Source organism: Pseudomonas sp. AC169 (genome assembly GCF_979258515.1).
Genome location: NZ_OZ409866.1, coordinates 720,005 through 835,347, shown reverse-complemented (window position 1 = coordinate 835,347; position 115,343 = coordinate 720,005). Strand labels below are relative to the sequence as shown.

Genomic DNA, 115,343 nt, shown 5'->3' with positions numbered 1-115,343 from the left:
AAGTTGCCGTGCATCTGGTGACGCCGCCGGGCGACGTGCCGTTGGGTGGTGTTGGCGAACCGGGCGTGCCACCGATTGCGCCGGCGCTGTGCAATGCGATCTTCGCCGCCACCGGCAAGCGTATTCGCAATCTGCCGGTGCGTTATCAGTTGCAGGGCTGGCAGAAGGCAGAGGCGTAATGGACAGCGTCGACCTCAATGTTCTGCGCAGCGTCCTTGAATGGCGCCGCGCCGGGCAGCGGGTGGTGCTGTTCAGCGTGGTGCAGACCTGGGGCACAGCGCCACGGGCTCCTGGCGCGATGCTTGCCTTGCGCGAGGATGGTGTGGTGATTGGTTCGGTGTCGGGCGGCTGTGTCGAGGATGACTTGATCGCCCGTTTGCACGATGGGCGGATTGCCAGTGATGGGCCGCCGGTGCAACTGATCACTTATGGCGTCACTCGGGAGGAGGCGGCGCGCTTTGGTCTGCCTTGCGGCGGCACTTTGCGCCTGACCGAAGAGCGGGTTGGCGATCCGCAGTGGGTCGCCGAGTTGTTGGCGCGTTGTGAAGCCCACGAAATCGTCGCCCGCGAACTGAATATCGAAACCGGTGAAGTTGTTTTGACAGCGGCGAGCAAAACCGATGCTCTGGAGTTCAACGGCAAGGTTCTGCGCGCAATTTACGGCCCGCGCTGGCGGCTGCTGTTGATCGGCGCCGGACAGTTGTCGCGCTACGTGGCGGACATGGCGCGACTGCTGGATTTCGAAGTGCTGATCTGCGATCCGCGCACTGAATTTGTCTACGGTTGGGAAGAGCACCACGGTCGCTTTGTCCCGGGCATGCCGGATGACGCAGTGTTGAGCATTCAGACGGATGAGCGCACGGCGATTGTTGCGTTGACTCACGATCCGCGTCTGGATGACATGGCGCTGCTGACGGCGCTGGATTCGCCAGCCTTCTATGTCGGCGCGCTCGGTTCGCGGGTTAACAGTCAAAAGCGCCGGGAGAATCTGGCTCAGCTAGGCTTGTCGGTAGAGGCGATTGCTCGATTGCATGGACCGATCGGTCTGCACATCGGCAGTCATTCGCCGGCGGAGATTGCCTTGTCTTTGCTCGCAGAGATCGTCGCGATCAAAAACGGCGTTGAGTTGAAGCAGAAGAAACCCGTGGAGGGCGCATGAGCCGAACCATTGGCGTGATTGTGTTGGCCGCAGGCGAGGGCAGTCGCTTTCGCAAAGTGGCGGGTGCGGACAAGGATAAGTTGCTCGCCGATTGCACGGGGCGCGATGGCGCGGTGCGCTCGGTGATCGAGCAGGTGCTGGTGAATCTGCCGGCGAGCCTCGACAAACGTGTACTGGTCACGACGGAAGAACGACCGCAAGCGATGCGTATGGCTCAGGCGTATGGCTGTGAAGTTGTAACGATTGGCACGACCGGCATGGGCGACAGCATTGCGGCGGGAATCGCGACGTGCCCGCAAGCGGATGGCTGGCTGATTGTGCTGGGGGATATGCCGTTTATCTTGCCGTCGAGTATTGAGCGGGTAGTCGCGGCGATGGCTGATGATGCGGTGAGCGTGCCGGTGCAGGACAATGAGTTTGGGCATCCGGTGGGATTTGGCCGGTCGTTTGGTGCGGGGTTGCTGGCGTTGAGCGGTGATCGCGGGGCTCGGCCGTTGTTCAAGCAGGGAAGGGTGGTTGAGGTGGCGGTGGATGATCCCGGGGTGTTGTGGGATATCGATGTGCCTGAGGCTTTGGTTTTTACTTCGTCTTGAGAGCTACGTAAATTCCTAGGAGCCCCTCACCCTAGCCCTCTCCCGGAGGGAGAGGGAACTGACCGAGGTGTTCTTTCGAGGTACACCGACCTGAGATATCCAGTCGAGCTCAGGATTTGAAAAGCACGGAGATCGGCTTCCTTTCCCCTCGCCCCCTTGGGGGCGGTCCGACGTTTCGGGAGGGCTGGGGTGAGGGGGTTGGATCTAACATTCACCACATAAACCAGCGCGCATAAAAAAAACCCGCCAGGCTTTCACCGGGCGGGGCTTTTTTACAGCTTCAGGAATCAGACGAGGGGTTTAGGCTCGTGTTCTTTTTCCTGGACTTCTTCGTGGTGCTCTGCTGCGTCTTGAACGGAGCGAGGCGCTTCAGCGATGACCGCTTCAACTACCGCTTGTTCAGCGACGACTTCAGCAACCGGAGCAGCAGCGGCAGCCAGTTCGGCTTCCTTCTGCAGGCGCTCTTCTTCACGCTTGCGACGACGCACTTCGCGTGGATCGTTCGGGGCGCGACCGTTTGCAGCCAGAGCGCTGACCGGAGCCGGCGCTTCAACCACTACAGGCGCCTCGACGACCGGAGCTTCAACAACCGGTGCTTCAACGACTGGCGCTGGAGCAGGTTCGGCAGCCGCAACCACTGGCTCGGAAACCATCGCTTGCGGGACTTCAGCTTCAGCAGCAGGTGCTGGTACTTCAGTCACGGCTGGCTCGGCGACCCAGTTGAAGGCAGTCTGCTCTTCACGAACTTCACGAACTTCACGCACGGTTTCGGTCACGGTTTCAGCGACGGTTTCAACCACCGGCTCGGCGAACACAACTGGCGCTGGCTCTACCTGAGGCAGCGTTTCCTGAACCGGAGCCACTTCGACTTCCGGAGCAGCAACCACTTCTACTGGAGTAGTCGCTTCAACAACTGGCGCTTCCACTACAGGAGTTTCCTGAACAGCCGCAGTGGCGCGTTCGGCTTGCTCGTGCGCTTGTGCTTCAGCCGGAGCGCTGATCACGGTGCTGGCAACAGCGGCAGTAACTGCCAGGCCAGCAGCCAGATCGGCAGTGCTTGGTTCTTCGCCGTTTTCGCCGGCTTCGGACTCTTCCGAACCTTCGATCACGTTGCCGTTGGCATCACGCTGACGCTCGCGACGGTTGCTGCGACGACGCTGACCGCGCGAACGACGACGTGGGCGATCGCCTTCGGCGTTCTCCGAACCGTCTTCCGGCAGTTGCTCTTCGTTGGTGTTCACTTCTTCTTCAGCGACGGCAGCAGCGGCCTGCTCGGCGCGCGGTTGACGCTCTTCACGCGGCGGACGCGGTGCGCGTTCTTCGCGTGGCTGACGGGCCGGACGCTCTTCAGCGGTCACGGCTGCGGCGGCTGCAGCCACTGGAACGGCGTCCAGTGGCTCGCGCAGTTCACGTACGCGTTCTTCACGCTCGCCACGTGGCTTGCGGTCTTCACGCGGTGCACGTGGAGCGCGTTCTTCACGCGGAGCACGAGGTGCGCGTTCTTCGCGGGCTACCGCTGGCGCTTCGGTCCGGGCTTCACGAGGCTCGCGAACTTCACGGGCTTCACGTGGCTGACGCTCTTCGCGCGGCTCACGTGGGGCGCGTTCTTCACGCGGAGCACGTTCTTCGCGCGGCTTGCGCTCTTCATCGCGACGACCGTTACGGTTGCGGCTCTGTTGACGACCGTTGCGACGCTCTTCGTTACGGGCCGGACGCTCGCTGGCGGGTTTTTCAACCACAACCGGCGCGGCTGGCTCTTCTTTGGTGGCGAACAGGCTGACCAGCGATTTCACCAGACCTTTGAACAGGCTTGGCTCTGGCGCGGCAACCGGAGCCGGTGCTGGAGCGGCAGGTGCGGCGGCTTCGGTCGGAACCGGAGCGTTGGCGCGGGCCGGAGCAGTCTTGACCGCAGCTTCCTGGCGAACCAGGGTACGGGTCGCAGCGGCTGGCTGAACTTCTTCGACTTCTGCCGCGGCAGCAGCGATTTCGTAGCTGGACTGGTTGGTCGCGGCTTCCGGGCTGTCATCACGCAGACGCTGAACTTCGAAGTGCGGCGTTTCGAGGTGATCGTTCGGCAGAATGACGATACGGGCACGGGTGCGCAGTTCGATCTTGGTGATCGAGTTACGTTTTTCGTTGAGCAGGAACGCAGCGACCGGGATCGGCACCTGAGCGCGCACTTCGGCGGTGCGGTCTTTCAGGGCTTCTTCTTCGATCAGGCGCAGGATCGCCAGCGACAGCGATTCAACGTCACGGATGATGCCGGTGCCGTTGCAACGCGGGCAGACGATGCCGCTGCTTTCGCCCAGGGATGGACGCAGGCGCTGACGGGACATTTCCAGCAGGCCGAAGCGCGAGATGCGGCCGATCTGCACGCGGGCACGGTCGGCTTCCAGGCATTCGCGGACTTTCTCTTCCACGGCGCGCTGGTTCTTGGCAGGGGTCATGTCGATGAAGTCGATGACGATCAGGCCGCCGATGTCGCGCAGGCGCAACTGACGGGCGATTTCTTCAGCGGCTTCAAGGTTGGTCTGCAGGGCGGTTTCTTCGATGTCGCTGCCTTTGGTGGCGCGCGCCGAGTTGATGTCGATGGACACCAGGGCTTCGGTTGGATCGATGACGATGGAGCCGCCGGAAGGCAGTTCAACGACGCGCTGGAAAGCGGTCTCGATCTGGCTTTCGATCTGGAAACGGTTGAACAGCGGGACGCTGTCTTCGTACAGCTTGATCTTGCTGGCGTACTGCGGCATCACCTGGCGGATGAAGGTCAGGGCTTCGTCCTGGGCTTCAACGCTGTCGATCAGCACTTCGCCGATGTCCTGGCGCAGGTAATCGCGGATAGCGCGGATGATCACGTTGCTTTCCTGGTAGATCAGGAAAGGCGCGGAGCGATCCAGCGAGGCTTCTTTGATGGCGGTCCACAGTTGCAGCAGGTAATCGAGGTCCCACTGCATTTCTTCGCTGCTGCGGCCCAGGCCGGCAGTGCGCACGATCAGACCCATGTCGGCCGGTGCAACCAGACCGTTCAGCGCTTCACGCAGTTCGTTGCGCTCTTCGCCTTCGATGCGACGGGAGATACCGCCGGCACGCGGGTTGTTCGGCATCAGCACGAGGTAACGACCGGCCAGGCTGATGAAAGTGGTCAGGGCGGCGCCCTTGTTGCCACGTTCTTCTTTTTCGACCTGAACGATGACTTCCTGGCCTTCGCTCAGGACGTCCTTGATGTTGACGCGGCCTTCAGGGGCTTTCTTGAAGTATTCGCGGGAGATTTCTTTGAGGGGCAGGAAGCCGTGGCGCTCGGAGCCGAAATCGACAAAGGCAGCCTCAAGGCTTGGTTCGATGCGAGTGATACGGCCTTTATAGATGTTGGCCTTTTTCTGCTCGCGTGCACCGGATTCGATGTCCAGGTCGTAGAGGCGTTGGCCATCTACCAGTGCAACACGCAACTCTTCGGGTTGAGTTGCGTTAATCAGCATTCTTTTCATGTAGTACCGTCGGTTTCCGGGCTGCCGGAAACGGCGTTCGGCACACACGACTTCTCACGGTCGGTGTCAGGTGCGTCGGGAGTGGTTGGCCATTCCCGTGTCCAGCGATATGCGGCCAATTGGGCCGATATAGCGACGTACGCGTCCTGCTTGCTGTGGCTACTTAAGCACTCAGTCAGGAGGAGGAATCAACCAGCGGCTGTGGACGAGATGAAGCGTCTTGATAAAGCCTATTGCTACACAGTCCAGCGGTTGTGCATCTCCACCCTACACGTATCCCTGATAATTCGGGTGCTGCCGCGCGCAGAATCCGCAGCGGGTTGGCATTTACCGTGAGCTCCGAAAGGGGAGGTCACGCATCATGGCTAATTCAGGCGTTGTTTCCGAAGCATTCGCTCGGGGTCATCTGCAGCTGACTGCACTTTGTGAACTGGCCTTGAATGTGTGCCTGCCAGGCGAGTAAAAAACTCTGCTCGGCGGTGTAATTCAGGCCTCATGTCACCTGCGCTTGTTACAACTGAAAACTCCACCGTTACTAGCGAAAGCCCCGTAGGACGGCCTCGCGTCCTGGTGAATTGCGTTGGTCAGGGCCGGTTTTTGACCGTGATTCCTCTGTCCAGGCCGCTTTTGGCGGCGTTCGCGACTATAGCAGCAATGATTAAGTGCTTCAATTCCATAAAAATTGTTATCATCCGCGGCATGACAACTACTGCCCCTTCGACTCCAGGCGTTCAATTGCTTGAAGTCTCGCCGGAGTATGCCGGCCAACGAATCGACAATTTCCTCCTCGCCCGGCTCAAAGGCGTGCCCAAGACCTTGATTTACCGCATTTTGCGCAAAGGCGAAGTGCGCGTGAACAAAGGTCGGATCAAGCCCGAATACAAGCTGCAGGCTGGGGATATCGTGCGCGTGCCACCGGTTCGCGTGCCTGAACGTGATGAGCCGGTGCCACTCGCCCAAGGCTTGTTGCAGCGCCTGGAAGCCTCGATTGTCTTCGAAGACAAAGCCCTGATCGTGATCAACAAGCCCGCCGGCATTGCGGTTCACGGTGGCAGTGGCTTGAATTTCGGCGTGATCGAAGCCTTTCGTCAGTTGCGTCCCGATGCCAAAGAGCTGGAGTTGGTTCACCGTCTCGACCGCGACACCTCCGGCCTGCTGATGATCGCCAAAAAGCGCAGCATGTTGCGCCACTTGCACGAGCAATTGCGCGGCGATGGCGTCGACAAGCGCTACATGGCGCTGGTTCGCGGCAACTGGGCGACCTCGATCAAGAAAGTCAGCGCGCCATTGCTCAAGAGCAATCTGCGTTCCGGCGAGCGCATGGTCGAAGTCAATGACGAGGGCAAAGAAGCCCTGACGATGTTCAAGGTGCTGCGTCGCTTCGGTGACTTTGCCACCATGGTCGAGGCTAAACCGGTTACCGGTCGTACCCACCAGATTCGCGTGCACACCCTGCATGCTGGCCATTGCATTGCGGGTGACAGCAAGTATGGCGACGAGGATTTCACCAAGGAAATTCGCGATCTGGGCGGCAAGCGCCTGTTCCTGCACGCTTACATGCTGACCGTGCCGCTGCCCGATGGCGGCAAGTTGACCTTGCAGGCGCCGGTCGACGAAATGTGGGCCAAGACCGTGGAGCGATTGAGTGCGCCCATCTGATTACAAACTGCTGATTTTCGATTGGGACGGCACGCTGGCCGACTCCATTCACCGGATCGTCGAAGCCATGCATTCGGCCTCCGGGCGCTCCGGTTTCGAATTGCGCGATGATTTCGCCGTCAAAGGCATTATCGGTCTGGGCTTGCCCGAGGCGATTCGCACGCTGTATCCCGAAATCAGTGATGCCGAGATGGTCGCGTTTCGTGAGTATTACGCCGATCACTACATCGCTGCAGAGGCCGTGCCTTCGCCGTTGTTCGAAGGTGTCGTCGAGTCGATGGCGTCCTTTCGCGAGCAGGGTTATCACCTGGCTGTGGCGACCGGAAAAAATCGTCGTGGCCTGGATCGAGTGCTCAAGGCCAACGGCTGGGAAGATTATTTCGATATCACCCGCGCTGCCGATGAAACTGCGAGCAAGCCGCACCCTCTGATGCTGGAGCAGATCATTGCTCACTGCGGTGTGCGGGCGGAGCAGGCGCTGATGGTCGGCGATTCGTCCTTTGATCTGCTGATGGCGCGTAACGCGGGGATGGACTCGGTGGCGGTCAGTTATGGCGCGCAATCGATCGAATCGTTGCAGCAGTTCGAGCCGCGACTGTCGATCGACCGTTTTTCCGAATTGCATGCCTGGCTGGGGAAGCAGGCTTAATACGTTTTTGCTGGGGTGGATGGCATGACCGACGAATGGAAAGCACCGGCCAAGGCAAGTGCCGACGGCGGTGACGAGAAAAGCTGGAAGCTGTTGGAAAAGACCCTGTTGGCCGGTGTGCAAGAGCAGCGTCGTTCGCGGCGTTGGGGGATTTTCTTCAAGCTGCTGACGTTTGTTTATCTGTTTGTTGCGTTGATTCTGTTCACGCCACTGATGGACATGGAAAAGAGCGCCACACGCGGCCCGAATTACACCGCGTTGATCGACGTCACCGGCATGATCGCCGATAAAGAGCCGGCCAGCGCCGACAACATTGTCGGCAGCCTGCGGGCGGCTTTCGAAGACAAGAAGGTCAAGGGTGTGATCCTGCGCATCAACAGCCCTGGCGGCAGTCCGGTGCAGTCGGGTTATGTCTATGACGAAATCAAGCGCCTGCGTGGCCTGCATCCGGAGATCAAGCTGTACGCGGTGATTTCCGATCTGGGTGCGTCCGGAGCCTATTACATCGCCAGCGCAGCGGATCAGATCTATGCCGACAAGGCGAGTCTGGTTGGCTCCATCGGTGTGACGGCGGCAGGTTACGGCTTTGTTGGCACCATGGAGAAACTGGGTGTTGAGCGCCGCACCTACACCTCGGGCGAGCACAAGTCGTTTCTCGATCCGTTCCAGCCGCAGAAGCCTGAAGAAACGGCGTTCTGGCAGAGCGTGCTCGACACGACGCACAAGCAGTTCATCAACAGCGTCAAGCAAGGTCGTGGCGATCGTCTGAAAGACAAAGAGCATCCGGAGTTGTTCTCCGGGTTGGTCTGGTCGGGCGAGCAGGCACTGCCGCTGGGCTTGATCGATGGTCTGGGCAATGCCAGTTCGGTGGCGCGTGATGTGATCGGCGAGAAAGAACTGGTGGACTTCACCGTTCAGGAATCGCCTTTCGATCGCTTCTCGAAGAAGCTCGGCGCCAGTGTCGCTGAGCAGTTGGCGATGTGGATGGGTTTCCACGGACCTTCGTTGCGTTAAGAAGACGCTGCGTAAAAAACCGGCCTTGATGGCCGGTTTTTTGTGGGTCAGGGAATCTGCACGCCTTCAACCAGCAGCATGTCGATCAGGCGAATCAGTGGCAGGCCGATCAGGCTGGTGGCATCAGGGCCTTCGGTGGATTGAAACAGGCTCACGCCGAGGCCTTCAGCCTTGAAGCTGCCGGCGCAGTCGTAGGGTTGCTCGATACGCAGATAGCGCTCGATGCGCACTGGGTCGAGTTGGCGCATATGCACGGTGAACGGCACGCAGTCGACCTGGCATTGGCCGGTCTGACTATTGAGCAGGGCCAGGCCGGTCAGGAAAGTCACGCTGGCACCGCTGGCGGCCAGCAACTGCTCGCGGGCCTTTTCGAAGGTGTGCGGCTTGCCGATGATCCGCTCGCCCAGTACGGCGACTTGATCCGAGCCGATAATCAGATGAGCGGGATGACTGTCGGTCAGTGCCCGGGCTTTTTGCTCGGCAAGGCGTTTGACCAGTTCGATCGCTGACTCGCCCGGGCGATGGCTTTCATCGATATCCGGCGAGCTGCAGACGAACGGCAGGTGCAGGCGGGCGAGCAATTCCCGGCGATAGGTCGAGCTTGAAGCGAGTAATAAAGGCAGCATTCGCGTCTCCTGAGGCAGGTGCAGATTCTAGCGGAGGCACGCAAGTGACGGACAGGGCACAATTTCCTTTGACATGGGTGGGTGCATCCCTATAATGCTGCGCCTATGTTGAATGACCCGATTCCACCTCACGTTGACCCGCGCAAATTGGCTGACCGTGGCACCACCCTTCAAGGTGAACTGCTGCTGGCCGATTTGAAGAGACTCTGCGACCCGCTTTCCGACGATGTCGGTACGGTGCAGGCGAAATTCGTTTTTGAACGAGATGAACGTAAATCTGTGGTGATCCACAGCTTTATCGACACCGAAGTCAAAATGGTTTGCCAGCGTTGTCTTGAGCTGGTCACCCTGCCGATCCACAGCGAATGCAGTTACGCTGTAGTGAAGGAGGGTGCGAATACCCAGTCGTTACCGAAAGGTTATGACGTGCTGGAACTGGGCGAAGATCCATTGGATCTGCAGTCACTGGTCGAGGAAGAGCTTCTGCTTGCCTTGCCTATTGTGCCTGCTCATCATCCGGAAGAATGCCAGCAGCCGGCGGGAGCAGATGAGCCCGAACCGAGCGAGGACGAGGTAACGCGGTCCAACCCGTTCAGTGTATTGGCGCAGTTAAAGCGTGACCCAAACGTTTAGGAGTTAATCAATTATGGCTGTTCAGCAGAACAAAAAATCCCGCTCTGCCCGTGACATGCGCCGTTCGCACGACGCTCTCGAGGCTAGCACCCTGTCTGTAGAAAAAACCACTGGTGAAGTTCACCTGCGTCACCACGTATCGCCAGAAGGCGTATACCGCGGCCGTAAAGTGATCGACAAGGGCGCTGACGAGTAATCACTTGTCCGCTCAAGTCATCGCGATTGACGCAATGGGCGGGGACTTCGGTCCCCGCAGCATTGTTCAGGCCAGTCTTGCTTGCCTGTCTGCTACGCCCTCGCTGCACCTGACCCTTGTCGGTCAACCCTCCCTTCTTGAAGAATTGATCCACGGCCAATCGGCTGCCGATCGCGCGCGCCTGACGATTGTTGCGGCCAGCGAAGTCATCACCATGGACGAAAAGCCGACCCAGGCCTTGCGTGGCAAGCCGGACTCGTCGATGCGTGTCGCCCTGGAGCTGGTGCGTGATGGAAAGGCCCAGGCCTGTGTCAGTGCCGGCAATACCGGTGCGTTGATGGCGTTGTCGCGATTTGTGTTGAAGACGCTGCCGGGTATCGATCGTCCGGCGATGGTGGCGGCGATTCCGACGCAAAAGGGCTTTTGCCAGTTGCTCGATCTGGGTGCCAATGTCGATTGCAGTGCCGAGCATTTGCTGCAGTTTGCGGTGATGGGTTCGGTGGCGGCGCAGACGCTGGGGATCAATCGTCCGCGCGTGGCGCTGCTGAACATCGGCACTGAAGACATCAAGGGCAATCAGCAGGTCAAGCTGGCGGCGACACTGTTGCAGGCTGCTCGTGGCATCAACTACATCGGCTTCATTGAAGGCGACGGGTTGTATCGCGGCGAGGCGGATGTGGTGGTTTGCGATGGTTTTGTCGGCAATATCCTGCTCAAGTCCAGCGAAGGGCTGGCAACGATGATTGCTGCGCGTATCGAAGCGCTGTTCAAAAAGAACTTCGCATCACGAGCGGTCGGTGCATTGGCGCTGCCATTGATGAAGCGCTTGCAGGCCGATCTGGCGCCGGCGCGACATAACGGCGCAAGCTTCCTTGGTTTGCAGGGTATCGTCGTGAAAAGTCACGGTTCGGCCGGGGTTCAGGGCTTTCAGAGTGCGATTCAGCGTGCGCTGATCGAAATTCAGGAGAACTTGCCCGAGCGCCTTCACGGTCGTCTGGAGGATCTGTTGTCTTAGGCGTTTTCGTCGGACAATGCTTAAATGTGACCGCCCGGTTCAAAGGGCCATCCAAACTGTCAGTTTCTTGCGTCCCTCAGTGGGGCGTCATTTTCCGACGACAAGATCATTAGGGGCTTGTTACATGTCTGCTTCCCTCGCATTCGTCTTTCCAGGACAGGGTTCGCAGTCCCTCGGCATGCTGGCCGAGCTGGGCGCGGAATATCCGTTGATCCTCGAAACTTTCAAAGAAGCCTCTGAGGCTCTGGGTTATGACCTGTGGGCATTGACCCAGCAGGGCCCGGAAGAGCTGCTCAATCAAACCGATAAAACCCAACCGGCCATTCTGACCGCTTCGATCGCCCTGTGGCGTCTGTGGCTGGCTGAAGGCGGCGCGCGTCCGGCCTTTGTCGCCGGTCACAGCCTGGGTGAATACAGCGCGCTGGTTGCCGCTAGCAGCCTGACACTGGCTGATGCGGTGAAGCTCGTTGAGCGCCGTGGTCAACTGATGCAGGAAGCGGTGCCAGCCGGGCAGGGTGGCATGGCCGCCATTCTCGGTCTGGAAGACGCTGACGTGCTGGCTGCCTGCGCAGAAGCCGCGCAAGGCGACGTGGTCAGTGCCGTTAACTTCAACTCGCCGGGCCAAGTCGTAATCGCTGGTGCCAAGGCTGCCGTCGAGCGCGCCATCGAAGGCTGCAAGGCCCGTGGTGCCAAACGCGCCATGCCGCTGCCAGTGAGCGTGCCGTCGCACTGCGAGCTGATGCGTCCGGCTGCCGAGCGCTTTGCCGAATCCATCGCCGCCATCGACTGGCAGGCGCCGCAGATCCCGGTCGTACAGAACGTCAGCGCGCAAGTGCCGGCCGATCTGGAAACCCTCAAGCGCGATCTGCTCGAACAACTGTACAAGCCAGTACGCTGGGTCGAGTCGGTACAGACTCTGGCCGCCAAGGGCGCGACCAATCTGGTCGAATGCGGCCCGGGCAAAGTCCTGGCCGGTCTGAACAAACGTTGCGCTGAAGGCGTCGCGACCTCAAACCTCAATACCCCAGATGCTTTCGCTGCCGCTCGCGCAGCGCAAGCCTGAATCAGGAGAAACTTGCATGAGTCTGCAAGGTAAAGTTGCACTGGTCACCGGTGCAAGCCGCGGCATTGGTCAGGCTATCGCGCTGGAACTGGGTCGTCAGGGCGCCATCGTCATTGGCACCGCGACCTCCGCTTCGGGCGCTGAGCGCATTGCTGCCACTCTGAAGGAAAACGGTATTCAGGGCACGGGTTTCGAACTCAACGTCACCAGCGATGAATCGGTCAGCGCCGTGCTGGCGGGCATTCAGGAGCAGTTCGGTGCGCCAGTGGCGATCCTGGTCAATAATGCCGGCATCACCCGCGATAACCTGATGATGCGCATGAAAGACGACGAGTGGTACGACGTGATCGATACCAACCTGAACAGTCTGTATCGCCTGTCCAAGGGCGTTCTGCGCGGCATGACCAAGGCGCGTTGGGGTCGAATTATCAGTATTGGCTCGGTGGTGGGTGCCATGGGCAACGCAGGCCAAGTAAACTATGCAGCCGCCAAGGCCGGTCTGGAAGGTTTCAGCCGTGCGATGGCGCGTGAAGTCGGTTCGCGTTCGATTACGGTCAACTCGGTAACCCCAGGGTTTATCGATACCGATATGACGCGCGAGCTGCCTGAAGCACAGCGTGAAGCCTTGCAGACGCAGATTCCGCTGGGTCGTCTGGGACAAGCTCAAGAGATCGCGTCTGTGGTCGCTTTTCTTGCATCCGACGGTGCGGCATACGTCACTGGGGCTACAATCCCGGTGAACGGTGGGATGTACATGTAAGTAAAATGTGACGGATTGCTTCAAAAAAATGTCATACGAGCTGTCTAAAATCCGTTATAAAGCTGCAATCTATTTATAGGCAGAGGGCTGCAGGGTTTGAGGAGTGAAGCTTTCAGTTGAAAAACTGAAAAGTCTTTCTATACACTTACCCACTGGCCAGCTGCCTGAATTTGTCCATTAGGAGTGAAAACAAGGTATGAGCACCATCGAAGAGCGCGTCAAGAAAATCGTTGCCGAGCAACTGGGTGTTAAAGAAGACGAAGTGGTCAACACCGCTTCCTTCGTAGAAGACCTGGGTGCCGACTCCCTTGACACCGTTGAGCTGGTGATGGCTCTGGAAGAGGAATTCGAGACCGAAATCCCTGACGAAGAAGCTGAAAAGATCACTACTGTACAAGCTGCAATCGACTACGTTACTAGCCACCAGGCGTAATAGTTTGTAATCGTTGTTTGCTGTCATGGAAAAACCGCACTGCCATCATGGCGTGCGGTTTTTTCTTTAGGCCTGATGCAAAGTCGTCGTCATTTGAAAAAGGAGAGTGCTGTGTCGCGTAGACGCGTCGTAGTCACCGGTATGGGTATGTTGTCGCCACTGGGCACGGATGTGCCGAGCAGTTGGCAGGGCATTCTGGCTGGCCGCAGTGGCATTGGTCTGATCGAACACACCGACCTTTCTGCCTATTCCACCCGCTTTGGCGGCTCGGTAAAGGGCTTCAATGTCGAGGAATACCTGTCGGTCAAGGAAGCGCGCAAGCTCGACCTGTTCATTCAGTATGGTCTCGCTGCCGGCTTTCAAGCCGTGCGCAATGCAGGGCTCGAAGTTACCGACGCCAACCGTGAGCGCATTGGCGTGGCCATGGGTTCGGGTATCGGCGGTCTGACCAACATCGAAGAAACCAGCCGTACTCTGCATGAGACGGGCCCGCGTCGAATCTCGCCATTCTTCGTGCCAGGCTCGATCATCAATATGATTTCCGGTTTCCTGTCCATCCACCTGGGTGCACAGGGACCTAACTACGCCATCGCCACTGCATGCACCACCGGTACGCACTGCATTGGCATGGCGGCGCGCAACATCATGTACGACGAAGCCGACGTGATGATTGCCGGCGGTGCCGAAATGGCTGCGTGCGGCTTGGGCATGGGCGGCTTCGGCGCGTCCCGTGCGCTGTCGACCCGCAACGATGAGCCGACCCGCGCCAGCCGTCCATGGGACAAGGGCCGTGATGGCTTCGTGCTGTCCGACGGTGCCGGTGCACTGGTTCTCGAGGAGTTGGAGCACGCCAAGGCGCGCGGCGCGACCATTTATGCCGAGCTGATCGGCTTCGGCACCAGCGGCGATGCGTTCCACATGACCTCGCCACCGGCCGACGGCGCCGGTGCAGCACGCTGCATCACCAACGCGCTGCGCGATGCCAAGATCAACATCGATCAAGTGCAATACATCAACGCCCACGGTACCTCGACTCCGGCGGGCGACCTCGCCGAAGCCAATGCGATCAAAACCGTGTTCGGTGATCACGCTTACAAACTGGCGGTCAGCTCGACCAAGTCCATGACCGGTCACCTGTTGGGTGCGGCGGGCGCGGTCGAGGCGATCTTCAGCGTACTGGCGATCAACAGCCAGGTAGCGCCGCCGACCATCAACCTCGATGAGCCGGACGAAGGCTGCGACCTCGATTTCGTCGCGCACACTGCGCGCAACATGGACATCGATGTCGTGCTGTCCAACTCCTTCGGTTTTGGCGGCACCAACGGCACCCTGGCATTCCGCCGGTTTGCAGGCTGATGGACTGCTGGGTCGACGGTCAACCGGCTGACAGTCTGTCGCTGAAAGATCGCGGCCTGGCTTACGGCGATGGTCTGTTCGAGACTATTGCCGTGCGTGGAGGCCAGCCGATCCTGCTGGATCGGCACCTGACGCGGCTGGCCGAGGGCTGTTCGCGTCTGGCCATCGCGTCGGATATCGAGCTGATTCGCCGCGAGCTGCTGAGTTACTCGGCAGCGATGGTCGAGGGCGTGCTCAAGCTCATTCTCACGCGTGGCGACGGCTTGCGCGGTTATGCGCCAGATCCCGCAGCGCCGGGCCGGCGCATTCTGCAGGGCAATCCTGCGGCGGCTTATCCCGCTGTTCATGCGGAACAGGGCGTTCGCCTGTTTCCGTGCAATACGCGACTGTCCAAACAGCCGCTTCTCGCTGGACTCAAACATCTCAATCGACTGGAGCAAGTTCTCGCCCGCGCCGAATGGCAGGACAGCGAGCACGCTGAAGGCTTGATGCTCGATCAGGCCGGTCGAGTGATCGAAGGGGTGTTCAGCAATGTGTTTCTGGTGCGCGACGGTGTATTGATTACGCCGGATCTGAAACGCTGCGGCGTTGCCGGCGTGATGCGCGCCGAAATATTGTTTCAGGCCGAGTCACTGGCCATTCCCACGCAGATCGCCGACATCAGCCTCGAACAGCTGCAATGGGCCGACGAAGTGTTTGTCTGCAACAGCGTGTATGGCGTCTGGCCGATACGCGCCTACGCTGCACTGAGCTGGCCGGTTGGCCCGCTCACCCGTAAACTGCAAACCATTGCCCGCGCCCTACTGGATGCCTGATTTGTGAGACGTAAACTTTTGCTGCTGCTGGAAACCGGATTGGTTCTGGCAGGGCTGTTGCTGGGCGCCAGCGCCTGGAAGATTCACTCCGCACTGGAACAGCCCCTGAACATCACGCAGGAAGAATTGCTGGATGTGAAGAAAGGCTCGACACCGACCCGTACCTTCCTTGCACTCGAAACCGATGGCGTCATCAAGGACGCGTTTTGGCTGCGCGTCTATTGGCGCTTCAATCTCGCCGGTACACCGATTCACAGCGGCGAATACCGCATGCAGCCAGGCATGACCGTCAACGGTCTGATTGATTTGTGGAAGCGCGGTGAAGTGGTGCAGTACAGCCTGACGCTGGTCGAAGGCTGGAACTTCCATCAAGTGCGCGCCGCGTTGGCCAAAGACGAAAAGATCGAACAGACTTTAAACGGTTTGAGCGACAGCGACGTCATGGCGAAGATTGGTCATAAAGGGCTGTTTCCGGAAGGGCGTTTCTTCCCCGATACCTACCGTTTCGTGCGCGGCATGTCCGATGCCGAGCTGCTGAAGAAAGCTTTCGATCGTCTCGATGAAGTCCTGGCGAAAGAGTGGGGCAGTCGTTCTGCCGATGTGCCGTACACCGAACCGTATCAGGCGCTGATCATGGCGTCGCTGGTCGAGAAGGAAACCGGCGTGCCGCAGGAGCGCGGGCAGATTGCCGGTGTCTTCGTGCGTCGCATGGCTTTGGGGATGCAGTTGCAGACCGATCCGACCGTCATTTACGGCTTGGGCGATCGCTACACCGGCAAACTGACTCGCGCTCACTTGAAAGAGCCGACGCCGTACAACACCTATGTGATTCCCGGACTGCCGCCGACGCCGATTGCGATGGTCGGGCGTGAAGCGATTCACGCAGCGCTGAATCCGGTGGAAGGCACCAGTCTGTACTTCGTTGCCCGTGGCGACGGTAGCCACGTGTTCTCTGACGATCTCGATGCGCATAACAATGCGGTGCGTGAGTATCAGCTCAAGCGCCGTGCTGATTACCGCTCCAGTCCAGCGCCGGCGACAACGCCTGAGGCCGCTCCCGCCAGCGAGGAAGCGACTCCAGCAGCATCTCCGGATACAGCGCCGGAATCGTTGCCACACGTTGCGCCGCAGGAGCCTGCGCCGACCCCGGCACCGGAAGCCGCCGCCCCACAAAACACGCAATGACTTTGATTAAGGACTGCCTGTGACTGGCTTGTTTATTACCCTGGAAGGCCCGGAAGGCGCCGGCAAAAGCACCAACCGCGAATACCTCGCCGAGCGCCTGCGCGCCGCCGGTATCGAGGTGGTGCTGACCCGTGAGCCCGGCGGTACTCCGCTCGCCGAGCGCATCCGCGACGTGCTGCTGGCCCCGGCCGACGAAGTCATGAACCCGGATGCCGAGTTGCTGCTGGTATTCGCCGCGCGCGCCCAACACCTGGCCGAAGTGATCCGTCCGGCACTGAACCGTGGCGCAGTAGTGCTGTGTGATCGCTTCACCGATTCCACTTACGCCTATCAGGGCGGCGGTCGCGGCTTGTCGCTGGAGCGCATCGCCACGCTGGAAACCTTCGTGCAGGGCGATCTGCGCCCGGATTTGACGCTGATTTTCGACTTGCCGGTGGAAATAGGTCTGGCCCGCGCCAGTGCCCGTGGCCGTCTGGATCGCTTCGAACTGGAAGGCCGGGCGTTTTTCGAGGCCGTGCGCAACGCGTTCCTCAAGCGCGCCGAAGCTGATCCTGCACGCTATGTGCGCATCGACGCTGGACAGCCATTGGCCAAGGTTCAGCAGTCGCTGGATACCCTGATTCCGAATTTGCTGGAGCTGGCCCGTGGCTGAGGCCTATCCGTGGCAGGACAATCTCTGGCAGCAACTAGCCGGGCGTAAGCAGCACGCCCACGCCTATCTGCTGCATGGCCCGGCCGGCATCGGCAAACGTGCGTTGGCCGAACGCTTGATGGCCAGCCTGTTGTGCCAGCGGCCGACCCCGGAAGCGTGCGGCGAGTGCAAATCCTGCCTGCTGCTCAAGGCCGGCAGCCACCCGGATAATTACATCCTCGAACCGGAAGAAGCCGACAAGGCCATCAAGGTCGATCAGGTCCGTGATCTGGTCAGCTTCGTGGTGCAGACCGCGCAACTGGGCGGGCGCAAAGTGGTGCTGATCGAGCCGGTCGAGTCGATGAACATCAACGCTGCCAACGCCTTGCTGAAAAGTCTTGAAGAACCGTCCGGCGATACGGTTTTGCTGTTGGTCAGCCATCAGACCAGCCGTTTGCTGCCGACGATCAAAAGCCGCTGCGTGCAGCAAGCCTGTCCGTTGCCGGGCGAGGCAATGAGCCTGCAATGGCTGGCTCAGGCGCTGCCGGATTGCTCCGAAGAAGAACGTGTCGAATTGCTCACGCTGGCGGCCGGTTCACCGTTGATGGCGGTCAGTCTGCAATCCCAGGGCGTGCGTGAGCAGCGCGCGCAAGTGGTCGAAGGCGTGAAGAAGCTGCTCAAGCAGCAGCAATCGCCGACACAACTGGCCGAAGAATGGAAAAGCATTCCGATGCTGCGTCTGTTCGACTGGTTCTGCGATTGGTCGAGCCTGATCCTGCGTTATCAATTGACTCAGGATGAAGCGGGTCTCGGTCTGACCGACATGCGCAAAGTCGTGCAGTACCTGGCGCAGAAAAGCGCACAAGGCAAAGTCCTCGAGATTCAGGACTGGATTCTCGTCCAGCGCCAGAAAGTCATGAGCAAGGCCAACCTCAATCCGGCGCTGTTGCTTGAAGCCTTGTTGGTGCAATGGGCGGGATTGCCTGGTCAAAGATAAGAATGTGTACCTAGACTCTGAACATCAGCAGTGGAGGTCAACATGAATGAACCCGTCAGCCCGGGGCCCCGCAACGGCATCTTGTCCCTGACCATCAAGGACAAGTCGGTGCTTTACGCCGCTTACATGCCGTTCATCAAAAACGGTGGTCTGTTCATCCCGACCAACAAGAGTTACAAGTTGGGCGACGAGGTGTTCATGCTGCTCAACCTGATGGACGAGGCCGAGAAGATCCCGGTGGCTGGCAAGGTCGCCTGGATCACCCCGAAGGGGGCGCAAGGCAATCGCGCTGCCGGTGTCGGCGTGCAGTTCAACGACGGCGACAACACCGCGCGCAGTCGCATCGAAACCCATCTGGCCGGAGCGCTTAAATCCGACCGTCCCACTCATACGATGTAAGTAGCCGTCTTTTTTATGCTCGTAGATTCCCATTGTCACCTTGATCGTCTCGACCTCGCCGCCCACGACGGCTCGCTGGATGCTGCACTGGATGCCGCCCGTGGGCGTGGAGTAGGGCACTTCCTGTGCATCGGCGTGAGTGCCGACAACGCCGCCGACGTCAAAGCCCTGGCTGAGCGTTATGACGATGTCGACTGTTCGGTCGGTGTGCATCCGCTCGATGTGCAACCCGGCGCGGCGCCTGCGCTGGACTGGTTGCTGCAAGAACTCAATCACCCGAAAGTGGTGGCGATCGGTGAGACCGGCCTCGACTATCACTACGAGCCGGAAGCCGCCGAACTGCAGCAGGAATCATTCCGTCTGCACTTGCAAGCGGCGCAGCAGACCGGCAAACCGGTGATCATCCACACCCGTGGCGCCCGTGCCGATACCCTTGAGTTGCTGCGCGAAGCGGCACTGCCGCAGGCCGGTGTGCTGCATTGCTTCACCGAAGACTGGGACATGGCCAAAGCGGCGCTGGACATGGGCTATTACATTTCCCTGTCGGGCATCGTCACATTCCGCAACGCCGATGCGCTGCGCGATGTCGCGAGCAAGGTCCCGGCCGATCGTTTGCTGGTGGAAACCGATTCACCGTACCTGGCGCCGATTCCTTATCGCGGCAAGCCGAACCTGCCGCAATACGTGCGTGAAGTCGCGGAATTCCTGGCGATGCTGCGCGGTGAGAACTACGAACGCTTTGCCGAGCAGACCACCGAGAACTTCAAGCGGCTGTTCCCGCTGGCGAGTGTTAAATCTGCCCAGTAGTCGGTAGCCAAATCGCAGGCAAAAAAAACCCGGGTTCTGGGGGGTGAATCCGGGTTAAGACCATTAGGAGTAAAACAAAGGCACGCGGTCCCTTGGTACCTTTACCGGCGCGACACTTGGGGGAGATGTCGCCCGACAGTTCAAGTATTGATCAGTCTGGCGTGCAGTCCAGTTAGCCGGTCGAGGTTTTTAAACAAATTTGGAATACGTTCGCTTCAGTTGAGTTCTCATTGCGCCCAAAACGTTCTCAAAATGAACAAGAAACACAGATATGGTCGGATGATCCGTGCATTTTTGCGCAAGTTAGGCATAATACGCGGCTTCGAATTTTGACCCTTCAGACCTTTTCTTATGCACAAAGAACCTCGTAAGGTCCGTGAGTTTCGTCGCCGCGAGCAAGAAATTCTCGATACCGCGCTCAAGCTGTTCCTCGAACAAGGTGAAGACAGTGTCACCGTCGAGATGATTGCTGATGCCGTGGGTATCGGCAAAGGCACGATCTACAAACACTTCAAATCCAAGGCCGAGATCTATCTGCGCCTGATGCTCGATTACGAGCGCGATTTGAACGAGCTGCTGCATTCGGCCGATGTCGACAAGGACAAGGAAGCGCTGTCCCGCGCCTACTTCGAATTCCGCATGCGCGACCCGCAACGCTATCGCCTGTTCGACCGCCTCGAAGAGAAGGTGGTCAAGGGCAATCAGGTGCCGGAAATGGTCGAGGAGCTGCACAAGATCCGTGCCTCGAACTTCGAACGTCTGACCCTGCTGATCAAGGGCCGTATCAGCGAAGGCAAGCTTGAAGACGTGCCGCCGTATTTCCACTACTGCGCATCCTGGGCGCTGGTGCACGGCGCTGTGGCGCTGTATCACTCGCCGTTCTGGAGCAATGTGCTGGAAGATCAGGAAGGTTTCTTCCAGTTCCTGATGGACATCGGCGTGCGCATGGGCAATAAGCGCAAGCGCGACCCGGAAACCCCGAGCAGCTGAGCCATTCAGCAGCCTTATTGCGCCATGATTTCGCTACATGTCGCAGTACCGCAGGAATATACTCAGGCATAGGGCTTGCTAAAACTTGATTTGTGAGTCAAGTTTTAGCGGCTCGAAATTCTTTCGCCGGAGTGATCATGATCGTTGACCGTCAAGGCAGGCGTTTTCGCAATTTGCGCATCAGCCTGACCTCAGCCTGCAATTACGCGTGTACCTACTGCGTGCCTAACGGCAAGCGGTTGGTGGCTGCGCAGGATGAACTGTCAGCCGAAGCCATGGCCCGCGGCGTGGCGTATCTGATCGAGGCTGCCGGCATCGAACGGTTGCGTATCACCGGCGGCGAACCGCTGGTCAGTCCCAAACTCGAATCGTTCATGACCGCCATCGGCAAGATGGGCCTGGAAGATATCAGCCTGACGACCAACGGCCAGCTCCTCGCGAAAAAACTCCCGCTGCTGGTGGAGGCCGGTCTACGCCGGATCAACGTTTCTCTCGATACTCTCGATGCCAGCGCGTTCCGCAGCATCGCCCGAGGCGGCGATCTGGCGACTGTGCTGGACGGCATGGATCAGGCGAAAGCAGCGGGGATGAAGATCAAGGTCAACATGGTGCCGTTGCGCGGGCAGAACCTCGATCAGGTGATGCCGCTGCTCGATTACTGCCTGGAACGCGGATACGAACTGCGCTTCATCGAATTGATGCGCATGGGCCACTTGGCCAAGGACAACAATGCTTTCCTGCAACAGTTCGTCAGCCTGCAGCAATTGCTGGAGCTGATTGGCGAACGTTACGAGTACGCACAAACCGACGCGCCCGTAGACGCTACCGCCGTGCGTTACGCGATTCCCGGTCTCGGCAACTTCGGTGTGATCGCCAACGAAAGTGTACCGTTCTGCCGGACGTGCTCGCGCTTGCGCCTGTCGTCGACCGGTTGGCTGCATGGCTGCCTGTCGTCGAGCAACCGCCACTATGTCGGCGATCTGCTCGACAAGCCGCGTCATCAGGCGTTGCCGGCGCTCCAGCGATTGCTGGTCAAGGCGTTGGGGGACAAGCAGGAAGTGGCGTTCTCTGGCGGCGCCACCGTCATGAAGATCATCGGCGGCTGAGCAACCGCTTTCGCGAGCAAGCTCGCTCCCACCTTGGAATGTGTTCCCCTGTGGGAGCGAGCCTGCTCGCGAATACGATTTAACAATCATTGAACAACCAGAGCTGGCGCAAAAGCTGCATCCAACGGCCATTCGCCGGTTTTCCGTCACCGGCCTCTGGAGGAATAGGATGCGTAGCCTGGTTTTGCTGCTGGCCGTTTTGGCGCTTGGCGGCTGTATGACTGTCAGCGATATGGCCGAAGGCACTCGCTACCAGATGAGCGATGCCGGTTTGCTGGACCACAGCGACAGCCGTCGCGTGAACAACTTCCGTATTCAGCCGGACTCGTTTATCTACATCGCCCAAGGCGCATTCGCACCGCCGGGTGGTTCTTATCCGCGCCCAAACGTAGTGGCCGAAGAAGCCTTCAAAGGCTTCGTCGAATACTTCCCGATGGTTCGCCGTGCCCGCGCGCCGGAAGGCCTTGATCAGGCGATGGGCGAAGCTCGCGATGCCGGAGCGCACTATCTGCTGTACACGCGTTTCGCCAAGGCTGATGACCGCATCGGCAACTCCGATGAGTGGCTTGATCAGGAAGCCGTGGATCGTCTGGGGATCGACGGCGGCGTGATTCAGATCATGTTGATCGAGACCAGCACCCAGTATTTGATTGATACTGCACGGATCAAGAGTCGTGGCGGTTTACTGACGTTCCACGACAGCAAGCCCGAAGACCTGATCGGCCCGCCACTGGCACAGTACGCGCGTAGCCTGTTGGGAGTCGGCGACCAATAATTCAAGGAGAACGCCATGAGTGGCCCGCAAAAAGCCAATGACCTGTTGGGACAGATCCCGAAAACCAAAGGCTTGCCGCCGGTGCACTTGTGGAACCCGGACTTCTGCGGCGACATCGACATGCGCATCGCCCGCGACGGCACCTGGTATTACCTGGGCACGCCGATCGGGCGCAAGCCGATGGTCAAGCTGTTCTCCACGATCATTCGCCGCGACGGCGATGATTATTTCCTGATCACCCCGGTCGAGAAGGTCGGCATCAAAGTCGACGACGCGCCGTTTGTGGCGATTGCCGTTGAGGTTGAAGGCGAAGGGGATGCGCAGCTGTTGCGCTTCACCACCAACGTCGAAGAAACCGCCGAGGCCGGGCCGGAACATCCGATTCGCGTCGAAATCGATCCGGCGACGCAAGAGCCAGCGCCCTACGTGCATATCCGCACCAACCTTGAAGCGCTGATTCATCGCAATGTGTTCTATCAACTGGTGGAACTGGCGGTCGGCCGCGAAATCGACGGCCAGCGCTGGCTCGGCGTGTGGAGCGGTGGCGAATTTTTCCGCATCGGTCTCGAACCCTGAAACACGAATCCCTGTGGGAGCGAGCTTGCTCGCGAAAGCGGTATGTCAGTCAATACTTAGGGTGCCTGATACCCAGCCTTCGCGAGCAAGCTCGCTCCCACATTGGTTTTGTGAATCACCTTAAAATCCTGATTGACTGTTAATCGTATGATGATTAGCTTGATCACCCATCGCGATCCGCTTTGAGGTGTTCATGTCCAGCAGCTTTCACGCATCCACGGTCGACTGGCTGGGCAGCTGGATAGCCGCTGGCCAGGTCAAACCAGGGCAGACCATCAAGGTCGAGGCCGATCTCGGCGAACAGCTCGGCGTGAGCCGCACGGTCATCCGCGAAGCGATCAAAACCCTCGTTGCCAAAGGCATGCTCGAAGTCGGGCCGAAAGTTGGCACGCGCGTGTTGCCGGTGCGGCGCTGGAACCTGTTCGATCCGCAGGTCGTCGGTTGGCTGTCACGTAATGGCTTGCCGGAAAACTTCGTCGATGACTTGCTCGACCTGCGCCGCACCATCGAACCGATGGCCGTGCGCTGGGCCTGTGAGCGTGCGACGCTGGAACAGATTGAAGCGGTGCAACTGGCTTACAACGCCCTCGAACGCGCGGTTGACAGCGGCACCGATTACAACCACGCCGATCAGGTCTTCCACGAATGCATCCTTGCGGCGAGCCACAATCAGTTCATCGAACAAATGGTCCCGGCTCTCGGCGCGTTGCTCGCAGTGTCATTTGAAGTCTCTGCGGCCGACCCGGATGAACTGCGCCGCACTTTGCCGATCCACAAGGACATGGCCGACGCCATCGCCGCCCGGGATTCTGCGCGCGGCGTGTGGGCGTGCATGACTTTGATCGATAACGCGGATCTGGCGATCAAACGCTTTTACCCGAAAGTCATGGCCGACAAAAAGGCCAGCTGAATACACCGAGATCCCCTGTGGGAGCGAGCTTGCTCGCGAATGCGTCAAGTCAGATACATCATCATTGACTGACACGACGCCTTCGCGAGCAAGCTCGCTCCCACAGTAAAACAACAACAAAGAAGGAGTTGATATGCCGTGGACCGCCCTGACCCAACACCGCGCCCAACTCGGTGAAGGCCCGTTCTGGGACGCGCCGACCCAAGCGCTGTACTGGGTCGATATCGCCGGCAAACAGGCCCTGCGCCTGATCGGCCAGAACGTGCAGATCTGGCAGATGCCCGAGCACGTATCCGCGTTCATTCCCTGCGCCAGCGGCGATGCGCTGGTCACGCTCAGCAGCGGTGTCTATCGTCTTGATCTTGACTCCCCAGGTCTCGAACCACGCCTGACCCTGTTCTGTGTCGCCGACCCGCAACCCGGAAACCGCCCTAATGAAGCGCGCTGCGATGGCCAAGGTCGACTGTGGCTCGGCACCATGCAAAACAACATCGGCGAGAACGGCGAAGACCTGCCGATCACCCGTCGTTCCGGTGGCCTGTTCCGGATCGATCCGGATAAGCGCGTCACACCCTTACTGCGCAATCTGGGAATTCCCAATACCTTGCTGTGGAGCGACGACGGCACCACGCTGCTGTTCGGCGACAGCATGGACAGCACGCTGCATCGCTACTTCATTCACACCGACGGCAATCTCGATGCCGCGCAAGTCTGGTACGGCCCCGATCAGCAGGGCGGCCCGGACGGTTCGGCGATGGATGCCGAAGGCTATGTGTGGAACGCGCGTTGGGACGGCAATTGCCTGCTGCGCCTGACGCCTGACGGCAAGGTCGACCGCAGGATCGATCTGCCGGTCAGCCGCCCGACCAGTTGCGTATTTGGCGGTGAAGATCTGAAAACCCTGTACATCACCAGCGCCCAGAGCCCGCAGAACCATCCACTGGATGGTGCGGTGCTGTCGATGCGCGTGGATATTGCAGGAAAGCTCTGTACGCGGTTTGCAGGGTGAATCCCAAAATATGGGATGCAAAATTATATATTGAGATTATTTGGCGGTCGGGTTTATAGTCGGCTCCAGCAGTAACACGCACTCACACTTAAAAAGAACAAAACAGGTGAAGTGATGCAGCGAATTTCCATCGCACTCCCATGCGGAGTCCGCGTCTCGCAACGGCCCCAAGCTGTCGGCCGTGCCTGCCTGTTTCGTTCCAACCGCCTTCCAGACCGGACATCGGCAGATGCCCGGTTTTTTTGTGCTCGCGAAACAGGAGTCCTGATCCATGGCTGAGCCTCTTTCCCTGCCGCCGGTGCCCGCGCCGCCGAAGGGTGAGCGCCTGAACAACAAGGTCGTGCTGCTGACCGGCGCCGCGCAAGGCATCGGCGAAGCCATCGTCGCCGCTTTCGCCTCGCAGCAAGCAAAACTGTTGATCAGCGATATCCAGGCCGAGAAAGTCGAGCAAGTCGCCGCCCATTGGCGTGGGCAGGGCTTTGATGTGCAGGCGCTGAAGGCTGACGTTTCGCGTCAGCAGGATCTGCATGCCATGGCCAAACGCGCTGTTGAACTGCACGGGCGCATCGACGTGCTGGTCAACTGCGCCGGGGTCAACGTGTTCCGCGATCCATTGGAAATGACCGAAGAAGACTGGCATCGCTGCTTCGCCATCGATCTGGACGGCGCCTGGTTCGGCTGCAAAGCGGTGTTGCCGCAGATGATCGAGCAGGGCGTTGGCAGCATCATCAACATTGCCTCGACCCACTCCAGCCACATTATTCCCGGCTGCTTCCCGTATCCGGTGGCCAAGCACGGTTTGCTCGGCCTGACCCGCGCGCTCGGCATCGAATACGCCGCGAAGGGCATTCGCGTGAACGCCATCGCACCCGGCTACATCGAAACGCAACTGAACGTCGATTACTGGAACGGTTTCGCCGACCCGCACGCCGAGCGTCAGCGCGCCTTCGATCTGCACCCGCCGAAACGCATCGGTCAGCCGCTTGAAGTAGCAATGACCGCTGTATTTCTGGCCAGCGATGAGGCGCCGTTCATCAACGCGTCATGCATCACCATCGATGGTGGTCGCTCGGTGATGTACCACGACTGAGCGCAGTGGCTTTCACACGGATAAAACCGTTTGCAATCCAATCATCATACGATATGACTATTTTCAGAAGATTTTGCAGGAACACGCTTTAACGCTTTTCAAACATTGCTCAAAAAAAATAACAAGGAGTCAGCTTATGAAACGTCGTTTCGGGATTCGTACCCTGTGCAGTACCGCCCTGGCGGTCACCGCGTTCAGCCTGAGCAGTGCGCTGCTCGCTGCCGACACCGTGAAAATCGGTTTTCTGGTCAAGCAGGCTGAAGAGCCGTGGTTCCAGACTGAGTGGGCTTTCGCCGAGAAAGCCGCCAAGGACAAGGGCTTCGAACTGATCAAGATCGCTGTGCCGGACGGTGAGAAAACCCTGTCGGCGATCGACAGTCTTGCCGCCAACGGTGCCAAGGGCTTCGTCATTTGCCCGCCGGACGTCTCGCTCGGCCCGGCGATCATGGCCAAAGCCAAACTCAATGACCTGAAAGTGATTGCCGTCGACGACCGTTTCGTCGACGCCAACGGCAAGTTCATGGAAGACGTGCCGTACCTCGGCATGGCCGCGTTCGAAGTCGGCCAGAAGCAGGGCAACGCCATGGTCGCCGAAGCGAAAAAGCGTAACTGGGACTGGAAAGACACCTACGCGGTGGTCAACACCTACAACGAACTCGACACCGGCAAGAAGCGCACCGACGGCTCGGTGAAGTCCCTCGAAGATGCCGGTATGCCGAAAGACCACATTCTGTTCGCCGCACTGAAAACCCTCGACGTACCGGGCAGCATGGACGCGACCAACTCGGCGCTGGTGAAACTACCGAGCGCTGCGAAAAACCTGATCATCGGCGGCATGAACGACAACACCGTGCTCGGCGGCGTGCGCGCCACTGAAGCGGCCGGTTTCGCCGCCGCCAACGTGATCGGCATTGGTATCAACGGTACCGACGCCATCGGCGAACTGAAAAAGCCTAACAGCGGCTTCTTCGGCTCAATGCTGCCAAGCCCGCATATCGAAGGCTACAAAACCGCCGAGATGATGTTCGAGTGGGTGACCACAGGCAAAGAACCGCCGAAGTACACCGCGATGGACGACGTCACCCTGATCACCCGCGAAAACTTCAAGCAAGAGCTGGAAAAAATCGGCTTGTGGAACTGATGCAGCGACGGCCCGGGCAGCCGGGCCGTTTTTCGGTGTGAAGAGGTGGCTTTATGCACGCGCAAGTACAGACACACGAACATAGCGCCGTTGGCAGCCTGCGTTTCAACGGCATCGGCAAAACCTTTCCCGGCGTGAAAGCGCTGGACGCGATCAGCTTCGTCGCGCATCCCGGCCAGGTTCATGCCTTGATGGGCGAGAACGGCGCCGGCAAATCGACCCTGCTGAAAATCCTCGGCGGCGCCTACATCCCGAGCAGCGGCGAGTTGCAGATCGGCGAGCAGACCATGGCGTTCAAGTCGACCGCCGACAGCATCGGCAGCGGCGTCGCGGTGATTCACCAAGAGCTGCATCTGGTGCCGGAAATGACCGTCGCCGAAAACCTGTTTCTCGGCCATCTACCGGCCAGTTTCGGTTTGATAAATCGCGGTGCCCTGCGTCAGCAAGCGTTGAATTGCCTCAAAGGCCTGGCTGATGAAATCGATCCGCAGACCAAGGTCGGACGTTTGTCCCTCGGCCAGCGACAATTGGTGGAAATTGCTAAAGCGTTATCGCGCGGCGCCCATGTGATCGCCTTCGACGAACCGACCAGCAGTCTTTCGGCCCGTGAAATCGACCGCTTGATGGCGATCATCGGCCGCCTGCGCGACGAGGGCAAAGTCGTGCTCTACGTCTCCCATCGCATGGAAGAAGTGTTCCGCATCTGCGACGCGGTGACAGTGTTCAAGGACGGCCGCTACGTGCGCACCTTCGATGACATGAGCCAGTTGACCCACGATCAACTGGTGACCTGCATGGTCGGTCGCGACATTCAGGACATCTACGATTATCGCCATCGTCCACGCGGCGCGGTGGCGCTGAAGGTCGCCGGCTTGCTCGGTCCGGGCCTGCGTGAGCCGATCAGTTTCGAGGCGCACAAAGGCGAAATTCTTGGCCTGTTCGGACTGGTCGGGGCAGGGCGCACCGAACTGTTTCGTTTGCTCAGCGGGCTGGAACGCAACACGGCCGGGCGCCTCGAATTGCGCGGTCATGAATTGAAACTGCGCTCACCGCGCGACGCGATTGCGGCGGGCATTTTGCTGTGTCCGGAGGATCGCAAGAAGGAAGGCATCATCCCGCTGGCCAGCGTCGCCGAGAACATCAACATCAGTGCACGTGGCGCCCATTCGGGTCTTGGCTGCCTGATTCGCGGTCTGTGGGAAAAGGGCAACGCCGACAAACAGATCAAAGCGCTGAAAGTGAAAACCCCGCACGCCGGTCAGCAGATCAAATTCCTTTCCGGCGGCAATCAGCAGAAGGCCATTCTCGGTCGCTGGCTGTCGATGCCGATGAAAGTGCTGCTGCTCGACGAACCGACGCGTGGCATCGACATCGGCGCCAAGGCGGAGATCTACCAGATCATCCATAACCTCGCTGCCGAGGGCATTTCGGTGATCGTGGTGTCCAGCGATCTGATGGAAGTGATGGGCATTTCCGACCGCATTCTGGTGCTCTGCGAAGGCGCCCTGCGCGGCGAAATCAGCCGTGACCAGGCCAATGAATCCAACCTGCTGCAACTGGCTTTACCGCGCCACCGCGCTGACGGCGTGGCGAACTGAGAGGTGACTATGATGACAACCCAAAACGAAACCCTGCCCAAAGAGCGCAAACCGCTGGACATGCGCCGCTTCCTTGATGACTGGGTCATGCTACTGGCAGCTGTGGGCATTTTCGTTGCCTGTACGCTGCTGATCGACAACTTCCTTTCGCCGCTGAACATGCGTGGCCTCGGCCTGGCGATTTCCACCACCGGGATCGCGGCGTGCACGATGTTGTATTGCCTGGCGTCGGGGCACTTCGACTTGTCGGTGGGTTCGGTGATTGCCTGCGCCGGCGTGGTTGCGGCAGTGGTGATGCGTGACACCAACAGCGTGTTTCTCGGTGTCAGTGCGGCGTTGGTGATGGGCCTGATTGTCGGGTTGATCAACGGGATTGTGATTGCCAAGTTGCGCGTCAATGCGTTGATCACGACGTTGGCGACCATGCAGATCGTTCGCGGTCTGGCGTACATTTTTGCCAACGGCAAAGCGGTTGGCGTGTCGCAGGAATCGTTCTTCGTATTCGGTAACGGCCAGTTGTTTGGCGTGCCGGTACCGATTCTGATCACGATCGTCTGCTTTCTGTTTTTTGGCTGGCTGCTGAATTACACCACCTACGGGCGCAATACCATGGCCATCGGTGGCAACCAGGAAGCAGCGTTGCTGGCGGGCGTGAACGTTGATCGCACCAAGATCATTATCTTCGCCGTGCATGGCGTGATTGGTGCGTTGGCCGGGGTGATTCTGGCGTCGCGGATGACGTCGGGGCAGCCGATGATTGGTCAGGGGTTTGAGCTGACGGTGATCTCGGCTTGTGTGCTGGGCGGGGTGTCGTTGAGCGGCGGGATCGGCATGATCCGGCATGTGATTGCCGGGGTGTTGATATTGGCGATTATCGAGAATGCGATGAACCTGAAGAACATTGATACGTTTTATCAGTATGTGATTCGTGGTTCGATTTTGCTGTTGGCTGTGGTCATCGACCGCCTCAAACAACGCTGAGTCAAAAGCTACCCTCACCCCAGCCCTCTCCCTGTATGTACCGGAGACATGGTGGACACATGTTCGGAGACATGGTGGACGGTTTTAGATCTTCTTACCTGCCGTCACGATCTGCAAGTTCAAGTCGATTCGGGCGATACGATGTCTACTCCAGTAGACATCGTGGATGCCGTCCTCCGTCGTTTCCCTGATAGCCACTGACCTCCCGTGAAACGCCTTTCCGACGGTGTATTCACGGTTGCGCCAGTAGATCTCGCCTTTCACCTGAACCTTTCTGACCACATCCCCATCGTCGTATTCAGGCGCCGTCGGTTGCTCCTGATATTCCCGCGGGCTGCTGCTGTAGCGAGTTGCAGGAACCTGCATGCCCAGTGCTTGATGTGGGCGCTTCTGGTTGTAAATCTCACGCCAGATATCAAACGCCCGTTGCGCATCGTCCAGATCGATGAAGAGCTGGCCTTGCAGGACTTCCCTTTTCAGGCTGCGGTGGAAGCGCTCCAGCTTTCCCTGGGTTTGCGGGTGATAAGGTCGGGAGTGGCCGACCTTGATGCCCTGGCTCATCAGCCAGACCTCCAATGCGGTATAAACGCCTGTCTGATCACCCCAAGGCGAACCGTTGTCCATCGTCATGCGTAAAGGCAGGCCGAAGCGCCGAAAGGTCCGGATTTGATGGTCCTGAACGGTTTGGCGCTGCTCATTGATGCATGCCGCGATGCACAGCGAAAACCGTGAATGATCGTCCAATATCGTCAACGGATGGCAACGCCCCTGAGCCAGGCTGATATGCCCCTTGAAGTCCATCTGCCAAAGATCGTTGGGCGCTTCATGCTCGAACCGGATAAACGGTTTGATCTCAGCGGCCTTTGGATCAACGCGCGAATGACGCTGTAAAACCGCATGCACAGTACTGACGGAAGGCATCACTGCGCCTTCGTCTTCTAACACGCGCTTGAGCTTGCGAGCGCCCCAAGCCGCGTACTCCTGACTCACGGTCAGAATCTGCTGCTCAACCTCGTCAGCGCAGCGTTTGGGTGATGTCTTTGGTCGTCGAGACTGATCGATCAATCCCCCTGCGCCTGAGGTTTCAAACCTCTTGAGCCATTTGTAGGCAGTGCTTGGGCTGATATTGAATCGGCGGCAAAGCTGCCGAACATTGGCCCCTTCTTGCCGAGCCAAAAGCACGAATTCTGTACGAAGCTGCACGGTGGACACCTCTTCCCAAGACACAGGCCATCTCCTTCGCGATGAGCAATGCGTCTATTAAAATGTGTCCACCATGTCTCCGAACACCTGTCCACCATGTCTCCGGTACATACACTCCCGGAGGGAGAGGGGGCCGACCGAGGTGTCTTGTGTAATCCGTCGACCTGAAAGACCTAGTCGATTATGGAATCGGAAAAGCACTTTCGTGTCGATTGTGGATTCGGCGAAGCACTTTCAGGTCGGCGTACTTCCTGAGCATCCCCCATTCAGTCCCCTCTCCCTCCGGGAGAGGGCTAGGGTGAGGGTGCTTTTGACTTTCAACCTTCTGTCTCTTCCCCTAAATTTTCCTTGCTCGCCAATGCCCGTTTCGGTTATCAATTTGTACATGATTAGACAGGTACGATTTGACAAGAAACAACGGGTGGTCGACGAACTCGTCCGGCGCATCGAAAGCGGCCTCATGGAGGACGGCTTTCTGTTGCCCGGCGAGCATCAGTTGGCTCAAGAATTCAACGTCAGCCGTGGCACGTTGCGCGAAGCGCTGGCCGAACTGAAACGGCGCAATTACATCGCCACGCAAAGCGGCGTCGGCTCCATCGTCACCTTCGACGGTGTCGCCCTCGACCAACGCAGCGGTTGGGCGCAGGCGCTGGCCGACAGCGGGGCGCTGATCAACACCGAAGTGCTGCGCCTGGAAGCCGTGACCCGGCCCGATCTGCTCTCGCGTTTCGGCACGGAAAATTTCATCACCCTCGACCGTCGTCGCCGTTCCAACGATGGCACGCTGGTGTCCCTCGAACGCTCATTGATGCCGGCCAGCGGCGGCCTGGAAAGCCTGCCGCGCGTCGGTCTGATCGACAACTCCCTGACCATCACCCTGGCCGCTTACGGCTACATCGGCGAGCGCGGCGATCAATGGATCGGTGCCGAACCGCTGAATGCAGAAGACGCCCAACTGCTCGGGCGTCCGGTCGGCACCGTTTTTCTCAAAGCCCTGCGCACCACCTACGACCGCCAGAACCGTTTCATGGAGCAGGTCGAAAGCCTGCTCGACCCAGTGCATTTCCGTCTGCACCTGCAATTTGGAGAATCGAAATGACCGCGCTCAACCGTGCCCTTGGCGCTTTCTATGGCCTGGCCCTCGGCGACGCGCTGGGCATGCCGACGCAATCGCTGAACCGCGAAACCATCAAGACCCGCTTCGGCCAGATCACTGATCTGCAGGACGCCGGGCCACTGCAACCGATCGCCGCGAACATGCCCAAAGGCTCGATCACTGATGACACCGAGCAGGCGATTCTGGTCGGTGAGTTGCTGGTCGAAGGCAAGGGTCGCATCGAACCGGCGATTCTTGCGCAACGCTTGATCGAGTGGGAAGCCGAGATGCAGGCCAAGGGCTCGCAGGACTTGCTCGGGCCATCGACCAAACGCGCCATTGAAATGATCCTCGCCGGGCACTCGCCGGAAGAAGCCGGACGCTACGGCACCACCAACGGCGCGGCGATGCGTATTACGCCGGTGGGGATCGCGGCGGATGTTGCCGACCCTCAGCGATTCATCGCAGCGGTAGTGCAGGCCTGCCAGGTGACCCACAACACCACGCTGGGGATTTCCAGCGCGGCGGCGGTGGCGGCGGTGGTGTCTGCCGGCATCAATGGCATGGACCTGGGCGAGGCGTTGAACCTCGGTCAGCACATCGCTCAGCAAGCAGAAGCGCACGGTCACTGGGTCGCCGGTGGGCGCATTGCTTCACGCATCAGTTGGGCGCGCACCATCAGCGTCGATAGCGACAAGGCGTTGCTGGCGGATCTGCTCTATGACGTGATCGGCACTTCGGTGGCGTCGCAGGAGTCGGTGGTGGTTTCGTTCGCGCTGGCGCAGCAAGTCGCGGTCGGTGAGATGAGCGCGTTCGATGCGCTGTGCATGGCCGCCAGTCTTGGCGGTGACACTGATACCATCGCGGCGATTCTTGGCGCCATGCTGGGGGCCTGCCTGGGCCTTGAGAGTTGGCCGGTGCCGATGATCGACACAGTGAAAGCGGTCAATCATCTGGAGCTTGAGCCGTTGGTGCAGGGGCTGTTGGCCTTGCGCTGATTGGGCTGACGCCTTCGCGAGCAAGCTCGCTCCCACAGGGGTTATGTGAACGCCACAAATCCAGTGTGGGAGCGAGCCTGCTCGCGAAGGCCGCACTGTAAATCTTGAATATTTAACCCGCAATGGATCGCGCAGACAGGCCGAGGAAGGCCGGGATGTCTTGTCGTTTTGCATCATTGCCACAACCACAAAAAAGGCAAACAGGAGCACCTTCATGAGTTCATCAAACGCCGGGCAAAGCGCCGGGCAACTGGAAACCCGCGGCATCGAACCGGTGCCGGAAGCCGAGTGCAACGGACATCCGTTGCAACTGTTCTGGGTCTGGTTCGCCGCCAACATTTCCATTCTCGGTCTGCCATTGGGCGCCACGCTGGTGGCGTTTCGCGGGCTGGCGATCTGGCAGGCGATCATCGTTGCAATCATCGGTGCGGCCGGTTCGTTTGCGGTGGTCGGGATCATCTCGATTGCCGGTCGCCGGGGCCGCGCGCCGAGCTTGACGCTGTCGCGGGCGATCTTCGGCGTGCGCGGCAATATCGGCCCGACGCTGGTCTCGTTGATGTCGCGTCTTGGTTGGGAAACCGTTAACACCACCACCGCTGCATTCGTGCTGCTGTCGCTGTGCTCGATCCTGTTCGGCTCGCCGGTCGAAGCGAAAAGCGCACCGGTACTGACGCTGATCTTTATCGCGATTTTCGTGCTGCTGACCTTGTCGGTTTCCGGCCTCGGCCATGCGACTTTGCTGGTGATTCAGAAGTGGGCGACCTACGTGTTCGGCGCGCTGAACATTCTCGTCGGCGGCTTCCTCTGCGCGACTATCGACTGGAGCGCGGTATTCAACGCCACCCCGGCGCCGATGAGCGCGATGATCATCGGTATCGGCACCATGGCTGCCGGCACCGGCATCGGTTGGGCCAACGCTGGCGCCGACATGTCGCGCTACCAGCACCGCAGCGTCAAGGCTGTGCGTCTGGTCGCGTCTGCCGCGTTCGGTGCGGGCATTCCGCTGGTGTTGCTGATCACCCTCGGCGGCTTGCTGTCGGTGGGCAACAACGATCTCGCCTCGGCGACTGACCCGATCGTGGCGATCCGCGACATGCTGCCAACGTGGATGGCGGTGCCATACCTGATCACTGCATTCGGTGGCCTGCTGCTGTCGAACAACCTGTCGGTGTACTCCGCCGGTTTGACCACATTGACGTTGGGCCTCAAGGTCAAGCGCGTCTACGCGGTGGTGGTCGATATCGTCGCGATTTTCGCCGGCTCGATTTATTTCATGCTGATCGCCGACAGCTTCTACGGTCCGTTCATTACCTTCATTTCCCTACTGGCGGTACCGATCACTGCGTGGGTCGGGATCTTCGTCGTTGACCTGATTCACCGTCACTATTACAGCCCGACAGACCTGCTCGATGTCAGTCCGAGCAGTGCCTACTGGTATCGCGGCGGCATCGAGTGGCGCGCGTTCGGAGCGTGGGCGATTGCCATCATCCTCGGTTTCAGTTTCACCACCATCGGCACCACTGCCGAGAACGTCTGGTTCAAGGGCTTCTTGTCCGACTCGTGGCTGGGCCACAACGGCCTCGGCTGGATCGTGACCTTTGTCGTCGCCGGTGGCATTTACTTCGTCCTCGGCGGGGCGAAAGATCGCCGCGCCGCGCAAACCGAGAATGCTCATGCCTAAGATGTTGCACACCGGCCAGGTCATCATCGACCTGGTCATGGCCGTGGATAAACTGCCGCAGATTGGCGGTGATGTGCTGGCGCAGTCGGCGGGCTTCGAAGCCGGCGGCGGGTTCAACGTGATGGCGGCGGCGGTGCGAAATGGCCTGCCGGTGGTTTATCTGGGTCGGCATGGCACCGGGCGGTTCGGCGATCTGGCGCGCCAGGCCATGAACGTTGAAGGTATTCAGATCGGCATCCGAGAGCCTGCGCAACGCGACACCGGGTTGTGTGTGGCGCTGACGGATGCGTCAGCCGAGCGCAGTTTCATTTCCTATATCGGCGCTGAAGGTGAGGTGACTTTAGAGGATTTGAACAGCGTCGCGGCCGAGGCTGGCGATTACGTTTATCTCAGCGGCTACAGCCTGTTGCACGAAGGCAAGGCGCAGGCGTTGCTGGATTGGACATTGGCGTTGCCGGCGACCATCAGCGTGGTGTTCGATCCGGGCCCGCTGGTCGAGTCGCCGGATGCACCGATGATGCAGGCGCTGCTGCCGCGCATCGATGTGTGGACCAGCAACAGTGTTGAAGCGCTGCGGTTTACCGGGGCGCAGGACATTGGCGTGGCGCTGGACCGTCTCGCTGAACATCTGCCTGACGAGGTGCTGATGGTGGTGCGTGACGGGCCGCAAGGCTGCTGGATTCATCAGCGCGGTGAGCGTCTGCATGTACCCGGGTTTGCCGTGAAAGCGGTGGACAGCAACGGTGCAGGTGATGCCCATGCCGGGGTGTTTGTCGCGGGATTGGCGCAGGGGTTGTCTGCCCTGGAAGCGGCGCGCCGGGCGAATGCCGCAGCGGCATTGGCGGTGACGCGCTGGGGGCCGGCCACTTCGCCGGGGGCGGCTGAAGTGGATGCGTTTATCCGCGAGTCCATCGGCGCCTGATAGAGCGCTTTCGCGAGCAGGCTCACTCCCACAAGGGTATTTGTGATCGATATAAATCCCCTGTAGGAGCTGCCGAAGGCTGCGATCTTTTGATTTTAAAGATCAACAGATCGCAGCCTTCGGCAGCTCCTACAGGGGATGTGTCAACTGGCCTTGCGCAGCGCCTCGATCAACTCCTGCTTGCGCATCGATGATCGTCCCGGAATCTTCTTCGCCCGGGCTTCTTTCATCAGGCTATCCACTGTCTGCGTATCCTTCGAAGCCTTGCTGTTACGCGAATGTCCCTCGCGACTGGCGACGGCTCGCCGCGATGACTCTTTGCGATCCTCAGACTTGGCACTCCCCGGTTTTTTGCGCCCGGATCCGCCGGCCTTGTCGCCGCCACCCGATTGCTTGTTCACCGTCGCCCAGGCCCGTGCTTCGGCTTCATCTTTCGACACGCCTTTTTTCTCGTAGCTGTCTTCGATGTGCTCGGCCTTGCGCTTCTGCTCGGCGGTGTATTTTTCTTTGCTTCCACGAGGCATGGGAGTTCTCCTCTTGTATGCAGATCAGGCCGCTCGCCGGCTCGGCAGCGAACGGCCCCTGGACTACTGCAGATCCAGCTTGCGCGCCTCTTCAACGCCGGCCGCACTGAGCTTGATCGGCAGGTTCAGCGAATGTTCGCCAGCCTCGTTGCAGGTCACATGCCCGTGGTGAATCAGTCCACGATCCTGCAAAGCGGCGAGGGCGCTGGCCACGACCTTCTCGCCCCGGTAATTGTCCAGCACCTCTTTTCCCAGACCACTCGGATGGGCGTGCAACAGACGGGTGAGGACTTCTTTTTCCAGGTTTTTATCGACGTTCATGGTTACCTCTTCATTGGATTGAATAGGACGCTCGCGTCGGCGAACTACTGGCCGGAACCTTCGGAACCGGAACCACCGGTGGTGGTTTTAGAGCCGACGCCGGGGCCCGCGTTGTCGGGCGTGGCGGGGGCGTCGGGGGTGTTCATGCCACCCTGACGACCCGGGTCACTGCCCTGAGTGCGCGGATCGGTGCCGGTGGCGGGAGGCTGATTGATCAGGGGGACGCCGGAGCCATCGGTATTCATGCCGGGGGCACTGTTGATGGCGGGGGCGCGGGGTGGGGTCGGATCGGTAGGGCCGGTGCCCGCAGCGGTGGCGGAGGCGGCGAAAACCGCAGGGCAGAGCAGGGCGCTGAATACGAAAGCGGTCAACCTTGACGAGATCATAGGGCTTCTCCAGTGATTGGAATCCTTACCTGTCGTTGGTCTGCCCGCGGATTGGATTGGTGCCTGATGAACGACGAACGGTCTGGATTGCCTTCGCGGTTTTGACGTTGAGCCGACGCCAGAGCAGGCGGCCCAGCGTGATCAACCAGTTCGCCAATGCCACGGCCAATACCGTAAGCAGCAAAGTCGACATGCCGTGCTCAACGATGATTTTCCCGGCCAATAGCGGGAAACCAAATACACCGATGAAGTACGCAAGACTGAACAGCAGCAACGCCTGCGACGTGGTGCCGGCCGGTGCTTCGTTGGCGGCGAGGCCGTTGATCACCGAATAGGTCAGGCCATAGCCGACGCCGAGCATCACCGCCGCCAGCAGATAACTGAACCCGCTGTGCACACCGAATGCGAACAGCACAATCGAACCCAGCATCAGTCCCGACAGCAGGCACGATGCGCGTAATGGATCACGCTTGACGACATATCCTGCGATCAGCATTCGACTGCTGATCGCGGCACTCATGAAGCCGAGAAAAAACAACGAATAATCCAGCGAAAGGGCGGCGGCATAACTTGTCTGAAACTCGACAGACCACCGAATATGCAACCGCCGAGACCGACCATGATGATCGGAAACAGGGCGCGTGAACCGAGCACTTGAGTGGTCGTCTGCCAGGTGATTCCTGCAGCGGTCGTGGCTTGGGTACTTTTCAGTTTTGCGCCAAGCTGCCATAACAGCAGCACCCCGATCAGGCTTGCCAGCGCCGCCAGATAAAATGCCGAAGTCACCGGCAAACCCAGTGCACTCGCCGCACGGCCCAGCAACGGCCCGCTGCCGATGCCGGTCATCATGCTGCCGGACAGCAAGGCGAAATATCTGGCCCGCTGCGCCGACGTCACCAGACTGGCGACGATAATCGGCCCCAAGGTGTAAAAAACACCCCAGCCCAAACCCAGCAACAAACCGAAAAACAACAACAGATGACCAAACCCCGGCGTCAGCGCAAAGCCCAGACTCGCCGCCACCAGCAACAGCCCGAACAGTGCAATCGAACGCGCCGCCCCGAGCCAGTCCGACAAATGCCCGGACACCAGCACCGCGACAAACGTGCTGATCATCGCCGCCGAAATCACACTTCCCGCATCGTGCTCATTGCCACCGCGTGAACCGATCAGCAGCGACAGCAAAAACGTCGAACCGTAGGACAACGACAACAGATAACTGGCGAGGCAGAACAGGCCGAACAGCTTGCCCGATACCGGGGGTGTTGCTTGCGACATGACGCGGTTCCTTGACCGGAAAAATTCAGTGTCATCTGTTTAACACGGCGGGCCGGCGGATTAGGTCTGAGCTTGGCGAAGTCAGGATCACTGCACGCCGGAGTATTGCTCAAGCGATGCCGATCTCTTCCTTGAATTGCTCCATGAAACCCTTCAGACGCTGATGGCGGATCTGCGCCAGGCGTTGGCCGGTGACGGTCTGGAAACCGTCAGCGAGGTGCAGCAGCTTGGTATGGAAATGATCGAGGCAAAAACGCGTGTCATCGTAATCGCGCTGTTTCGCTTCGGGATCCTGCGGGTCGTACAGCGCCGAACCCATGCGCCCGGCGATGTAGAACGTGCGGGCGACGCCGAGCATGCCGAGTGAGTCGAGGCGGTCGGCGTCCTGGACGATTTTCGCTTCGAGGGTAAGTGGTGTGATGTTGGCGGAGAAACTGTGGGCTTCGATGGCGTGGGCCACGGCGGTGATTTTTTCTTCGGACCAGTTCATCTCCGCGAGCACTGCCGACGCTTTGTCCGCCGCTAATCGCGATGCCTGCGCGCGCAGTGGCGAATTCTTTTCGACGGCAACGCAATCGTGCAAGAGCACGGCGGCGAGCAATACCTCAAGATTGCCACCTTCTTCTACATGTAGCGTACGCACGTTGTGCCAGACCCGCTGCAGGTGGGCGAGGTCGTGAGCGCCGTCATCGGACGGTTCCAGAGCGTTTGGCAGCAACTCTGCTGCCAGTGCCTCCACGGGTGTAAAAAACTCGAAGTTCATAAGCGTCCTGTCAGATTGTCCAAGTCCATTGTGGGAGCGAGCTTGCTCGCGAAGGCATTCTTGCAGTTGACTGAAATGGTGACTGCAAGGACGCTTTCGCGAGCAAGCTCGCTCCCACAAGGGACGCAGTGTTGCAACATTGGCAGGGTAGTGTGTGTTTTGCCATGTGACGAGCGCCGCCCACGGCCTTAGTATGGCGCTTTCCTTTTCCGACAAGGCCCGTCCATGACGATCGAAATCCGCCCGGCGACCCCCAGCGATGCTCCGCAAATCCTCGCCTTCATCACTGAACTCGCCGATTTCGAAAAGGCCCGCCACGAAGTCATCGCCAGCGTCGCCGACATCGAACGCAGCCTGTTCGGCGAAGGCGCCACCGCCCACGGCCTGATCTGCCTGCGCGATGGTGTGCCGATTGGTTTTGCGGTGTTCTTCTTCAGCTATTCGACCTGGCTGGGCAGCAACTGCCTGTACCTCGAAGACCTCTACATCACTCCCGAACAACGCGGCGGCGGTGCTGGCAAAACCTTGTTGCGCCACTTAGCGAAGATCGCCTGCGACAATGATTGCGGCCGCTTCGAATGGAGCGTGCTGGACTGGAACACCCCGGCCATCGATTTCTACAAGTCCCTCGGTGCGCAACCGCAGGAAGAGTGGGTGCGCTACCGCATGGATGGCAAAGTCTTGCGTGAGTTTGCCGAGGGCTGACCACAATGATGGCAATCCAGTGCTAATTCGATTGTCGCCAACGCTCTAGTCCGGCATTCTACGCGCCATTTTTGCGCGCGCACGGACGACACCTGCAATGCCTCTGGCACAATTTCTCCACGCCTGTGGAGCCTTCGCCGCGTCAACGAGTGACCGGCGATGAGCGGACTACGGGCGTCAATGCGTCTGTATGGCCTAGTGAAAAACTCAGGCTCAAGCGACAACCCCCAGCGACAACCGGTCGATATTCTCTGCACGACGAACAGCACGGGCGGCAGCGCCATTCGTGCGTTCGTGTCACGTCTTGATGCCGAGTTGATGAAGCGCAGTGCCGGGCTCGCCGATTACCGCGTGATACCGCTGCGCACCTTCGATCCGACGGCGTTTATCGACGCCCATCAAGGCTGGCTGACGCTGCACGTCTGTTGCGGTTTCGTCGCCCCTGCCGGGCATTCGCTGCTCAAGGACGGCGGGTTGATGCCGATGGGCTGGTACGTCTATTCCGAGATCGGCCAGTGGACGGCCCAGCATCATCTCGACCTCGGCGCACAAATGGCCGAACTGCTGCAATCGACTTACGAGCGCAATCACCTGCGCAACTACAACGCTTGGCTCAACGAACTCGACGATGCGACGCCGGCCGAACTGGCCTGGCAAACCGACGAAGCCTGGCGACACCTGCAAACCGCCGCATCACCCGACAGCCGTGAGCATTGCCACGCCCTGTTCGACCCCGTCGACAACCGCTGGCGCTTCGCCGCGACCGACATCGATATTCATCAGCTGCACCCGGAACCCCTGAAGCAAGGAGCTTTGAATTGAGTGGTAAACCCGCTGCACGCGTCACCGACCCGACCGCCTGCCCACTGCCAGGGCATGGCACCAACCCGATTGTTTCCGGCTCGCCGGACGTCTTCTTCGACGGCCTCGCGGCTGCGCGCATGACCGATAAGTCGGCGTGCGGCAGCCCGATTACCGGGGCCGTTTCCGGCACCGTTTTTATCAACGGCTTGAACGCGGCCACGCTCGACAGCACCGGAGGCCACGGCAATGTCGTGGTGGGTGGCTCGGGGACGGTGATTATCGGCCAGAGTGGCGGCGGGGCAGCTTTTAGCGGATTGCTGCCGATGCCGGTGCATTTTACGGACAAGATGCAACTGGTCGATGAGTTCTCAGGAGAACCTGTCGCGAATCATCCCTACACGATCAAACGTGGAGATGGCAGCGAAGAGCACGGCGTTACGGATGCAGCAGGCTTTACACATGCCGTCAGCTCTCATCTTGCTGAAACCATCGAATTGTTTGCGGAGTGATTGAAGTGGGAGCGGATAATTCAACGCCGGATGACAGCAAAAAGAGCCTTGGGACCCATGCGTTAACGTGTCCAACAGACGAGGAAGTTAAAAAGTTCAAGTACAGGCGGCGTGCTGTAGCTTTCTTTGTCGGGGGAGCAGGCGATAAAGAAAGTTATTATGGTTTTGGACCGGAAAATAATGTCAATTATGCAAGATTGCCTTTTGATGAATCGGTAAAGAAGGCCGACTACGCTCCGGGCGTGAAGTCACATCATCTTGGATATAACGAGGTCATTGGCGAGCAAAATATACAGGCCAATGTGCTGGGGGAGTTGTGCAAAAATGATGCTGTTTATATCGTTGGGCATAGTCTCGGTGGTTGGAATGGAGCGCATTTGTCAGCTATTTTGAGTGACTTGGGATACACCGTGAAGATGTTGGTGACGCTCGATCCTGTCGGCAAAGGGGCCTTGGTGGGAAGTATCTCTAATATTTACCCGGATACACCTAGACCCAAAGCCGGGCTGTGGATAAATATCTTGGCCAAGTCGTCAGAATCCAATGTGTCCGACTGGGTTGCGGGTGTTGGTGAACAGTGGGTGTTGGAAAGTGGGCCTAACGTAAACAGCATAATGGATGTCAATCACGACAAGGCTGTGGTGATGTTTACTACCGTTTTGGCTGATGGCAAGTCTGCCTTGCATTACATGATAAATTCGCTGAATAAATACTATCGAGGCGAAATATGAGTGGTTTAAGAGTGTTTTTTCTGGTTCTCGGAGTGATGCTTGCGGGCTGTACTCTAAAACAGGATAAACCGCCCGCCAATCTTGAGTTTTCCAAGATTGAGAGAGTGGGTGAAACGGTGTTGTACGATCTTTATTTTTCGTCGGATATCAATATTCTTGGCCCCTACAAGTCATTGGTTGGCGTTAGGTTTATTTGTGCGTTGGGGGACGACTTTAATTTTGAAGTGGGTCACAGAATGAAGTGGTTTGTTAATGGCTCGGTTTCGCGAAATCGGGCAGGCTCAGATCTTGATTTCATTTCGCGGCTTACTTTTAGTGAATCCGATGCCAATGGCTCTAGTGAGACAGATTTAACGCCTATAGAGATCAAACGTATTCTGCAGTACAAGACTGAAATCCCGTGCAAGTTTATGGCCAGTGCTACGATGATGGACACTTATTTTTCCAATGTGATGTATGTGCCGGTGGTGGAAATTCTTCAGGCAGTGAGTGATCGTTGAGTTGAATGTAAAAGATGCTGTGTTTGAAGTGTGCGTTATTTGCAATATGTGTTTCTCTGGTATTTTGTATGTGTCGCTTGGGTGTTATTTGGAGTAAGTGTCTTACGCCAATTTTTAGTTATCGCGTTGTTCGTGTTTTTGGGAGCGGTAATGGCTAGGTTGGTGTTGGTTGTTTTATTTGTTTTGTGTTCCTCTTGTATGCAGTTACATGTGCCAGCACCAAGGATTGAATTTACATCAGTCGAATATGACGCGGGTCGATACAATCTGCGCTTTAGGTCCGACAGAGACTTGGTCAACTTGTACGACGCGCACGGGATAAGTGCGCAGGTCGGTACGTGGCTGATCTGTTCACTTGATGGTGATGTCGATTTTTCAATTCTGCATCACATTCGTTACACCGTTAATGGTGTCGTTGATGAAGTTCGCACCGTTGAAGGTGACCGCCGTTATGAGTTTAACGTGCAAGTCAGATTTAAGGAGGATGTTGATCAAGGTACTAGTTCTTTGTCCATCAGAAAGGAAACACTGCTTTCAATGTTGAAGGCGCAGGACTATATACCTTGCCGGACGACAACTACTGCTACGTTCTACAATGCTTACTATTCAAAGATTATGTATATCCCGACCTCTCGGGTCATAAAAGAAGTTCAGCATGAAATTACCGCGCCGGAATATGTAATTCTACCGCCAGAAGTACAGCCATTATCGTGGTTGATGTTTGAACAGATATGCATTACAGATAAACGCTATCACGGCGGGGACATTATTGTTCATGGCGGAGCGTGCAGCAGCATGCCCTACAGCGGGTTGTTGAGCTCTTTTGCACCTCTGAATGGAAAATTCCGCATTTTCGATATTCGCACCCAATATCCCAAGGAGGGTGTCAGGTACATGATCAAGCGACCGGATGGCCGCGAAGAGGAAGGCCTGAGCGACGCTCAGGGGAATACTCATGTGTTCGGCTCGGATCATTCTGAAACTTTTAAGCTGTTTCTGTTTGAGGAGGGGCTGGGATCGTTGGCGATATAGACTTAATCCCATAATATGGGATGTGAAATTACATATTGAGATTTTGCACCTGAGAGGTCTATAGTCCGTCGCACTCACTGCCAAAAACAAAACAGGTGAAGCGATGCTGGCGCAATTGATCGCGCTCGATTGGGGGACGACCTCATTACGTGCTTACAAACTCGCGGCCGATGGCGTGGTGCTGGAGCAGCGCGCGCTGTCGTCCGGGATCATGCAGTTGCCGAAGACTCCGCGAGTCATCAACGGTCGCGAATGCGCCGATGGTTTTGAACTGGCGTTCGATGAGGCGTGCGGCGACTGGCTCGATGCGCAGCCGGATCTGCCAGTGATTGCCTGCGGCATGGTCGGCAGTGCACAGGGCTGGCGTGAAGCGGCCTACTGCGAGACGCCGGCGAATGTCGCCAATCTCGGAAACTCCCTACAAACAGTTGTCAGTCTGCGCGGCACCCGCGTGCATATCGTGCCGGGTGTGATTCAGCGTTCGCGTCTGCCGAATGTGATGCGCGGCGAAGAAACCCAGGTCCTTGGCGTGCTGCAGAATCTGCCGATCGAGGCGGGCGCGGATCTGTTGATCGGCCTGCCGGGCAGTCACTCGAAATGGGTGGACGTGGTCGATGGCTGCATCACTCATTTCGACACGTTCATGACCGGCGAAGTGTTCGCCGTTCTCAGTGAGCACAGCATTCTCGGCCGGACCCTGAAGCAAGGCGCGGCGTTCGATGCTCAGGCGTTTGACCGCGGTGTGCAGATCGCGCAGTCGGCGGACGGCGAGCTCGGCGTGCTGTCGACCTTGTTCAGTGCCCGAACGCTGGGCCTGACCGGCGAACTCAGTGCCACGGCGCAAGCGGATTATCTGTCCGGCCTGATGATCGGCCATGAACTGGCAGCACTGGCTGGCGCGCAACGCCGTCGCCGTAACAATCTCAATCTTCCTTCGATCATCCTGATTGGCAACGCGCAACTCTGTGCGCGCTACAGCCGCGCGCTCGATGCCTGTGGTTTCGCCAACGTGACGCTGGCCGAGCAGGCCACCGAGCGTGGTTTGTGGCAACTGGCGCTGGCTGCCGGACTGATTGATTCCTCATCCCGTTAACCCTGACTGGAGGCCTGACATGCTCAAGCAAGCATTGGCGCAAAACGGTCTGATCGCGATCCTGCGTGGCCTGCATCCGCAGGAAGCTGCCGCTGTCGGAGAAGTCCTGTATGCGGCCGGATTTCGCGTCATCGAAGTACCGCTCAATTCCCCTTCGCCGTACGAAAGTATCCGCATCCTGCGCAAGACCTTGCCCGCTGATTGCCTGATCGGTGCCGGCACGGTGTTGACCCCGGAACAGGTCGGGTTGGTAAAGGAAGCTGGCGGCCAAGTGATTGTGATGCCGCACAGCGATGCCAAGGTGTTGCGTGCGGCAAAAGCGGCGGGGCTGTACTTATCGCCGGGTGTCGCCACGCCGACCGAAGCCTTCGCGGCGCTGGAGGAGGGCGCGGACATTCTCAAGCTGTTCCCGGCCGAGCAGATGGGCCCGGCGGTCGTCAAAGCCTGGCTTGCGGTGTTGCCGGCGGGGACGGTGCTGGCGCCGGTCGGCGGTATCACGCCGGACAACATGCAGGCGTTTATCGACGCAGGCGTAAAAGGTTTCGGTCTCGGTTCCGGCCTGTTCAAACCGGGCATGACGCCAGAACAAGTGGCGGTGAATGCCAAGGCCTACGTGGCCGCGTGGAAGGCGCTTCGTTAAGACTTTTTGGCGCTGCGTGCGCTGCATCTATAAGAGAGACAAAAAGATGAAAATCACCAAACTCACCACCTTCATCGTCCCGCCGCGCTGGTGTTTCCTCAAGGTCGAGACCGACGAAGGCGTGACCGGTTGGGGCGAACCCGTGGTCGAAGGTCGCGCGCACACCGTCGCCGCTGCCGTCGAAGAATTGTCCGACTACCTGATCGGCAAAGACCCACGCAACATCGAAGACATCTGGACGGTGCTCTATCGCGGCGGCTTCTACCGTGGCGGCGCGATCCACATGAGCGCACTGGCTGGTATCGATCAGGCGTTGTGGGACATCAAGGGCAAGGCCCTCGGTGTGTCGGTGAGTGATCTGCTCGGTGGCCAGGTGCGCGACAAGATTCGTGTGTATTCGTGGATCGGCGGCGACCGTCCGGCCGACACCGCGCGTGCGGCGAAAGAGGCGGTGAGCCGTGGTTTCACGGCGGTGAAAATGAACGGCACCGAAGAGCTGCAATTTCTCGACACCTTCGAAAAGGTTGACCTTGCGCTGGCCAACGTCGCCGCCGTGCGTGACGCGGTCGGCCCGAACGTCGGCATCGGTGTCGACTTCCATGGCCGCGTGCACAAGCCGATGGCCAAGGTGCTGATGAAGGAACTCGACCCGTACAAACTGATGTTCATCGAAGAACCGGTGTTGAGCGAAAACTACGAAGCGTTGAAAGAACTGGCGCCGTTGACCAGCACACCGATTGCCCTCGGCGAGCGACTGTTCTCGCGCTGGGACTTTAAACGCGTGTTGAGCGAAGGCTACGTTGACATCATCCAGCCGGACGCCTCCCACGCCGGCGGCATCACCGAAACCCGCAAGATCGCCAACATGGCCGAAGCCTACGACGTCGCGCTGGCGCTGCATTGCCCGTTGGGACCGATTGCGCTGGCGGCGTGTTTGCAACTGGACGCGGTTTGTTACAACGCGTTTATCCAAGAGCAAAGCCTGGGCATCCATTACAACGAGAGCAACGATTTGCTCGATTACGTGAAAGATCCACGGGTGTTTGATTACGACAAAGGTTTCGTGAAGATTCCGAACGGGCCGGGGTTGGGCATCGAGATCAACGAGGAATACGTGATCGAGCGCGCGGCAGTCGGGCATCGCTGGCGCAACCCGATCTGGCGCCATGCCGATGGCAGCTTTGCCGAGTGGTGAGTCCTGCCTGACACACCCGATGTGATCGTTCCCACGCTCTGCGTGGGAATGCCTCAATGGACGCTCTGCGTCCGCTTTTGGGACGCGGAGCGTCCCTGGCTGCATTCCCACGCGGAGCGTGGGAACGATCAGGCCTCAGGCCGACCTCAATAAACATAAAAAGAGGCTCTCCCCATGCAACCGCAAACTCTCACCGGGCAGGCGTCTTTAGTCACGCCTAGCCGCAAGCGGTTTTTCATCATGGTGTTGCTGTTTATCACCGTGGTCATCAACTATCTCGACCGCAGCAACCTGTCGATTGCCGCGCCGGCGCTGACCAGTGAGTTGGGCATCGATCCGATTCACGTTGGCCTGATCTTCTCCGCATTCGGCTGGACCTACGCCGCCATGCAGATCCCCGGCGGCTGGCTGGTTGATCGTGTGCCGCCGCGCATTCTGTACAGCGTCGCGCTGCTGCTGTGGTCGATTGCCACGGTGATGCTCGGTTTCGCCGCCAGCTTCATCGCATTGTTCGTGCTGCGCATGGCCGTCGGCGCACTGGAAGCGCCGGCGTATCCAATCAACAGTCGCGTGGTCACCACTTGGTTCCCCGAGCGTGAACGCGCCACGGCCATCGGTTTCTACACCTCCGGGCAGTTCGTCGGTCTCGCATTCCTGACCCCGGTGCTGGCCTGGCTGCAACACGAATTCGGCTGGCACATGGTGTTCGTCGCGACCGGCGCGGTGGGCATCATTTGGGCAGTGATCTGGTACGCGGTCTATCGCGAGCCACGGGATTTCAAAGGCGCCAACGAAGCCGAAATCGATTTGATCCGTGAAGGCGGTGGTCTGGTCGATATTCAGCAGGAGACGGCCAAGGTCAAAGCCAAATTCAGCTGGACCGATCTGGGTATCGTCCTGACCAAGCGCAAGTTGTGGGGCATCTATCTCGGCCAGTTCTGCCTGAACTCGACGCTGTGGTTTTTCCTCACTTGGTTCCCGACTTATCTGGTGAAGTATCGCGGCATGGACTTCATCAAGTCCGGTCTGCTGGCATCGCTGCCGTTTCTCGCCGCGTTCGTTGGCGTGTTGTGTTCGGGGTTCTTTTCCGACTTCCTGATCCGGCGCGGCTACACGGTTGGATTTGCGCGCAAGTTGCCGATCATTGGCGGGTTGCTGATTTCCACTTCGATCATCGGCGCCAATTTTGTTGAATCGACACCGCTGGTGATCGCCTTTCTGGCGTTGGCGTTCTTTGGCAATGGTCTGGCCTCGATCACCTGGTCCCTGGTGTCGACACTGGCGCCGGCGCGTTTGCTCGGGCTGACCGGCGGGGTGTTCAACTTCATCGGCAACCTGTCGGCGATTGCCACGCCGATCGTGATTGGCTTCCTCGCCAGCGGCGATTCGTTTGCGCCGGCGATCACCTATATCGCGGTGCTCGCCTTGATCGGTGCTTTGTCCTACGTGTTGCTGGTGGGCAAGGTCGAGCGTATCGAGTTGTAGTGGTCTGCATCGGGCGACCATAATGCCGCCCGTTCCCTCGCTCAACGGTAAAAGGCTGGATATGCAGGAAGACGCCCCGGAAAAAACCAAGGACGCCGCGCCCACCGGCACCCAGACGCTGTTACGTGGCTTGGGTGTGGTGCAAGCGGTGGCCAGTGGCGCCCGTGATCTGAAGGAGATTGCCCGGCTGATCGGCACCACGCGCAGTACCACCCATCGTCTGGCCAGTTGTCTGGTCGATGAACGTTACCTGCGCGTGGTGCCGCAAGTCGGTTACCTGCTCGGGCCGAAGCTGATCGAACTGGGTTTCCAGGCGCGTGAAGAGTTGCCGCTGGTGACCTTGGCCGCGCCGTATCTGGACGAGTTGTCGGCGCTGACCGGCGACACCGTGCACTTGGGCATTCGTGAAGGCGATGAAGTGCTGTATCTGCTGAAGAATCCGGGGCGCAACGGCCCGGAAATGCGCTCGCGGGTCGGCCATCGCATGCCGCTGGCGCGCACCGGTATCGGCAAGGCGTTGATGCTCGATGACTCGCCGAAAGATTGGCAGCGTCTGTACGACATCAGTCTGCCGGCGGGTGGGAAAAGTCAGTTCTGGCCGCAGCATCCCCAGCAGTCGTGGGAACAGCTGGAGCAGCGCATGACCGAATACGTCGCCGGTGGCTACGCGTTCGATCTGGAAGACAACGAACCGTCGATCCGCTGCGTGGCGGCGCCGATTCGGGATGCGAGCAAGGGCATTGTGGCGGCGATCAGTATCGCCAGCACCGTGCCGTACATGCCGCTGGAAAAAATGGCCGAGCTGATTCCCCTGATCAAAGGGGTCACAGCCCGGCTCTCGGCTGAGCTGGGTTTAAAGGTTTAAACCTTGAGCGTCGCCATGTCGATCACGAAACGGTACTTCACTTCGCCGGCGATCATGCGTGCATAAGCCTCGTTGATCTGGCGGATGTCGAGCATTTCGATGTCGCAGGTGATGTTGTGCTCGGCGCAGAAATCCAGCACTTCCTGGGTTTCGGCGACGCCACCGATCAACGAACCGGCCAGTACGCGACGGCTCATCACCAGTTTGCCGGCGTGTACCGGTGGATCGATCGGCTCGATCAGACCGACCAGAATGTGCACGCCGTCGAAACGCAGGGTGTCGAGGTACGGGTTGAGATCGTGCTGCACCGGAATGGTGTCGAGCAGGAAGTCGAAGTAACCGGCAGCGGCTTTCATCTGTTCGGCGTCGGTGGAAACGATCACATGATCGGCACCCTGACGACGACCTTCTTCAGCCTTGCTCGCCGAGCGGGTGAACAGCGTGACTTCGGCGCCCATGGCTTTGGCAAACTTGATGCCCATGTGGCCCAGACCGCCCATGCCGAGAATCCCGACCTTGTCGCCAGCCTTGACGCCGTAGTGCTTGAGCGGCGAGTAGGTGGTGATGCCGGCGCAGAGAATCGGCGCGGCGCTGGCCAGTGCCAGTCTTTCCGGGATGCGCACGACAAAGTGTTCGCTGACCACGATGCTGTCGGAATAACCGCCCATGGTGTTGCTGCCATCCACCCTATCCGGGGTGGCATAAGTCATGGTCGGGCCTTCGAGGCAGTATTGCTCAAGGTTCGACTGGCAGGCTTCGCAGGTGCGGCAGGAGTCGACCATGCAGCCAACGCCGACCAGATCGCCTACTTTGTGCTGGGTAACATTCGCACCGATCGCGGTGACTTTTCCGACGATCTCGTGGCCGGGCATCAACGGGTAAACGGCGATACCCCATTCGTTGCGCGCCTGGTGGATATCGGAGTGGCAAACGCCGCAGTAGAGGATCTCGATCGCGACGTCGTCGGCGCGCGGGCTGCGGCGTTCGAACTTCATCGGGGCGAGGGGAGTGGTGGCCGATTGGGCGGCATAACCGATGGCGGTGTACATGTGAAACCTCGCAAAAGCAGGAACAAGTGAGGCGGCGCATTCTGGGCGCCGACTGACCGGTCGGCCATGACGATTCCTCCGGGTCTCATGCCTAATCCTCCGGCATGCGGGTTTGATCGGTCGTATTGGCAAAAGGATCTGCGATGATGCTTTTATCCCTTTTTCCGCCACCTTTTCAGTGAAGAGTTTTGATGCAATTAACCCGTCATCTTGATGCCAATGCCCGGCTGGTTTCGTTGATCGAACCGCTGGCGCTGCGCGATGGTTATTCGCAGACCGGGTTGCCCGGTGTGCAGGTGTTGCGCGCCAGTTGCGACGTCGCCCGTGGCCCGCACATTTATGAGCCGAGCCTGATGATCATCGCCCAGGGCAGCAAACTGGCGTTCCTCGGGCCGCGGACAATGGAGTACGGCGCCGGGCATTACCTGATTCAGGCGCTGCCGGTGCCGTTCGAGTGCGAGACGTTTGCCTTGCCGGATGCGCCGTTGCTCGGGGTGTCGGTGGCGATTGATCGGGTGTTGCTCGGTGAGTTGGTGTTGGCCATGGGCCTTGCGCCGGGTCGGCATATCCCGGCGCAGACCCCGGAATCGATGACGTCGGTGGTGCTCGACGATGACATGCGCGGCTGCGTCGAGCGTTTGCTCAGTTGCCTGCACGATCCGCTGGAATGTCAGATTCTCGGGCCGGCGCGGGTTCGGGAGTTGTTGTTTGTCGCGTTGCGCGGGCCGCAGGCCGATGTGTTGCGCGCGTTGGTCGAGCAGCAGGGGCAGTTCGCGCGGGTGGCGGCGTCGATCAGTCATCTGCATGCGCATTACACCGAGCCGTTGAACGTTGAAACATTGGCCGGTTGCGCGAACATGAGCGTGTCGACCTTTCATGAACATTTCAAACGCAGCACGTTGTTGTCGCCGGTGCAGTATCTGAAGCGTTTGCGCTTGTTGAAGGCGCAGACGTTGCTGGTGGCGGAAGGGCTGGGTGTGGCGCAGGTGGCGCATCGGGTGGGGTATCAGAGCACGTCGCAGTTCAGCCGCGAATATAAGCGCTATTTCGAGCGAAGCCCGGGTGATGAACGCGCTGCCTGAGCCGACAAAAATCCCCTGTGGGAGCGAGCCTGCTCGCGAAGGCGGTGTATCAGTCGACCTCGACTTTATATGACGCACCGCTTTCGCGAGCAGGCTCGCTCCCACAGTTGTTTTGTGGTGTCAGAGGAATTTTGGGCAACAAAAAGGCCCCCAACTCGGGAGCCTTGATGTTCAGCGGTTCGACTTACATATTCGGATAAGTCGGGCCGCCAGCGCCTTCCGGCGTAACCCAGGTGATGTTCTGCGAAGGGTCCTTGATGTCACAGGTCTTGCAGTGCACGCAGTTCTGCGCATTGATCTGGAAGCGCTTCTCGCCGTCTTCCTTGGTGATCACTTCGTATACGCCGGCCGGGCAGTAACGCTGCGCCGGCTCGTCATACAGCGGCAGGTTCTTGCTGATCGGGATGCTCGGGTCGGTCAGCTTCAGGTGGCAAGGCTGCTCTTCTTCGTGGTTGGTACCGGAGATGAACACCGAGCTGAGCTTGTCGAAGCTGAGTTTGCCGTCCGGCTTCGGATAGTCGATCTTCTTGCAGTCCGCGGCGAGCTTGAGGCAAGCGTAATCCGGCTTGGTGTCGTGCAGGGTGAACGGCAGTTTGCCGCCGAAGATGTTCTGGTCCAGCCAGTTGAAACCGCCGCCAACGATGGCGCCGAACTTGTGGATCGCCGGGCCGAAGTTGCGGCTGGCGAACAGTTCGTCGTAGAGCCAGCTCTTCTTGAACGCATCCACATAAGTGGTCAGTTCTTCAGTGCCGTCCTTTTCCGCGAACAACGCGTCAGCCACCGATTCAGCGGCGAGCATGCCGGACTTCATCGCGGTGTGGCTGCCTTTGATCTTGGCGAAGTTCAGGGTGCCGAGGTCGCAACCGATCAACGCGCCGCCCTTGAAGACCATTTTCGGCAGCGAGTTCAGGCCACCCTTGCAGATGGCGCGAGCGCCGTAGCTGATGCGCTTGCCGCCTTCCAGGTACTGGGCCAGCACCGGGTGATGCTTGAGGCGCTGGAACTCGTCGAACGGCGACAGGTAGGTGTTGCTATAGGACAGATCGACGATCAGACCGACCACCACCTGGTTGTTTTCCAGGTGATAGAGGAACGAGCCGCCGGTGTTCTCGGTGCCCATGATGTCCAGCGGCCAACCGGCGGTGTGCACCACTAGGCCTGGCTGATGCTTGGCCGGGTCGATTTCCCAGATTTCTTTCAGGCCGATGCCGTAATGCTGGGCGTCGGCATCGCTGTCGAGATTGTAGCGCTTGATCAGTTGCTTGCCGATGTGGCCACGGCAACCTTCGGCGAACAGCGTGTACTTGCCACGCAGTTCCATGCCTGGGGTGTATAGGCCTTCCTTAGGGTTGCCTTCGCGGTCGACGCCCAGATCACCGGTGATGATCCCGCGCACCACGCCTTGCTCGTCGATCAGCGCTTCCTGAGCGGCGAAGCCCGGGTAGATTTCTACGCCGAGGTTTTCCGCCTGCTGGGCCAGCCAGCGGCACAGGTTGCCGAGGGAGATGATGTAGTTGCCTTCGTTGTGCATGGTCTTGGGCACAAAGAGGTCAGGAATCTTCTGCGCGCTGTCGGCGTTTTTCAGCACGAAAATATCGTCGCGGGTAACCGGGGTGTTCAGCGGCGCGCCGAGTTCTTTCCAGTCCGGGAACAATTCGTTCAGAGCGCGTGGTTCGAACACGGCACCGGAGAGGATGTGTGCGCCGACTTCGGAGCCTTTTTCGACCACGCAGACGCTGATTTCCTTACCGGCTTCGGCGGCCTTCTGCTTCAGACGGCAGGCGGCGGACAGGCCAGCGGGGCCGGCACCGACGATGACCACGTCGAATTCCATGTATTCGCGTTCCACAGGCTATCTCCTACTCAAGGCTCAACAGTTTTTTTTCTAATTTGGAGGTTTGATGTCGCATCCGCTATTCCTTTACGTTAACGTCAAGGGGAATATTGGAGAACAGACCTTTCTCTCTAGGCGGCGCATTATATCTACACCACTCCGAGCGTCCAATACAAACGTTTGTTTGAATCGGCTCCAGCCCAGAGAAATCAAAGAAGCGCGGCTTATGAATGGTCATTTTGCTGTATTGACCGGAATAGGCGTTCCGGTCAAGATACGGGCGGTTTTGCGCTCGTCGTAGGCAGACTGGCGGTTTCAAGAGCACGTCTAAAGACAGGGCACAGGTGGTTGAGAGTGCTGCGCAGCGCAGTCTGGCGCGCAGTTTACACAGCGTGAGGATCAATGACTTGTCGGTCACCACTGACGAACGGTCGCACCCCCTTCACATTGTGGAATCACATCGCACCCCGGTCGGCGTTTTTAGAGGTGCCCTTTTAGCCTGATGAGCATCAACCGCCAGGTTCGCCTAGGCGACTTTCTTTTCACCGGAGAGTAACGAGGAATCCATGAAGGTTCTTGTAGCTGTCAAACGCGTTGTGGATTACAACGTCAAGGTTCGCGTCAAGGCGGACAATTCCGGCGTCGATCTCGCCAACGTCAAGATGTCGATGAACCCGTTCTGCGAAATCGCAGTGGAAGAAGCCGTACGCCTGAAAGAGAAAGGTGTTGCGACTGAAATCGTCGTCGTCTCCATCGGCCCGACCACCGCTCAGGAGCAGCTGCGTACCGCACTGGCTCTGGGTGCCGACCGTGCCATCCTCGTCGAATCCGCTGAAGATCTGACCTCGCTCGCCGTGGCCAAGCTGCTCAAGGCTGTGGTCGACAAGGAACAGCCTCAACTGGTAATCCTTGGCAAGCAGGCCATCGACAGCGACAACAACCAGACCGGCCAGATGCTTGCTGCACTGAGCGGCTACGGTCAGGGCACGTTCGCTTCGAAAGTCGAAGTTTCCGGCGACAGCGTTGCCGTAACTCGCGAAATCGACGGCGGCTCGCAGACTGTTTCGCTGAAACTGCCAGCGATCGTCACCACCGACCTGCGTTTGAACGAGCCGCGCTACGCGTCTCTGCCAAACATCATGAAAGCCAAGAAGAAGCCTCTCGAAGTGCTGACTCCGGACGCTTTGGGCGTTTCCACCGCCTCCACCAACAAGACCCTGAAAGTCGAAGCGCCGGCTGCACGCAGCGCAGGCATCAAGGTCAAGTCCGTGGCTGAACTGGTTGAAAAACTCAAGAACGAAGCGAAGGTAATCTAAATGACTATCTTGGTTATTGCTGAACACGACAACAAAGTGCTGGCCCCGGCCACACTGAACACCGTGGCCGCTGCTGCCAAAATCGGCGGCGACATCCACGTTCTGGTTGCAGGTCAGGGCGCTGGCGCCGTGGCGGAAGCCGCTGCGAAAATCGCTGGCGTGAGCAAAGTCCTGAATGCTGACAACGCGGCTTACGCGCATCAGTTGCCGGAAAACGTTGCTCCGTTGGTAGCCGAGCTGGGCGCTGGCTATAGCCACATCCTGGCTGCCGCTACCTCCAACGGCAAAAACATCCTGCCGCGCGTTGCTGCGCAGCTGGACGTTGACCAGATCTCCGAGATCATCTCGGTCGAAAGCGCTGACACCTTCAAGCGCCCGATCTATGCCGGTAACGCCATCGCTACCGTGCAATCGACCGCTGCGATCAAAGTGATCACCGTACGTGCCACCGGTTTCGACCCGGTTGCTGCTGAAGGTGGTTCGGCGGCTGTTGAAGCCGTCGGCGCTGCACACGACGCGGGCACTTCGAGCTTCGTTGGCGAAGAACTGGCCAAGTCCGACCGTCCAGAACTGACCGCTGCCAAGATCGTCGTTTCCGGCGGCCGCGGCATGCAGAACGGCGACAACTTCAAACACCTGTACGCCCTGGCCGACAAGCTGGGCGCTGCCGTCGGTGCTTCGCGCGCCGCGGTCGACGCAGGTTTCGTACCGAACGATATGCAGGTCGGTCAGACCGGCAAGATCGTTGCGCCACAGCTGTACATCGCCGTCGGTATCTCCGGCGCGATCCAGCATTTGGCCGGCATGAAAGACTCCAAAGTGATCGTTGCGATCAACAAGGACGAAGAAGCGCCGATCTTCCAGGTGGCCGATTACGGTCTCGTGGCGGATCTGTTCGAAGCCGTCCCTGAGCTGGAGAAGCTGGTCTAATCCAGCGGCTTCACTTATAAAGAGCCCGGCCTGTTGGTCGGGCTTTTTTTTGTCTCGGATTTGATTGGGAGCGTTTCGCCATGGATCTGCGCTGCGGATGGTTGTTGGGATTGGCCCTGTTACCCGGTTTGGCCATGGCCGCTGGCAAGTGCGAGCGCCTCGTCGTTACCGGCAGCCCGGATGCGCCGCCGTATCTGTGGCAGGACCCGCAAAATCCCAAACAGTTGATTGGCGCCAGTGCCGATTTGTTGCAACAAGTCGCCAAGGATCTCGGCATCAAAGTCGAGTTGCTCTACGCTGGCAAACGCTCGCAAGCCCTCGACGAAGTGCGCAGCGGGCGCATGGACATGCTGGCCGACGCGCCGCTGACCCTCACCGAGCTGGAAACCCTCGACTACATTCATCCTCCGTTGCTGGAAAACGACTATCTGGTGTGGACGCGCAAAGGCTCGACCCTGGTCTACAGCGAAGCCAAAGACCTGCACGGCCACGCGGGTGCGCTGTCGGAAAAGTCTCGAATCACCCAGGCATTCGGCACTTTCGCCGAGCAGAATCTGACCCTGACCCGGACAGCCAACCTCACTCAGGCCTTTCAGAAACTGCTCTTGGGCGAAGTGGAATATGTACTCGCCGGCCGTTACTCGGGCATGGCCGCCGCGCAGGCATTGGGCATGACCAATGACTTGCTGGCGTTCGAGCAACCCATCGACCGCCCGGGGCTGTACCTCGCGGTTTCGCACAACTCGGCGTGCAACGATCCGTGGTTGCGCGGACAGTTGGCCAAAAAGATGACAGAATTGCCCGCGTCCGGACTGACGGAAGCCGCGCTGCAACGCAACATCGAGCGCTGGAAGGCGCAGCAGCAACAGCCGCAACAACCTGTCAGTGCCCCAAAACAGTAGGGATTCTTAGTGAGTATTCGACCTCTTTTCGCGGCTGTGGCCGTTCTGGCTCTGGCCGGTTGCGCAACCGATCCGGCACCCAACGAACAAATGCGCCTGACCGAACAAGCCATCACCCAGGCCAAGGCCGTTGGCGCCACCGCCGACGAAGTGCCGGAAATGAAACTGGCCGAAACCAAGTACAACCGCGCCAAAGGCAACATGGCCGACGAGTCCTATCGCAACGCACGCATGCGTTCAGAACAGGCTGAGCTGGATGCGCGTCTCGCCGAAGCCAAGGTGCTGACACAAAAAAGTGAGGAACAGGTGAATGTGCTCAACAGCCGCATCGTCCGTCTGCGCAAGCAACTGGGAGATGCCCAATGAGCCTCAAGTCCAAAGCCTTCGGTGCTCTGATCCTCGCCGGTTGCGCCAGCCTGTACGGCTGCGCCGGTCAACACAGCGAATCCGCACTGCAAGAAGCCGGCGCCGACTTCCAGAAAGTCAAGGAAGACTCCAACGTGCTGCGCATCGCGCCGAAAGACGTGATTCGCGCCGGTGAGTCCCTGGCTCGCGCCGATCGTTTGTCGACCTACTGGGGCAGCGGATCAGACGTGGTGCATTACGCCTACCTGAGCCAGCGCTACAGTGAAATCGCCCGCGAGCACACCAATCAGGTGCTCAACGAAGAACGCGCGGCGAAGCTGGAGCTGGAGCGCCAGCGTCTGCAACTGGCCCTGCGTGAATCAAAACTGCTGAGCGTGCAGCAGCAGGGCAAATGGCTCGAAGAACAGATTGTTGCTTTGGCCACCACGCAGACCGACCGTGGTCTGGTGATGACCCTCGGCGATGTGCTGTTCGACACCGGTGAAGCAGAGCTGAAAAACTCGGCCAACCGCGTGGTGCTGAAAATTGTGCAGTTCCTGCAACTGAACCCGAAACGCGTGGTGCGTATCGAGGGTTACACCGATAGCACCGGCGGCAAGCAGGAAAACCTCAAACTGTCTCGCGACCGCGCTCAATCGGTGGCAGATGTGCTGATGGATTTGGGCATCGAGGACAAGCGCATTCAAGTCGAAGGCTACGGCGACGAATACCCGGTGGACGCCAACGCATCCGAGCGTGGGCGGGCACAGAACCGTCGGGTGGAAATCGTCTTCTCCGACGAAAAAGGCCAGCTCGGCGCTGCCCGTTAAGGGTTGCGTCTCTGGAAAGCCCGGGCTGTCATGCAGTGCCGGGCTTTTTTACGTCTGTCGAATGGCTCGCAAATCCGTACAGTTGGGGGCAGACACCGGACTGTATGGTCGAGTAATGTGGCAACTGTCCCAGTACACTTCTAAACTGTTCCGGTATTGTTTCACACAAGAATAAAATGCCCGTGAAATCGAGTGCTGCGTCATGACCAATCTCTTGCTCTACCAACGTATTGCTCAGCAACTGGCCGAAGACATCCGCCGTGGTGTCTATCAACCGGGGGAGCGCGTGCCTTCGGTGCGCAAGATGAGTTCTCAGCTCAACGTCAGCCATGCGACGGTGTTGCAGGCTTACGCCAATCTCGAAGATCAGGGCTTGATCCGGGCGCGTCCGCAGTCCGGATATTACGTCCACCAGACACCTGCGCTGACGGCACCGACACCGGACATCGCGCGGGTTGAGCGTCCCGGTCTGGTCACACGCAGCAGCATCATTCAACAGGTTCTGGTCGAATCGCGCCGTGAAGGCGTGTTCCCGCTCGGTGCCGCCGTGCCAAGTGTCGATTACTTGCCGGTGCGCGCACTGCATCAGCAACTGGCCAAGGTCACCCGTTTCCATAGCCCGCGCGCCTTCAGCTACATGTTCAGCCCCGGTTTTGAACCGCTGCGCCGGCAAGTGGCGATCCGCATGCGCGATGCCGGTGTGGTGGTCGACCCGTCAGAAGTGGTGATCACCCACGGTTGCGTCGATGCCCTGCAGATGTCGTTGCGTGTGCTGACCCGGCCGGGCGATCTGATCGCCGCCGAGTCGCCGACCTATTACGGTCTGCTGCAACTGGCGGACCTGCTCGGCTTGAAAGTCATCGAGATTCCCAGTGATCCGGCCACCGGCATGAGCCTCGAAGCCTTGCAACTGGCCGCCAACCAATGGTCGATCAAGGCGCTGGTGCTGACCACGCGCCTGAGCAATCCACTGGGTGGCACCATGCCCGAAGAGCGGCAGAAACAACTGCTGCGGTTGGCATCGGACTTCGATATCCAGATCGTCGAAGACGATATTTATGGCGAGTTGATGTTCGAGCAAGGTCGCACCAAGGCGCTCAAGGCTTATGACCGTCTCGACCGAGTGATCTATTGCTCGAGTTTCTCCAAGACGTTGTCACCCGGTGTGCGCATCGGCTGGATGATCGCCGGCAAGTACCAGCAGGAAATCCAGCGCTTGCAGACCTTCAGTACGCATTCGGCGTGCAGTGTGACGCAAATGGCGATTGCCGCTTATCTGGAAAACGGCGGTTATGACCGGCATTTACGGTACATCCGTCAGGAATACCGGAAAAACCTCAGCGCCTTCCAGTTGGCGGTGCAGCAGTACTTCCCCGAAGGCACGCAGATGAGCCGGCCCACGGGCGGTTTCATCCTTTGGGTGAGTCTGCCGGGCAGGGTCAATACACAAGAATTGCATGTGCGTGCGTTGCAGCAGGGCATCAGCATTGCGCCGGGGCTGATCTTCAGTAATACCGAGCAGTTCAACCACTGTATCCGCCTGAACTGCGGGATTCCGTGGAACCGCGAGGCGGAGCGGGCATTGATGACTCTCGGTTTGCTGGCAACTCAACTGTGTCAGGAAACCGCTGGCGGATTCTGAACGGGCGGTGGGTGATGCTTGTCTTGTGGCGTTCAACAAGCGAGCATATGGCCCTCTGCCGTTAGTGTCGTTGGGTCCATGAAAGCGATTTTTCCTGCCGCTTGGGTTTTGTTGGGTTTGCTGATGATCGGTCATGCGCCTGATGTCATGGCGGCTGCGCAGGAAAAACCGGCTTCGAGCTCGGCGGTGAAAAAAACACCCGCCAGTAAAACAACGCCCGTCGCCAAAAAAGCAGTTTCCGCAAAGAAAGCCCAGCAAAAAGTCATCAAGAAACGCAAGCCGGTCGCCTCCAAATCGAAACCTGCCAGTGAAGTGGTAAAAACCAAGTTGCCGTCAGCCAAACTCGATTTGAGCCTGCCCAAGGACATGGTCGAGGAATTGAAGCCCCAGGGCACGGTTGAATTGCCCAAGCGCGAGCCAATCCTGCCGCAAATGTTTGGTGAGAAAAACAACGGATTCCAGCTCAACGGCCGCTTGCTCAGCAACGAAATGCAGTTGCAACTGCGCAATGAAGAGCGCCGCGAAGTCGAAGGTGCCGCGCTGGATTTCGAATTCAAACAGTAAATCCAGACCCTCCGTGACCCGCAGAGCAGACGCTTTGTCGGAGACTGGTCAGTCACATTCAGTTATCGCTAAAAACCCCGGTTCAGGGAATTTGAAACAGCCGTTTTAGCGGTTACTCTGTTCCGCGTCCCTTTCACACATCGCCCGTCGCGAGGAATTGTTCGTCATGAAATGCCGTGAAGGCTGTGGCGCTTGCTGCATTGCCCCGTCCATCAGTTCGCCGATTCCCGGCATGCCTGATGGCAAACCTGCCGGCGAACGTTGCGTGCAACTCTCGGTCGAAAACCTGTGCAGCATTTTCGGCCGCCCGGAGCGCCCGGCAGTTTGTTCCGGCTTCGCGGCGGATGTCGAAGTCTGTGGCAGCAGCTCGGAAGAAGCGATCAGGCTGATCGGCTGGTGGGAGCAGATGACGGCGGCGTGATGTGTCAAACGAACGGAACTTCAACAATAAGGAAAAAGACTATGGGTTCGCTGCATCGTATCGCTGTGTTGTGTGGTTTGACCGCTGTGCTGGCCACCTCCGTTGCTCAGGCTGAGGACTGGAAGGTCGCCAAGAACGAGGACGGCATCAAGGTGTCCCTCAGTGAAGTGCCGGGTTCGGACTACAAGTCGTACCAAGGCGTTGCGCTGATGAAAACCACCGTCGCCAAACTGCGCGCACTGCAGGAAGACGTCGCTGGCGCCTGCGCCTGGATTCACGAGTGCAAGACCCAGAAACTGCTCAAGCACGAAGGCGACAAGAGCTGGACCTATAGCCAGTTCAATACTCCTTGGCCGGTAACTCCGCGTGACTCGGTGATCGAAGTCACCACCGTCGAAGGCGCCGACGGCAGCCTGACCCGCAACCTCAAAGGTCTGCCGACGTACGTTCCTGAAGAAAAAGGCTTTGTCCGTGTGCAGCAGGTCAAAGGCTTCTGGAAGTTCGTACCGAAGGGCGACCAGGTTGAGGTCACTTATCAAGTGCACACCGAACCAGGCGGCAGCGTGCCGGCAATGGTTGCCAACAAGTTTGTCGTCGATGCGCCGTTCAACACCCTTAAAGCCTTAAAAGAGCGCGCCGAGAAGTAATCGACCCGCATTTAGCGAAACGCCCCGGTCATGTCGGGGCGTTTTGTTTTGTATCTATATTGTGTTTCCAGATATGCGTTGCACGAAATTTTCACAAAGTGTTCCCGACAATTCGCCCGCGCTGTTTGCCAGCTGCCATAAATGAAAGTGTCTGGCGGCGGGGCAGTAATCAATGGCAATGGTGCGGGTGATCGTGCAACATTTGCGCACTGCGCAAGCCCCGGGGTCTGGAATGACCAATAGAGGGCATGGCGCCGCTGTATTTTTGCAACTTCAACTTCCAATGGGTCCTAAAACGACATGGCAAACCCGGACGCCCTGAATCAGCAGCGATCTTCTGCTCGCCTGCTGCAACCGACCGTCAAATCGCATCTGGCCTACACGCTGCTGTGTGCACTGGTCATGATGGTGATGTTTTCCGTGCTGCGCCTCGCGCTGCTGGTCTACAACCGCGAGATGATCCTCGACACCCCGGCTTCGACCTTCCTCGAAGCCTTCGTCAACGGCCTGCGTTTCGACCTGCGCCTTGTGGTTTACGTCTGCATTCCGCTGGTGCTGGCACTGTTCAGTGCCCGCGCCATGGCCGCACGCGGTTTCTTCCGCTTGTGGCTGACCATCGCCTCAAGCATCGCGCTGTTCCTCGGCCTGATGGAGATGGACTTCTACCGCGAGTTCCACCAGCGCCTCAACGGCCTGGTGTTCCAGTACGTGAAAGAAGACCCGAAAACCGTGATGAGCATGCTCTGGTACGGTTTCCCGGTGGTGCGCTACCTGCTGGCGTGGGTCATCGGCACCGTCATTCTGACTCTGGCGTTCAAAGGCGCTGACCGTGCCACCCGGCCGCGCGGCCCTTTCAGCGGTGGCAGCGTCAGCAGCCGTCAGGTCGCGCCGTGGTACACCCGTCTGGCGGTGTTCGTGGTCTGCCTGCTGATTTGCGTGGTCGCCGCTCGTGGCACCCTGCGCCAAGGCCCGCCGATGCGTTGGGGTGACGTCTACACCACCGACTCCAACTTCGCCAACCAGCTCGGCCTCAACGCCACGCTGTCGCTGATCGAGGCCGCCAAGTCCCGTATGGGCGAAGATCGCGACAATATCTGGAAAGCGACGTTACCGCAGGAGCAAGCGCAGAAAGTCGTGCGCGACATGCTGCTGATGCCGGACGACAAACTGGTCGATGCCGATATTGCCGCCGTGCGCCGTGATTACACGCCGCCGGCCGACAAGACCCTGCCGATCAAGAACGTCGTGGTGATCCTGATGGAAAGCATGGCCGGTCACTCGGTCGGTGCATTGGGCGCGCCAGGCAACATCACGCCTTACCTGGACAAACTGTCCAAGGAAGGCCTGCTGTTCGACCGCTTCTTCTCCAACGGTACGCACACCCACCAGGGCATGTTCGCGACCATGGCCTGCTTCCCGAACCTGCCAGGTTTCGAATACCTGATGCAGACCCCGGAAGGCAGCCACAAGCTGTCCGGCCTGCCGCAGGTGCTCAGCGCCCGTGACTACGACGACGTGTACGTCTACAACGGCGACTTCGCTTGGGACAACCAGTCGGGCTTCTTCAGCAACCAGGGCATGACCAACTTTGTTGGCCGTAACGACTTCGTCAACCCGGTGTTCTCCGATCCGACCTGGGGCGTGTCTGACCAGGACATGTTCGACCGTGGCCTGCAGGAGCTCAAGGCGCGGGAAAACGGCAAGCCGTTCTATGCGCTGCTGCAAACCCTGTCCAACCACACACCATACGCCTTGCCGACGCCATTGCCGGTTGAGCGTGTCACCGACCGTGGCAGCCTCAACGAACACTTGACCGCCATGCGCTACTCCGACTGGGCGCTGGGTCAATTCTTCGAGAAGGCGCGCAAAGAGCCGTACTTCAAGGAAACCCTGTTCGTGATCGTCGGCGACCACGGCTTCGGCAACGAGCGCCAGATCACCGAAATGGACCTGGGCCGCTTCAACGTGCCGATGTTGATGATCGCTCCGGGCATCCAGGAGAAGTTCGGTACCCGCGACCACACTGTCGGTACGCAGATCGACATCGTGCCGACCATCATGGGCCGCCTCGGTGGCGAAGTGCGTCACCAGTGCTGGGGCCGCGATTTGCTCAATCTGCCAGAAGGTGACACCGGTTTCGGTGTGATCAAGCCGTCGGGCAGCGAGCAGACCACCGCCATCGTCACGGCCGACCAGATTCTGGTATTGCCGAGAGACAAGGACATGGGGCCGAAGATGTGGCAGTACCAGTTGGGGGCCAATCCGCATGCCGAAGTGGTACCGAATGCACCGCGCACCGCCGAGTTGAAACTCAAGCTTGAAGCGTTCCTGCAAACGGCGACCAAGAGCCTGATGGATAACACCGCCGGTGTGATTCACGGCAAACCGGATTGATCGCTTGGCGACAGTAAAATCCACGCAATAAAAAAGAGGCCCTGAACAGGGCCTCTTTTTTTGCGCTTGAATCGTTATATCCGGCCGAGTAACAGCAGCACCAGCAGCACTACCAATACCACGCCGATAATGCCCGAAGGACCATAACCCCAACTTCTGGAGTGCGGGAAGACCGGCAGACCACCGATCAGCAACAGGATCAGGATAATGATTAAAATTGTGCCCATGTCGATTTCCTTGTTGATAGCGTTCGAGAAGTCTTGGTATTCAAGGGCGACTGGAGACTAAGTAATTCCAGACGGCTTACAAATTCCGACCGGTGCGCATGAAAGAAAATTCAATGTTTTTTTAATGTATTTGGATTGCAGGCTTATTTCCTTTTTTCGCCCGCCTAGTTCAGAACTCAGACCCTTTCCGGAAATCCAACGCGCCACGGTTTGCCCTCACCATTCAGCAATCTGATGGAGCGTGGGCGCGCGCCGATCCTTCGCTACACTCCGCGCATCTTCCCCGGAACAACAAGGCTGTCTGCTATGCAAAATCGCATGATGATCACTGGTGCGGGCTCGGGCCTGGGTCGCGAAATCGCGCTGCGCTGGGCGCGTGAAGGCTGGCAACTGGCCTTGTCCGACGTCAGCGAACCCGGTCTGCAGGAAACCCTGAAAATGGTCCGCGAGGCCGGTGGCGACGGTTTTACCCAGCGCTGTGATGTGCGTGATTACAGCCAGCTCACCGCATTCGCACAGGCCTGTGAAGAGAAGCTCGGCGGCATCGACGTCATCGTCAATAACGCCGGCGTGGCCTCGGGCGGTTTCTTCAGCGAACTGTCGCTGGAAGACTGGGACTGGCAGATCGCAATCAACCTGATGGGCGTGGTCAAAGGCTGCAAGGCGTTCCTGCCGCTGCTTGAACAGAGCAAAGGCAAAATCATCAACATCGCCTCCATGGCGGCACTGATGCAAGGCCCGGCGATGAGCAACTACAACGTTGCCAAGGCGGGTGTAGTGGCGCTCTCGGAAAGTCTGTTGATCGAACTGGCGCAGCAGGAAGTCGGCGTGCATGTGGTCTGTCCGTCATTCTTCCAGACCAATCTGCTCGACTCTTTCCGTGGCCCGACGCCGGCGATGAAAGCGCAGGTGGGCAAGTTGCTGGAAAGTTCGCCGATTACGGCGGCGGATATCGCCGACTATATCTATCAGCAAGTAGCGGCCGGCGAATTCATGATTCTGCCCCACGAACAAGGACGCATGGCCTGGGCGATCAAGCAAAAGAACCCGCAGCTGCTCTACAACGAAATGACTTCCATGGCGGAAAAAATGCGCGCCAAGGCCAAACAAAACAACGGCTGACCTTGCCCGTTGCAGACGGCGTCGTTAGGGTGGCCGCAATGGTCACCCTGTCGAGATGTGTCAATGCTCAATTATCTGTGGTTCTTTCTTGCGGCGCTGTTTGAAATCGCCGGTTGTTTCGCGTTCTTCATGTGGCTGCGCCAAGGCAAAAGTGCGTTGTGGGTAATTCCTGCGCTGCTCAGCCTGACCCTGTTCGCGCTGCTGCTGACCCGCGTCGAAGCCAACTATGCCGGGCGTGCCTATGCCGCGTATGGCGGGATCTATATCGTCGCTTCGATTGGCTGGCTGATGGTGGTCGAACGGGTGCGGCCACTGGCTTCGGACTGGATCGGCGTGGCGTTGTGTGTGATCGGCGCGAGCGTGATTCTGTTCGGCCCACGCTTTACCGCTCCCTGAAGGCTGTTTGTGGGAAACGTCTTACAGCTCAAGGCGAGTCAGGTCGTAAGGCAAAACTGATTTGCTCGGCGCGCATTGTAGAGCCGCCTCAAGCCGCGCATCTTCAGGGTTCGCTAACCCTGAAGGACGTATCTCATGCTTGTACTCAGCCGTGTCGTTGGTGAGTTGATTTCAATCGGTGACGACATTTCCCTGCGCGTACTGTCGGTAAACGGCTCCAGCGTGCGCTTTGGCGTCGAGGCCCCGCAAAAGGTCAATGTGCACCGCGCGGAGGTCTATGACCGGATCAAACGCAAGCAGGCCACCGAAAAGCTGCGCTGAAGCATTCAATCGAACAGGTGCTTGGGCACGTCGTGCTTGAGCATCAACTGGCACTGCTCGCTTTCCGGGTCGAAGACGATCAGCGCCTGACCTTTGGTCAATGCCTGACGCACGCGCAGCACGCGGGTTTCCAGCGGCGTGTCATCGCCATTGTCGGTGCCGTCGCGGGTGACGAAATCTTCGATGAGGCGGGTGAGGGTGTCGACTTCAAGAGCTTCGTGTGGAATGAGCATGGGCACCTCGGTCAAATCAATGTCGGGATGCTACGGCGATTGCTAATTGCCTGCCAGTTTTGTGTTGCTTGATCTGGCCCCTTCGCGAGCAGGTCGAATCGTCGCACCGTCGCTCCCACACTTGGAAATGGGTTCCCTGTGGGAGTGAGCCTGCTCGCAAAGGCGATGGTTCTGCCGACAAAGATCTAACTGTCGGAGCGCTGCCCCACCAGACTGTCCACCGACGGCACCCGCGTATCGCTCTCCATCTGCGTGTCATGTTCAATCTGATGACTGAAGCGATCCAGCGAAGCATTCGCCGGCGCCGCGTCGCTGGCGAACACTGGAGGACTCAGAATATAGGCGCCAAGCAAACGACTCAGCGCCGCCAGGCTGTCGATGTGCGTACGCTCGTACCCATGGGTCGCATCGCAGCCAAACGCGAGCAGGGCAGTGCGGATGTCGTGGCCGGCGGTCACCGCCGAGTGCGCATCGCTGAAGTAATAGCGGAACAGGTCGCGGCGTACCGGTAACTCGTTTTCACCGGCCAGACGCAGTAAATGTCGCGACAGGTGATAGTCGTAAGGGCCGCCGGAATCCTGCATCGCCACACTCACCGCGTGTTCGCTGGAGTGCTGCCCCGGCGCAACGGGGGCGATGTCAATGCCGACGAATTCGCTGACGTCCCACGGCAATGCTGCCGCCGCGCCGCTGCCGGTTTCCTCGGTGATGGTGAACAGCGGATGGCAGTCGATCATCAGTTCCTGGCCACTGTCGACGATGGCTTTGAGTGCCGCCAGCAGCGCCGCAACACCGGCCTTGTCATCCAGATGACGGGCGCTGATGTGGCCGCTTTCGGTGAACTCCGGCAGCGGATCGAATGCGACCACGTCACCAATACTGATGCCTAGCGAATCGCAGTCAGCTTTGGTCGCGCAGTAGGCGTCCAGACGCAGTTCAACGTGATCCCAGCTGATCGGCATTTCATCGACGGCTGTGTTGAACGCATGCCCGGAGGCCATCAACGGCAAGACACTGCCGCGAATCACGCCGTTGTCGGTAAACAGGCTGACGCGGCTGCCCTCGGCAAAACGGCTCGACCAGCAGCCGACCGGGGCGAGGGTCAGGCGACCGTTGTCTTTGATCGCACGAACTGCCGCGCCGATGGTATCCAAGTGCGCCGAGACCGCGCGGTCGGGGCTGTTCTTCTTGCCCTTGAGCGTGGCGCGAATGGTGCCGCGCCGGGTCATTTCAAAGGGAATGCCGAGTTCTTCCAGACGCTCGGCGACATAGCGCACGATCGTGTCGGTGAACCCGGTGGGGCTGGGAATGGCGAGCATTTCCAGGAGGACTTTTTGCAGGTAGTTGAGATCCGGTTCGGGGATTTGCGTGGTCATGGAAACTCCTGATGGGTTGAGCACTGATCGTTCCCACGCTCTGCGTGGGAATGCAGCCCGGGACGCTCTGCGTCCCAAATGGACGCGGAGCGTCCGGTGAGGCGTTCCCACGCAGACGGTTCGACGCCTCGACGTGGGAACGATCAGGAAATGTCAGACAGCCGGCTGACTGTGCGGAAACAGCAAATCGACAAACCGCTCCGCGGTCGGTTGCGGCTCATGGTTGGCCAGCCCGGCACGTTCGTTGGCTTCGATAAACACGTACTCCGGCTGATCCGCCGCCGGCACCATCAGATCGAGGCCGACCATCGGAATATCCAGCGCCCGCGCTGCCCTCACCGCTGCGTCGACCAGCGTCGGGTGCAGAATCGCCGTGACATCCTCCAGCGTGCCGCCGGTGTGCAGATTCGCCGTACGCCGCACAAACAGGTGCTCGCCGGCCGGCAGAATGCTGCTGTAGTCGTAACCCGCCGCATGCAAGGTGCGCTGGGTCTCGTGGTCCAGTGGAATCTTGCTTTCGCCGCTGGTCGCCGCTTGCCGACGGCGACTCTGCGCCTCGATCAATGCGCCGATAGAATGCTGGCCATCGCCGACCACTTCTGCCGGTTTGCGAATCGCCGCCGCGACCACTTCGAAGCCAATCACCAGAATCCGCAGATCGAGACCTTCGTGGAAGCTTTCCAGCAGCACGCGGCTATCAAATTGCTTCGCCGTTTCGATGGCTTGCTGCACCTCTTCGATGCTTTGCAAATCCACCGCCACGCCTTGGCCCTGTTCACCGTCGAGCGGCTTGACTACTACCCGTTGATGCTCGTCGAGAAAGGCCAGATTGTCGTCGGCATTCCCGGCCAGTTGCTGCGAGGGCAGGTTCAATCCTGCACCTTTCAGCACTTTATGGGTCAGGCTTTTGTCCTGACACAAACTCATGCTGATCGCGCTGGTCAGGTCGCTCAGCGATTCGCGGCAACGCACACGGCGCCCGCCATGGCTGAGGGTGAACAGTCCGGCATCGGCGTCATCCACCTGCACATCGATGCCACGGCGATGGGCTTCTTCAACGATGATCCGCGCATACGGATTGAACTGCGCCTCTGGGCCGGGGCCGAGGAACAGCGGCTGGTTGATGCCGTTCTTGCGCTTGATGGCGAAGGTCGACAGGTTGCGAAAACCGAGCTTGGCGTAGAGGCTTTTCGCCTGACGGTTGTCGTGCAGAACCGACAAATCCAGATAACTCAAACCGCGACTCATGAAGTGCTCGATCAGGTGCCGCACCAGCACTTCACCGACACCCGGACGCGAGCATTGCGGATCCACCGCCAGACACCACAGGCTGCTGCCATTTTCGGGGTCGTTGAAAGCCTTTTGATGATTCAGGCCCATGACGCTGCCGATCACCGCGCCGCTGTCTTCGTCCTCGGCCAGCCAGTACACCGGCCCGCCCTGATGGTGCGGGGTCAGCCGCGTGGCGTCGATCGGCAGCATGCCGCGCGCCTGATACAACAGATTGATTGCCTGCCAGTCCGCTTCACTTTGCGCACGGCGGATGCGAAAGCCGCGAAACACACGGGTGGCCTGGCGGTAATCGCTGAACCACAGGCGCAAAGTGTCGGATGGATCGAGAAACAGTTGCGTCGGCTCCAGGCCGAGAATCTGCTGCGGTGCTGCAACGTAAAGAGCGATATCGCGCTCGCCGGGCTGCTCTTTGAGCAGTTCCTGCGCCAGCGAGGCCGGGTCGGGAAAGGTGTGACCGATCAGCAACCGGCCCCAACCGCAATGCACTGCAATCGGCTCGGCGGCCAACGTGCTGCCGTCTTCGGCCAGGCGTGCCTGCAAGCGTTCATACGATGGCGTCTGGCCGCGCAACAGGCGTTGGTTGATGGCCGTGGCGTGGGGTTTCATTAATCAGATTCCTTGTTCACTGAGCCACAGGTTCAGGGCTGCCAGTTGCCACAACTTCGAACCGCGCAACGGCGTCAGTTGGCCTTGCGGATCGGTCAGCAATTTGTCGAGCATGGCCGGGTTGAACAGGCCGCGATCCTGACTCGGATCGAGCAGCAGTTCACGCACCCAGTTCAGCGTATCGCCCTGCAAATGCTTGAGGCCTGGTACCGGGAAGTAGCCTTTTTTGCGGTCGATCACTTCACTTGGAATCACTCGGCGCGCAGCTTCTTTCAGCACTTGCTTACCGCCATCGGGCAGCTTGAATTTGCCCGGTACGCGGGCCGACAGTTCCACCAGTCGGTAGTCGAGAAACGGTGTGCGCGCCTCCAGGCCCCAGGCCATGGTCATGTTGTCGACGCGTTTGACCGGGTCATCGACCAGCATCACCGTGCTGTCCAGACGCAGGGCTTTGTCCACCGCCGCATCGGCGCCGGGTTGGGCGAAATGTTCTTTCACGAAGTCACCGGCCGCGTCATTCGCAGTCAGCCATTTCGGCTGCACGGTGGCGGCGTAGTCGTCGTAACTGCGGTCAAAAAACGCGTTGCGATAGGCCGCATAAGGATCGGCCGCGCCGTCGACTTGCGGGTACCAGTGATAACCGGCGAACAACTCATCGGCACCCTGACCGCTCTGAACCACCTTGCAGTGCTTGGCCACTTCGCGCGACAGCAGATAGAAAGCGATGCAGTCATGGCTGACCATCGGCTCGCTCATCGCGCGGAACGCGGCGGGCAGTTGTTCGATGATCTCTTTCTCGTCGATGCGCAATTGATGGTGCTGAGTGCCGTAGTGCTTGGCGATCAGGTCGGAATACTGGAACTCATCGCCGCGTTCGCCACCGGCATCCTGGAAACCGATGGAAAAGGTCGAAAGGTTGTCGACACCGACTTCACGCAACAGGCCGACGAGCATGCTCGAGTCGACACCGCCGGAGAGCAGCACACCGACATCCACGGCAGCGCGTTGACGAATCGCCACCGCCTCGCGAGTGCTGTCGAGCACGCGGTCGACCCAGTCTTCCAGATTGAGGTTTTTCTCATCCTCGTGTGGGCCGTAGGGCAGGGTCCACCAGGTTTTCTGCTCGGTGCTGCCATCGGCTTCAACGCGCATCCAGGTCGCCGGTGGCAGTTTTTCGATGCCGGCCAGCAAGGTGCGCGGCGCCGGTACCACGGCATGGAAATTCAGGTAGTGATTGAGCGCCACCGGATCGAGGATCGGATTGATGTCGCCGCCCTTGAGCAGCGCCGGCAACGCCGAAGCAAAGCGCAGGCGCTGGCCGGTGCGCGACAGGTACAACGGCTTCACGCCGAGACGGTCGCGGGCGATAAACAGGCGTTGGGCGTCGCGCTCCCAAATGGCAAAGGCGAACATGCCGTTGAGCTTTGGCAGCAGCGCTTCGCCCCAGGCGTGGTAGCCCTTGAGCAGCACTTCGGTGTCGCCACCGGAATAGAAGGCGTAACCCAGCGCTTCGAGTTCGGCACGCAGTTCCGGGAAGTTGTAGATCGCACCGTTGAAGGCCAGCGACAGGCCCAGTTGGCTGTCGATCATCGGCTGCGCCGAGCCGTCCGACAGGTCCATGATTTTCAGGCGACGATGACCCAGGGCAATCGGCCCTTGGGCATGGAAGCCCCACGCGTCGGGGCCGCGAGGGGCCAGGTGATGGGTGATTCTCTCGATCGCTGCAAGGTCTGCAGGTTGTTGATCAAAACGTAACTCGCCAGCTAATCCGCACATAAAATCCTTACCGGTTTTTCCGTTGGGGAGGGGTCAAGCCATACCTCGCCAGAAGGGCGGGTACTCAGAAACTGACCCGTGCCGGTAAGTGGAGTTTTAGAACGATAAGTTATAAGTGCGGCGTAGGGTCTGGTTCCGGCGCACGGCACTCAACTGGTTTGCAATGAATGTCTTCTTGAGCATGGGTATTTTGCTTGGCGCTTACGCCATGTTTCACGCTCCAGCCCTTACTGGGTGAATACACGGCCGGTGGACGGTAGGCGTCCTGATCGAGCGGATGGCAGACGCGCCAGGCGAGAGGGTCGGGCTCCACTTCAAAAACGCTGTCGGCGACTCTGATGAAGTGCCTGTCGTTCCATTCGTATATTTTGTGTTCATAGTGATCCAGACTCCCCTGAGCTATAACCAGACTGGCGATGTAGGCCTTTACTTCGTACTCAGACACTGCGGATTTTTTCTGTAGATAGAACGGTTGCCCGGTTGATTTTCCGGTTAATTCGAATTGGTCGAAATAATCAGTTGCCGCGCCTTCGTCCGCCTGCGGTTTGTTGCCATCGCTGTCGCCATCAGCGCACCACGGTGTTTTTTTCAGATCCAGCAACCGAATCAGGGCCAGGTGCCGTTCGGGCACCGGCCAGGTATCTACGCTATTGAATACGCTGCTCAGCAGCCGATCAGTGGGATGGGTGCGCAAGCGGCTGATGAAATCATCGGTCGGACTTTTGAGAGGCGTGAAATATTTGCCCAAGGCCGATTTTTTTCGTCGGTTGGCATAGGCCGGTTCATTGACATTGACGACCGGCACCGCAAACTCCCTGACATCAGCGCAGAACTTGTCGACGTAACGATCAAACAGGTGTTGATATAAACCTTTCTCGAGAGGAATGAAGTTTATATCCGAGTATATGTTTTCCATATTGTTAAGCGAAAATTCGTGTTGCTCGACGATGGGTAGCTGAGACTTGATTAATTCACGAAAGTCCGCTTTTGGAAGAAATTCGTAAACAAAACGATCTATGTATTCGGTGCGGTTATTGGATTTGTAGAAGCCATCACCGGAATCGTTGGGTACATACAGGATAAAACTGTCTTTATTTGCCTCTGTAGAGTGGCGCCACGTGATCAACGTGGCGTCTGTCGTATGTTTTCCAAACAACTGCAAAGCGTGCAGCTGGATTTTACCTTTGTAGAATAAATCGCCCGTGCGGATATCCTCTTTGCTGTATATGAGCTGCATAAGGGCATGAAGCTGATGGGGAGGAAATTCAGCACCCAGAGCGTCCTTGCCAGGCGGTTTGGTGAAGTACTTTTCATAAGCGCAGAGTTCAAGGTTGTGCCTGTGCAGTTGTGCGCCGAGCCGTGTGACGCGCGCATCCTTCAATACGCTGGAGATGTATTTGAGGTAGGCACCGCCGAGATCAAGTTCGCGACTCAGCGCTGCAAATTCCTCTGCGCTGATCCTGAGATCCGATGCCCCCTGCTCAGATGCTTTGCGCGGTTGAGGCAACGTCCCGCTGTCACTTGAAAAGTACCCGGCAGCGGCTTCCTCGTCGGTAAAGTTCAGCATGGCCGCCTGTAACAAGGTGAGGCTAGGCGAGGTCTGGTCTTTGGTGTTGGCGGGGGTGAGCCTGATCAGGTCATCGACGCTGAAGCGCATTCCGTACTTCTGCTTCAGTGCGTGCAGAAGTCTGAGTCTGCAGAACGTTTGCAGATTTGCCAGCTTGCTCACCAGCGATTCGAAGTAATGATGAAAGGGAGTCGCCTGATTGATTGCGTTATGAAAATCAACAAGTTTTCCGGGATCGTTCTTCTTGAACAGGTTGATGAAACGATCCAGGGGGGTTGGCGCGCCTGAATCGTTGAGTTCCTCCGTTGATACGCTCGGCTGTTTTTCGTTTGTTGCAGCAATCGGTTGTTGTTCCGGTGGTGTGCTCATGGGAAAGTCTCGTTATGAAGAAGAGTTTTTATCCTAGAGTTTTTCAGTGGAGGAGAATATCGCGATTAGTTGATAGTTAGGAACCTTATGCAAGCAATGATTTTATTGAAAGCTATACGTATATACCGCCATGGCGATTCAGAAATATGCCTCGGATAGATCCTGGCGTGACTCGATTGCCGGTGCCGGAAGTTTATAGGGTTCGGGTGTTGCAGGAATATTTTTATCAGTGATAAAAGTTGATGGGTTGTTTAGGTTTTCAATGGTTTTTCAGGTTTTTAATGTGCGTTCGATAGCGATAAAGTTAAAAGCCGATAACCGCAATAAAGGACTATTGCTGATGACAACCAAGGAAAACAAACAAGCGCTGACGCAAGGCTCGATCTTGAGCACGTTACTCGAAGCCACCGACGACCTCGACACCGCCGAAACTCTGGAAAAAACGCTCCCGGCGTATTTGCTCAAGGCGTCGGCCACCAGCCTGGCCAGGCTGGATAAAATCAACCGTGAACTGTACGCCCGGCAGCTCAAGGTGAATAAGGAACTGATCCGGCTAAAACCGTTGGCCGACTTCTGTATCAGCGAACTCAACGCAGCACTGAGCCAAAAATGGCCGGCGCTTTATGACCCAGATGTGGATGTGATCAGTCTGCCGGGTGTTGATTGTGGCTGCGAGACGACCGCGACCGATCAGGCCGGGATCGACCTCGTCAAACACGCCTCGCAAACGCTCTTGCAGGCGGCCATGCAGAACTTCACCGAAGACGAGGAGCAGGCTGACGCGTTTCCCGAGGGCAGTCAGGTGCGCCTGAAAAGCGCGCCGCTGGGTGTGGGCGGCTTGACTCCGGCGGCGTTCGCCGCATTTTGCCGCCAGCTGGATCTGGGCAGGAAATACCAGGAGCATCTGCAGCAAGTGTTCGGCCTGCGTGATGAAAGCGGCACAGTTGTGGCGACCAGTGACACGACCCGCGATATCGCCGCATTGAAACAGTCGCTATTGGAACTCGATGTACACCTGGCCCAGCTCAAGGGCGATATCACAGCGGCAGGCTTGCGCATGTTGCAGGACCTGATGTTGGCCGAGGGCGTGGCGTCGGCGCGAACCCTGCGATACGGCAAAGAACCGCGGATCATGCAGGGCATCAAGATACTCGACAGCTGCGTGTGGGGCGTCGTCGTTTTTTCCAAGCGCTCGGTGGAAAAACACCCTGAGGACGGATGCATCGTGTACATGCCCGGCGAACCTGAGCGGGCCGTGTACGAATACCCGAGTTTCAATGCATTCAAGCGCTACCTGGTGCAACAACTGAAAACCGCGGATTATCAGGACTACTTTGCCCGCAGCCTCGACGAAGATGACAAGGCGGATTTCTTCAAGACGTTCGCTGAAAAAAACGATCTGGGCCTGGTCGAACAATGGCCGATCAGCGTGCCGCTCTTTGATTTCATGGTGCAAAGCCATGTCGGCAAGTTGCAGATCGACGCACGCAAACTGGCAGTGCCTACTGCTGATATCGATGAAGAGACACGCCGCCAGCGTCTGCTCGATTTCATTCAGCGCGGGGTGAGCATTGCCTCGGTGGCCGGGCTCTTCGTGCCGGTGCTCGGGCAATTAATGATGGGCGTCGCGGTGGGGCAATTGCTTGGTGAAGTGTACGAAGGTGTCGAAGACTGGCAGCGCGGTGATCATCAACAAGCCCTGTCGCATCTGCTCAGCGTGGTCGAGAACATCGCGTTGATGGGCGTCTTCGCCGGCGGGCAAAAAGTCTTGGGGGCACTGGGTAGCAAACTGCTGCGCACGCACCCGCAGTTCTTTGGGGAATTCACCGCCATTCTCAATCACGCCGGTAAAGCGCGCCTGTGGAAGCGCGATTTGGCGCCCTACGAGCATTCTCTCCCGGCAGGGTTCACCATCGATGCCGGCTCCAAGGAGTTTTATCAGATTGGCACGAAAACCCTTGGCAATGTGGACCATCGTGTGTTCGCCGGCAGCTACGATATCGACGCCAACCTGTGGCGCCTGGAACACGCCAAACGAGCGCAAGCCTATACCCCGGAACTGGTCCGGCACGTCGAAGGCGGTTGGCGGCTACCCGGCGAAGAGCCGGAGGAATGGGGCAGTTCTGCGTACGCGCTCAAACGCATCGATCCGCACTTGCGCGAATTCGTCGACAGCGATCTGGACATGATGCGTCGCCTCAGCGACACCTCGCATCAGACCGTGCTCGACACCTTCAACGACAATTTGAACCTGCCTGTACGCCTGCGCGATACCGTCGAGCGTGTACGCATCGGGCGCCAGTTGCGGGAGTTGACCCTGGAGCTGGAAAACGGCGAGACCCATTCCGGGCAATCTGTCGAGACGCTGATGCATGCCTTGCCGAAGCTGCCGGGCTGGCCCACCGACCGCTATATCGAGGTGGCCGCAGAAGAAGGGGAGGTCGAAGCGACCTATCCTGCGAACAGCACGATCGACGAAACGCTGGGTGTGGTTGTAACGCGGGACCAATTGTCCCGGGGGCAATTGTTGCAAACGGTGATCGATGGCCTGTATCAAAACGAGGTCGATGCGTTGCTGGGCGGCAAAGTTGCAAGAAGCACTGAGGAAAGTGCACTGGCGAAAAAGCTTGGTGCGGCGCTCAAGTCCGATTATCGCGCGGTGTTCGAGCGTCTGTATCAACGTTACGACGCGAGTCAGGCGGATGAGCTGCTCAATTTGCGCAAGGTTTCCGCCGACATCCCGGCGCGCTATGGACAACGGCTGATCGACCGCGCCCCCAGTGTCGAGCGCCAGCACCTGCGCACCACCGCACGGGTGCCATTGCGGCTGGGGCAGCGGGCCCGGGCCGCTGTCGCCAAGGTGCGTCTCGACCGCGGGCTGACGGGATTTCACTGGCCACTTCTGGCGAATGCCGATACCGACAAACTGGCCATTCAGTTGCTGCCACGCCTTGGCGGCTGGGATAAAAAGCTGCGCCTTGAGGTGCGCGACAAGACCTTGACCGGACCCGTGCTGGAAGCCATCGGCGAGGCGTCCGCGACCTCCGACGATACCTGTTACCTGGTGAAATCCGCTGACGGTTATGAAGCATTTGCCGGCGACAAGAAATCCCTTGGCAAGGTGGCGTCGGGGCCCGACGCCTTGTATGCCGCCATCCTCAAGGCGCTGCCGTCAAGTCAGCGTGAGGCGAGCGGATTGATCGATGCCGCGCAGACCGGCAGACAGCGCTTGCGCAGCAAGTTGCTCGACGCAGGCCTCGAAGAGCGCGAAGCCACCGGGCGAACACTGGTCAACGGCAAGTACGAACCGCCGGGCGTCGAGCCGGCCTGCGTGCAGGGCGATCAGGCCCCGACGACGAACCACTCACGCAAGTTGCTGCGCAAAGTGCGCAAACTCTATCCCCGCCTGGATGACGCGCAGGCCAGTCAATTGCTTGATGAACTGGGCGAAGATCCGCTGAGCCGGGCGCTGCGGGTCAAAGCCTTGCGTCAGGATCTGAAAACCCTGCGTGACGTTCTCTTTATCTGGAGTGAGGATGGCACCGCCCTGGAGGCGATGGAAGGGGACCTGGCCGAAGCGCGGCACAGCCGCAAGATGGCGGCCGAGCTGATCGAGAAGGCCTTTCGGCGATTTGACTGGGCCGAGGGTGAACAGGGCAAACCGGTCTGTACCCTCAATCTCGATCGAATGCGCATCGGCAAGCTGCCGAGCATGCCTGCGGGGTTGAGCTTTGACCACATCCAGCGTTTGTCGATGAAAGACATGGCGCAGGATGATGATCTCACGTACTTCCTCAAATCCTTCAAACAGCTTGAGTCGCTGGAACTCGACAACAATAAAATCACCCGCCTCCCCGAAGTGCTGTCGCATATGCCCAACCTCAAGCGATTGAGCCTGGAGGGCAATCAGGTAAAGCTGACCGAGCAGACATTGACGAAGCTGAACCGGCTGCGCACGCTGACGAATCTTGATCTGAACGACAACCCGTTGGGCGCCACTCCGGATGTCAGTCAAATGAGCAACCTGCGTCTGTTGCAGCTGCGCCAAACGGGGATTACCGAACTGCCTCAAGGTCTGCAGAATCTCGCCCATATCGAATGGATGAATCTGAGCGAAAACAAAATCGAGGAATTGCCGGATTGGCTGTTTCAAAAACCACGACGATTTACCCGGACGCTCAACCTGGGGGGCAATCCCTTTTCTGAAACCAGCAAGACGTATCTGGATAACTATCGCAATAACTACGGTATAGGAATGGGTTTCACCGCAGACGACATTGTCCGACTGCACGAACAAACCGCGCGCTCATTATGGCTCACCAAGACAACCGGTGAGGAATGGCGGACGCAGGTGCGAATCTGGGAGGCGTTTCGCGACGATAGCCGTGCCGAAGGCTTGTTTCAGTTGCTGGCGCGACTGGGCGATACCGCCGACGGGGCGAAGGGCCGCGCTGACCTGCAGCGACGGATCTGGGTGGTATTGAAGGCAGCAGAGGCTGATGGCCCTCTGTGCGATGAGTTGCTCAACCTGGCCGCCAACCCGATCAATTGTGATGACACGGCGGCGATCAATTTCAGTCATCTTGAAGTGGCTGTTCACGTCGATCATGTAACCAAGGGAGCGGGCGGCAAGGTCACTGCCAAACCGCTGCTCGAACTCGGCCGCAGTCTGTTCCGGCTGCATCGGCTGAACGCGATTGCCCACGAACATGCGGTCAGGGTCGGGAAGCTGGATGAAGTCGAGGTGAACCTGGCTTATCGCATCGGGCTGGCGAAGACACTGGACCTGCCCGGCCAGCCGCAGAACATGCTGCTCGGACCGGAGAGCGGCGTGACTGCCGCTGATCTGGAAAAGGCGCAACACCGGATCGCTACAGACGAACTCTCTCCCCGATGGCTCGAATTCATGCAGCAGCAGACGTTTTGGCGTGACTATCTGAAACGTACGTTTACGCGCAAGTTCTCGCTGATCGATGAGTCGTTTGCGCCGCGGATGAGTACCCTGGATGAGCAGGCGGACACACTGCCCAGTGCTGACTATCTGAGGCAGGGGCTTGCCCTCAAACTTCAAAAGGAGCAGGCGCAAGAGGCAGAGTTCAAGCGCCTGACGCAAGAGTCTATCCGCCTGATGGACCTGGGCCTGTGCGTGATGCCAGACATGTGAGGTTCACCTGCCGCGAATCAACTGACGCAGGACGAAGCGGTTAGGGTGACAGGCTTCGGCGACACTGCGTGGCAGCGGTAGCGGTTCGTTGTCCAGCCACGCGGCAAGCAATTCGCCGGACAATGGCGCGGTAATCAGTCCGCGCGAGCCGTGGCCGCTGTTGATGTACAGACCGTCGAGCCACGGACAGGCGATGTCCGGCACTTGCCGGGCATCCTTGCTCAGGGCGGCATAGGCCTCAAGGAACGCTTCGCGGTCGGCGAGGGGCCCGACAATCGGCAAATAGTCAGGGCTGGTGCAGCGAAAGGCGGCGCGGCCCTGCAGCTGTTCCAGCGGCTGTTCGCCGATGTGCAGACGCGCGACGAGGTCGGTGGAAATCTCTTCGAGCATCGCCAGATTGCCCACATGCTCGGCCGTGGTCGGTGTCAGGTCTTCGCTGTTGAAATCGAAACTGGCGCCGAGGGTGTGCTCGCCCAAACGCGCCGGGGCGACGTAGCCTTCGGCACAGACCACGGTGGTCAGCGCCTGGCTTTCGGTAGTTTCGGCGAGACGCGTGATCTGCCCGCGAATGCGTTTGAGCGGCAGTTCGGCGCTTTGCGCAAAACGTTTGATCTCGGCGGCACCAGCCAGCACCACGATCGGCGCGCTGGCGAGCAGGCGGTCGCCGTCGAGGGCTTGCCACTGGCCATCGACCTTGCGCAACTCCAATGCTTCGCGATGGCTGAGCAGTTCGATGTTGGGTTGCGCCGCCTGTGCCTGACACAGCGCCGGCGGATGCACCCAACCCCCTTCGGGATAGTACAAACCGCCGTGGTCCACGCCGACCCCGGCGCGGGCCTGCGCCTCGGGCTGATCAAGCCACTGCAACAGATCTTCCGGGAATGCCGCCGCCAGTTGCGCGTGGCGCTCGGCTTCCTTGGCATTGAATGCCAGTTGCAGCACGCCGCAGTCGTCCCAGTCGGTGCCGCGTTGCAGGGTTTCCAGCAGGCGTCGGGTGTAACCGAAACCGCTGACGATCAGTTGCGACAGCGCCGTACCGTGGGCGGACAACTTCAGATACAGCACGCCCTGCGGATTGCCCGAGGCTTCTTGCGCCACGGCCTCATGGCGTTCAAGCAACGTGACCTGCCAGCCCCGTGCGGCCAGACTGGACGCCGTGGCACAGCCGGCGAGACCGGCGCCGATCACCAGCGCACGCCGCTCAGCGACGATCGGTGCAGGACGAGCGAACCAGGGTTTGTCCGGCACTGGCGGTGCAACTTCCGCCGGCCAGTCAAGAAACTCGCCACGGAGGATTTCCCACTTGTGGCCGATGCCCGGCGTGCGCTTCATTTTGAACCCGGCGGCATTCAGCAAACGCCGTACCCAACCGGTGCTGGTGAAGGTGCTGATGGTCGAGCCGGGCGCCGCCAGCCGTGCCAGTTCAACAAACAGTTCGGCGGTCCACATGTCGGGGTTTTTCGCCGGGGCGAAACCGTCGAGAAACCACGCGTCGATCTGCGCGTCGAGCTGCGGCAATTGCTCCAGGGCATCGCCGATCAACAGCGTCAGCGTCACACGACCATTGGCCAACGTGATGCGCTGAAAACCCTGATGGATCGCCACGTAGTGCGTCAGCAACTGATCGGACAGTGGCTTGAGTTCAGGCCACAAGGCCAGGGCCCGTTGCAAATCCGCTGGGCTCAATGGGTATTTTTCAACACTGACGAAATGCAGCCGCGCGCCGGCGACAGCGTGCTGTTCGAACAGCTGCCAGGCGCAGAGAAAATTCAGCCCGGTGCCGAACCCGGTTTCGCCGATAACCAGCCGTCCGTGTGCCGGCAACGCGGCAAAACGCTCGGCCAGACGGTTTTGTTCGAGGAACACATAACGGGTTTCATCCAGACCTGATTTGTCGGAAAAATACACGTCATCGAACACTCGCGAACGCGGGCGTCCCTGGTCATCCCAATCGAGTTGGGCGTGGGGCAATACGGGCTTCATGGCAGGCTCGGCAACGACAAGGCCGCCATTCTAGCCGATCGCGCAGGCGCTGCTTGATCCATGGCAAGGCTTGCGCTTACTGACTCACGGACAATCCGCCACCCGCGGGAATTTCTGCGCCGCTGCTGTGCCCAATCCGCTAGTCTTGCTGAATCCTGGAAGGAGCCGTCCCATGTTTGAATCCGCTGAAATCGGTCACGCCATCGACAAAGACACCTATGAGGCGGCCGTCCCGGCATTGCGTGAAGCCTTGCTCGAAGCCCAGTTCGAATTGCAGCAGCAGAAGCGCTTTCCGGTGATCATCCTGATCAACGGCATCGAGGGCGCGGGCAAGGGCGAGACGGTCAAGTTGCTTAACGAGTGGATGGACCCGCGCCTGATCGAGGTGCGCACCTTCGATCAGCAAACCGATGAAGAGTTGTCGCGGCCACCGGCGTGGCGCTATTGGCGGATGCTCCCGGCCAAGGGGCGCATGGGTATCTTCTTCGGCAATTGGTACAGCCAGATGCTGCAGGGGCGGGTGCACGGCTTGTTCAAGGATCCGCGTCTGGATCAGGCGATTGCCGGTGCCGAGCGTCTGGAAAAGATGCTTTGTGATGAAGGCGCGCTGATCTTCAAATTCTGGTTTCATCTCTCGAAGAAACAGATGAAGGCCCGGCTCAAGGCACTGGCGGATGATCCACTGCACAGCTGGCGCATCAGCCCGCTGGACTGGCAGCAGTCGGAGACCTACGACAAGTTCGTCAAATACGGCGAGCGTGTACTGCGCCGTACCAGCCGTGATTACGCACCTTGGCATGTGATCGAAGGCGTCGACGCCCACTACCGCAGTCTCGCGGTCGGCAAGATTCTCCTCGAAGGTTTGCAAAATGCGCTGAAACGTCCGGACGTGCATCCCCATGATGTCAGCGCCGCACCGCTGGGCACACCGGTCGATCAGTTGAACCTGCTCGACAGCCTCGACCTGACCCAGCGTCTGGAAAAGAAAGACTACGAAGAACAACTGATCACCGAACAGGCGCGATTGTCCGGGCTGATGCGCGACAAACGCATGCGTCGCCACGCACTGGTCGCGGTGTTCGAAGGCAACGACGCGGCAGGCAAGGGCGGGGCAATCCGTCGGGTCGCGGCGGCGCTCGATCCACGTCAATACAACATCGTGCCGATTGCCGCGCCGACGGAAGAAGAAAGAGCCCAGCCGTATTTGTGGCGTTTCTGGCGGCACATTCCGGCGCGCGGCAAGTTCACCGTGTTCGACCGCTCTTGGTACGGCCGGGTCTTGGTGGAGCGGGTCGAAGGCTTTTGCACGCCGGCCGACTGGCTGCGTGCCTATGGCGAGATCAACGATTTCGAAGAGCAACTGGCCGACGCCGGCGTGATTGTCGTCAAGTTCTGGCTGGCCATTGATAAAGACACGCAGATGGAGCGCTTTCAGGAACGCGAAGAAATCCCCTTCAAGCGCTTCAAGATCACCGAAGACGACTGGCGCAATCGCGACAAGTGGGACGCGTACCGTGCCGCCGTCGGCGATATGGTCGACCGCACCAGTTCGGAGATCTCGCCCTGGACCCTGGTCGAGGCCAATGACAAGCGCTGGGCGCGGGTGAAGGTGTTGCGCACGATCAACCGTGCGCTGGAAGACGCCTTCGAGAAATCCGACAAGCGCGCGAAGAAACACAAGGACTGAGCCGATAGACGCGCATACGCGGGGTGAATGATTGTCGCGGTCGGCAATGGGGTGGACTTATGCTCGGTTCACTCTCAACCGACAACAACAATGAGGTATGCCATGCGTGAAGTGGTGATCGTCGACAGCGTCCGGACCGGCCTAGCCAAATCCTTTCGCGGCAAGTTCAACCAGACCCGTCCCGATGACATGGCGGCTCACTGCGTCAACGCGCTGCTCACGCGCAATGACATCGACCCGGCCAGCGTCGAGGATTGCATCGTCGGCGCCGGCTCCAACGAAGGTGCGCAGGGTTACAACATCGGCCGCAACGTCGCGGTGCTCTCGCGTCTGGGCACTGGCACGGCCGGCATGACCCTCAACCGTTTCTGCTCGTCGGGCCTGCAGGCGATCGCGATTGCCGCCAACCAGATTGCCTCGGGTTGCAGCGACATCATCGTTGCCGGTGGCGTTGAATCAATTAGCCTGACAATGAAAAGCGTCAACACCGATCACTTGATCAACCCTGTGCTCAAGCAGCAGACGCCGGGCATCTATTACACGATGGGCCAGACCGCTGAAGTGGTTGCGCGGCGTTATGGCGTCAGCCGTGAAGCGCAGGATCGCTATTCATTGCAAAGTCAGAACCGCACTGCGGCGGCGCAGGCCGGCGGGCTGTTCAACGATGAAATCGTGCCGATGGCGGTGAAGTATCGCGTCGAGGACAAAAACACCGGTGAAGTGCAGATTCTCGATGGCGTGGTGGATCGCGACGACTGCAACCGTCCGGACACCACCTATGAAAGTCTCGCCGGGTTGAAACCGGTGTTTGCCGACGATGGTTCGGTGACGGCAGGCAACTCGTCGCAACTGTCCGACGGTGCGTCGATGACACTGGTGATGAGCCTGGAAAAAGCCCTGCAACTGGGCCTCAAGCCGAAAGCGTTTTTCCGTGGCTTTACCGTGGCCGGTTGCGAGCCGGACGAGATGGGCATCGGCCCGGTGTTCTCGGTGCCGAAACTGCTCAAGGCCAAGGGCTTGCAGGTGGCGGATATCGATCTGTGGGAGCTGAACGAGGCGTTCGCGTCGCAGTGCCTGTACAGCCGTGATCGGCTGGAGATCGATAACGACAAGTACAACGTCAATGGTGGCTCGATTTCCATTGGCCACCCGTTTGGCATGACCGGGTCGCGGCAGGTCGGGCATCTGGTGCGTGAGTTGCAGCGGCGTAATTTGCGTTACGGCATCGTGACGATGTGCGTGGGCGGCGGAATGGGCGCGACGGGGTTGTTTGAGGCGGTGCGCTAAGCACTGACCTCTTTGGTGTCTGATCTACCGCTTTCGCGAGCAGGCTCGCTCCCACAGTAGATCTCCAGTGAGCACCTATTTTGTGTTCACCAGATCCAATGTGGGAGCGAGCCTGCTCGCGAAGGGATCGACCGGATTTACCGGTTGGAATCCAGAAGCTGCATCCGCGCGATATAAGCCTTTATTTCCTGCTCAGCCCTCTCGGCACTCTCAAACGGCCCCTCAAGGGTATTTTCCCGAGTGCTGAAATACAGTTCACCATTGACCCGGCACAGGCGGTCGCTGCGAAAGTGCGTGGCGGGGGCGCTGTCCTGGGCGCGCATTCCTAACATGAGCGGTCTCCTTGGCTGAAACGCTGAACGGGATCCAATGAGCTTATGCCTGAAGCACATGGCGCGCCCGCTCAGGCGATCAACGGCAGCGCGTCAATTAAATGCTGCGACCTGCACAGTTTCATTCGCGTCCTGACCGCAACTGTCCCTGTGTCGCGCCCGGTGGCAAGCCTAGAATGGGCGCACTTGTCCGCAGGCGTTGGGGTTTTCATGCACATTTCATCCGGTCGCTGGGTCTACGGCTTGTTCCTGGCGCTGCTGACCGCGTTTCTGTGGGGCATCCTGCCGATCAAACTCAAACAGGTGTTGCTGGTGATGGATCCGGTCACGGTGACCTGGTTTCGTCTGCTGGTGTCCGGCGGCTGTCTGTTCATCTATCTGGCGGCGGTAAAACGTCTGCCCAGCCGTAAAGTGCTCGGGCCCAAGGGCGGCTGGCTGGTGCTGATGGCGGTGCTCGGGTTGGTCGGCAACTATGTGTTGTACCTGATGGGCCTCAATCTGCTCAGCCCCGGCACCGCACAACTGGTGGTGCAAATGGGCCCGATCATGTTGCTGATCGCCAGTCTGTTTGTGTTCAAGGAGCGCTTCAGTATTGGTCAGGGCATGGGGCTGGTGGTGTTGCTGATCGGTTTCGTGCTGTTCTTCAACCAGCGGCTGGCGGAGTTGCTGACCTCTTTGTCGGATTACACCGCCGGGGTTTTGCTGGTGCTGCTGGCGTCGACGGTGTGGACTTTCTATGCACTGGGCCAGAAGCAATTGCTGACGGTGTGGAATTCGCTGCAGGTGATGATGGTGATCTATCTGTTCTGTGCACTGTTGCTGACGCCGTGGGTGCATCCGCTCGAAGCGCTGCAACTCAGTCCGTTGCAGGGCTGGCTGCTGCTGGCGTGCTGCATGAACACCTTGATTGCCTATGGCGCGTTCGCTGAAGCGCTGGCGCATTGGGAGGCGTCGCGGGTCAGTGCGACGTTGGCGATCACGCCGTTGGTTACCTTTGGCGCGGTGGCGATTGCAGCGGGGATCTGGCCCGAATATGTGCATGCCGAGCAGATAAACGGGCTCGGGTATGGCGGGGCGGTGCTGGTGGTGCTGGGGTCGGCGCTGGTGGCGTTGGGGCCATCGTTGATTGCCGGATTGAAGGCGCGGCGGATGAAGATGGCGGCTAGTTAAACCGCGTCGCAGCCATTCGCGAGCAAGCTCGCTCCCACCTTTGAACGCATTTCCAACATCAGAATGCGGTCCACTGTGGGAGCGAGCTTGCTCGCGAAGACGGACTTTCAGGCGCTAGAAAACTTAACCCTTGGCACCCGCCTCGATCATGTTCTCCGGCCGCACCCACGCATCAAACTCTTCATCAGTCAGATAGCCCAACGCCAACGCCGCCTCACGCAAGGTCAGCCCTTCGCTGTATGCCTTCTTGGCGATCTCCGCCGACTTGTCATAACCGATATGCGGGTTCAGCGCCGTCACCAGCATCAATCCACGCTCCAGATGCCTTGCCATGACCTCGGCATCCGGCTCCAGCCCGGCAATGCAATGCTGCTGGAAGTTGCTGCAGCCATCGGCAAGCAGACGAATCGATTGCAGCAGGTTGTGGATGATCACCGGTTTGTACACGTTCAACTGCAGGTGACCCTGACTCGCGGCAATGCCGATGGTTACGTCATTGCCCAATACCTGACAGGCGAGCATCGACAGCGCCTCGCACTGCGTCGGGTTGACCTTGCCCGGCATGATCGAACTGCCCGGCTCGTTCGCCGGCAGCCGCACTTCAGCAAACCCTGCGCGTGGGCCGGAGCCGAGCAGACGCAGGTCGTTGGCGATTTTCATCAGTGCCACGGCGAGGGTTTTCAGCGCGCCGGAGAGGCTGGTCAGCGGTTCGTGGCCGGCGAGGGCGGCGAACTTGTTCGGTGCGGTGACGAACGGCAGGCCTGAGAGCGCCGCCAGCTCCGCGGCAATCGCTTCACCAAAACCGTGTGGCGAATTCAAACCGGTACCGACCGCGGTGCCGCCCTGGGCCAGCTCACACACCGCCGGCAGCGCTGCGCGGATGGCTCGTTCGGCGTAATCCAGCTGAGCTATAAACCCGGACAACTCCTGACCGAAGGTGATCGGCGTCGCATCCATCATGTGCGTGCGCCCGGTTTTCACCAGTTTCATATGCCGCGCGGCCAGTTCGGCGAGGCCACCGGACAACTCGGCAATTGCCGGCAGCAGTTGTTCCTGCACGGCTTGCGCGGTGGCGATGCTCATGGCGGTGGGGAAGCAGTCGTTGGAGCTTTGCGAGCGGTTGACGTGATCGTTGGGGTGCACCGGCGTCTTGCCGCCGCGCGGGTTGCCGGCCAGTTCATTGGCGCGACCGGCGATCACCTCGTTGACGTTCATGTTGCTCTGGGTGCCGCTGCCGGTCTGCCACACCACCAGCGGGAACTGGTCGTCGTGCTGGCCGTCGAGGACTTCGTCGGCGGCCTGTTCGATCAGACGGGCGATGTCGGCGGGCAGGTCGCCGTTGCGGTCGTTGACGCGGGCGGCGGCTTTCTTGATCAGGGCCAGGGCGTGCAGTACCGGCAGCGGCATGCGTTCCTGACCAATGGCAAAGTTGATCAGCGAGCGTTGCGTCTGAGCACCCCAATAGGCGTCGTCCGGGACTTCGATCTGGCCCAGGCTGTCGGTTTCGATACGGCTCATCGTGCACACTCCTGTTGGTCTGTTTGCGCAGTTTAGGCCGGCTTCGGCCCGGGTGGTTCCATCGAACCGATTGTTGACCGGCAAAACCCGGTCAATCAAGCGCGGCAAGGCTTGGGGGGTTGAGCCGCGGCGATTTTTAGGCGCAGAATGGTCGCCCTTGGGGTTTTACCTCGCCTAGCTGAAAAGGAAACTCGATGACTCGTCTTCGTGCCATCTGCACCGCGGTTGCACTGGTTTGCGCCAGCGGCCAGGTGCTTGCCGATACCGCCAGCCACAACGCCAGTGCTGAAGCTTTCCTGACCCTGGCGCACGCTGACAAGCTGGGCACTCCGGTGTACATGCAAGTGCAGCAAATGTTCGCTCAGCGTTTCGAACAGACCAAAGCCCCGGAAGCCAAGAAAGCCGTACTGGAAACCTACCAGGCCAAGGCTAACGCCGCGCTGGACCAGGCCATCGGCTGGAACAAGCTCAAGCCGGACATGGTCAAGCTCTACACCACCAACTTCAGCGAATCGGAGCTGAAAGATCTGGTCGCGTTCTACCAATCGCCACTGGGCAAGAAAGTCCTGGAAAAAATGCCGCAGCTGACCCAGCAATCGGCCCAGATGACCCAAGCCAAACTGGAAAGCGCCGTGCCAGTCGTCAACAAGCTGCTCGACGACATGACCAAAGAGCTGGACCCGAAAGGCGCTGCTGCGCCGGCCAAGAAGAAGTAAGCGGAGTTCGTGATGACCATGCAACAACGCATCGAATCGACGCTGGCCCTGCTTCAGCCTGAACACCTGCAAGTGCTGGATGAAAGCCACATGCACAGTCGCGGGTTGCAGACCCACTTCAAGGCTGTGGTGGTCAGCGCGCAGTTCGACGGCCTGAACCGGGTCAAGCGCCACCAGAAAGTCTACGGCACGCTCGGCGAGCTGATGGGCGAATTCCATGCGTTGGCGCTGCACACCTACACCCCGCAGGAATGGGCAGAGATCGACGCCGCCCCGGCGTCGCCGACCTGTGCCGGAGGACGGCAGCCGCAAGCTTGAAGCGGCAAGCTGCAAGCTAAAGGCGAGTGTTCCTGGCTTGCCGCTTGAAGCTCGCCGCTTGAAGCTGCTTTTTTGCTAGAATCCGCAACGCGCCGCTCACCCGGCGCGTTTTTTTTTGAATCCGGTTCACCCTTTGCGAGGGTAGCCACCTGGAGAAATACCCATGACACAACCGATTGTCGTGGCGGCACTGTATAAGTTCGTCACCCTCGAAGATTACGTCAACCTGCGCGAGCCCCTGCTGCAAGCGATGGTCGACAACCAGATCAAAGGCACCCTGCTGATTGCCGAAGAAGGCATCAACGGCACGGTTTCCGGCAGCCGCGAAGGCATCGACGGCCTGCTCGCCTGGCTCAAGAACGACCCACGCATGATCGACATCGATCACAAAGAGTCGTACTGCGACGAGCAGCCGTTTTATCGCACCAAGGTCAAACTGAAAAAAGAGATCGTCACCCTCGGTGTCGAAGGCGTCGACCCGAACAAGAAGGTCGGTACCTACGTTGATCCGCAAGACTGGAACGCGTTGATCAGCGACCCGGAAGTACTGTTGATCGATACGCGCAACGATTACGAAGTGTCGATCGGTACCTTCGAAGGCGCCATCGATCCGAAAACCACCAGTTTTCGCGAATTCCCTGACTACATCAAAGAACACTTCGACCCGGCCGTGCACAAGAAGGTCGCGATGTTCTGCACCGGTGGCATTCGCTGCGAGAAAGCTTCGAGCTACATGCTCAGCGAAGGCTATGAAGAGGTTTACCACCTCAAGGGTGGCATCTTGAAGTACCTCGAAGAGGTGCCGCAGGAAGAAACCAAGTGGCAGGGTGACTGCTTTGTGTTCGACAACCGCGTGACCGTGCGTCACGACCTCAGCGAAGGCGACTACGATCAATGTCATGCCTGCCGCACACCGGTCAGCGTTGAAGATCGTGGGTCCGAGCATTACGTGGCCGGCATCAGCTGCCCGCATTGCTGGGACAAGCTGAGCGAGAAGACCCGCCGCAGCGCCATCGATCGGCAGAAGCAAATCGAGCTGGCCAAGGCGCGCAACATGCCGCACCCGATCGGCTACAACTATAAGCAAGCATCCACCGAGGCTTAACCATGTCTGCACGCCTGCTCTATGTGATGGATCCGATGTGTTCGTGGTGCTGGGGTTTCGCTCCGGTGGCCAAGGCATTGGTCGAGCAGGCGCAAGCAGCCGGGGTGGAGCTGCATCTGGTGGTCGGCGGTTTGCGCACCGGCAGCGGTTCGGCGCTGGAGCCGACCACGCGGCGCTACATTCTTGAGCACTGGCAAGCGGTCACCGAGGCCACCGGCCAGCCGTTCAAGCTCGACGGCGCCTTGCCCGACGGTTTTGTCTACGACACCGAGCCTGCTTGCCGCGCTATCGTCACGGCGCGCAGCCTGGCGCCGGATTGCGCGTGGAAACTGGTCGGACTGATTCAGCAGGCGTTTTACGCTGAAGGTCGTGATGTCACCCAGGCCAGTGTGCTGGTCGAGTTGGCCGAGCAGGCCGGTGTACCGCGTATCGAATTCGCGGCGTTGTTCGATCATGCCGATCAACACAAAGCCACTCAGGCCGATTTCAGCTGGGTACAGGATCTGGGCATCGCCGGTTTCCCGACCCTGCTCGCCGAGCGCAACGGCCAACTGGCCTTGCTGACCAACGGCTATCAACCGCTCAGCGAGCTGTCGCCATTGCTCGGCCGCTGGCTGGAGCGCGCCGCCTGTGCCTGACCTGGCCGATGACACGCAAGCCGTAAAGCGTGTCGACCGGCTGAGCTGGGCAGAAGTCCGGCGACTGGCACTCACTCACAAAAAATCCCTGTGGATCGCCAACGGCGTAGCCGTTCTGGCGACGTTGTGCAGTGTGCCGATTCCGTTGCTGCTGCCGTTGCTGGTCGACGAAGTGCTGCTCGGCCACGGTGATGCCGCACTGAAAGTCATGAACCATGTGCTGCCGACGATGTGGCAGCAAGCGGCGGGTTACATCGGCCTGATGTTGCTGGTGACACTGACCCTGCGGTGCAGCTCGTTGTGTTTTGGCGTGTTGCAGTCGCGGCTGTTCGCACGGCTGGCCAAGGACATCGTTTATCGCATTCGCGTACGCCTGATCGAACGGCTCAAACGAATTTCCCTCGGCGAATACGAAAGCCTGGGCAGCGGCACCGTGACCACGCACCTGGTCACCGATCTGGATACCCTCGACAAATTCGTCGGCGAAACCCTCAGCCGTTTTCTGGTGGCGATGCTGACGCTGGTCGGCACTGCGAGCATCCTGATGTGGATGCACTGGAAACTGGCGTTGCTGATTCTGCTGTTCAACCCGCTGGTGATCTACGCCACGGTGCAATTGGGCAAGCGCGTCAAACACCTGAAGAAACTCGAGAACGACAGCACCTCGCGCTTCACCCAGGCGTTGAGCGAAACCCTCGATGCGATTCAGGAAATCCGCGCCGGCAACCGTCAGGGTTTCTTCCTCGGGCGGCTCGGCCTGCGCGCGCAGGAAGTGCGCAATTACGCGGTCAACTCGCAGTGGAAAACCGACGCTTCCAACCGCGCCAGTGGCTTGTTGTTTCAGTTCGGTATCGACATTTTTCGCGCCGCGGCGATGCTCACGGTGCTGTTCTCCGACTTGTCGATCGGCCAGATGCTCGCGGTGTTCAGTTATCTGTGGTTCATGATCGGCCCGGTCGAACAACTGCTCAATCTGCAGTACGCCTATTACGCAGCGGGCGGGGCGCTGGCGCGGATCAACGAACTGCTGGCGCGTGCCGATGAGCCGCAATATCCCGGCGGCGTCGATCCGTTCAAAGGTCGTGACACCGTCGGCATTCAGGTGCAAAGCCTGAGCTTCGGTTACGGCGATGAACTGGTGCTCGATCAACTGAACCTGTCGATTGCCCCCGGTGAAAAAGTAGCGATTGTCGGCGCCAGTGGCGGCGGCAAAAGCACCTTGGTGCAATTGCTGCTCGGGCTCTACACGCCATTGTCCGGCACCATCCGCTTCGGCGGTTCGACCCAGCAGGAAATCGGTCTGGAAACGGTTCGTGAAAACGTCGCGGTGGTGTTGCAGCACCCGGCGCTGTTCAACGACACCGTGCGTGCCAACCTGACCATGGGCCGCACCCGCAGTGACGAAGCGTGCTGGCAGGCGCTGGAAATCGCTCAGCTCGAAGCGACCATCCGCGCTTTGCCCAATGGCCTGGACAGTGTTGTCGGCCGTTCCGGCGTGCGCTTGTCGGGCGGTCAACGGCAACGCCTGGCCATCGCCCGAATGATCCTCGCCGAGCCGAAAGTCGTCATCCTCGACGAAGCCACCTCGGCCCTCGACGCTGCCACCGAGTACAACCTGCATCAGGCTATGGCGCGCTTTCTCAATGGCCGCACCACGTTGATCATTGCCCACCGTCTGTCGGCGGTGAAACAGGCCGATCGCGTGCTGGTGTTCGATGGTGGCCAGGTCGCTGAAGACGGCGATCATCAGCAGTTGATTGCCGATGGCGGTTTGTATGCCAAGCTTTATGGTCATCTGCAGCAGATCCAGCGCCCTTGAGTTTCGCCCCGGTTTCTGCGCTTAGTGCTTGAATTGCATTGAGTAAAATCACCCGGAACGCTCAAGCAGGCCAGCCATTTGCGCAATCGACCTGGAGGACGGCAGAGCTGTCCCTTTGACTTGTCGAAAATTAGCCTAGGCTGAGCTGTCAGGAGCGGGATTTTCCGGTGTTCATCTGGCAGTGCTTGCGCAAGGGATCTCATGAAGCAAAAGCGGACTCTCGGAACGCCACGGTTGTTGGGCATCGTCTGGCCATTTATTGCCGTTGTGTTGTTTCAAGCGTTATTGGGCGGCGTGAGTCTGTACGTGCTCTCGGCCGTTCGCGGTTACGTCGCCGGTGAAAGCCTGTGGTCCAAAGGCCAGAAAGACGCGATCTACTACCTCAATCTGTACGCCGACAGCCGTGACGAGACGATCTTCCTCAAATATCGCAACGCGATCAGCGTGCCGCAAGGCGGGCATCAATTGCGTCTGGCGCTGGATCATCAACCGCCGGATCTGGCCGCGGCGCGCGAAGGCATTCTCAAGGGCGGCAATCATCCCGATGACGTCTCCAGCCTGATCTGGCTGTACCTCAACTTTCGTCATTTCAGTTATCTGGAAATCGCCATCGATCGCTGGACCGTCGGTGATGCCTATCTGGTCGAACTGGATGACGTGGCGCAGGAGATGCACCGCAGCATTTCGCAGAACACCGCCAACAGCGCCGATATCCAGCGCTGGAAGGCGCGGATTTTCGCCATCAACGATGGCGTGACCCCGGCGGCGAAAGCCTTCAGCGATGCCTTGGGCGAAGGCTCGCGGATGATCATGCGTTTGCTGCTGTTCACCAACTTGGCCACGGCACTTGGGCTGATCGTGCTGGCCTTGTGGCGCACGCACAAACTGCTCAAGCAGCGCCACGCTTTTGCCGAGGCGCTGCAACTGGAGAAGGATCGGGCGCACGTTACCTTGCATTCGATCGGTGATGGCGTCATCACCACCGATGTCAGCGGCGCCATCGATTACATGAACCCGGCCGCGGAAGCCATGACCCACTGGAAGGCCGAGCAGGCGGCGGGCCTGCCGCTGGCCGCGTTGTTCAATTTGCTCGACGACAACGCCCAGGCCGAGGGGCTGACCCTCATCGAGCACATTCTCAGTGGCCAGCTCAGTGGCGGCAGCGAGCATTCGAAACTGATCCAGCGCCTCGATGGCACGACGTTGTCTGTAACGCTGGTCGGCGCGCCGATCCGCAATGCCGGCAAAGTCAGCGGCACGGTACTGGTGTTGCACGACATGACGCAGGAGCGGCAATACATCGCCAACCTGTCATGGCAGGCCACCCATGATGCGCTGACCGGGTTGGCCAACCGTCGCGAGTTCGAATATCGCCTGGAGCAGGCGCTGCACAACCTCACGCGCCATTCCGGCCGGCATGCCTTGATGTTCCTCGACCTCGATCAATTCAAACTGGTCAACGACACCTGCGGTCACGCCGCTGGCGATGAGTTGTTGCGGCACATTTGTACGCTGCTGCAATCGGGGCTGCGCGAGGGCGATACGCTGGCGCGCCTGGGTGGTGATGAATTCGGCATTCTGCTGGAGAATTGCGCGCCCGACGCGGCGGAGAAGATTGCCGAGGCGCTGCGCCAGACCGTGCAGAATCTGCATTTCGTCTGGAAGGGGCGACCGTTCCTGACCACGGTGAGCATTGGCCTGGTGCATATTGCCCAAACCCCTACAACCCTCGAAGCCTCATTGCGCGCGGCCGATATGGCCTGCTACATGGCCAAGGAAAAGGGCCGTAATCGGTTGCAGGTCTACCACGCCGATGATTCCGAGCTGTCGCTGCGCTTTGGTGAAATGGCCTGGGTGCAACGTCTGCACATGGCGCTGGAAGAAAACCGCTTTTGTCTGTACGCCCAGGAAATCGCTGCGCTCAAGCCGGCTGACAACAAGGGCGGGCACATCGAGATTCTGCTGCGTCTGCATGATGAATCCGGGCGGATGATTTTGCCGGACAGTTTCATTCCCGCTGCCGAGCGTTATGGTTTGATGAGTCAACTGGATCGTTGGGTAGTTGAGAACGTATTCAAGGTTATTGCTCAATGTATTGCGCAAGAACATGAAGAGCCATTAGCAATGTGTGCGATTAATCTGTCAGGCATTACTATAGGAGATGACGCGTTTTTGCACTTTCTGCGAGAGCAGTTTGTTAACTACGCAATACCGCCTGAAATGATTTGTTTTGAAATTACAGAAACCAGTGCAATTTCCAATCTGGGCAGTGCAATAAGATTTATTAATGAACTCAAAGGCTTAGGTTGCTATTTTTCGTTAGATGACTTTTGCGCCGGAATGTCTTCATTCGCTTATCTGAAACATTTGCCTGTAGACTTCCTGAAGATCGACGGGAGTTTCGTAAAGGATATGCTGGACGACCCGATTAACCGCGCAATGGTCGAAGTGATCAATCACATCGGGCATGTCATGGGTAAGCAGACAATTGCCGAGTTTGTTGAAACAACCCAGATCGAGCAGGCACTGCTTGAAATTGGTGTGGATTACGCTCAAGGGTATGTTATAGAACGCCCACAATTGTTTACCTGTGACAGTTTGCAAAGTCGGCCCGCCAGACCGCAACCGCTGTTATTCAAAGCGCCTGGCACGTTCCGTTGAAGTCTCTTGCCGATCCTTACAATCACAAATCAAAAGGAGCCGAACAGTGATCGACACATTCAACCGAACCGGACCACTCATGGAAGCTGCAAGTTATCCTGCCTGGGCGCAACAGCTCATTGAGGACTGCAGCGAGAGCAAGCGCCGGGTTGTCGAACATGAACTTTACCTGCGCATGCGTGATAACAAGCTCAGTGCCAGAACCATGCGTCAGTACCTGATCGGGGGCTGGCCGGTAGTTGAGCAATTCGCGTTGTACATGGCGCAGAATCTCACCAAAACCAGGTTCGCCCGCCACCCGGGCGAAGACATGGCAAGGCGCTGGCTGATGCGCAATATCCGCGTCGAACTCAATCATGCCGATTACTGGGTGCATTGGAGTCGTGCCCATGGCGTCAGTCTGGAAGACCTGCAAGCCCAGCATGTACCACCTGAATTGCACGCCTTGAGTCATTGGTGCTGGCACACCAGTTCGGCCGATTCGCTGATTGTGGCCATCGCGGCCACTAACTATGCCATCGAAGGCGCGACCGGGGAGTGGTCGGCGGTCGTCTGTTCGACCGGTGTTTACGCAGCCGCGTTTCCGGAAGAAGACCGCAAGCGCGCGATGAAGTGGCTGAAGATGCATGCCCAGTACGACGATGCCCATCCGTGGGAAGCGCTGGAAATCATCTGCACCCTGGCCGGGATGAATCCAAGCAAGGCCTTGCAGGCTGAGTTGCGACAGGCAATCTGCAAGAGCTACGACTATATGTACCTGTTTCTGGAGCGCTGCATGCAACTTGAAACCTCAGAGCGCTTGCTGGTGAGCCGAGAGCGCAGGGCGGTAGTCGAGAGCTGATATTTGGCTTCACGCAAAACCAATGTGGGAGCGAGCTTGCTCGCGAAAGCGGTCCGTCAGTCAACTCATGGTTGAATGTCAGATTGCATTCGCGAGCAGGCTCGCTCCCACGCTGTTTTGTGTTGGCTGGAAAGCCTTAGCCCGCCATCGCCAAGCGGTTGCGCCCTTCACGCTTGGCCACATACAACGCACTGTCAGCGCGGCGCAGCAAGCTGTCGGCGGATTCGCCCGGCAACAACGTTGAGCATCCCAGGCTCACCGTCAATTCAATCAACTGCCCATCGGCATAGTATTCGGCCGCCTGCGTCGCATAACGCAGCCGTTCGCCGACCATGGCCGCCGCTTCGCGGCTGGTGTTGGACAGCAGGATCAAAAACTCTTCGCCGCCGTAACGGAACACCATGTCGACATTGCGCAGTTGTGCCTTGATCGTCGCGGCGATCGCTTTGAGCACGTCATCACCGGCGCTGTGACCATGGCTATCATTGACCCGTTTGAAGTGGTCGATATCGAGCATCAGCAGCGACAGCGGTTGCAAATGTCGACGGGACATCTCGATTTCCCGTTGCAGGGTCTGCTCCATGGCGATGCGGTTACCGGCGCCGGTCAGCGGATCGCGCAGGGCGCTCTGCGTCGCCTCACGGTAAAGCAGGGCGTTACGCATCGGGTACAGCAAGGATGACAGCAGCGATTCCAGCTGGCCTTGTTCCTTGTCGTTGAAGCGCTGATTGCGGCGGAACACCAGTTCGCCCATATGCTCGCCTTCGTGGCTCAGGCTGTAGCTGATCGAGTGGTGGCCGCGGGTGCCGAACTCCAGGCGCAAATCGCTGCCCTGGTGCACATAGCTCAATGCGTCCAGTGGCACGAGGCGCTGAACTTCGCGGAAAAACAGACCGAGGATGCGTTGCGGTTCGAGGCTGGTTTGCAGTTGCAGGCTCATTTGCTGGCGCAGTTGCGCCAGACTGGCCGGTCGCTCCAGAAGGGGCGGCAGTTGACCAAAGCCCAGGCGTTGCAATTTGGCACTGTCAAAGTCAATTGCATTGGTCTGGGAGGGTGATTTCATATGGCGTGAACCCTTAGCGGTAAGTCTGTCTTACAGGCTGGGTGAGAGCGGCTATGGGCTGCGCGTCATACTGATCCATCAGTCCCGTAGGACGTTTGGCGTAAGTTTAGTCTGCCGGATGACGATTAGTAAGCTATCGAAATCGGCCTCGCCCCATTGCCTTCACGCGGCTTGTTTTGAGGAAATTTAGAGCGAAAGTCGTGCCATTCGGTTCGTTTTTATTTAAACCGTTTGGAATCAATGGCTTGGCTTGTGAGGTGGGAAGTGGGTGCTGGAAAATTGACTGGATTGTGACGCTCTCAAGCGGCAAATGACTGCCGCGACAGGAATCTGCCGCGGCAACAAATGCGACGTATGGCAGTTATTGAGCGTTGAACGCCTGGCCATTGATGCCTGTGCTGTCCGGGCCCATCAGGTAGAGGTAGACCGGCATGATCTCCTCGGGTGTCGGATTGTTCAGCGGGTTTTCTCCCGGATAGGCCTGAGCACGCATGCTGGTGCGCGTACCGCCGGGGTTGATGCTGTTCGAGCGTACTGGCGCCACACCGTCGACTTCATCGGCCAGGGTTTGCATCAGGCCTTCGGTGGCGAACTTCGACACGCCATAAGCGCCCCAATACGCGCGGCCCTTACGGCCGACGCTGCTGGAGGTGAACACCACCGACGCATCCTGCGACAGCTTGAGCAGCGGCAGCAGGGTGCTGGTCAGCATGAACATGGCGTTGACGTTGACCTGCATGACGCGCATGAAGTTTTCGCCGGACAACTGCTCGATCGGCGTGCGCGGGCCGATGATCGAGGCGTTGTGCAGCAAGCCGTCGAGGTGGCCGAATTCGGTTTCGATCATCGCTGCCAGCTCATCGTACTGATGGGGTAGGGCGGTTTCGAGGTTGAACGGAATCACTGCCGGTTGCGGATGGCCTGCCGCTTCGATCTCGTCGTAGATCTGAGTCAGATTGGCTTCGGTCTTGCCCAGCAGCAACACGGTGGCGCCGTGAGCGGCGTAGGTTTTTGCGGCGGCCGCGCCAATGCCACGACCGGCACCGGTAACCAGAATGACCCGATCCTTGAGCAATTCGGGACGAGCGGAATAATCAAACATAAAAACCTCATCATGGAGTCAGAACGTTCCCCACGCTCCGCGTGGGAATGCAGCCAATGGCGCTCAGCAGCTGCACAGAGCGCTATCGAGCACCTTGCGCAACTCCGACGGATGATCCACCACCACGTCCGCACCCCAATGGCGTGGGTTGTCGTCCGGGTGAATGTAGCCAAAGGTCACAGCAGCCGTTTTCGTACCGGCATCACGGCCCGATTCGATATCACGCAGATCATCGCCGACAAACAGAACCGTCGCCGGATCCAGATCAAGCATCTTGCACGCAAGGATCAACGGTTCCGGATCTGGTTTGCTGTTCTTCACGTGATCCGGGCAGATCAGCAGCGCCGAACGCTCGGCCAGCCCCAGTTGCTGCATGATCGGCTCGGCAAAGCGCAGCGGCTTGTTGGTGACCACGCCCCAGATCAGGTTGGCCTTTTCGATATCGGCGAGCAATTCGCCCATGCCGTCGAACAGTTTGCTGTGCACGGCGCAGCCAACCAGATAACGCTCAAGGAACTCCAGGCGCAGTTCTTCGAACCCCGGCGATTCCGGGTCCATCGAAAACGTCACCGCGACCATGGCTTTGGCGCCGCCGGAGATTTCATCGCGAATGTGCTTGTCGTTGATCGGCGGCAAGCCGCGATCGGCGCGCATTGCCTGGCAGATGGCGATGAAGTCCGGCGCCGTGTCGAGCAGGGTGCCGTCCATGTCGAAGAGAACTGCTCTGATGGCCATCGGCTTATTCCTCGCGCAGGGTCTGGATCATGTAATTGACGTCAACGTCGTTGGCCAGCTTGTAGTGCTTGGTCAGCGGGTTGTAGGTCAGGCCGATGATGTCCTTGACGGTCAGGCCGGCCATGCGGCTCCAGGCGCCCAGCTCGGAAGGGCGGATGAATTTCTTGAAGTCGTGGGTGCCGCGCGGCAGCAGCTTCATGATGTATTCGGCGCCGATAATGGCGAACAGGTAAGCCTTCGGGTTGCGGTTGATGGTCGAGAAGAACACCTGACCGCCAGGCTTGACCATGCGGAAGCAGGCGCGAATGACCGACGATGGATCAGGCACGTGCTCAAGCATCTCAAGGCAAGTGACCACGTCGAACTGCTCGGGCATTTCTTCGGCCAGGGCTTCGGCGGTGATCTGGCGGTATTCGACGCTGACGCCGGATTCCAATTGATGCAGTTGCGCGACCGCCAGTGGTGCCTCGCCCATGTCGATGCCCATGACGGTAGCGCCACGCTGGGCCATGGCTTCGCTGAGGATGCCGCCGCCGCAACCGACGTCGAGGACTTTCTTGCCGGCCAGGTTGACCCGCTCGTCAATCCAGTTGACCCGCAGTGGATTGATGTCGTGCAGCGGTTTGAATTCGCTTTCGCGGTCCCACCAGCGATGGGCCAAGGCTTCGAATTTGGCGATTTCGGCGTGGTCGACGTTACTCATGGTCAATTCCTCTAAAACTGGAAAAAGGGCTGTAGCCCCGGAGTCTGCTCCGGGGTGTTTACGATTCGGTGTGGCCGCTGATGCGTTGGCCCCAGGCCCGGGCAGTGGCACCCAGTTGCTCTTCGTCCAGGCGCGTCAGGCGGCGGTCGTCGAGCAGTTGTTTGCCGGCGACCCACAGGTGTTTCACGCAATCCCGCCCGGTGGCATATATAAGCTGCGAAACCGGGTCATATACCGGTTGCTGGGCCAGACCGGACAGGTCGAACGCGACGATGTCGGCGGCTTTGCCGATTTCCAGCGAGCCGACTTGCGCCTCGATCCCCAGTGCCCGCGCGCCATTCAGTGTGGCCATGCGCAGCGCTCGGTGGGCATCAAGCGCGGTGGCCGAGCCGGCGACGGCTTTGGCCAGCAGAGCGGCGGTGCGGGTTTCGCCGAGCAGGTCGAGATCATTGTTGCTCGCCGCGCCATCGGTGCCGACCGCGACATTCACCCCAGCCTGCCATAAACGCTCGACCGGGCAGAAGCCGCTGGCCAGCTTGAGGTTGGATTCCGGGCAATGAATGACGCTGGTGTTGCTTTCTACCAGCAACGCCAGGTCGTCATCGCTGATCTGGGTCATGTGCACGGCCTGGAAGCGCGGGCCAAGCAGACCTAGACGACCGAGGCGCGCGAGCGGACGTTCGCCGTGCTGCTCAAGTGCTTGCTGGACCTCAAACGCAGTTTCGTGGACGTGCATGTGGATCGAGGCGTCCAGTTCCTCGGCAATCACGCGGATTTTCTCGAGGTTCTCGTCACCGACGGTGTACGGTGCATGGGGGCCGAAGGTGATCTTGATGCGATCGTGATGCTTCAGATCGCCGAACAGCTCGACGCCCTGACGAATGGCTTCATCGGCGCTGCTGGCGCCGGGAATCGGGAAATCGAGGATCGGAGTGGCGATTTGCGCGCGAATGCCGCTGTTGTGCACGCGCTCGCTGGCGACTTTCGGGAAGAAGTACATGTCCGAGAAGCAGGTGATGCCGCCCTTGATCTGCTCGGCGATGGCCAGATCGGTGCCATCACGGACGAAATCTTCATCGACCCACTTGGCCTCGGCTGGCCAGATGTGGTTTTCCAGCCAGGTCATCAGCGGCAGATCATCGGCCAAGCCACGGAACAACGTCATCGCCGCGTGGCCGTGGGCATTGATCAGGCCCGGGGCGAGCAGCACGTCCGGCAATTCGCGAACTTCAGTGGCGTTACACTTCAATGCTTCGGCACGCGGGCCGATAAACACGATGCGACCGTCGCGGATGCCCAGGCCATGCTCCTTGAGCACAACGCCTGCAGGTTCGACGGGTACCAGCCAGGTCGGCAGCAATAATAAGTCGAGCGCAATGGCAGGTTTCGGCATCGAGGGTCGGTTCCAGTGCTTTTGTAAAGGATGGCGAAGTATACCCGAGCGTCTTCGCGGGGGGATCGCTATAATCGGCGGCTTTTGTTCATGAGTGCGGGGTGTAGGATGCGCGATCGACTGTTGGCTGCGGAAAAAGTGAAGGCCATCGATTGGCGTGACGGCGCGCTGCACCTGCTGGATCAGCGTATTTTGCCGTTCGAGGAAACCTGGATCGCCTACACCAGCGCCGCTGGCGTGGCTGAAGCGATTCGCTCGATGGTGGTGCGTGGCGCGCCGGCCATCGGCATCAGTGCGGCGTATGGCATCGTCCTCGCGGCCCGTGCGCGGATCGCCGAAGGTGGCGACTGGTACGCGGCGCTGGAAGAGGATTTTGCCTTGCTCGCCGATTCGCGTCCGACGGCGGTCAACCTGTTCTGGGCGCTCGGCCGTATGCATGATCGCCTCGATCGCTTGAAAGAGAATGCCGATCCGCTGGCGGCGCTGGAAGCCGAAGCCATTGCCATTCATGAAAGCGACCGCGAAGCCAACCTGACCATGGCGCAGCTTGGTGTCGACCTGATCCGCAAGCATCAGGGCAATGCTCAGGCGATTCTGACCCACTGCAACACTGGCGCGCTGGCCACCGGCGGTTTCGGCACGGCGCTCGGGGTGATTCGCGCAGCCTTTCTTGAGGGCATGGTCGAGCGCGTTTACGCCGATGAAACCCGCCCATGGTTGCAAGGCTCGCGCCTGACCGCGTGGGAATTGGCCAACGAAGGCATCCCGGTGACGCTGAACGCCGACTCCGCGGCCGCGCACATCATGAAAACCAAAGGCGTGACCTGGGTGATCGTCGGCGCTGACCGCATCACGGCCAACGGTGACGTGGCCAACAAGATCGGCACCTATCAACTGGCAGTCAACGCCATGCACCACGGTGTACGTTTCATGGTGGTCGCGCCGAGTTCGACCATTGACATGAATCTGGCAAGCGGTGACGACATCCCTATTGAAGAGCGTGACGGTGCCGAGTTGCTCGAAGTTGGCGGTAAACGCGTCGGTGCGGACGTTGAGGCGTTCAACCCGGTGTTTGATGTGACGCCGGCGGATCTCATCGACGCGATCGTTACCGAAAAAGGCATCGTCGAGCGCCCGGACACCGCGAAAATGGCCCAGTTGATGTGCCGCAAACGCCTGCATTGATTGGCTTGAATCCCGCCTCGACCTCTTCGCGAGCAAGCTCGCTCCCCCAGGTTTTGTGATCACCACAGAACAATGTGGGAGCGCGCTTGCTCGCGAAGGGGACCTAAAAGTCAATAAACATCGCTAAACCAAGCCTCGATTCTGCATTCAAAGAAGCTCTGAGCCTCTCTCGTCCCCGTTAAGCCTGTCACCGGTCAACTAACTATGCTCCATGCGCATCAGGGGGATAGGTGCGTGGCGGCTCTTGTGATAACATCCGGCGTTTTCCGAGGCAGCTCCACGGAGCTGTCTTTACTGCGCAAATCCGCGATCCAATGTTGATTTGTCGTAAGTCGGCGCTTGGCACTCGGCCTGCCCCGACGAGCTTCGTTGGTCCCATATGGATATGACGAAGTTTCACCAGAAAAAGGAATCAGGCTTCTCATGGGCGAACTGGCCAAAGAAATCCTCCCGGTCAATATCGAAGACGAGCTGAAACAGTCCTACCTCGACTACGCGATGAGCGTAATCGTCGGCCGTGCACTGCCGGATGCGCGCGATGGCCTCAAGCCCGTGCACCGTCGCGTACTGTTCGCGATGAGCGAGCTGGGCAACGACTTCAACAAGCCGTACAAGAAATCTGCCCGTGTTGTCGGCGACGTGATCGGTAAGTATCACCCGCACGGTGACACTGCCGTGTACGACACCATCGTTCGTATGGCTCAGCCTTTCTCCCTGCGCTACCTGCTGGTAGACGGTCAGGGCAACTTCGGTTCGGTCGACGGCGACAACGCTGCGGCCATGCGATACACCGAAGTGCGCATGACCAAGCTGGCGCACGAGCTGCTGGCTGACCTGCACAAAGAAACCGTGGACTGGGTGCCGAACTACGACGGCACCGAAATGATCCCGGCGGTCATGCCGACCCGTATCCCCAACCTGCTGGTCAACGGTTCCAGCGGTATCGCCGTGGGCATGGCGACCAACATTCCGCCGCACAACCTCGGTGAAGTCATCGACGGTTGCCTGGCACTCATCGACAACCCTGAGCTGACCGTCGACGAGCTGATGCAATACATCCCCGGTCCGGACTTCCCGACCGCCGCGATCATCAATGGTCGCGCCGGCATCATCGAAGCCTACCGCACCGGTCGCGGCCGTATTTACATGCGTGCCCGCTCGATCATTGAAGACATCGACAAGGTCGGTGGTCGTCAACAGATCGTCATCACCGAACTGCCGTACCAGCTGAACAAGGCGCGTCTGATCGAGAAGATCGCCGAGCTGGTCAAAGAGAAGAAGCTGGAAGGCATCACCGAACTGCGCGACGAGTCCGACAAGGACGGTATGCGCGTCGTGATCGAACTGCGTCGCGGCGAAGTGCCTGAGGTGATCCTCAACAACCTCTACGCGCAGACCCAGCTGCAATCGGTATTCGGCATCAACATCGTTGCGCTGATCGATGGCCGCCCACGTATCCTGAACCTCAAGGATTTGCTGGAAGCCTTCGTCCGTCACCGTCGCGAAGTCGTTACCCGTCGTACCGTGTTCGAACTGCGCAAGGCGCGCGAGCGTGGTCACATCCTCGAAGGCCAGGCCGTTGCCCTGTCGAACATCGACCCGGTAATCGCCCTGATCAAAGCTTCGCCGACGCCGTCGGAAGCCAAAGAAGCGCTGGTCAGCACGCCGTGGGAATCCTCGGCAGTGGTCGCGATGGTTGAACGTGCCGGTGCCGATTCGTGCCGTCCGGAAAACCTCGATCCGCAATACGGTCTGCGCGAAGGCAAGTACTTCCTGTCGCCAGAACAGGCGCAAGCCATTCTGGAACTGCGTCTGCACCGTCTGACCGGTCTGGAACACGAAAAACTGCTGGCCGAGTATCAAGAGATCCTCAACCAGATCGGCGAGCTGATCCGCATCCTCAACAGCGCCGTGCGCCTGATGGAAGTGATCCGCGAAGAGCTGGAAGTGATTCGTGCCGAATACGGCGACCAGCGTCGTACCGAAATTCTCGATGCCCGTCTCGACCTGACCCTGGGTGACATGATCCCGGAAGAAGAGCGCGTCGTGACCATTTCCCACGGTGGCTACGCCAAGACCCAGCCACTGGCTGCGTACCAGGCTCAGCGTCGTGGCGGTAAAGGCAAATCGGCGACCGGCGTCAAGGATGAGGATTACATCGCTCACCTGCTGGTTGCCAACAGCCACACCACGCTGCTGCTGTTCTCCAGCAAAGGCAAGGTCTACTGGCTGAAGACCTACGAGATTCCGGAAGCGTCCCGCGCCGCCCGTGGTCGTCCGCTGGTCAACCTTCTGCCATTGAGCGAAGGCGAATACATCACCACCATGCTGCCGGTCGATCTCGAAGCCATGAAGCGTCAGGCTGATGAAGAAGAAGCCGAAGGCGCCGAAGCTGATGTAGAAGAGATCGAAAATAGCAACGAGACCGACGAAGAACGTCGTGCCCGTATCAAGGCTGCTGACCGCAAGAAGGCACCGTTCATCTTCATGTCGACCGCCAACGGTACCGTGAAGAAGACCCCGCTGGTGGCGTTCAGCCGTCAGCGCAGCGTCGGTCTGATCGCGCTGGAACTGGACGAAGGTGACATCCTGATCTCCGCTGCTGTCACCGACGGCGAGCAGGAAATCATGCTGTTCTCCGACGGCGGCAAAGTGACGCGCTTCAAGGAATCCGAAGTTCGCGCCATGGGCCGTACCGCCCGCGGCGTGCGTGGCATGCGTCTGCCAGAAGGGCAGAAGCTGATCTCCATGCTGATTCCGGAAGAAGGCAGCGAGATCCTCACTGCCTCCGAGCGCGGCTACGGCAAGCGTACGGCGATCACCGAGTTCCCTGAATACAAGCGTGGCGGTCAGGGCGTTATCGCCATGGTCAGCAACGAGCGTAACGGCCGTCTGGTCGGCGCGGTTCAGGTGCAGGACGGTGAAGAAATCATGCTGATCTCCGATCAGGGCACTCTGGTGCGTACCCGTGTCGACGAAGTGTCGAGCCTGGGCCGTAACACCCAAGGTGTGACGCTGATCAAACTGGCCAAGGATGAAACCCTGGTCGGACTGGAGCGGGTTCAGGAACCTTCGGAAGTCGAAGGTGAAGAGCTTGAGGGTGAAGAGGGCGAGGAATTCGAAGGCACTGTCGTAAATGACGATGCCGGTGAAGACCAGCAACTCGACGCCGCAGCAGACGAAGAACCGCAAGAATAAGCGGACAAACAAGGGGGCGGATGAGAATTCGCCCCCTTGTTATTTGTCCGGTATGAAAATTTGCGACACTGCGGATGATCGTTCCCACGCTCTGCGTGGGAACGCCGCTCGGGACGCTCCGCGTCCCATGGCGCAGAGCGTCATTGGATGCATTCCCACGCAGAGCGCGGGAACGACCATCCACAGACCAAAAGATTTAAGTGACCACCAAATCAGAGCGAGATTGGATGTGAGCAAGCGAGCCTATAACTTCTGCGCCGGTCCTGCGGCGCTTCCTGAAGCTGTTCTGCAGCGCGCCCAGGGTGAACTCCTTGATTGGCATGGCAAGGGTCTGTCGGTCATGGAAATGAGCCATCGCAGTGATGAGTTCGTGTCCATCGCCACCCAGGCCGAGCAGGATCTGCGTGACCTGCTGAATATCCCGTCGAACTATAAAGTGCTGTTTCTGCAAGGTGGCGCCAGCCAGCAATTCGCGCAGATTCCACTGAACCTGTTGCCTGAAGGCGGCTCGGCCGACTATATCGACACCGGTATCTGGTCGCAGAAAGCCATTGAAGAAGCTTCGCGCTACGGCCACGTCAACGTTGCCGCCACCGCCAAGCCTTACGACTATTTCGCCATTCCTGGCCAGAACGAGTGGAACCTGTCGAAAGACGCCGCTTACGTTCATTACGCGCCGAACGAAACCATTGGCGGTCTGGAATTCCAGTGGATCCCGGAAACCGGTGACGTGCCGCTGGTGGCTGACATGTCCTCGGACATTCTGTCGCGTCCGGTCGATGTCTCGCGTTTCGGCATGATCTACGCCGGCGCTCAAAAGAATATCGGCCCGAGCGGTATCGTCGTCAACATCATCCGCGAAGACCTGCTCGGCAAGGCGCGCGCGCTGTGCCCGACCATGCTCGACTACAAAGTCGCGGCGGATAACGGCTCGATGTACAACACCCCGCCGACCCTGGCCTGGTACCTGTCCGGTCTGGTGTTCCAGTGGCTGAAAGAGCAGGGCGGCGTTGAAGCCATCGCCAAACTCAATGACGTCAAGCAGCGCACGCTGTACGACTTCATCGACGCCAGCGGTCTCTACAGCAACCCGATCAACAAGTCGGATCGCTCGTGGATGAACGTGCCGTTCCGTCTGGCTGACGATCGTCTGGACAAGCCATTCCTGGTCGGTGCCGAAGAGCGCGGTCTGCTCAACCTCAAGGGGCACCGCTCTGTGGGCGGCATGCGCGCCTCCATCTACAACGCCGTCGACATCACTGCGGTCAACGCGCTGGTGGCGTACATGGCTGAATTCGAGAAGGAACACGGCTGATGTCCGAGCAAGAACTCAAGGCACTGCGCGTTCGCATTGACGCTCTGGACACCAAAGTCATGGAGCTGATCAGTGAGCGTGCGCGTTGCGCCCAGGAAGTCGCGCGAGTAAAGATGGCCTCGCTGGCCGAAGGCGAAGTGCCGGTGTTCTATCGTCCTGAGCGTGAAGCTCAGGTGCTCAAGCGGGTGATGGAGCGCAATCAGGGACCGCTGGGCAACGAAGAAATGGCGCGTTTGTTCCGCGAAATCATGTCGTCGTGCCTGGCGCTGGAGCAGCCTCTGAAAGTGGCTTACCTTGGCCCTGAAGGCACCTTCACCCAAGCTGCGGCCATGAAACACTTCGGCCACGCCGTGATCAGCAAGCCAATGGCGGCGATCGACGAAGTGTTCCGTGAAGTGGCGGCCGGCGCGGTGAATTTTGGCGTGGTGCCGGTGGAAAACTCCACCGAAGGCGCGGTCAACCACACGCTGGATAGCTTCCTCGAACACGACATGGTCATCTGTGGCGAAGTCGAGCTGCGCATTCACCATCATCTGTTGGTCGGTGAAAACACCAAGACCGACAGCATAAGCCGCATCTATTCTCATGCGCAGTCGCTGGCCCAGTGCCGCAAGTGGCTGGACGCGCATTACCCGAATGTCGAGCGTGTCGCGGTGTCGAGCAATGCTGAAGCGGCCAAGCGGGTTAAAGGCGAGTGGAACTCGGCGGCGATTGCCGGTGACATGGCGGCAGGGCTGTATGGCCTGACCCGTCTGGCCGAGAAGATCGAAGATCGCCCGGACAACTCGACGCGCTTCCTGATGATCGGTAACCAGGAAGTGCCGCCGACCGGCGACGACAAGACCTCGATCATCGTGTCGATGAGCAACAAACCCGGCGCGCTCCACGAGCTGCTGGTGCCGTTCCACGACAACGGGATCGACCTGACCCGTATCGAAACCCGTCCGTCGCGCAGCGGCAAATGGACTTATGTGTTCTTCATCGACTTCGTCGGCCATCACCGTGATCCGTTGATCAAAGGTGTATTGGAAAAGATCAGTCAGGAAGCAGTAGCACTCAAAGTGCTGGGTTCCTACCCGAAAGCAGTTCTCTAAGGGGCGGTAGCAAATGAGTGGCAATTTCCTCGCTCTGGCACAGCCGGGCGTGCAACAACTTTCGCCGTACGTTCCGGGCAAGCCTGTGGACGAACTGGCGCGCGAGCTGGATCTGGATCCGGCGAAAATCGTCAAACTGGCGAGCAACGAAAACCCGCTGGGCGCCAGTCCGAAAGCCTTGGCGGCGATCCGCGAAGAGCTGGCCGAGCTGACCCGTTATCCGGACGGCAACGGCTTCGCGCTGAAATCGCTGCTCGCCGAGCAGTGCCGCGTCGAGCTGAATCAGGTCACGCTGGGCAACGGTTCCAACGACATTCTCGAGCTGGTCGCGCGTGCCTATCTGGCACCGGGCCTGAACGCGGTGTTCAGCGAGCACGCATTCGCGGTGTACCCGATCGCCACTCAGGCTGTCGGCGCGCAAGCCAAAGTGGTGCCGGCCAAGGATTGGGGGCATGACTTGCCTGCGATGCTCGCGGCCATCGATGCCAATACCCGTGTGGTGTTTATCGCCAACCCGAACAACCCGACCGGCACCTGGTTTGGTGCTGAAGCGCTGGACGAATTCCTGCAGGATGTTCCGGAGCACGTTCTGGTAGTGCTGGATGAGGCTTACATCGAATACGCCGAAGGCAGTGATTTGCCGGATGGTCTGGATTTCCTTGCGGCTTACCCGAATCTGCTGGTGTCGCGGACCTTCTCCAAGGCCTATGGTCTGGCGGCGTTGCGCGTTGGCTACGGTCTGTCGACACCAGTGGTGGCGGACGTGCTGAACCGTGTGCGCCAGCCATTCAACGTCAACAGCCTCGCTTTGGCGGCGGCTTGTGCTGCGTTGAAAGACGAGGAATATCTGGCGCAAAGCCGTCAGCTCAACGAGTCGGGCATGCAGCAATTGCAGGCCGGTTTCCGTGAGTTGGGTCTGGGCTGGATCGAATCCAAAGGCAACTTCATTTGCGTCGATCTCGGTCAAGTTGCAGCGCCGGTATTCCAGGGCTTGCTGCGCGAAGGCGTGATCGTGCGCCCGGTGGCCAACTACGGCATGCCGAACCACCTGCGGGTGACCATCGGTCTGCCAGCGGAAAACAGCCGCTTCCTCGAAGCGCTGCGCAAGGTTCTGGCTCGTGGGTGATGTCACTGCACTGCAATCTGCTGTACCTATGATCGGGCGCCTTGTGGTGGTCGGTCTGGGGTTGATCGGTGGTTCGTTTGCCAAAGGCTTGCGTGAAAGCGGCGTATGCCGCGAAGTGGTCGGGGTCGATCTCGATCCGCAATCGCGCAAGCTGGCGGTCGAGTTGGGTGTGGTTGATCGCTGCGAAGATGACTTGGCGGCTGCATGCCAAGGTGCGGACGTAATTCAATTGGCAGTGCCGATCCTGGCCATGGAAAAAGTGCTCGCGCGTCTGGCGAGCATGGATCTTGGGCAGGCGATTCTGACCGATGTCGGCAGTGCCAAAGGCAATGTGGTGCGCGCGGCAACCGAAGCGTTTGGTGCTATGCCGCCGCGTTTCGTGCCGGGCCATCCGATTGCCGGTTCCGAGCAGAGCGGGGTGGAAGCCTCCAATGCCGAGCTGTTCCGTCGTCACAAGGTGATTCTTACGCCGCTTGAGCAAACCGATCCGGCGGCGCTGGCTGTGGTTGATCGTCTGTGGCGCCAACTGGGCGCCGACGTCGAGCACATGCAGGTCGAGCGACACGATGAAGTGCTGGCTGCGACCAGTCATCTGCCGCACCTGCTGGCCTTCGGTCTGGTCGATTCGTTGGCCAAGCGCAATGAAAATCTTGAGATCTTCCGTTACGCTGCCGGTGGTTTTCGCGATTTCACAAGAATCGCCGGAAGCGACCCGGTGATGTGGCACGACATCTTTCTCGCCAACCGCGAGGCTGTTCTGCGCACACTCGATACATTTCGCAGCGACCTCGACGCCTTGCGCGACGCGGTCGATGCAGGGGATGGGCACCAATTGTTGGGCGTTTTCACTCGCGCCCGGGTTGCCCGCGAGCATTTCAGTAAAATCCTGGCCCGCAGGGCCTATGTGGACGCTATGAATTCCAACGATCTGATCTTCCTGGCTCAACCTGGTGGCCGCCTGTCCGGTCGGATTCGCGTACCGGGTGACAAATCCATTTCCCACCGTTCGATCATGCTCGGCTCGCTGGCCGAAGGCGTCACCGAAGTCGAAGGCTTCCTTGAGGGCGAAGACGCCCTGGCGACCTTGCAGGCGTTCCGCGACATGGGCGTGGTCATCGAAGGCCCGCACCACGGCCGCGTGACCATCCACGGTGTTGGTCTGCATGGCCTGAAGCCGGCGCCTGGCCCGATCTATCTGGGCAACTCCGGCACTTCGATGCGTCTGCTGTCCGGCCTGCTGGCGGCGCAGAACTTCGACAGCGTCTTGACTGGCGATGCCTCGCTGTCCAAGCGTCCGATGAACCGCGTGGCCAATCCACTGCGTGAAATGGGCGCCGTGATTGAAACCGCTGCCGAAGGTCGTCCACCGATGACCATTCGCGGCGGGCACAAGCTTAAAGGCCTGACCTACACCATGCCGATGGCCAGCGCTCAGGTGAAATCCTGCCTGCTGCTCGCCGGTCTGTACGCTGAAGGCAAGACCACCGTGACCGAGCCGGCGCCGACTCGCGACCACACCGAGCGCATGCTGCGTGGTTTCGGTTATTCGGTGAATGTTGATGGCGCCACGGCATCGGTTGAGTCGGGCGGCAAGCTGACCGCGACCCACATTGAAGTGCCTGGCGATATCTCCTCGTCGGCATTCTTCCTGGTCGCCGCATCGATCGCTGAAGGTTCCGAGCTGGTGCTTGAGCATGTCGGCATCAACCCGACCCGCACCGGCGTCATCGACATCCTGCGCCTGATGGGGGCGGACATCACTCTGGAAAACCAACGCGAAGTCGGCGGCGAGCCGGTGGCTGACCTGCGCGTGCGAGCAGCTAAACTCAAAGGTATCGAGATTCCCGAAGAGCTGGTTCCGCTGGCTATCGATGAATTCCCTGTGCTGTTCGTGGCCGCTGCCTGTGCCGAAGGGCGCACCGTACTGACGGGTGCTGAAGAGCTGCGGGTCAAGGAATCGGATCGCATTCAGGTAATGGCGGATGGTCTATTGGCGCTGGGCGTCAAATGCCAGCCGACCCCGGACGGCATCATCATCGACGGCGGCCAGATTGGCGGCGGCGAAGTGCACGGTCACGGCGATCACCGTATCGCGATGGCATTCAGCGTTGCCTCGTTGCGCGCTACTGCACCGATCCGCATCCATGATTGCGCCAACGTCGCGACGTCGTTCCCGAACTTCCTCGCATTGTGCGGGCAGGTCGGCATTCGTGTGGCACAAGAGGCTCAGTCGTGAAGAACATTGCACCGGTCATCACCATTGATGGGCCAAGCGGCTCGGGCAAAGGCACGGTAGCCGGGATTCTGGCCAAGCGTCTGGGCTGGAACCTGCTGGATTCCGGTGCGCTTTACCGTTTGCTGGCGTTCGCTGCGCACAACCATGGTGTTGACCTGACCAATGAAGAGTTGCTGAAAAAACTGGCCGCTCATCTGGATGTTCAGTTCATTGCGGCGACCGAAGGTCAGTTGCAGCGGATCATTCTGGAAGGCGACGAAGTCAGCGATGTCATCCGCACCGAAAGTGTCGGCTCCGGCGCTTCGCAAGTGGCTGCGCTGCCCGCCGTACGCGAGGCGCTGCTGCAGCGCCAGCGTGCTTTCCAGGAAGCACCGGGCCTTGTGGCCGACGGGCGCGACATGGGCACGGTGGTTTTTCCCGATGCACCGCTGAAGATTTTCCTGACCGCCAGTGCCGAGGAACGGGCGCGCCGTCGATATTTGCAGTTGAAGGGCAAAGTCGAGGGTGTTAGTCTGTCGAGTCTGCTAGATGAGATCCGTGCACGCGACGAGCGTGACACCCAGCGAGCGGTAGCCCCGCTTAAGCCGGCGGCTGACGCCATACAGCTGGATTCCACGGAGTTGTCCATCGATCAGGTGCTTGAACGCATCATGAGCGAGATCGCCATTCGCGATATCGCCGGGTGACCAAGAAGGCGGCAGGGGACCAGTCATAGTCCTGCAGCGCTTCTTTTTAATGAAACTAACCCACACCGTCTGGGGTGTGGAGATGGGCGTATCCTTCGCCCTCATTTACAGGAATTAAAATGAGCGAAAGCTTTGCGGAACTCTTTGAAGAAAGCCTAAAAACCCTGAACCTTCAGGCAGGCTCCATCATCACCGGTGTTATCGTTGATATCGATTACCAGGCTCGCTGGGTAACCGTTCACGCTGGCCTGAAGTCTGAAGCACTCATCCCGCTTGAGCAGTTCTACAACGACGCTGGCGATCTGACTATCAATGTCGGTGACGAAGTTCACGTTGCTCTGGATTCGGTTGAAGACGGCTTTGGTGAAACCAAGCTGTCCCGTGAAAAAGCCAAGCGCGCTGAGTGCTGGATCGTTCTGGAAGCAGCCTTCGCAGCTGAGGAAGTGGTCAAGGGCGTTATCAACGGTAAGGTTAAAGGCGGCTTCACTGTCGACGTTAACGGCATCCGTGCGTTCCTGCCAGGTTCCCTGGTTGACGTCCGTCCAGTGCGCGACACCACGCACCTGGAAGGCAAAGAGCTGGAATTCAAGGTCATCAAGCTGGACCAGAAGCGCAACAACGTTGTCGTTTCCCGTCGCAGCGTCCTGGAAGCCGAGAACTCCGCCGAGCGTGAAGCTCTGCTGGAATCCCTGCAGGAAGGCCAGCAAGTCAAAGGTATCGTCAAAAACCTCACCGATTACGGCGCATTCGTCGATCTGGGTGGCGTGGACGGCCTGCTGCACATCACCGACATGGCCTGGAAGCGCATCAAGCATCCTTCCGAGATCGTCAACGTTGGTGACGAAATCGACGTCAAGGTTCTGAAATACGATCGCGAACGCAACCGTGTTTCCCTGGGCCTGAAGCAGCTGGGCGAAGATCCATGGGTTGCTATCAAAGCCCGTTACCCAGAAAGCACTCGCGTTACCGCTCGTGTAACCAACCTGACCGACTACGGCTGCTTCGCTGAGCTGGAAGAAGGCGTTGAAGGTCTGGTACACGTTTCGGAAATGGACTGGACCAACAAGAACATCCACCCTTCGAAAGTCGTACAAGTCGGCGACGAAGTGGAAGTTATGGTTCTGGACATCGACGAAGAGCGTCGTCGTATCTCCCTGGGCATCAAGCAGTGCAAATCTAACCCATGGGAAGATTTCTCTGGCCAGTTCAACAAGGGCGATAAAATCTCCGGCACCATCAAGTCGATCACCGATTTCGGTATCTTCATTGGTCTGGACGGCGGCATCGACGGTCTGGTTCACCTGTCCGACATCTCCTGGAACGAAGTTGGCGAAGAAGCTGTTCGTCGTTTCAAGAAGGGCGACGAGCTGGACACCGTTATCCTGTCGGTTGACCCAGAGCGCGAGCGTATCTCCCTGGGTATCAAGCAACTGGAAAGCGATCCGTTCTCCGAGTACGTCTCGGTTAACGACAAAGGCGCAATCGTTACTGGCACCGTGAAAGAAGTTGACGCCAAAGGCGCCATCATCGTTCTGGCCGACGATATCGAAGCGACTCTGAAAGCCTCCGAAATCAGCCGTGACCGCGTTGAAGACGCGCGCAACGTTCTGAAAGAAGGCCAGGAAGTAGAAGCCAAGATCATCAGCGTTGATCGTAAGAGCCGTGTAATTCAGCTGTCGATCAAATCGAAAGACGATGCTGAAGAGAAAGAAGCTATCCAGAGCCTGAAAGAGACTCCGGAAGCTGCTGCCGATACCACTATGGCTGCACTGCTGCGTCAAGCAATGGCCAAACAGAACTAAGTTCTGCTTGATCATTAAAAAGGGCGACTTCGGTCGCCCTTTTTTGTGCCTGCGATTTGGTGATTCGTGGCGCCGGGAGGGTTTGAGTGAAACCAATCTCTCTTCGGGGTGGTCTGTTTCTTTAATCGGATCAATCGCCTATTCACGACTAAGCTTGGTCTTAAGCGTGTAGTCGTCGGGCAGTTGCCTGGCATAAGGAAGTGGATGAACAAGTTTATTGTCCTCATGGCTGTGCTGGTTCTGACTGGCTGTACGACCAGTGCCAAGACTCATGCCGTGCGCGGTGTCAGTGGTATCGAGGTCGATTGCTCCGGGTTGGGCTCTGGCTGGGAGAAATGCCAGAAGCGCGCAGCAAAGGAATGCAAGGGGGCGGGGTACAAGGTGATCACGCGATCGGATGATGCCAAGGATGAAGATGAGTTTCCTTTTGGCTTCAACCCGGCGGGCTACGTGACACGAACCATGCTGGTGATATGTCGTTAAGCGTGCGGTGCCCTGTATGTTGCTGCGACGCCCTGAAAACGGGCGTTTCGACGCGATGGAAGATATGTCAATCCCTGGGCTGTTCAAAATCTTCCGGGCATGCTAAAACCTTTCAAGCGCTGATCTAGCTGCTTGAAAAAGAAGGGAAAAATATGACGAAGTCGGAGTTGATCGAACGAATTGTCACCCATCAAGGGCTGCTCTCATCCAAGGATGTGGAGCTGGCCATCAAGACCATGCTTGAGCAAATGTCCCAATGCCTTGCCACCGGTGATCGCATCGAGATCCGTGGGTTTGGCAGTTTCTCCCTGCACTACCGTGCGCCGCGCGTCGGGCGTAACCCGAAGACCGGCCAATCCGTCAGTCTTGACGGTAAATTCGTTCCGCATTTCAAGCCGGGAAAAGAGCTGCGTGATCGGGTGAATGAAGAAGAGGAGGAAGGGGTTTGATCTTCGTTGCTCAATTTCGAGGGCGCGCCAATGCGTAACCTGAAACGCATGCTTCTTGGCGTATTTCTTCTTTTGATGGTTTTGATGGTTCTGGCATTCGTGTTGGAGAATCAACAGTCGGTTTCGCTGATTTTTCTAGGCTGGGCCAGCCCCCAATTGCCTGTTTCACTTATAGCGGTGATGGCACTGTTGGTCGGGATGCTGCTAGGCCCTGTGTTGGCCTGGTTTCTGGGGCGTTCGTCCAGAGTCGCGCGCAAACGCATGGTCTTGAAGCAGCAGGCGTAGGGCATCTGTCGAATTTGCGCCTCTGGCTGTCTTTATCCATTAGTAAAACCATCATTAAGCTGTAAAATGCTGCCCTTGTTCGATATTGCTTTATCGCATGTCGTTTTAGACTGACTCTGACGGATGCCAACTGCTAGTGGCTTCTGCATTCATGGATTAGGCAGCGCTCGTTAGCAGCTCTGTCCGCAGCTCAAGGGTATCGTTTCGCGTGAAAATTCTAGTTACCGGCGGCGCCGGATTTATTGGCTCGGCAGTCATCCGTCACATCATCTCCAACACTTCCGATTCTGTCGTTAACGTCGATAAGCTAACGTACGCTGGCAATCTGGAGTCCCTGGCAGAGGTCAGCCAGAATTCGCGTTATGCATTCGAGCGCGTAGATATCTGTGATCGTGAGCAGATCGACCGTGTCCTGCGTGATCACCAGCCGGATGCAATCATGCACCTGGCGGCTGAATCCCACGTCGATCGCTCTATCTCCGGGCCATCCGAATTCATTCAGACCAACATCATCGGCACTTACACCTTGCTGGAAGCTGCGCGGCATTATTGGGCAGCCCTGGATGAAGCGCGCAAGGTCAATTTCCGCTTTCACCATATTTCGACCGATGAAGTTTACGGCGACCTCGAAGGTCCTGAAGACCTCTTCACTGAAACCACGCCGTACCAGCCGAGCTCTCCCTACTCGGCAAGTAAAGCGAGTTCCGATCACCTGGTTCGCGCCTGGGCCCGCACCTATGGCCTGCCGGCCCTGGTAACCAATTGCTCGAACAACTACGGCCCATGCCACTTCCCCGAGAAGTTGATCCCGCTGATCATTCTCAACGCGCTGGAAGGCAAGCCGCTGCCGGTTTATGGCAAAGGCAATCAGGTTCGTGACTGGCTGTATGTCGAGGACCATGCTCGTGCGTTGTATAAAGTCGTAACCGAAGGCGTCATCGGTGAGACTTACAACATCGGTGGGCACAACGAGAAACAAAATATCGAAGTGGTCAATACGCTGTGTGCGCTGCTGGACGAATTGCGTCCAGACTCGGCACATCGTCCGCACGCCAGCCTGATCACCTACGTCCAAGATCGTCCCGGGCATGACCAGCGCTATGCAATCGATGCAAGCAAAATCCAGCGTGAGCTGGGTTGGACTCCTGAGGAAACCTTCGAAACCGGTATTCGCAAAACCGTCGAGTGGTACCTGACCAACACCGAGTGGGTAGAACACGTTAAAAGCGGCAGCTATCAGCAGTGGATTGATCAGAACTACGCGGATCGCTCGAACAAGGCATGAAGATCCTCCTTTTAGGAAAAGATGGTCAGGTGGGGTGGGAGTTGCAGCGCTCCCTCCGGCCGCTTGGCGATTTGATCGCTTTGGGTCGTCACGGTCTTGACGGGTTGTCCGGCGACCTGACCGATTTGGCGGCGCTGCGCGATACGATCCGCAAGGTCAAGCCTGACGTGATTGTCAATGCGGCCGCCTATAATGCTGTCGACACGGCCGAGTCCGAGCCGGAGCAGGCCAACCTTGTCAATGCGCAAGCGATTGAGGTGCTGGCTGAGGAGGCGCGAAAGGTGGGTGCCTGGCTGGTCCACTATTCGACAGATTACGTCTTTGGCGGTCAAGGGCATACGCCTTGGCTGGAGAGCGACGAACCGCAGCCATTGAATCGCTACGGCGACAGCAAGCTGGCGGGCGAGCGAGCCGTCGAGGCATCCGGCTGCCGTTATTTGCTGTTTCGTACCAGTTGGGTTTATGGCGCTCGTGGCGCTAACTTTGCCAAGACTATGCTGAGGTTGGCCAAAGAGCGACAGAAGCTCAGCGTGATCGTTGATCAGGTAGGGGCGCCGACCGGTGCCGATCTGATCGCGGATGTGACCGCATTGGCGCTGCTGCAGGCGCTCAAGCGCCCGGAGCTGTCCGGTTTGTATCATCTGGCGGCCGCTGGGGAAGTGTCATGGTACGGCTATGCTTGTCATGTGCTGGATTTTGCCAAGGCCAATGGCGAGTCGCTTGCCGTACAGGCAATTGAACCCATCGAGGCAACGGCTTATCCAACTGCCGCACGTCGTCCGTTGAACTCGCGCTTGAATACACAAAAGCTGCGCGACAATTTTTCTCTACACTTGCCGGATTGGCAAAGTGGTGTGACTCGAATGCTTAGGGAAGTTCTGAACAAATGACCACCAATAATCGTAAAGGCATCATCCTCGCCGGCGGTTCGGGCACTCGCCTGCATCCGCTGACCCTCGGCGTTTCGAAGCAGATGCTGCCGATTTACGACAAACCGATGATTTTCTACCCGCTTTCGGTACTGATGCTTGCCGGCATGCGCGAGATCCTCATCATCTCCACGCCGGAAGATCTGCCGAACTTCCGCAAATTGCTGGGTGATGGCAGCCTTTACGGTATCGAGCTGACGTATGCCGAGCAGCCGAGCCCGGATGGACTTGCACAAGCGTTCATCATCGGTGAAGAGTTCATCGGCAAGGATCCTTGCTGCCTGATCCTGGGTGACAACATCTTCTACGGCCAGCACTTCTCGGACAACCTGCGCTCCGCCAACGAGCAGAAGAGTGGCGCCACTGTGTTTGGCTATCACGTTTCCGATCCGGAGCGTTTTGGCGTGGTCGAGTTCGACGCGACAGGCCGTGCCCTGAGCATCGAAGAAAAGCCGTTGAAGCCGAAATCCAACTACGCGGTGACCGGTCTGTATTTCTACGACAACGATGTCGTGGAAATCGCCAAGAATATCAAGCCGTCGGAGCGAGGCGAGCTGGAAATCACTGATGTGAACAGCGCCTACCTCAATAAGAAGTCGCTGAATGTTGAAATGCTCGGCCGTGGTTTCGCGTGGCTGGATACCGGTACCCATGACTCCCTGCTGGAAGCCAGTCACTTCGTTCACACCATCGAGCAGCGTCAAGGCTTGAAAGTAGCCTGCCTCGAAGAAATTGCTTACCACAATGGCTGGATAACAGCAGAGCAACTGGCTTCTCAAGCAAATGCCTTGAAGAAAACCGGTTACGGTCAGTACCTGCAAAAACTGCTGGACTCGCCTTCTCGCTGATTCGAAAGCCGCGCGCTTTCAACCGGTGGGTTTAATCGCTGCTAGCAGGAATGGCATGCCAGTAAAACATCCCAAGATTGCGGTTTTGCTGGCTGCCTACAATGGCATGCAGTGGATTGAGGAGCAGGTGGCCTCGATCCTCGGTCAGCAGTCCGTCGATGTCACTATCCATATCAGCGTTGATTTGTCCGATGACGACACCGAGGCCTGGTGCAAAGCTCTCGGAGAAGTCGACAGTCGCGTGATTCTTTTGCCTCCTGCCGGGCGTTTTGGTGGTGCGGCGCGCAATTTTTTTCGTTTGATTCGAGATGTTGATCTGCACGATTACGATGCTGTGTCGTTTGCAGATCAGGATGATATCTGGGAGTCCGACAAGCTGCTGCGCGCTACACAGACGCTCGCTTCGCGCAGGGTTGATGCCTACTCAAGCAATGTCACGGCTTTTTGGCCAGACGGACAAACGATCCTGCTCGACAAGAGTCAGCCGCAAGTGGCCTGGGACTTTTTGTTTGAGGCGGCGGGACCCGGCTGTACCTACGTCCTGAGTCCTCAGCTTGCCGCGG

107 protein-coding genes and 1 pseudogene (2 of these 108 running past the window's edge) are annotated in these 115,343 nt (G+C 58.9%); 84 read left to right on the top strand and 24 right to left on the bottom strand.

The window, feature by feature from the left end:
- The 3 genes in view from ACZZ0G_RS03715 to ACZZ0G_RS03705 are tightly spaced (each overlapping or abutting the next) and all read left to right on the top strand, a layout consistent with a single transcriptional unit that may run on beyond the window.
- Positions 1-179: the 3' end of a xanthine dehydrogenase family protein molybdopterin-binding subunit gene (locus ACZZ0G_RS03715; RefSeq protein WP_463555346.1), read on the top strand. 2,143 nt of this gene lie to the left of the window's left edge; only the last 179 of its 2,322 coding nucleotides appear in the window; its start codon lies off the left edge, out of view; it ends in the stop codon at positions 177-179.
- Positions 179-1,159, top strand: coding sequence for an XdhC family protein (locus ACZZ0G_RS03710; RefSeq protein WP_463555345.1), 981 nt, complete (start codon positions 179-181; stop codon positions 1,157-1,159). The genes ACZZ0G_RS03715 and ACZZ0G_RS03710 overlap by 1 nt, the downstream gene beginning before the upstream one ends.
- Complete coding sequence (locus tag ACZZ0G_RS03705; protein ID WP_463555344.1) at positions 1,156-1,752, top strand: nucleotidyltransferase family protein; 597 nt, start codon at positions 1,156-1,158, stop codon at positions 1,750-1,752. The genes ACZZ0G_RS03710 and ACZZ0G_RS03705 overlap by 4 nt, the downstream gene beginning before the upstream one ends.
- A gap of 287 nt (positions 1,753-2,039) precedes the next feature.
- Here ACZZ0G_RS03705 and rne read toward each other — a convergent pair whose 3' ends face one another.
- Positions 2,040-5,237 (bottom strand): ribonuclease E, encoded by a 3,198-nt coding sequence (gene rne, locus ACZZ0G_RS03700; protein ID WP_463555343.1) that lies wholly within the window; start codon positions 5,235-5,237, stop codon positions 2,040-2,042.
- A gap of 699 nt (positions 5,238-5,936) precedes the next feature.
- Here rne and rluC point away from each other — a divergent pair.
- Genes rluC through sppA form a run of 3 tightly spaced genes read left to right on the top strand, consistent with a single transcriptional unit; the run spans position 5,937 to position 8,559 of the window.
- A complete protein-coding gene (gene rluC, locus ACZZ0G_RS03695) occupies positions 5,937-6,896 on the top strand; it encodes a 23S rRNA pseudouridine(955/2504/2580) synthase RluC (protein ID WP_034155359.1) in 960 nt (319 codons plus the stop codon).
- Entirely contained in the window at positions 6,883-7,545 is a 663-nt protein-coding gene (locus ACZZ0G_RS03690; protein WP_463555342.1) for an HAD-IA family hydrolase, read from the top strand. The genes rluC and ACZZ0G_RS03690 overlap by 14 nt, the downstream gene beginning before the upstream one ends.
- 24 nt (positions 7,546-7,569) lie before the next feature.
- Entirely contained in the window at positions 7,570-8,559 is a 990-nt protein-coding gene (gene sppA / locus ACZZ0G_RS03685; protein WP_150651114.1) for a signal peptide peptidase SppA, read from the top strand.
- Positions 8,560-8,606: 47 nt separating this feature from the next.
- Here sppA and ACZZ0G_RS03680 read toward each other — a convergent pair whose 3' ends face one another.
- Entirely contained in the window at positions 8,607-9,185 is a 579-nt protein-coding gene (locus tag ACZZ0G_RS03680; protein WP_463555341.1) for a Maf family protein, read from the bottom strand.
- 105 nt (positions 9,186-9,290) lie between these two features.
- On the opposite strand from ACZZ0G_RS03680, the gene ACZZ0G_RS03675 reads away from it, so the two are divergent.
- From ACZZ0G_RS03675 to araH, 23 genes are all read left to right on the top strand, one after another.
- Entirely contained in the window at positions 9,291-9,818 is a 528-nt protein-coding gene (locus tag ACZZ0G_RS03675; RefSeq protein WP_038364482.1) for a YceD family protein, read from the top strand.
- A gap of 13 nt (positions 9,819-9,831) precedes the next feature.
- Positions 9,832-10,014 carry a 50S ribosomal protein L32 gene (rpmF, locus tag ACZZ0G_RS03670; RefSeq protein ID WP_003179396.1) on the top strand — a complete coding sequence of 61 codons (183 nt, stop codon included), beginning with the start codon at positions 9,832-9,834 and terminating at the stop codon, positions 10,012-10,014.
- 4 nt (positions 10,015-10,018) lie between these two features.
- Positions 10,019-11,029 carry a phosphate acyltransferase PlsX gene (gene plsX, locus ACZZ0G_RS03665; RefSeq protein ID WP_463555340.1) on the top strand — a complete coding sequence of 337 codons (1,011 nt, stop codon included), beginning with the start codon at positions 10,019-10,021 and terminating at the stop codon, positions 11,027-11,029.
- A gap of 124 nt (positions 11,030-11,153) precedes the next feature.
- On the top strand, positions 11,154-12,092 hold the full coding sequence (fabD, locus tag ACZZ0G_RS03660) for an ACP S-malonyltransferase (RefSeq protein ID WP_463555339.1): 939 nt from the start codon (positions 11,154-11,156) through the stop codon (positions 12,090-12,092).
- A 16-nt stretch (positions 12,093-12,108) separates the two neighbouring features.
- Positions 12,109-12,852 carry a 3-oxoacyl-ACP reductase FabG gene (gene fabG / locus ACZZ0G_RS03655; RefSeq protein ID WP_038364479.1) on the top strand — a complete coding sequence of 248 codons (744 nt, stop codon included), beginning with the start codon at positions 12,109-12,111 and terminating at the stop codon, positions 12,850-12,852.
- Positions 12,853-13,048: 196 nt separating this feature from the next.
- Positions 13,049-13,285, top strand: coding sequence for an acyl carrier protein (acpP, locus tag ACZZ0G_RS03650; protein WP_005892238.1), 237 nt, complete (start codon positions 13,049-13,051; stop codon positions 13,283-13,285).
- A gap of 111 nt (positions 13,286-13,396) precedes the next feature.
- On the top strand, positions 13,397-14,641 hold the full coding sequence (gene fabF, locus ACZZ0G_RS03645) for a beta-ketoacyl-ACP synthase II (protein ID WP_397482937.1): 1,245 nt from the start codon (positions 13,397-13,399) through the stop codon (positions 14,639-14,641).
- Positions 14,641-15,456: an aminodeoxychorismate lyase gene (pabC, locus tag ACZZ0G_RS03640; protein ID WP_463555338.1), complete on the top strand. Its 816-nt coding sequence runs from the start codon at positions 14,641-14,643 to the stop codon at positions 15,454-15,456. Before fabF ends, pabC begins: the two co-directional genes overlap by 1 nt.
- Before the next feature lie 3 nt (positions 15,457-15,459).
- Positions 15,460-16,641: an endolytic transglycosylase MltG gene (mltG, locus tag ACZZ0G_RS03635; protein ID WP_463555337.1), complete on the top strand. Its 1,182-nt coding sequence runs from the start codon at positions 15,460-15,462 to the stop codon at positions 16,639-16,641.
- 19 nt (positions 16,642-16,660) lie between these two features.
- Positions 16,661-17,293: a dTMP kinase gene (tmk, locus tag ACZZ0G_RS03630; RefSeq protein ID WP_463555336.1), complete on the top strand. Its 633-nt coding sequence runs from the start codon at positions 16,661-16,663 to the stop codon at positions 17,291-17,293.
- The gene (locus ACZZ0G_RS03625; protein ID WP_463555335.1) at positions 17,286-18,269 is read left to right on the top strand and encodes a DNA polymerase III subunit delta'; all 984 of its coding nucleotides are present in this window, start codon (positions 17,286-17,288) and stop codon (positions 18,267-18,269) included. The genes tmk and ACZZ0G_RS03625 overlap by 8 nt, the downstream gene beginning before the upstream one ends.
- A 42-nt stretch (positions 18,270-18,311) precedes the next feature.
- Entirely contained in the window at positions 18,312-18,668 is a 357-nt protein-coding gene (locus tag ACZZ0G_RS03620; protein WP_007950801.1) for a PilZ domain-containing protein, read from the top strand.
- Between the two features lie 15 nt (positions 18,669-18,683).
- Positions 18,684-19,475 (top strand): TatD family hydrolase, encoded by a 792-nt coding sequence (locus tag ACZZ0G_RS03615; protein WP_463555334.1) that lies wholly within the window; start codon positions 18,684-18,686, stop codon positions 19,473-19,475.
- A 351-nt stretch (positions 19,476-19,826) separates the two neighbouring features.
- The gene (locus ACZZ0G_RS03610; RefSeq protein ID WP_007950805.1) at positions 19,827-20,465 is read left to right on the top strand and encodes a TetR/AcrR family transcriptional regulator; all 639 of its coding nucleotides are present in this window, start codon (positions 19,827-19,829) and stop codon (positions 20,463-20,465) included.
- A 137-nt stretch (positions 20,466-20,602) separates the two neighbouring features.
- Positions 20,603-21,571: a GTP 3',8-cyclase MoaA gene (locus ACZZ0G_RS03605; RefSeq protein ID WP_463555333.1), complete on the top strand. Its 969-nt coding sequence runs from the start codon at positions 20,603-20,605 to the stop codon at positions 21,569-21,571.
- 169 nt (positions 21,572-21,740) lie between these two features.
- A complete protein-coding gene (locus ACZZ0G_RS03600; RefSeq protein WP_064120365.1) occupies positions 21,741-22,346 on the top strand; it encodes a DUF4823 domain-containing protein in 606 nt (201 codons plus the stop codon).
- 15 nt (positions 22,347-22,361) lie between these two features.
- Positions 22,362-22,922 carry a DUF1285 domain-containing protein gene (locus ACZZ0G_RS03595; RefSeq protein WP_463555332.1) on the top strand — a complete coding sequence of 187 codons (561 nt, stop codon included), beginning with the start codon at positions 22,362-22,364 and terminating at the stop codon, positions 22,920-22,922.
- A 193-nt stretch (positions 22,923-23,115) separates the two neighbouring features.
- Positions 23,116-23,832 (top strand): FadR/GntR family transcriptional regulator, encoded by a 717-nt coding sequence (locus tag ACZZ0G_RS03590; protein ID WP_463555331.1) that lies wholly within the window; start codon positions 23,116-23,118, stop codon positions 23,830-23,832.
- 133 nt (positions 23,833-23,965) lie between these two features.
- The gene (locus ACZZ0G_RS03585; RefSeq protein ID WP_463555330.1) at positions 23,966-24,841 is read left to right on the top strand and encodes an SMP-30/gluconolactonase/LRE family protein; all 876 of its coding nucleotides are present in this window, start codon (positions 23,966-23,968) and stop codon (positions 24,839-24,841) included.
- A gap of 271 nt (positions 24,842-25,112) precedes the next feature.
- Positions 25,113-25,931, top strand: a complete 819-nt coding sequence (locus tag ACZZ0G_RS03580; protein ID WP_463555329.1) for an SDR family oxidoreductase — start codon at positions 25,113-25,115, stop codon at positions 25,929-25,931.
- A gap of 136 nt (positions 25,932-26,067) precedes the next feature.
- A complete protein-coding gene (locus ACZZ0G_RS03575; RefSeq protein WP_122842546.1) occupies positions 26,068-27,072 on the top strand; it encodes a substrate-binding domain-containing protein in 1,005 nt (334 codons plus the stop codon).
- 53 nt (positions 27,073-27,125) lie between these two features.
- Positions 27,126-28,670 (top strand): L-arabinose ABC transporter ATP-binding protein AraG, encoded by a 1,545-nt coding sequence (araG, locus tag ACZZ0G_RS03570; RefSeq protein ID WP_463555328.1) that lies wholly within the window; start codon positions 27,126-27,128, stop codon positions 28,668-28,670.
- Positions 28,671-28,682: 12 nt separating this feature from the next.
- The gene (araH, locus tag ACZZ0G_RS03565) at positions 28,683-29,651 is read left to right on the top strand and encodes an L-arabinose ABC transporter permease AraH (RefSeq protein WP_026000669.1); all 969 of its coding nucleotides are present in this window, start codon (positions 28,683-28,685) and stop codon (positions 29,649-29,651) included.
- A gap of 84 nt (positions 29,652-29,735) precedes the next feature.
- Here the strand turns inward: araH and ACZZ0G_RS03560 are convergent, their stop codons facing one another.
- On the bottom strand, positions 29,736-30,878 hold the full coding sequence (locus tag ACZZ0G_RS03560) for an IS481 family transposase (RefSeq protein WP_463555327.1): 1,143 nt from the start codon (positions 30,876-30,878) through the stop codon (positions 29,736-29,738).
- 361 nt (positions 30,879-31,239) lie between these two features.
- On the opposite strand from ACZZ0G_RS03560, the gene ACZZ0G_RS03555 reads away from it, so the two are divergent.
- The 4 genes from ACZZ0G_RS03555 (at position 31,240) to ACZZ0G_RS03540 (ending at position 35,551) form a co-directional block, all read left to right on the top strand.
- Positions 31,240-31,953, top strand: a complete 714-nt coding sequence (locus tag ACZZ0G_RS03555) for a GntR family transcriptional regulator (protein WP_463395265.1) — start codon at positions 31,240-31,242, stop codon at positions 31,951-31,953.
- Positions 31,950-32,948 carry an ADP-ribosylglycohydrolase family protein gene (locus ACZZ0G_RS03550; RefSeq protein ID WP_460096584.1) on the top strand — a complete coding sequence of 333 codons (999 nt, stop codon included), beginning with the start codon at positions 31,950-31,952 and terminating at the stop codon, positions 32,946-32,948. Before ACZZ0G_RS03555 ends, ACZZ0G_RS03550 begins: the two co-directional genes overlap by 4 nt.
- A gap of 214 nt (positions 32,949-33,162) precedes the next feature.
- Positions 33,163-34,629: a purine-cytosine permease family protein gene (locus ACZZ0G_RS03545; protein ID WP_463555326.1), complete on the top strand. Its 1,467-nt coding sequence runs from the start codon at positions 33,163-33,165 to the stop codon at positions 34,627-34,629.
- A complete protein-coding gene (locus tag ACZZ0G_RS03540) occupies positions 34,622-35,551 on the top strand; it encodes a PfkB family carbohydrate kinase (protein ID WP_463555325.1) in 930 nt (309 codons plus the stop codon). The genes ACZZ0G_RS03545 and ACZZ0G_RS03540 overlap by 8 nt, the downstream gene beginning before the upstream one ends.
- Positions 35,552-35,694: 143 nt before the next feature.
- On the opposite strand, the gene ACZZ0G_RS03535 is transcribed toward ACZZ0G_RS03540, so the two are convergent.
- The 5 genes and pseudogenes from ACZZ0G_RS03535 to ACZZ0G_RS03515 form a co-directional block, all read right to left on the bottom strand.
- Positions 35,695-36,075 carry a Rho termination factor N-terminal domain-containing protein gene (locus ACZZ0G_RS03535; protein WP_463555324.1) on the bottom strand — a complete coding sequence of 127 codons (381 nt, stop codon included), beginning with the start codon at positions 36,073-36,075 and terminating at the stop codon, positions 35,695-35,697.
- Positions 36,076-36,138: 63 nt separating this feature from the next.
- Entirely contained in the window at positions 36,139-36,396 is a 258-nt protein-coding gene (locus ACZZ0G_RS03530) for a hypothetical protein (RefSeq protein ID WP_463555323.1), read from the bottom strand.
- A 44-nt stretch (positions 36,397-36,440) separates the two neighbouring features.
- Complete coding sequence (locus ACZZ0G_RS03525) at positions 36,441-36,782, bottom strand: hypothetical protein (RefSeq protein WP_150651132.1); 342 nt, start codon at positions 36,780-36,782, stop codon at positions 36,441-36,443.
- Between the two features lie 25 nt (positions 36,783-36,807).
- Positions 36,808-38,060 (bottom strand): annotated as a pseudogene (locus tag ACZZ0G_RS03520) (MFS transporter).
- Between the two features lie 109 nt (positions 38,061-38,169).
- Positions 38,170-38,823, bottom strand: coding sequence for an HD domain-containing protein (locus ACZZ0G_RS03515; RefSeq protein ID WP_463555322.1), 654 nt, complete (start codon positions 38,821-38,823; stop codon positions 38,170-38,172).
- A gap of 225 nt (positions 38,824-39,048) precedes the next feature.
- On the opposite strand from ACZZ0G_RS03515, the gene ACZZ0G_RS03510 reads away from it, so the two are divergent.
- The 11 genes from ACZZ0G_RS03510 (at position 39,049) to ACZZ0G_RS03460 (ending at position 48,382) form a co-directional block, all read left to right on the top strand.
- Entirely contained in the window at positions 39,049-39,528 is a 480-nt protein-coding gene (locus ACZZ0G_RS03510) for an N-acetyltransferase family protein (RefSeq protein ID WP_463555321.1), read from the top strand.
- Between the two features lie 159 nt (positions 39,529-39,687).
- A complete protein-coding gene (locus ACZZ0G_RS03505; RefSeq protein WP_463555320.1) occupies positions 39,688-40,350 on the top strand; it encodes a hypothetical protein in 663 nt (220 codons plus the stop codon).
- A complete protein-coding gene (locus ACZZ0G_RS03500) occupies positions 40,347-40,841 on the top strand; it encodes a PAAR domain-containing protein (protein WP_463555319.1) in 495 nt (164 codons plus the stop codon). Before ACZZ0G_RS03505 ends, ACZZ0G_RS03500 begins: the two co-directional genes overlap by 4 nt.
- A 5-nt stretch (positions 40,842-40,846) precedes the next feature.
- A complete protein-coding gene (locus ACZZ0G_RS03495) occupies positions 40,847-41,572 on the top strand; it encodes an alpha/beta hydrolase (protein ID WP_463555318.1) in 726 nt (241 codons plus the stop codon).
- Positions 41,569-42,072 (top strand): hypothetical protein, encoded by a 504-nt coding sequence (locus ACZZ0G_RS03490; RefSeq protein ID WP_463555317.1) that lies wholly within the window; start codon positions 41,569-41,571, stop codon positions 42,070-42,072. Before ACZZ0G_RS03495 ends, ACZZ0G_RS03490 begins: the two co-directional genes overlap by 4 nt.
- Before the next feature lie 30 nt (positions 42,073-42,102).
- Positions 42,103-43,104 (top strand): hypothetical protein, encoded by a 1,002-nt coding sequence (locus ACZZ0G_RS03485; RefSeq protein WP_463555316.1) that lies wholly within the window; start codon positions 42,103-42,105, stop codon positions 43,102-43,104.
- A gap of 103 nt (positions 43,105-43,207) precedes the next feature.
- A complete protein-coding gene (locus ACZZ0G_RS03480; RefSeq protein ID WP_463555315.1) occupies positions 43,208-44,197 on the top strand; it encodes a 2-dehydro-3-deoxygalactonokinase in 990 nt (329 codons plus the stop codon).
- Between the two features lie 19 nt (positions 44,198-44,216).
- Positions 44,217-44,837, top strand: a complete 621-nt coding sequence (locus ACZZ0G_RS03475) for a 2-dehydro-3-deoxy-6-phosphogalactonate aldolase (protein ID WP_212621317.1) — start codon at positions 44,217-44,219, stop codon at positions 44,835-44,837.
- 46 nt (positions 44,838-44,883) lie between these two features.
- Positions 44,884-46,032 (top strand): galactonate dehydratase, encoded by a 1,149-nt coding sequence (dgoD, locus tag ACZZ0G_RS03470; protein WP_008085519.1) that lies wholly within the window; start codon positions 44,884-44,886, stop codon positions 46,030-46,032.
- Between the two features lie 174 nt (positions 46,033-46,206).
- Entirely contained in the window at positions 46,207-47,517 is a 1,311-nt protein-coding gene (locus ACZZ0G_RS03465) for an MFS transporter (protein WP_158960047.1), read from the top strand.
- Between the two features lie 61 nt (positions 47,518-47,578).
- Positions 47,579-48,382: an IclR family transcriptional regulator gene (locus ACZZ0G_RS03460; protein WP_008085521.1), complete on the top strand. Its 804-nt coding sequence runs from the start codon at positions 47,579-47,581 to the stop codon at positions 48,380-48,382.
- Here the strand turns inward: ACZZ0G_RS03460 and ACZZ0G_RS03455 are convergent.
- Positions 48,379-49,431 (bottom strand): NAD(P)-dependent alcohol dehydrogenase, encoded by a 1,053-nt coding sequence (locus ACZZ0G_RS03455; RefSeq protein ID WP_463555314.1) that lies wholly within the window; start codon positions 49,429-49,431, stop codon positions 48,379-48,381. The two genes, ACZZ0G_RS03460 and ACZZ0G_RS03455, sit on opposite strands and share 4 nt — an antisense overlap.
- 191 nt (positions 49,432-49,622) lie before the next feature.
- Between ACZZ0G_RS03455 and ACZZ0G_RS03450 the strand changes: the two genes are divergently transcribed.
- Positions 49,623-50,513 (top strand): AraC family transcriptional regulator, encoded by an 891-nt coding sequence (locus ACZZ0G_RS03450; RefSeq protein ID WP_093435363.1) that lies wholly within the window; start codon positions 49,623-49,625, stop codon positions 50,511-50,513.
- 184 nt (positions 50,514-50,697) lie between these two features.
- On the opposite strand, the gene ACZZ0G_RS03445 is transcribed toward ACZZ0G_RS03450, so the two are convergent.
- Positions 50,698-52,362, bottom strand: coding sequence for an electron transfer flavoprotein-ubiquinone oxidoreductase (locus ACZZ0G_RS03445; RefSeq protein WP_150648311.1), 1,665 nt, complete (start codon positions 52,360-52,362; stop codon positions 50,698-50,700).
- 551 nt (positions 52,363-52,913) lie between these two features.
- On the opposite strand from ACZZ0G_RS03445, the gene ACZZ0G_RS03440 reads away from it, so the two are divergent.
- From ACZZ0G_RS03440 to ACZZ0G_RS03395, 10 genes are all read left to right on the top strand, one after another.
- On the top strand, positions 52,914-53,663 hold the full coding sequence (locus tag ACZZ0G_RS03440; protein ID WP_463555313.1) for an electron transfer flavoprotein subunit beta/FixA family protein: 750 nt from the start codon (positions 52,914-52,916) through the stop codon (positions 53,661-53,663).
- Positions 53,664-54,593, top strand: a complete 930-nt coding sequence (locus ACZZ0G_RS03435; RefSeq protein WP_007908340.1) for an electron transfer flavoprotein subunit alpha/FixB family protein — start codon at positions 53,664-53,666, stop codon at positions 54,591-54,593.
- A gap of 80 nt (positions 54,594-54,673) precedes the next feature.
- Entirely contained in the window at positions 54,674-55,495 is an 822-nt protein-coding gene (locus ACZZ0G_RS03430; RefSeq protein WP_463555312.1) for a substrate-binding periplasmic protein, read from the top strand.
- A 9-nt stretch (positions 55,496-55,504) separates the two neighbouring features.
- The gene (locus tag ACZZ0G_RS03425) at positions 55,505-55,861 is read left to right on the top strand and encodes a DUF4398 domain-containing protein (RefSeq protein ID WP_463555311.1); all 357 of its coding nucleotides are present in this window, start codon (positions 55,505-55,507) and stop codon (positions 55,859-55,861) included.
- Entirely contained in the window at positions 55,858-56,670 is an 813-nt protein-coding gene (locus ACZZ0G_RS03420; protein WP_463555310.1) for an OmpA family protein, read from the top strand. Before ACZZ0G_RS03425 ends, ACZZ0G_RS03420 begins: the two co-directional genes overlap by 4 nt.
- Before the next feature lie 202 nt (positions 56,671-56,872).
- Positions 56,873-58,312: an aminotransferase-like domain-containing protein gene (locus ACZZ0G_RS03415; RefSeq protein ID WP_064391472.1), complete on the top strand. Its 1,440-nt coding sequence runs from the start codon at positions 56,873-56,875 to the stop codon at positions 58,310-58,312.
- A 78-nt stretch (positions 58,313-58,390) separates the two neighbouring features.
- Positions 58,391-58,876, top strand: a complete 486-nt coding sequence (locus tag ACZZ0G_RS03410; RefSeq protein ID WP_463555309.1) for a translation initiation factor 2 — start codon at positions 58,391-58,393, stop codon at positions 58,874-58,876.
- Between the two features lie 166 nt (positions 58,877-59,042).
- Entirely contained in the window at positions 59,043-59,297 is a 255-nt protein-coding gene (locus ACZZ0G_RS03405; protein ID WP_007908349.1) for a YkgJ family cysteine cluster protein, read from the top strand.
- Between the two features lie 41 nt (positions 59,298-59,338).
- Positions 59,339-59,944 carry an START domain-containing protein gene (locus ACZZ0G_RS03400; protein WP_122597194.1) on the top strand — a complete coding sequence of 202 codons (606 nt, stop codon included), beginning with the start codon at positions 59,339-59,341 and terminating at the stop codon, positions 59,942-59,944.
- A gap of 300 nt (positions 59,945-60,244) precedes the next feature.
- On the top strand, positions 60,245-62,338 hold the full coding sequence (locus ACZZ0G_RS03395; protein WP_463555308.1) for an LTA synthase family protein: 2,094 nt from the start codon (positions 60,245-60,247) through the stop codon (positions 62,336-62,338).
- Positions 62,339-62,412: 74 nt separating this feature from the next.
- Here the strand turns inward: ACZZ0G_RS03395 and ACZZ0G_RS03390 are convergent, their stop codons facing one another.
- Entirely contained in the window at positions 62,413-62,571 is a 159-nt protein-coding gene (locus tag ACZZ0G_RS03390) for a DUF3309 family protein (protein ID WP_169432680.1), read from the bottom strand.
- Between the two features lie 300 nt (positions 62,572-62,871).
- Between ACZZ0G_RS03390 and ACZZ0G_RS03385 the strand changes: the two genes are divergently transcribed.
- The 3 genes from ACZZ0G_RS03385 to csrA all read left to right on the top strand — a co-directional run bounded on the left by ACZZ0G_RS03385 (position 62,872) and on the right by csrA (position 64,404).
- Entirely contained in the window at positions 62,872-63,687 is an 816-nt protein-coding gene (locus ACZZ0G_RS03385; protein WP_463395285.1) for an SDR family oxidoreductase, read from the top strand.
- A 63-nt stretch (positions 63,688-63,750) separates the two neighbouring features.
- Positions 63,751-64,083: a YnfA family protein gene (locus ACZZ0G_RS03380; protein ID WP_463555307.1), complete on the top strand. Its 333-nt coding sequence runs from the start codon at positions 63,751-63,753 to the stop codon at positions 64,081-64,083.
- Between the two features lie 135 nt (positions 64,084-64,218).
- Positions 64,219-64,404 (top strand): carbon storage regulator CsrA, encoded by a 186-nt coding sequence (csrA, locus tag ACZZ0G_RS03375; RefSeq protein ID WP_007908359.1) that lies wholly within the window; start codon positions 64,219-64,221, stop codon positions 64,402-64,404.
- 5 nt (positions 64,405-64,409) lie between these two features.
- On the opposite strand, the gene ACZZ0G_RS03370 is transcribed toward csrA, so the two are convergent.
- From ACZZ0G_RS03370 to ACZZ0G_RS03350, 5 genes are all read right to left on the bottom strand, one after another.
- Positions 64,410-64,637, bottom strand: coding sequence for a YheU family protein (locus ACZZ0G_RS03370; protein ID WP_463555306.1), 228 nt, complete (start codon positions 64,635-64,637; stop codon positions 64,410-64,412).
- 185 nt (positions 64,638-64,822) lie between these two features.
- Positions 64,823-66,013, bottom strand: a complete 1,191-nt coding sequence (locus tag ACZZ0G_RS03365; RefSeq protein ID WP_077574040.1) for an osmoprotectant NAGGN system M42 family peptidase — start codon at positions 66,011-66,013, stop codon at positions 64,823-64,825.
- A 153-nt stretch (positions 66,014-66,166) separates the two neighbouring features.
- Complete coding sequence (gene ngg / locus ACZZ0G_RS03360) at positions 66,167-67,912, bottom strand: N-acetylglutaminylglutamine synthetase (protein ID WP_463555305.1); 1,746 nt, start codon at positions 67,910-67,912, stop codon at positions 66,167-66,169.
- A gap of 3 nt (positions 67,913-67,915) precedes the next feature.
- Positions 67,916-69,688 (bottom strand): N-acetylglutaminylglutamine amidotransferase, encoded by a 1,773-nt coding sequence (locus ACZZ0G_RS03355; protein ID WP_463555304.1) that lies wholly within the window; start codon positions 69,686-69,688, stop codon positions 67,916-67,918.
- A gap of 109 nt (positions 69,689-69,797) precedes the next feature.
- Positions 69,798-71,624, bottom strand: a complete 1,827-nt coding sequence (locus ACZZ0G_RS03350) for a dermonecrotic toxin domain-containing protein (protein ID WP_463555303.1) — start codon at positions 71,622-71,624, stop codon at positions 69,798-69,800.
- A 340-nt stretch (positions 71,625-71,964) separates the two neighbouring features.
- On the opposite strand from ACZZ0G_RS03350, the gene ACZZ0G_RS03345 reads away from it, so the two are divergent.
- The gene (locus ACZZ0G_RS03345; RefSeq protein ID WP_463555302.1) at positions 71,965-76,788 is read left to right on the top strand and encodes an NEL-type E3 ubiquitin ligase domain-containing protein; all 4,824 of its coding nucleotides are present in this window, start codon (positions 71,965-71,967) and stop codon (positions 76,786-76,788) included.
- 3 nt (positions 76,789-76,791) lie between these two features.
- On the opposite strand, the gene mnmC is transcribed toward ACZZ0G_RS03345, so the two are convergent.
- Positions 76,792-78,771, bottom strand: a complete 1,980-nt coding sequence (mnmC, locus tag ACZZ0G_RS03340; protein ID WP_463555301.1) for a bifunctional tRNA (5-methylaminomethyl-2-thiouridine)(34)-methyltransferase MnmC2/FAD-dependent 5-carboxymethylaminomethyl-2-thiouridine(34) oxidoreductase MnmC1 — start codon at positions 78,769-78,771, stop codon at positions 76,792-76,794.
- 172 nt (positions 78,772-78,943) lie between these two features.
- On the opposite strand from mnmC, the gene pap reads away from it, so the two are divergent.
- Positions 78,944-80,458: a polyphosphate:AMP phosphotransferase gene (pap, locus tag ACZZ0G_RS03335; RefSeq protein WP_463555300.1), complete on the top strand. Its 1,515-nt coding sequence runs from the start codon at positions 78,944-78,946 to the stop codon at positions 80,456-80,458.
- 102 nt (positions 80,459-80,560) lie between these two features.
- Positions 80,561-81,745 (top strand): thiolase family protein, encoded by a 1,185-nt coding sequence (locus ACZZ0G_RS03330; protein ID WP_463555299.1) that lies wholly within the window; start codon positions 80,561-80,563, stop codon positions 81,743-81,745.
- Between the two features lie 137 nt (positions 81,746-81,882).
- Here the strand turns inward: ACZZ0G_RS03330 and ACZZ0G_RS03325 are convergent, their stop codons facing one another.
- Positions 81,883-82,077 carry a DUF6316 family protein gene (locus ACZZ0G_RS03325; RefSeq protein ID WP_463555298.1) on the bottom strand — a complete coding sequence of 65 codons (195 nt, stop codon included), beginning with the start codon at positions 82,075-82,077 and terminating at the stop codon, positions 81,883-81,885.
- Positions 82,078-82,287: 210 nt separating this feature from the next.
- Between ACZZ0G_RS03325 and ACZZ0G_RS03320 the strand changes: the two genes are divergently transcribed.
- Positions 82,288-83,247 (top strand): DMT family transporter, encoded by a 960-nt coding sequence (locus tag ACZZ0G_RS03320; protein WP_463555297.1) that lies wholly within the window; start codon positions 82,288-82,290, stop codon positions 83,245-83,247.
- A 123-nt stretch (positions 83,248-83,370) separates the two neighbouring features.
- Here the strand turns inward: ACZZ0G_RS03320 and ACZZ0G_RS03315 are convergent, their stop codons facing one another.
- On the bottom strand, positions 83,371-84,765 hold the full coding sequence (locus ACZZ0G_RS03315; protein WP_064391457.1) for a class II fumarate hydratase: 1,395 nt from the start codon (positions 84,763-84,765) through the stop codon (positions 83,371-83,373).
- Positions 84,766-84,959: 194 nt separating this feature from the next.
- On the opposite strand from ACZZ0G_RS03315, the gene ACZZ0G_RS03310 reads away from it, so the two are divergent.
- From ACZZ0G_RS03310 to ACZZ0G_RS03280, 7 genes are all read left to right on the top strand, one after another.
- Positions 84,960-85,481 carry a DUF2059 domain-containing protein gene (locus ACZZ0G_RS03310; protein ID WP_016986973.1) on the top strand — a complete coding sequence of 174 codons (522 nt, stop codon included), beginning with the start codon at positions 84,960-84,962 and terminating at the stop codon, positions 85,479-85,481.
- 12 nt (positions 85,482-85,493) lie between these two features.
- On the top strand, positions 85,494-85,799 hold the full coding sequence (locus tag ACZZ0G_RS03305) for a BolA family protein (protein ID WP_463555296.1): 306 nt from the start codon (positions 85,494-85,496) through the stop codon (positions 85,797-85,799).
- 163 nt (positions 85,800-85,962) lie between these two features.
- Positions 85,963-86,904 (top strand): oxygen-dependent tRNA uridine(34) hydroxylase TrhO, encoded by a 942-nt coding sequence (trhO, locus tag ACZZ0G_RS03300; RefSeq protein WP_463555295.1) that lies wholly within the window; start codon positions 85,963-85,965, stop codon positions 86,902-86,904.
- 35 nt (positions 86,905-86,939) lie between these two features.
- Positions 86,940-87,542 carry a DsbA family protein gene (locus ACZZ0G_RS03295; protein ID WP_463558814.1) on the top strand — a complete coding sequence of 201 codons (603 nt, stop codon included), beginning with the start codon at positions 86,940-86,942 and terminating at the stop codon, positions 87,540-87,542.
- Positions 87,535-89,361 carry an ABC transporter ATP-binding protein gene (locus ACZZ0G_RS03290; protein WP_463555294.1) on the top strand — a complete coding sequence of 609 codons (1,827 nt, stop codon included), beginning with the start codon at positions 87,535-87,537 and terminating at the stop codon, positions 89,359-89,361. Before ACZZ0G_RS03295 ends, ACZZ0G_RS03290 begins: the two co-directional genes overlap by 8 nt.
- Positions 89,362-89,562: 201 nt before the next feature.
- Entirely contained in the window at positions 89,563-92,022 is a 2,460-nt protein-coding gene (locus ACZZ0G_RS03285; protein WP_463555293.1) for an EAL domain-containing protein, read from the top strand.
- A 79-nt stretch (positions 92,023-92,101) separates the two neighbouring features.
- Positions 92,102-92,863 (top strand): TenA family transcriptional regulator, encoded by a 762-nt coding sequence (locus tag ACZZ0G_RS03280; RefSeq protein WP_463555292.1) that lies wholly within the window; start codon positions 92,102-92,104, stop codon positions 92,861-92,863.
- 136 nt (positions 92,864-92,999) lie between these two features.
- On the opposite strand, the gene ACZZ0G_RS03275 is transcribed toward ACZZ0G_RS03280, so the two are convergent.
- From ACZZ0G_RS03275 to ACZZ0G_RS03255, 5 genes are all read right to left on the bottom strand, one after another.
- Positions 93,000-93,926: a GGDEF domain-containing protein gene (locus ACZZ0G_RS03275; protein ID WP_463395302.1), complete on the bottom strand. Its 927-nt coding sequence runs from the start codon at positions 93,924-93,926 to the stop codon at positions 93,000-93,002.
- 361 nt (positions 93,927-94,287) lie between these two features.
- Complete coding sequence (locus ACZZ0G_RS03270; protein WP_016986965.1) at positions 94,288-95,028, bottom strand: YciK family oxidoreductase; 741 nt, start codon at positions 95,026-95,028, stop codon at positions 94,288-94,290.
- A 63-nt stretch (positions 95,029-95,091) separates the two neighbouring features.
- Positions 95,092-95,763, bottom strand: a complete 672-nt coding sequence (mupP, locus tag ACZZ0G_RS03265; protein ID WP_016986964.1) for an N-acetylmuramic acid 6-phosphate phosphatase MupP — start codon at positions 95,761-95,763, stop codon at positions 95,092-95,094.
- Between the two features lie 4 nt (positions 95,764-95,767).
- Positions 95,768-96,466 carry a bifunctional 2-polyprenyl-6-hydroxyphenol methylase/3-demethylubiquinol 3-O-methyltransferase UbiG gene (gene ubiG / locus ACZZ0G_RS03260; protein WP_007908399.1) on the bottom strand — a complete coding sequence of 233 codons (699 nt, stop codon included), beginning with the start codon at positions 96,464-96,466 and terminating at the stop codon, positions 95,768-95,770.
- Between the two features lie 58 nt (positions 96,467-96,524).
- Positions 96,525-97,859, bottom strand: a complete 1,335-nt coding sequence (locus ACZZ0G_RS03255) for a TRZ/ATZ family hydrolase (RefSeq protein ID WP_463555291.1) — start codon at positions 97,857-97,859, stop codon at positions 96,525-96,527.
- Between the two features lie 108 nt (positions 97,860-97,967).
- Here ACZZ0G_RS03255 and mtnA point away from each other — a divergent pair, with 108 nt between their 5' ends.
- From mtnA to ACZZ0G_RS03180, 15 genes are all read left to right on the top strand, one after another.
- Positions 97,968-99,044, top strand: coding sequence for an S-methyl-5-thioribose-1-phosphate isomerase (gene mtnA, locus ACZZ0G_RS03250; protein ID WP_016986961.1), 1,077 nt, complete (start codon positions 97,968-97,970; stop codon positions 99,042-99,044).
- 423 nt (positions 99,045-99,467) lie between these two features.
- Complete coding sequence (gene gyrA / locus ACZZ0G_RS03245; protein ID WP_463395305.1) at positions 99,468-102,242, top strand: DNA gyrase subunit A; 2,775 nt, start codon at positions 99,468-99,470, stop codon at positions 102,240-102,242.
- Positions 102,243-102,471: 229 nt separating this feature from the next.
- Positions 102,472-103,557, top strand: coding sequence for a 3-phosphoserine/phosphohydroxythreonine transaminase (serC, locus tag ACZZ0G_RS03240; protein WP_463555290.1), 1,086 nt, complete (start codon positions 102,472-102,474; stop codon positions 103,555-103,557).
- Positions 103,557-104,651, top strand: a complete 1,095-nt coding sequence (gene pheA, locus ACZZ0G_RS03235) for a prephenate dehydratase (RefSeq protein WP_007908404.1) — start codon at positions 103,557-103,559, stop codon at positions 104,649-104,651. The genes serC and pheA overlap by 1 nt, the downstream gene beginning before the upstream one ends.
- 13 nt (positions 104,652-104,664) lie before the next feature.
- Positions 104,665-105,777 (top strand): histidinol-phosphate transaminase, encoded by a 1,113-nt coding sequence (gene hisC / locus ACZZ0G_RS03230; protein WP_463555289.1) that lies wholly within the window; start codon positions 104,665-104,667, stop codon positions 105,775-105,777.
- 28 nt (positions 105,778-105,805) lie between these two features.
- Complete coding sequence (locus ACZZ0G_RS03225; protein ID WP_463555288.1) at positions 105,806-108,013, top strand: bifunctional prephenate dehydrogenase/3-phosphoshikimate 1-carboxyvinyltransferase; 2,208 nt, start codon at positions 105,806-105,808, stop codon at positions 108,011-108,013.
- The gene (gene cmk / locus ACZZ0G_RS03220; protein ID WP_064391442.1) at positions 108,010-108,699 is read left to right on the top strand and encodes a (d)CMP kinase; all 690 of its coding nucleotides are present in this window, start codon (positions 108,010-108,012) and stop codon (positions 108,697-108,699) included. The genes ACZZ0G_RS03225 and cmk overlap by 4 nt, the downstream gene beginning before the upstream one ends.
- Before the next feature lie 119 nt (positions 108,700-108,818).
- Complete coding sequence (gene rpsA, locus ACZZ0G_RS03215) at positions 108,819-110,501, top strand: 30S ribosomal protein S1 (RefSeq protein ID WP_123453116.1); 1,683 nt, start codon at positions 108,819-108,821, stop codon at positions 110,499-110,501.
- A 204-nt stretch (positions 110,502-110,705) separates the two neighbouring features.
- Entirely contained in the window at positions 110,706-110,984 is a 279-nt protein-coding gene (locus ACZZ0G_RS03210) for a hypothetical protein (protein WP_397481537.1), read from the top strand.
- 152 nt (positions 110,985-111,136) lie between these two features.
- Positions 111,137-111,433 carry an integration host factor subunit beta gene (gene ihfB / locus ACZZ0G_RS03205; RefSeq protein WP_003189779.1) on the top strand — a complete coding sequence of 99 codons (297 nt, stop codon included), beginning with the start codon at positions 111,137-111,139 and terminating at the stop codon, positions 111,431-111,433.
- Between the two features lie 30 nt (positions 111,434-111,463).
- A complete protein-coding gene (locus ACZZ0G_RS03200) occupies positions 111,464-111,718 on the top strand; it encodes a lipopolysaccharide assembly protein LapA domain-containing protein (protein ID WP_463555287.1) in 255 nt (84 codons plus the stop codon).
- 208 nt (positions 111,719-111,926) lie between these two features.
- The gene (gene rfbB, locus ACZZ0G_RS03195) at positions 111,927-113,003 is read left to right on the top strand and encodes a dTDP-glucose 4,6-dehydratase (RefSeq protein ID WP_463555286.1); all 1,077 of its coding nucleotides are present in this window, start codon (positions 111,927-111,929) and stop codon (positions 113,001-113,003) included.
- Entirely contained in the window at positions 113,000-113,893 is an 894-nt protein-coding gene (gene rfbD, locus ACZZ0G_RS03190) for a dTDP-4-dehydrorhamnose reductase (protein ID WP_463555285.1), read from the top strand. Before rfbB ends, rfbD begins: the two co-directional genes overlap by 4 nt.
- Positions 113,890-114,780 (top strand): glucose-1-phosphate thymidylyltransferase RfbA, encoded by an 891-nt coding sequence (gene rfbA, locus ACZZ0G_RS03185; RefSeq protein WP_463555284.1) that lies wholly within the window; start codon positions 113,890-113,892, stop codon positions 114,778-114,780. The genes rfbD and rfbA overlap by 4 nt, the downstream gene beginning before the upstream one ends.
- A gap of 55 nt (positions 114,781-114,835) precedes the next feature.
- Positions 114,836-115,343: the 5' portion of a glycosyltransferase gene (locus tag ACZZ0G_RS03180; protein ID WP_463555283.1), read on the top strand. The gene runs 413 nt beyond the window's last position; only the first 508 of its 921 coding nucleotides appear in the window; its start codon is at positions 114,836-114,838; its stop codon lies off the right edge, out of view.

Bases quoted from the DNA above. Each gene is read 5' to 3' on its own strand.
- ACZZ0G_RS03710 (WP_463555345.1), top strand. From the start codon at position 179: ATGGACAGCGTCGACCTCAATGTTCTGCGCAGCGTCCTTGAATGGCGC.
- ACZZ0G_RS03705 (WP_463555344.1), top strand. From the start codon at position 1,156: ATGAGCCGAACCATTGGCGTGATTGTGTTGGCCGCAGGCGAGGGCAGT.
- rne (WP_463555343.1), bottom strand. From the start codon at position 5,237: ATGAAAAGAATGCTGATTAACGCAACTCAACCCGAAGAGTTGCGTGTT.
- rluC (WP_034155359.1), top strand. From the start codon at position 5,937: ATGACAACTACTGCCCCTTCGACTCCAGGCGTTCAATTGCTTGAAGTC.
- sppA (WP_150651114.1), top strand. From the start codon at position 7,570: ATGACCGACGAATGGAAAGCACCGGCCAAGGCAAGTGCCGACGGCGGT.
- ACZZ0G_RS03680 (WP_463555341.1), bottom strand. From the start codon at position 9,185: ATGCTGCCTTTATTACTCGCTTCAAGCTCGACCTATCGCCGGGAATTG.
- ACZZ0G_RS03675 (WP_038364482.1), top strand. From the start codon at position 9,291: ATGTTGAATGACCCGATTCCACCTCACGTTGACCCGCGCAAATTGGCT.
- rpmF (WP_003179396.1), top strand. From the start codon at position 9,832: ATGGCTGTTCAGCAGAACAAAAAATCCCGCTCTGCCCGTGACATGCGC.
- fabD (WP_463555339.1), top strand. From the start codon at position 11,154: ATGTCTGCTTCCCTCGCATTCGTCTTTCCAGGACAGGGTTCGCAGTCC.
- fabG (WP_038364479.1), top strand. From the start codon at position 12,109: ATGAGTCTGCAAGGTAAAGTTGCACTGGTCACCGGTGCAAGCCGCGGC.
- acpP (WP_005892238.1), top strand. From the start codon at position 13,049: ATGAGCACCATCGAAGAGCGCGTCAAGAAAATCGTTGCCGAGCAACTG.
- pabC (WP_463555338.1), top strand. From the start codon at position 14,641: ATGGACTGCTGGGTCGACGGTCAACCGGCTGACAGTCTGTCGCTGAAA.
- ACZZ0G_RS03620 (WP_007950801.1), top strand. From the start codon at position 18,312: ATGAATGAACCCGTCAGCCCGGGGCCCCGCAACGGCATCTTGTCCCTG.
- ACZZ0G_RS03615 (WP_463555334.1), top strand. From the start codon at position 18,684: ATGCTCGTAGATTCCCATTGTCACCTTGATCGTCTCGACCTCGCCGCC.
- ACZZ0G_RS03610 (WP_007950805.1), top strand. From the start codon at position 19,827: ATGCACAAAGAACCTCGTAAGGTCCGTGAGTTTCGTCGCCGCGAGCAA.
- ACZZ0G_RS03605 (WP_463555333.1), top strand. From the start codon at position 20,603: ATGATCGTTGACCGTCAAGGCAGGCGTTTTCGCAATTTGCGCATCAGC.
- ACZZ0G_RS03600 (WP_064120365.1), top strand. From the start codon at position 21,741: ATGCGTAGCCTGGTTTTGCTGCTGGCCGTTTTGGCGCTTGGCGGCTGT.
- ACZZ0G_RS03595 (WP_463555332.1), top strand. From the start codon at position 22,362: ATGAGTGGCCCGCAAAAAGCCAATGACCTGTTGGGACAGATCCCGAAA.
- ACZZ0G_RS03590 (WP_463555331.1), top strand. From the start codon at position 23,116: ATGTCCAGCAGCTTTCACGCATCCACGGTCGACTGGCTGGGCAGCTGG.
- ACZZ0G_RS03585 (WP_463555330.1), top strand. From the start codon at position 23,966: ATGCCGTGGACCGCCCTGACCCAACACCGCGCCCAACTCGGTGAAGGC.
- ACZZ0G_RS03580 (WP_463555329.1), top strand. From the start codon at position 25,113: ATGGCTGAGCCTCTTTCCCTGCCGCCGGTGCCCGCGCCGCCGAAGGGT.
- ACZZ0G_RS03575 (WP_122842546.1), top strand. From the start codon at position 26,068: ATGAAACGTCGTTTCGGGATTCGTACCCTGTGCAGTACCGCCCTGGCG.
- araG (WP_463555328.1), top strand. From the start codon at position 27,126: ATGCACGCGCAAGTACAGACACACGAACATAGCGCCGTTGGCAGCCTG.
- araH (WP_026000669.1), top strand. From the start codon at position 28,683: ATGACAACCCAAAACGAAACCCTGCCCAAAGAGCGCAAACCGCTGGAC.
- ACZZ0G_RS03555 (WP_463395265.1), top strand. From the start codon at position 31,240: ATGATTAGACAGGTACGATTTGACAAGAAACAACGGGTGGTCGACGAA.
- ACZZ0G_RS03550 (WP_460096584.1), top strand. From the start codon at position 31,950: ATGACCGCGCTCAACCGTGCCCTTGGCGCTTTCTATGGCCTGGCCCTC.
- ACZZ0G_RS03545 (WP_463555326.1), top strand. From the start codon at position 33,163: ATGAGTTCATCAAACGCCGGGCAAAGCGCCGGGCAACTGGAAACCCGC.
- ACZZ0G_RS03540 (WP_463555325.1), top strand. From the start codon at position 34,622: ATGCCTAAGATGTTGCACACCGGCCAGGTCATCATCGACCTGGTCATG.
- ACZZ0G_RS03535 (WP_463555324.1), bottom strand. From the start codon at position 36,075: ATGCCTCGTGGAAGCAAAGAAAAATACACCGCCGAGCAGAAGCGCAAG.
- ACZZ0G_RS03530 (WP_463555323.1), bottom strand. From the start codon at position 36,396: ATGAACGTCGATAAAAACCTGGAAAAAGAAGTCCTCACCCGTCTGTTG.
- ACZZ0G_RS03525 (WP_150651132.1), bottom strand. From the start codon at position 36,782: ATGATCTCGTCAAGGTTGACCGCTTTCGTATTCAGCGCCCTGCTCTGC.
- ACZZ0G_RS03515 (WP_463555322.1), bottom strand. From the start codon at position 38,823: ATGAACTTCGAGTTTTTTACACCCGTGGAGGCACTGGCAGCAGAGTTG.
- ACZZ0G_RS03510 (WP_463555321.1), top strand. From the start codon at position 39,049: ATGACGATCGAAATCCGCCCGGCGACCCCCAGCGATGCTCCGCAAATC.
- ACZZ0G_RS03505 (WP_463555320.1), top strand. From the start codon at position 39,688: ATGAGCGGACTACGGGCGTCAATGCGTCTGTATGGCCTAGTGAAAAAC.
- ACZZ0G_RS03490 (WP_463555317.1), top strand. From the start codon at position 41,569: ATGAGTGGTTTAAGAGTGTTTTTTCTGGTTCTCGGAGTGATGCTTGCG.
- ACZZ0G_RS03480 (WP_463555315.1), top strand. From the start codon at position 43,208: ATGCTGGCGCAATTGATCGCGCTCGATTGGGGGACGACCTCATTACGT.
- ACZZ0G_RS03475 (WP_212621317.1), top strand. From the start codon at position 44,217: ATGCTCAAGCAAGCATTGGCGCAAAACGGTCTGATCGCGATCCTGCGT.
- dgoD (WP_008085519.1), top strand. From the start codon at position 44,884: ATGAAAATCACCAAACTCACCACCTTCATCGTCCCGCCGCGCTGGTGT.
- ACZZ0G_RS03465 (WP_158960047.1), top strand. From the start codon at position 46,207: ATGCAACCGCAAACTCTCACCGGGCAGGCGTCTTTAGTCACGCCTAGC.
- ACZZ0G_RS03460 (WP_008085521.1), top strand. From the start codon at position 47,579: ATGCAGGAAGACGCCCCGGAAAAAACCAAGGACGCCGCGCCCACCGGC.
- ACZZ0G_RS03455 (WP_463555314.1), bottom strand. From the start codon at position 49,431: ATGTACACCGCCATCGGTTATGCCGCCCAATCGGCCACCACTCCCCTC.
- ACZZ0G_RS03450 (WP_093435363.1), top strand. From the start codon at position 49,623: ATGCAATTAACCCGTCATCTTGATGCCAATGCCCGGCTGGTTTCGTTG.
- ACZZ0G_RS03440 (WP_463555313.1), top strand. From the start codon at position 52,914: ATGAAGGTTCTTGTAGCTGTCAAACGCGTTGTGGATTACAACGTCAAG.
- ACZZ0G_RS03435 (WP_007908340.1), top strand. From the start codon at position 53,664: ATGACTATCTTGGTTATTGCTGAACACGACAACAAAGTGCTGGCCCCG.
- ACZZ0G_RS03430 (WP_463555312.1), top strand. From the start codon at position 54,674: ATGGATCTGCGCTGCGGATGGTTGTTGGGATTGGCCCTGTTACCCGGT.
- ACZZ0G_RS03420 (WP_463555310.1), top strand. From the start codon at position 55,858: ATGAGCCTCAAGTCCAAAGCCTTCGGTGCTCTGATCCTCGCCGGTTGC.
- ACZZ0G_RS03415 (WP_064391472.1), top strand. From the start codon at position 56,873: ATGACCAATCTCTTGCTCTACCAACGTATTGCTCAGCAACTGGCCGAA.
- ACZZ0G_RS03410 (WP_463555309.1), top strand. From the start codon at position 58,391: ATGAAAGCGATTTTTCCTGCCGCTTGGGTTTTGTTGGGTTTGCTGATG.
- ACZZ0G_RS03405 (WP_007908349.1), top strand. From the start codon at position 59,043: ATGAAATGCCGTGAAGGCTGTGGCGCTTGCTGCATTGCCCCGTCCATC.
- ACZZ0G_RS03400 (WP_122597194.1), top strand. From the start codon at position 59,339: ATGGGTTCGCTGCATCGTATCGCTGTGTTGTGTGGTTTGACCGCTGTG.
- ACZZ0G_RS03395 (WP_463555308.1), top strand. From the start codon at position 60,245: ATGGCAAACCCGGACGCCCTGAATCAGCAGCGATCTTCTGCTCGCCTG.
- ACZZ0G_RS03385 (WP_463395285.1), top strand. From the start codon at position 62,872: ATGCAAAATCGCATGATGATCACTGGTGCGGGCTCGGGCCTGGGTCGC.
- ACZZ0G_RS03380 (WP_463555307.1), top strand. From the start codon at position 63,751: ATGCTCAATTATCTGTGGTTCTTTCTTGCGGCGCTGTTTGAAATCGCC.
- csrA (WP_007908359.1), top strand. From the start codon at position 64,219: ATGCTTGTACTCAGCCGTGTCGTTGGTGAGTTGATTTCAATCGGTGAC.
- ACZZ0G_RS03370 (WP_463555306.1), bottom strand. From the start codon at position 64,637: ATGCTCATTCCACACGAAGCTCTTGAAGTCGACACCCTCACCCGCCTC.
- ACZZ0G_RS03365 (WP_077574040.1), bottom strand. From the start codon at position 66,013: ATGACCACGCAAATCCCCGAACCGGATCTCAACTACCTGCAAAAAGTC.
- ngg (WP_463555305.1), bottom strand. From the start codon at position 67,912: ATGAAACCCCACGCCACGGCCATCAACCAACGCCTGTTGCGCGGCCAG.
- ACZZ0G_RS03355 (WP_463555304.1), bottom strand. From the start codon at position 69,688: ATGTGCGGATTAGCTGGCGAGTTACGTTTTGATCAACAACCTGCAGAC.
- ACZZ0G_RS03350 (WP_463555303.1), bottom strand. From the start codon at position 71,624: ATGAGCACACCACCGGAACAACAACCGATTGCTGCAACAAACGAAAAA.
- ACZZ0G_RS03345 (WP_463555302.1), top strand. From the start codon at position 71,965: ATGACAACCAAGGAAAACAAACAAGCGCTGACGCAAGGCTCGATCTTG.
- mnmC (WP_463555301.1), bottom strand. From the start codon at position 78,771: ATGAAGCCCGTATTGCCCCACGCCCAACTCGATTGGGATGACCAGGGA.
- pap (WP_463555300.1), top strand. From the start codon at position 78,944: ATGTTTGAATCCGCTGAAATCGGTCACGCCATCGACAAAGACACCTAT.
- ACZZ0G_RS03330 (WP_463555299.1), top strand. From the start codon at position 80,561: ATGCGTGAAGTGGTGATCGTCGACAGCGTCCGGACCGGCCTAGCCAAA.
- ACZZ0G_RS03325 (WP_463555298.1), bottom strand. From the start codon at position 82,077: ATGTTAGGAATGCGCGCCCAGGACAGCGCCCCCGCCACGCACTTTCGC.
- ACZZ0G_RS03320 (WP_463555297.1), top strand. From the start codon at position 82,288: ATGCACATTTCATCCGGTCGCTGGGTCTACGGCTTGTTCCTGGCGCTG.
- ACZZ0G_RS03315 (WP_064391457.1), bottom strand. From the start codon at position 84,765: ATGAGCCGTATCGAAACCGACAGCCTGGGCCAGATCGAAGTCCCGGAC.
- ACZZ0G_RS03310 (WP_016986973.1), top strand. From the start codon at position 84,960: ATGACTCGTCTTCGTGCCATCTGCACCGCGGTTGCACTGGTTTGCGCC.
- ACZZ0G_RS03305 (WP_463555296.1), top strand. From the start codon at position 85,494: ATGACCATGCAACAACGCATCGAATCGACGCTGGCCCTGCTTCAGCCT.
- trhO (WP_463555295.1), top strand. From the start codon at position 85,963: ATGACACAACCGATTGTCGTGGCGGCACTGTATAAGTTCGTCACCCTC.
- ACZZ0G_RS03295 (WP_463558814.1), top strand. From the start codon at position 86,940: ATGTGTTCGTGGTGCTGGGGTTTCGCTCCGGTGGCCAAGGCATTGGTC.
- ACZZ0G_RS03285 (WP_463555293.1), top strand. From the start codon at position 89,563: ATGAAGCAAAAGCGGACTCTCGGAACGCCACGGTTGTTGGGCATCGTC.
- ACZZ0G_RS03280 (WP_463555292.1), top strand. From the start codon at position 92,102: ATGGAAGCTGCAAGTTATCCTGCCTGGGCGCAACAGCTCATTGAGGAC.
- ACZZ0G_RS03275 (WP_463395302.1), bottom strand. From the start codon at position 93,926: ATGAAATCACCCTCCCAGACCAATGCAATTGACTTTGACAGTGCCAAA.
- ACZZ0G_RS03270 (WP_016986965.1), bottom strand. From the start codon at position 95,028: ATGTTTGATTATTCCGCTCGTCCCGAATTGCTCAAGGATCGGGTCATT.
- mupP (WP_016986964.1), bottom strand. From the start codon at position 95,763: ATGGCCATCAGAGCAGTTCTCTTCGACATGGACGGCACCCTGCTCGAC.
- ubiG (WP_007908399.1), bottom strand. From the start codon at position 96,466: ATGAGTAACGTCGACCACGCCGAAATCGCCAAATTCGAAGCCTTGGCC.
- ACZZ0G_RS03255 (WP_463555291.1), bottom strand. From the start codon at position 97,859: ATGCCGAAACCTGCCATTGCGCTCGACTTATTATTGCTGCCGACCTGG.
- mtnA (WP_016986961.1), top strand. From the start codon at position 97,968: ATGCGCGATCGACTGTTGGCTGCGGAAAAAGTGAAGGCCATCGATTGG.
- gyrA (WP_463395305.1), top strand. From the start codon at position 99,468: ATGGGCGAACTGGCCAAAGAAATCCTCCCGGTCAATATCGAAGACGAG.
- pheA (WP_007908404.1), top strand. From the start codon at position 103,557: ATGTCCGAGCAAGAACTCAAGGCACTGCGCGTTCGCATTGACGCTCTG.
- hisC (WP_463555289.1), top strand. From the start codon at position 104,665: ATGAGTGGCAATTTCCTCGCTCTGGCACAGCCGGGCGTGCAACAACTT.
- ACZZ0G_RS03225 (WP_463555288.1), top strand. From the start codon at position 105,806: ATGATCGGGCGCCTTGTGGTGGTCGGTCTGGGGTTGATCGGTGGTTCG.
- rpsA (WP_123453116.1), top strand. From the start codon at position 108,819: ATGAGCGAAAGCTTTGCGGAACTCTTTGAAGAAAGCCTAAAAACCCTG.
- ACZZ0G_RS03210 (WP_397481537.1), top strand. From the start codon at position 110,706: ATGAACAAGTTTATTGTCCTCATGGCTGTGCTGGTTCTGACTGGCTGT.
- ihfB (WP_003189779.1), top strand. From the start codon at position 111,137: ATGACGAAGTCGGAGTTGATCGAACGAATTGTCACCCATCAAGGGCTG.
- ACZZ0G_RS03200 (WP_463555287.1), top strand. From the start codon at position 111,464: ATGCGTAACCTGAAACGCATGCTTCTTGGCGTATTTCTTCTTTTGATG.
- rfbD (WP_463555285.1), top strand. From the start codon at position 113,000: ATGAAGATCCTCCTTTTAGGAAAAGATGGTCAGGTGGGGTGGGAGTTG.
- rfbA (WP_463555284.1), top strand. From the start codon at position 113,890: ATGACCACCAATAATCGTAAAGGCATCATCCTCGCCGGCGGTTCGGGC.